Genomic DNA, 114,748 nt, shown 5'->3' with positions numbered 1-114,748 from the left:
CGCCCTGAGCCTGCTGGACGTGGCCGGCGGCGTGGTCGGCGACGTCCGCCTCTTCATCACCATCGGCTTCCTGCTGCTGGGCCCGGGCTGGGCGGCAGCCGGCTTCCTCCGTCGCGCGCCCGCGGCGCACGTGTGGCTGCTGACGGTCGGCGTCGGCATCGCGACGACCCTCCTGGCCGCCCAGGTCATGGTCAGTGCCGTGTGGTGGCACCCCGACCTGATGCTCTACATCGTCACCGGCATCAGCATCCCGTTCCTGCTCCGGCACGCGGTGGTCGCCCAGTGACCACACAGGACACCCGCAGCGGGGGGAGCGCGAACGACGGGGCCCCCGCGGCGCCGGCCGGCACGGCCCGGCGTGCCGACCCCGAGGCCACCCAGGTCCTGCGGCCCGTCGGGCCGGTCGCGGCGGACGGTCCGGACGGGACCGACCCGCCCACGACGGCCCTGCCGGTCGTCCCGCGGCCGGGGACGTCGGCCGAGCCGGGCCCGCCCGCCGAGCCGTCGTGGCTCGAGCGGAACCGGGTGGTGATCGATCGCTGGCTCGCCCCGGCCCTCGCCGTGCTCGCCCTGGCCATGCTGCCGCTCGCGGTCGTCACCACCGACCTCGCGGAGCTCGACGGCTGGGGGCTGGCCAAGGTGCTCGGCCTCCCCGGGTGGCTGGCCCTGCTCTTCGCGATCGGCTCCTGCCTGTCCGAGCTGTACGCCCGGCGGCCGCGCATCCCGATGCTGGGGTTCGCCACCGGCGTGCTGATCCTCTGCTCCACCGGCATGCCGTCGGTGGTCCAGCCCGCCGCCCGGTTCGGCACCGCCTGGACCATCGCCGGGTTCGTGGACGCGGTGGCGGTCGCCAACGGCGTCCCGCCGCAGGGTCTCGACGCGCGGTTCTCGTGGCCCGCCTTCTTCGCCCAGTGGGCCTGGTTCCGCCAGGCCGGCGGCGCGGACCAGCTCGACGAGGTGCTGCGGTGGTTCCCGCCCGCCGTCGTCACGGTCTGGGCGATCGGCATCTACGCGCTGGCCCGCTCGATGCTGGGCGGCACCCGCGCTCCGTGGGCCGCGGCGTGGCTGTTCGTCGGCCTGAACTGGATCGAGCAGGACTACTTCTCGCCGCAGGCCACCGGCATCTGCCTGCTGCTGACGGTGCTCACCTTCGCCCTCGGGCCGTTGGCCACCCGCCGGACGGACCCGAGCGGCGTGCCCGGGTGGCCGGCCCCGCACCGCGGCGCCCGGCGCCTGCCGCTGCTCCACCGCTGGCTGGTGTCGGGCATGACGCCGCCGAACCGGCCGACACTGCCCCCGCGACAGTTGCTGCTCGTCTACTTCTGCGCGGCGCTGTGCATCCTCGCCGTGATCCCGGCGCACCAGCTCACCCCGTTCGCGATCCTCGGCCAGCTCTTCCTGCTCGCCGTGGTCGGCCGCTACCGGGGTCGCGGGCTCGTGCTCGTCGGGATGGTCGGCGTGATCCTGTTCATCCTGATCGCGGCGCGGCCCATCTGGACCAACCAGATCACGCTGTTCATCGGGGCGGGCGACACGGGTGCCGCGCTCCAGGAGGGCGTGGCCGACCGGCTCACCGGCGACACCGGGCAGCTCGTCGGCAAGTACGGCCGCGTGCTCGTCGCCGGGTTCTCCTACCTGCTGGGCATGGTGGGTGCGTGGGTGTACTGGCGGCGCCGGCGGGACCTCGTGCCGATCGGGCTCGCCCTGGTCCCGATGGGCTTCGCCGCGCAGGGCTACGGCAGCGAGGGCTTCCTGCGGATCCTGCTGTTCGGTCTGCCGATCCTCACGATCCTCGGCGCGGACTTCCTGCGCTGGACGGTGCGCAAGCGGGCGTGGATGCGCCCGGTGCTGGCGGTCGGGATGGTCGCCCTGTTCGGCACGCTGGTTCTCATCCGCGGGGGGAACGACTCCTACCAGGTCGTCTACCCCGAGGACGCCGCGATGTACCGGAGCGTCGTCGCGACGACGCCCCCCGGCCAGAACGTCATCCCGGTCTCCGACCCCGGCCCGTTCGCGATCGAGGGCCTCACCCTCTTCGGCCGCGGCGGCGGGGTGCCGGGCTGCGGCCGGATCGGCGTCTCGGACGACCCGATCGGCTGCACGGCGGCGGTGTCGCCGGACGTCATCGTCAACTTCGGGTCGATCGAGGCCCAGGGCGTGTACCTGTACGGCAAGCCGCACGGCTGGTCCCTGGACTACGCGAACACGCTGGTCCAGCAGGGCGGGTACTACTTCTGGTACCAGAGCCCGGACGACCCGTACGACTACGTGCTGCGCAAGGTCGGGGTGCCGGTGCTCCCGGACGGCAGCGCCGGGAGGCCCGGATGAACCTCGACCCGGCGTTCGACAAGTGGGTGTGGCTGTCGTTCCTCGGCCTGCTCGTCGTGCTCGGTGTCCGCGCCTGGTCGGTGGAGAGCAGCAGCGGGCGGCTCGGGCGCACGCCCGCCCGCGTGCGGGCGCTCACCGTCGCCTCGGTGGGAATGCTCGCCGTCGTGGTCACGCTGCTCGCCGTGCAGGGCGGGCAACAGGTCCTCCACTCGGTCCTGACCCGCACGGACCCCGTCACCGGGCTGCCGCTGGACGAGCCGCGACAGCCCGCCCCCGCCCCCGCGGACCCGAACGCCCCCGCGGACCCGAACGCCCCCGCGGCCGACCCCAACACGAACCCGAACGCACCCGCCGCGGGAGGCGCGCCCTGACCTGACTCGGGGCCGTGCATTTCACCGCGATATCGTGGCCGCCGCTGCCGTTCGGCCGTCCGGACCCCGACCCGGACCGCCGCACTGCGGGGGGCAGGCACGCAGCGTTCCAGGAGGAGGGCTCAACACCTCATGTCGGACAAGGTCTACGACTTCGTGGTGGTCGGCGGCGGTGCCGCCGGCTGCGTGCTGGCCAACCGGCTCAGCGCCGATCCCGCACACCGGGTGCTCCTGCTCGAGGCCGGCAAGTCGGACCCGTTCTGGGACGTCTTCACCCACATGCCGGCGGCGATGGGGCTGGCGATCGCCAGCCGGAGCCACAACTGGCACTACGTCTCCGAGCCCGAGCCGTTCATGCAGAATCGCCGCATGGACCTGCCCCGGGGCAAGCTGCTCGGCGGCTCCGGCTCGATCAACGCCATGACCTACGTGCGCGGGCACCCGGCGAACTTCGACCAGTGGGCCGCGGTCGTCGGAGACCAGGCCTGGGACTTCGCGCACGTGCTGCCGTACTTCAAGAAGATCGAGGACTCGGTGACCTTCGGGGGCAACGAGTACCGCGGTCGCGGCGGGCTGCAGACGGTCCAGCGCGCCCCGGCGGACCACCCGCTGTTCGCGCTGTTCTTCGAGGCGGCGCAGCAGGCCGGGTACAACCTCACCGCCGACCTCAACGGCGCGGTGCAGGAGGGCTTCGCGGCCTTCGACCGCAACATCCGGCGGGGCCGGCGGCAGTCGTCGTCGCAGGCGTACCTGCACCCGGTCCTGGGGCGGCCGAACCTCGAGGTGCGCACCCGCGCGCTCGCCACGCAGGTCGTGTTCTCCGGGACCCGCGCGGTCGGGGTGACCTTCCGGGCCGCCGGCGGCCGCGAGGAGATCGTCCGGGCCAAGGAGGTCGTGCTGTCCGGCGGCGCCTTCAACACCCCGCAGCTGCTGCAGCTGTCGGGGGTGGGCCGCGCCGAGGAGCTCGAGGCCGTGGGCGTCGCCCCGGTGCACGACCTCCGCGGGGTGGGGCACAACCTCGAGGACCACCTCGCCGTGCAGGTCCAGCACCGGTGCACCGAGCCCATCTCCATGGTGCACATGAAGGACAAGAAGAACTGGCCGAAGATGGGTCTGCAGTGGCTCGCCGGCCGGGGACCCGCCGGGAGCAACCTGTTCGAGGCCGCGGGCTTCATCCGCAGCAACGAGGACATGGAGTTCCCCGACGTGATCGTCGGGTTCGCCCCGATGGCGATGGCCTTCGACGAGAAGCGGATCGTCGAGGGGCACGGCTACCAGGTGCACGTCGGGACGATGGCCGCGCGCTCCCGCGGCAGTGTCACCCTCCGCTCGGCCGATCCGGCCGTGCAGCCGCGGATCATCTTCAACTACCTGGACAACCAGCGGGACCGCGACGACTGGGTCAAGGCGATCCGGATCGCGCGCGACATCCTGGCCCAGCCGGCCTTCTCCGGGGTCGACGGCGGCGAGGTCGTCCCCGGGCCGGAGTTCCGGACGGACGAGGAGATCCTCGACTGGATCTCGCACACCGCGCAGACCGGGTTGCACCCCACCGGCAGCGCCCGGATGGGGCGGTCGGCCGACGACGTCGTGGATCCCGCCAGCCTGCGGGTGCACGGTCTCGAGGGCCTCCGGGTGGTGGACGCGTCGATCTTCCCGACGGTGACCAACACCCAGACCTACGCGCCGACCCTGATGGTGGCCGAGAAGGCGTCGGACGTCATCCTCGGCAACACCCCGCTGGAGCCGGTGCGCCTCGCCCGGCCGCAGGTCGTCACGCAGGCCCGGCCCGCCGCCGCGGAGGGCGTCGGCGCCCCGGCCGGCTCGGCCTGATCCGTACGGGCGTGGCCCGAGGGGCACGCGCACCGTCGACGAACCACGAAGGAGAAGCATGGAGCTGCCGGGGCGGGCGCCGGCCTGGGTCGGCCAGGTCGAGCGGCGGACGGACGGCGCGGACGCACTGGACCTGTCGGTGGACCCCCGCTACCTGGCCGCCCGGCTGCTGGTCACGACGGGTGGGTCACCCAGCGGGTTGATCACCGTCGGCCTCACCGGAGGTCGCGCCACGACGTCGACGGTCCGGGCCGCGATCGAGGCGCAGCTGGGCCCGGACACGGGGGAGGAGGCGCCCGCGCTGCCCCGCTCGGTCGAACCGCTGACCGTGGTGATCGCGACCCGGGACCGGGCGGAGAGCCTGCGGACCAGCCTCGCCGCCGTCGTCGCGGGGGACCACCCGGCCGTCACCGTGATCGTGGTCGACAACGACCCGCCGGACGAGAGCACCCGCCTGGTCGCCGAGGAGTTCGCGGACCGTGGGGTGGTGTACGTCCGCGAGCGACGCCGCGGCCTGTCGGTCGGCCGCAACCGGGGGCTGCGTGAGGCCGTGACCCGGCTGGTCGCCTTCACCGACGACGACACCGAGGTGGACCGGCGGTGGGCGAGCCGCATCGCCGCCGTGTTCGCCTCCGAGCAGGACCTGGCCTGCCTCAGCGGTCCCGTGATCGGCGCCCGGCTGGAGACCGAGGACGAGCTGGCCGCCGAGCGTGCGCTGGTGTGGAACCGGGGCTTCGCGGCACGCCGTTACTCGCTGGCCGACCCGCCCGCGGACTCGGCGATCTTCCCCTTCTCGCCGGGTCTGTTCGGGATCGGCGCCAACTTCGCGGTGCGGGCCGACGTCGCGCGCGCGGTGGGCGGCTTCGACGAGGCCCTCGGTGCGGGCGCCCCGACCCGTGGCGGTGAGGACTGCGAGTTCATGGTCCGGCTGGTCCTGGCCGGGCACCGGGTCGGCTACGAGCCGGGCGCCTTCGTCTGGCACCACCACCGGTCGTCGCCGGAGGAGCTGCGCCGCCAGCTGCGCGGCTACTCGATGGGCCTCGGCGCCTTCCTCACCAAGATCGCCCTCGACCCGCGGGCGGGCGCGATGGCCGCCAGGCGGCTGCCGGCCGCGGTCGCGCAGTTCCGGCAGATCGGGACGCGCGAGGCCACGGCGGGCGAGGGCGTGGCGGCGGGCAACCTGGGGGAGCGGCTGGCCTGGATCGTCGACGGCGGCTCGGCGTACGTCCGCGGCCGCCGGGCGACCCGTCGGGTCGGCGGCCGGGTGCCCCGCCTCTCCCCGTTGCGCTCGAACGTGGACTCCCACGTCACGTCCGAGCGGTGAGGTCGTTGGACTCGACGACGGGACGGTCCGGGGGGTGCTCTACAGTTCCCGACTGTCCGCTTTGTCCGTTCTGAGCTCGTCCGATCTGCCCGAGGAGTCCCAGTGTCCGAACCGTCCGGATCCGGTGGCGGCGGTGCCCCCACCATCGAACCGTCCGGGTCCGGTGACGAGCCTCCCCCCGAGCGTGGGATGTCGCGCCGCACCGGCCTGATCCTCGGTGGCGTCGCCGTGGTGGCCGTGATCGCGCTGATCGCCGTGCTCGTCGGCCGTCCGTCGTCGGACTCGGGCACCACCGGGGGTGGCGGCACCGCCTCGGAGGCCCCCGCGCCCACCTCCCCGCGGACCGAGAGCGCGGGCGCCGACACCAGCGCGGCCACCCTGCTCGGCTGGGGCGAGCCGAGCCGGGTCGACGAGTTCGACGGACCCCGCCAGCCCGGGTGGGACATCTACCGGGGCCGGGGACACGACGGCAACGGCCGCCGCACGGCCGACGCGATCAGCGTCCGCGACGGGATCCTCACCATCACGGGGGACTCCGAGGGCAACACCGGCGGCCTCGCGCTCAACCCGGGCCAGATGTACGGGCGCTGGGAGGGCCGGGTGAAGCTGCCCGCGAGCGACCCCACCTACCACGCCCTGCTGCTGCTGTGGCCGGACGAGGAGAACTGGCCCGAGGGCGGCGAGGTCGACTTCATGGAGGCGACCTCGGGGGATCGGCAGAACGTGAACTCGTTCCTGCACTACGGCGAGGACAACAAGCAGATCGAGCACAGCGTGGACGTCGACGCCACCGAGTGGCACAACTGGGCCGTGGAGTGGACCCCCGACCACGTGATCGGCTACCTCGACGGGCGCGAGTGGTACCGCATCGAGGACAAGGACACGCTGCCGCCGGGCCCGATGCACCTGTGCATCCAGCTCGACTGGTTCCCCGAGGACGGCGACCCGGGCGACGTGCAGCCCTCCGAGATGCAGGTGGACTGGATCAAGGAGTACAAGGTCGACGCCTGAGTAGCGGGACACCCGCCGGCCGGTGCCCCCGTCGTGGGGACACCGGCCGGTGTCGTTCCGGGGTCCTCAGCCGCGCGGCCGGACCGCAGGCATCCTGAGCGTCTTGGCGTTGGCGATGTCGATGCTGCCGGTGTCGGTGTCGATGTCCGGGTCGAACCAGTCCGGGACCGGGCCGGCGATGCCGGGCGCGATGCGCTCCGAGCTGTTGAAGGCGTCCGGCTTGACCCGCCCGGCGGCCCGGCTCGCGAACCAGGCGCCCACGGCGGCGACCGTGCGCGCCACCTCGGCGCGACTCGGCCGGACGTGCTCGGTGAGGGCCTTCTGGTACCACTCCATCTGTACCCGCAGCGCGTGCTCCAGGCTGTAGTGCCGGCGCACGAGCTCGAGGGCGAACGCGGCGTTCTCCTTGCGGCGCACCTGGTCCTCGAGCAGCGTGCGCAGCTCGCGGACCAGGGTGTCCTCGCCGGTGCCGCCGCCGCCGATGCCGTAGAAGCCGCGCCAGCGGAACAGCCGGGCGGACTCGCGGTCGAGGATCTGGAAGTAGCCGCGCTCGCCCTGCACGATGCAGGGCTTGCCGAAGGCCATGGCGCGCAGGATCGAGCCGCCCATGCCGAGCGCGATGTCGGCCGCGGCGTAGGCCGGCCGCGGGTCGACGCGCAGCCCGGGCAACAGGACGACCTCGCGGCCGGCGCGCGCGTTCGTCGCGTCCGCCAGGGCACGCAGCTCCGGCATGGCGGGCCCGTCACCGACCAGGACCAGGCGGAGCCGGTGGTGCGGCGGGATCCGCCCGGCCGCGCGGATGGCCGTCTCCAGGCCCTCCTGCTTGAGCGCCCGGGCGAACCGGCTCACGGCGATGACGGCGATCTCGTCCGGCGCGATGCCGAGCTCGGCGCGGAAGGCGTCGCCGCCGGGGTAGTCCGGGTACTGGCCGACCGTGTCCGTCGGGATCTCCAGCACGCCGATGGAGCCGCTGCGCTCGCGGGTCTCCATGGCGATCAGCGGGCCGCAGACCTGCAGCGGGACGGAGCCGGGCATGAAGTCCGGCACCGACATGCTGTTGATGGTCATGGTCATCGGCACGTCGTCGAGGCGGTGCGGCCCGAGGAAGGCGAGCAGCGACGGGGTGAGCTCGTAGGCGTGGATCAGGTCCGGCCGCACGCGCCGCGACAGGTCCCGGAGGCGCCTGTAGGCGGCCCGTGCGGTGGGCGCGATGTTGTCCGGGACGAGCTCCTCGATCGGCTCGAACGGCAGCCCCTTCTCCCGGAGGACCTCCTCGAGGACGCCGGGCGGCCCGGCGAGCACGACCTCGTGCCCCAGGTCCCGGGCGCCCACGGCCAGGTCCACCGAGTTGCGCTGGCTGCCGCCGATGTCCAGGTTGTGCAGGACGACGAGCAGGCGCAGCGGCCGGTCCGTGGGCCAGCGGTTCGCGCGGGGAGCGCTGTGCGCGTTCACTCCTGGGTCTCCCTCGTGGGTGGCAGAGGCCGTCCGTCAGGACGGGCGCCGGCCCGCTCCGGTCGCCAGCCCGGCGACGGGGGTCGGCTCGGTCGGGGGGTCGGACCGGTCGGCGGGGTCGTCCGGGTCGTCGGGGTGGGACGTCCGGCCCGACTCCTCCTCGACGGCGGCGCGGCGCAGGGCCCGGATGTAGCGCAGGAGCGGGACGGCGACGACGAGCGCCGTGACGGCCTGGGCGAGGAGGAACGCCAGGCCGGCGCCGCCGATGCCCATGCGGTCCATGAGCACCACCGCCAGCCCGATGACCAGGGCCGCGGTGAACACCTCCAGCACCACGACGCGACCCATCTGGTTGCGCAGCCGGGAGGTGTTGATGAAGTTCATGTTGATGATCGTGAACGGGATGGCGAGCACGGCGTAGCGCAGCACCCAGGTGCCCTGGTCGGAGTAGGAGTCGCCGAGCACCGACAGCACCCACGGGGCGAGGAGGAACAGCGCCGGCACGCCGAGGCCGCCGATGAGGTAGCTCAGCCGGAAGGTGCGCTTCATCAGCGCCCACTGCTGGCGCCGGTCGTGACTGGCCTCCACGACGTACGAGGAGCTGATGTTCCAGATCAGCACGCTGAACGACTCGGCGATCAACCACGGCAGCGCGTAGTAGGCGTTGGCCTCGGTGCCCAGCCGCGCGACCACGAGCAGCGGCAGCACCAACGGGATGATCACCGTGACGGCACCGGTGGCGTACTCGGCCAGGAAGATCGACAGCAGCCCGCGCCGGTCCGGCATCGGCGGGGTGCCCTCGCCGGGCGGCGGGACGCGGGGGAGCAGGCGCAGGAAGAGGATCGGCGAGATCACCAGCTGCAGTGCGATGATCGGGAGGGCCCAGGCGACGAGGATGCCCTTCTCGAACGCGAGGTTCGCGAAGAGGATCAGCAGCCCCATCTTCCCGAGCGCGAACAGCAGCTGTTCGAGCGGGATCCAGGTGGAGCGGCGCAGCCCGGTGAGCACCCAGTCCTGCAGCGTGGACAGTGCCAGCAGCGCGACGAGCAGTGGGAACCCCGCCCGGTCCCAGAAGGTCGGGAACAGCTCGTCGTGCGGGAAGAAGACGAGGAAGCCGGCGCCGAGCAGCAGCGCGATGGCGGTCGCGACCGCGTAGCCGCCCACGACGAGCCTGCGCGCCTTCGGGCCGGCCGAGGCCAGCACGCGGCCGAAGAGCAGCCCGACGTTCGATGCCGCGACCTGCGACAGCATCGTGGCGGTCGACAGGATCGCCGACGACCGGCCGACCTCGGCGGCGGGCAGCCGGGCGGCGATCGCCCAGAAGCCGAGCCCGACGAGGGCGGTGATGCCGGTGGCGGCCATGAGCGCGAAGGCGTTGAGCTCCAGACTCGGGAGCAGCCGGCGGCGCGTGCGGGGCGGCTCGTCGGCCGCGGCCTCGGCCTCGGGGAGCTCGGCCGTGTCGGGGCCCGGCTCCTCGGAGGTCGCGGCCTCGCCGGCGGGCGCGGCCTCACCGGTGCTCGCGGGGGGCGCGTCGGCCTCCGGCACCGCAGTGGTGCGGAGGCCGACGGTCTCGAGGGCGGCGTTCTCGGCCGTGCCCGGCGCAGGGACCTGCACGGCGGCGAACCGCTCGGTGGGGGGATCGGCGTACGGATCGGCGCCCGGACCGGTGATCCGGGTGAGCGGCACGCCCGCGGCGGATCGGCCCGGGTCGCCCACGAACCGCTCGTCGCCGCGCACCGGACCCCTGTCTCGCTCCACTACCGCAGTACCCCGTCCGACGTGTCCGTGCCGCGCGCCCCGGCGGGCGCTGGTCGCCGCTCCTCATCCCGGTCTCCGGAGCCTAATGGTCGACTCGCGGGCACCGGTCCGGGGGTGTAACCTGCGCGATTCGCCCGGCCCGGATCGAGCCGGCCCCGCGTCGTCCATCGACTGCACCACGCAACGCGTTACGCGGCGAGCCCGCACCGTCACCGGATCGGCCGCGGGGCCCCGGTCCGCGCGGCTATCGTCGGCGCCGCACACGACGGACGACGGGCGGGAGCGCGCATGACCGGCACCACGACGGGCAGCACGACCGGGGTGCGGGTACACCCGCAGGGCCTCTGCGAGAGCACGGAGGTCGGCGAGGGCACCCGGGTGTGGGCCTTCGCGCACGTCCTGCCCGGCGCCCGGGTCGGCCGGGACTGCAACATCTGCGACTGCGCCTTCGTCGAGGACGGGGCGGTGCTCGGCGACAACGTCACCGTCAAGAACGGCACCCTCGTCTTCTCCGGCGTGACCTGCGAGGACGACGTGTTCCTCGGCCCGAACGTGCTGTTCACCAACGACCTGCGCCCGCGCGCGGCGGTCAAGCGCGGGCCGGAGGCCCTGCTGCCCACCGTGGTCCGGCGCGGTGCGACCCTCGGGGCCGGCGCGGTCGTGGTGTGCGGCACGGAGATCGGCGAGCACGCCTTCGCCGCGGCCGGCGCGGTCGTCACCCGCTCGGTTCCCGCCCACGCCTTCGTCGCCGGCAACCCGGCGCGGGTGAAGGGCTGGGTGTGCGTCTGCGGCGAACGGCTCGGCGAGGACCTGCGGTGTCCCGAGTGCGGCACCGCCCACGAGCGGGCCGGGGAGGGCCTGCGCGTCCGCGCCCCACGGCCCCGTCGCTAGAGTCCGGCGGCGGGAGAGTCCACCGGGGACCGCCGGCGCCCCGCCGGCCGGCCCCGCCGCGGCGCGCCCGCCTCCGTCGTCCCCGCCGGAGGGAGCCGGGCGCCCCGCACCGACCACACCGGACCGAGGAGCAGACCGCGATGGCCCGTGCCGCTCAGACCCCCACCACCACAGCCCTGCGCGCCCTGCGCGACGTCGGCGCGGCCGCCTGGTTCGGCGGCTCGCTGATGGGGGCGTCGGGGCTCAACGCCGCCGCCGACGCCGCGGGCGGTCCGCAGGACCGCGAGCGTGTCGTCGCGGCGGGCTGGGCGCGCTGGACCCCGATCTTCCGGGCCGCTGCGGCCGCACACCTGCTGGGCAGCGTCGGGCTGCTCGCCCGCCGTCGCAGCACGGCCGACCTGGTCGGCCTGGGCCTCACCACCGCCGCCGTCGGCGCGGTGGCGGGCACCGCCGTCATGGGGGCCAAGGAGGTCCCCGAGACGACCATCCACGCCGTGGAGTGGACGATCCCGGCACTGCTCGCCGGGGTGATCCTCAGCGGCATCGGTGGGAAGGGCTGACGTGTCGTCGGCGGTCTCGTCCCTGCGCAGTTCACTCGGGGAGCTCCCCGCGGCCCAGGCCGCGTACCGGTGCGCGGTCGCGGGTCGGATGCGGGCGGAGCGGTGGGGCCTGGCCCTCGACGAGGCGTTGCGCGTTCGCACCGGCCTGACCCGCCCGCGCGGCACCGCGGTCGGCCGGATCCTCGCCTACCACTCGATCGGCACGGACCGGTGGGGCGTCAACGACGTCCGGCCGGCGGACTTCGAGCGGCACCTGCAGATCGCCGTGGACGAGGGGTGGACCTTCGCCACCCCCGCCGAGGTGCTCGCGGCGCCGGAGCGCAAGCAGCTGGCGATCACGTTCGACGACGGCGCCACGAGCGTGCTCGACAACGCCGTGCCGGTGCTGCGCCACCACGGCGTCCCGTCGACCATGTTCGCGGTCAGCGGATGGGCCGACGGCGGGCACGACGCGGGGTACGCGCACGTCCTGGACTGGGCCGGGCTCGCCCGGCTCGAGGCCTCCGGGGTCACGCTGGCCAGCCACTCGGCGTCGCACCCCGACTTCGGCCGGCTCACCGCCGCCGCCGCCGAGCGTGAGCTGGTGGAGTCGCGGGCGCGGCTGGAGGCGATGCTCGGTCACGAGATCGACGAGTTCGCCATCCCCTTCGGGCAGTCGGCGAACTGGACGCCGGAGGCCGGTGCGGTCGCGAGCCGGGTCTACCGCACGGTGTACGCCCAAGCCGTGGACACCCGCCCCGCGGGCACCGTCGCGCGCACCTTCATCACGCGGATCGACCGCCCGCTGATCTTCCGCGCCGCCCTGAACGGCGCCTTCGACAACTGGGAAGAGTGGTTCCTGGGCCCCCGCTGACCTCGTGAGTGGCGATGGTCGCTCGGGCGACATCGCCACTCACGGGGGAGTCACAGGGCGGCGGCCAGGACCTCGACCACCCGCTGCTGCTGCTCCGCGGTGATCTGCGGGTGGAGCGGCAGGCTGAGGATCCGGTCGGCCATCGCCTCGGCGACCGGGAAGTCGCCGGCCTTGCCGAGGGTCGAGAAGGCCTCGGTGAGGTGTACCGGGGTGGGGTAGTGGATGCCCGCGCCCACGCCGTGCGCGTTGAGGTGCGCGAGGACCTCCGACCGCCGGTCGACCTCGATCACGTAGAGGTGCCAGACGGGTTCGCTGCCCGCCGTGACCGTGGGCCGGGTGACCGGGAGATCGGCGAGCAGGGCGTCGTAGCGGGCGGCGGCCTCGCGGCGCAGCGCGTTCCACGCGTCGAGCCGCTTCAGCTTCGCCGACAGCACCACGGCCTGCAGCGTGTCCAGCCTGCTGTTCACCCCGACCACGCTGTGCTCGTACTTGCGCGGCGAACCGTGCGCCCCGATCAGCCGGACCCGCTCGGCCAGCTCGGCGGAGCGGGTGAGCACGGCCCCGGCGTCGCCGTAGGCGCCCAGGTTCTTCCCGGGGTAGAAGCTGGTCCCGGCGATGTCGCCGATGGCCCCGGCCTGCAGGCCGTCGCGGCGTGCGCCCTGCGACTGCGCGGCGTCCTCGCAGACCGCGACGTCCGGGAACGACGCCGCCAGCCCCGCCTTCAGCCGAGCCACATCGGCGACCTGTCCGTAGAGGTGCACCGGCAGCACGGCGCGGGTCCGCTCGGTGACCGCGGCCAGCGCGGCGTCGACGTCGATCAGCGCGGTGCCGGGCTCGCAGTCGACGAGCACGACCTCGGCCCCGGCGCGGGCGACCGCCTCGGCGGTGGCGATGAACGTGTTGGCCGGGACGATGCACTCGTCGCCCGGCCCGACGCCGAGCGCGCGCAGGGCGAGCTCGAGGGCGTCCGTGCCGTTGGCGACGCCGACGACGTGCTCGACGCCGGAGTACGCGGCGTAGGCGGCCTCGAACTCGGCGACGGCCGGTCCGCCGACGAACGCGGTGCGGGACAGCACCTTCTCCCAGCCCTCGGCGACCTCGGCGGCCACCTCGGCGTGCTGGGCGGCCAGGTCGACGAGGGGGATCGGGGCGTGCGGGACCGGGGTGGCGGGGACGGCCATGCGGCTCCTTCGGGGCTCGGGGAGCGGGCTGGGGAAGCGGGGCCGACGAACCGGGCTGCTCGTCAGGCGCCGGTGGTCGCGAGCCCGAGGGCGCCGGCCAGCGCACCGACGACGGCGCGCCGCTCGGTCTCCCCGATCTCGTGGTGCACCGGGAGGATCACGGTCCGCCGCGTGAGGTGCTCGGTGACCGGCAGCGGCGCGTGCGGGTGCCCGGCGTAGGCCGGTTCCAGATGGGCGGCCATGATCCCGCGGCGGGCGGAGACCCCGGCCTCGGCGAGCGCGCCCAGGACGGCGACCTGGTCGGCACCCTCGGGCAGTTCGATCCAGAAGGACTGGTAGTTCGACGTGCCGTGCGGCGGGTCGCCGACCGCGCGCAGCCCGAGCGGGGCGAGCAGCTCGCGGTAGCGTTCGGCGATGGCGCGGCGCTGCGCGACGATGCCGGGCAGCCGGCCGAGCTGGACCAGGCCCATCGCGGCCTGCATGTCCGTCATCCGGTAGTTGAAGGCGGTCTCGTCGTAGCCCTCGAGGACGACCTTCGTGCCGGCGGCGTGCCGGTCGGCGGCGGAGACGGTCATCCCGTGCTCGCGCAGGCGGCGGAGGCGGGCGGCCCGGTCGGCGTCGTCGGTGGTGACCATGCCGCCCTCACCGGTGGTGAGCAGCTTGCGCGGGTGGAACGACCATGCCGCGAGCAGCGCGCCGGTGCCGACCGGTTGCCCGTGCAGGGTGGCTCCGGCGGCGCACGCGGCGTCCTCGACGACCGGGACGTCCCCGCACACGGCCTTGATCGCCGGGATGTCCGCGGGCTGCCCGCCCTGGTGGACCGCCAGCACGGCCTTCGTCCGCGGGGTGAGCACCGCCGCGACGGTCGCGGGGGTGACGTTGCCGGTCTCCGGCTCGACGTCGGCGAACACCGGGGTGGCGCCGCAGTACCGGATCGCGTTGGCCGTCGCGATGAACGAGAACGACGGGCACACGACCTCGTCGCCGGGTCCCACGCCGAGCACGTGCAGCGACAGGTGCAGCGCGGTGGTGCAGTTCGAGGTCGCGACGGCGTGCGCCGCGCCGACGTGTGCGGCGAACGCCTTCTCGAACTCGGCGACCCGCGGACCCTGGGCCACCCAGCCCGACCGCACCGTCGCCGCGACCGCCTCCGCCTCCTCGTCGCCGAGGAGGGGCTTCATCACCGGGATCACGAGCCGGCCTTCACCGAGGTGCCGGTCTCCTCGCTCCACCACCGGACCAGGCCGCGCAGGCCCTCGTCCATCCCGATCGTCGGCTTCCAGCCGAGGTCGCGGGCGGCGGCGGAGATGTCCGCGAGCCGGCGGGTGACGCCGTTGACCTGCCGGGCCGGGCCGAACTCCGGGGTGAGGTCGGAGTCCATGGCCTTCAGCAGCGCGTCGGCCAGCCCGGCGAGGCTGATCTCCTCGGAGGTCGCGATGTTGTAGACCGTGTCCGTCACCGGCGCCTGTGCGGCGAGCACGTTGGCCCGGGCGATGTCGTGCACGTGCACGAAGTCCATCGTCTGGGAGCCGTCGCCGAAGATCAGCGGCCGGTCGCCGCGGGCGATGCGCTCCATCCAGCGGATCAGCACCTCGGTGTAGACGCCGTAGGCGTCCATCCGCGGGCCGTAGACGTTGAAGTAGCGCAGCGCCACGTAGTCCAGGCCGTTCATGGCGTGGAAGCTGCGCAGCATGCCCTCGTTGAACGCCTTGGCGGCGCCGTAGAAGGTGTCGTTGTTGTACGGGTGATGGCGCTCGGTGGTGGGGAACTCCTCGGCCAGCCCGTAGACCGACGCCGACGAGCTCGCGACGACCTTCTTCACCCCGTGCTCGACGGCGGCCTCGATGATCGTGAAGGTGCCGTCGACCAGGCTCTCGAGCGCGGTGCGCGGCTGCTCGGCGCACTGGGTGATCCGCAGTGCGGCGAGGTGGAACACCAGGTCCCTGCCGGCGGTCAGCTCGCCGACCAGGCCGCGGTCGTTGATGTCGCCCTCGACGAGGGTCAGCCGGTCGCCCGCGGCCTCCTGCGCCGCGGCGATGTTCTCGCGCCGACCGCGTACGAGGTTGTCCAGCACGACGATCTCGGCCGCGCCGGCCTCGACGAGCTGGTCGACCAGGGTCGAGCCGATGGTGCCGGCCCCGCCGGTGACCAGGACCCGCTGGCCCTCGACCGGCTGGGCCGCCTTCTCGCTGCTGGTCACACCGTCACCTCTCCACGGCCGCGCCGGGCCATCGTGGTCGGAACGTCGTCGATCACCCCGGCGGTGGCGCGCGGGAGCTCCTGGATCGCCCGGATCGGCACGGACTGGCCGTCCTTCGCGAGGCTCTCGGAGGCGGCCTCGAGGATCGCGAGAACCCGCAGACCCGCGAAGCCGTCCGTGAGCGGGCGCCGGTTCTCGGCGATGGCCGCCGCGAACTCGACCATGACCGACCGCAGGGCCTCCAGGTTGGCCAGGGCCGGGGCGACGGTGTCGCCGGTGCGGTAGGAGACGAGCCGCCGGCCGCGGACGTCCGCGTCCTCCAGCTCGGGGGAGATCCGGTCGACGCCGCGGTCGTGCTCGGAGAGCCGCTGGGTGGGGTTCAGGTCGTCCCAGATCACGGTCCGGTTCGACCCGCCCACCACGAAGGTGCGGATCTTGGTGGGGGAGAGCCAGTTGACGTGCACGTGGGCGAGCGCGCCGTTGGACAGCCGCAGCGTCAGGTGCGCCACGCAGGCGTGGCCGGCGCCCACCGGGTCGGAGCCGTGCGCGGCCACCGAGACGGGGAACACCTCGTCCGGCAGGATCGCGTCGAAGATGGACAGGTCGTGCGGGGCCAGGTCCCACAGGACGTCCACATCGGGCTGCACGATGCCGAGGTTGATCCGCACCGAGTCGATGTACTGCAGGTCGCCCAGCCGGCCGCTGCGCACGACCTCGCGGATGTGCCGGACCTCGGAGGTGTAGCAGAACGTGTGGTCGACCATGAGCACGCGCCCGAGCCGCTCGGCGGCCTCGACCAGCTGCCGGCCCTCCTCGTAGGTGGGGGCCAGCGGCTTCTCGATCAGCACGTGCTTGCCGGCCTCGAGCGAACGCATCGCCACGTCGAAGTGGGTGGCGGCCGGGGTCGCGATCGCCACGGCGGACACCGCGGGATCGGCCAGCACCTCGTCGAGCGAGGCGGAGATCCGGACGGTCGAGTAGTTGCCGAGCACCTGGCGCGCCCGGTCCGCGTTGAGGTCGCAGAGGTACTCCAGGTGCAGGCCCGGGGTCTGCTGGGCGTTGCGGACGAGGTTGGGACCCCAGTAGCCGCCGCCGACGACGGCGATCCCGATCGGACCGTTGCTCTCCACTGTGTACCCGTCCCCCATCGGCGTCCCGTCCCCTGCCTGCGTCGGCGATCTCGGGTCCGGACCCTACAAGGACCCCATCGGGTGACCTCCAGCGCGTCGCACGAGGTCCGGAACGTCCGTGCGGTACAGGGTGGGACCCACCGTCCCCGTACGTCCGGTTCGTCCCCGGAGCGGCGCCGGACGAGCTCGGCCGCACCGGGGTCGCGGGAAGGCTGTCGCTAGACTCGGCGCCCATGTTGACGGCCAGGCTTCCCCACCTGCCCCCCGTGGTCGGAGCTGTCCCGTCGTCCGCTCCCGTCGCTGCCGAGGCGCAGTGACCCGACCGGACTCCGAGGCCAGCACACCTGTCTCCGCGCACCGGCGCGAGGAGCCCGACCCGCCCCCGGGCGGCACCCCCTCTCCGGCCCCCGATCCCGATCGGCGGCCGGCTCCCCTGTTCGACGACGCCGTCCCCGGTTCCGCCGGCGACCGTCGGTTCCCCTCGGGCGGTACGGCGGCGGGCCGCCCGGGGGGATCAGCGGCGGGCCGCCCGGGGGGATCCGCGGCGGGCCGCCCGGGGGGACTCGCGGGTCGCCGGGACGGTCCCGCGACGGACGAGCCGGCGGGCTGGTTCGACAGCCCGCCCCGACCTTCCGACCCGCCGACCGTCGAGCTCACGCCCGGGCCCGGGCACGTCACCGTGCGGCAGGACGCGCCCGGCGACGGTCGCCGACCGCCGGCCGAGGCGACGAAGGACCTCGGCTCGTCGTCCGGCGGATCGAGCAGGCGGGCCCTCTCCGACGGGCTGTCCCTCTCGATCAGCGGCGCCGTCGGGTCGTTGGCCGGCTTCATCAGCTGGCTGATCGCGGCGCGCATCATGCCGCAGGAGGCGGTCGGCTACGCCTCGGCGTTCGTGTCGGCGTTCCTGCTGGTCGCGGGCGTGGCGCAGCTGAACCTCGACTCCGCGATGATGCTGTGGATGCCGAAGGCGGGGCGGAAGGCGGCGACCCTCTTCTGGCGCAGCCACCTCGTGATCATCCCGTCGTGCGCCCTGGTCGGGCTGGGCTACGTCCTGCTCGAACCGCTGATGGCCACGACGGGCGCGGGCGAGGTCCTCCCGGTCTGGGTCGGCGGTCTGCTGTTCCTGCTCGCCGGCATCGGCTGGGGCCTGTGGGGCGTCCACGACTTCAGCCTCATCGCCGTCGGCAAGACGTGGTGGGCGTCGTGGCGCAACATCGCCTTCGCGATCGCCCGCATCGGCATGCTCGTCGCGCTGGGCGCGAGCCTCGGCCCGCTCGGCGTGGTGCTGTCGTGGGTCGTGCCGATCGCGGTGTGGACGCTCGGCAGCGCGGTGGTCGGCGGGATCTACACGCGCAGGTTCGCGCAGCTCTCGGACCACGAGTGGCTGCCGACCCGCCGCGAGGCGGTGTCCTTCCTCGGCCCGACGACGCTGGCCCACTGGGGCACGGTGCTGCTCTTCAACCAGGTCGCGGTGATCGTGACCCAACGGTTCGGCGCCGTGACCGGCGCGGCGTTCTTCATCGCCTGGCAGGCGGTCATGGTCATCGACATCGCCGCCCAGCGCTTCATGCAGTCGTTGTCGGCCCAGCTCGCCCGGGACCCGGAGAACGCCGCGGCGCACATCCGGGCCTCGCGCAGGCGGCTGTACCTGATCTTCCTGCCGATGATCGTGGTCGGCGTGCTGCTGGCCCGGTTCGGGCTGGAGTTCTTCGGGCCCGGCTACGCCGAGGCCGCGGACGTGCTCCGGGTGCTGCTGCTCGGCATGGTCGCCCGGCTGGTGATCTCGCACGAGCTGGGGGTGCGCCAGGCGCGACACGACGGCGTCGGCTTCGCCCGGCTGCAGCTGATCAGCACCGCGTTCGTGATCGCGGTGGTGTTGTTCATCCCGATCGGGCCGGCCGGCGCCGGCGGCGCCCACCCCGTCGAGCAGCTGATGCCGGTGGCCGTGGGCTACGCGCTGTCGCAGCTGGTGTGCGCGGTCGCGGTGATCGTGTGGCCGCGGCTGCGCCGCCGCACGCCCGCCCCCTCCTGACGCAGTAGGGAACCACAACGCTCGAATCCGAGTCGGATTCGAGCGTTGTGGTTCCATGACGTCACTTCTGGCCGCGCCTGGACAGCGTCATGGCGCCATGGTGCGGTCCGTCAGCTCAGGCCGCCGATGGCGACGTACTTGAGCTCGAGGAACTCGTCGATCCCCACCGTGCCGCCCTCGCGGCCGAGCCCGGACTCCTTGATCCCGCCGAACGGCGCCGCCGGGTTGGACACCAGCCCGGTGTTGAGCCCGACCATGCCGCTCTCGAGCTTCTCCGACACCCGCAGCGCCCGGTTCAGGTTCTCCGTGAACACGTAGTTGACCAGGCCGAACTCGGTGGCGTTGGCGGCGGCCAGGGCCTCGTCCTCGGTGTCGAACACCGAGATCGGCGCGACCGGGCCGAAGATCTCCTCGTGGTTGAGCCGGGACTCCTGCGGGACGTCGGTGAGCACGGTCGGCGGGAAGAAGTACCCGGGCCCGTCCGCGGCCTTCCCGCCGACCGTGACCCGGGCGCCGTTGGACACGGCGTCGCCGACCAGGTCGACGACCTTGTCCCGGCCCTTCGCGTCGACCAGCGGGCCGACCTGCACCCCGTCCTCGGTGCCGCGGCCCACCTTCAGCGCGCCCATCCGCTCGGCGAGCTTGGCCGCGAACTCCTCCGCGACGCCGCGCTGGACGTAGAAGCGGTTGGCCGCCGTGCACGCCTCGCCCATGTTCCGCATCTTCGCGAGCATCGCGCCGTCGACGGCCTTGTCGAGGTCGGCGTCGTCGAACACCAGGAAGGACGCGTTGCCGCCCAGCTCCATCGACGTCCGCAGCACCTTCGCGGCGCACTGCTCCAGGAGGATCTTGCCGACGCCGGTCGAGCCCGTGAACGAGAGCTTGCGGGCCCGGCCGTCCTTGACGATCGGCTCCATCACCCCGCCCGCGTCGGTGGCCGTGATGATGTTGAGCACGCCGGCCGGCAGCCCGGCGTCGAGCAGGATCTGGCCCAGGGCCAGCATCGACAGCGGGGTCTGGTGCGCGGGCTTGATCACGACGGTGCAGCCCGCGGCGATCGCCGGGCCGATCTTGCGGGTGCCCATGGCCAGCGGGAAGTTCCACGGCGTGATGAACACGCACGGCCCGACCGGCTGCTTCATCACGAGGAACCGGCTGCCGCCCGCGGGCGCGGTCGCGAACCCGCCGTCGATCCGCACGGCCTCCTCGCTGAACCAGCGGAAGAACTCGGCGGCGTAGGTGACCTCGCCGCGCGACTCGGCCAGCGGCTTGCCCATCTCCAGGGTCATCAGGAGGGCGAGGTCGTCGACCCGGGCGATCATCGTCTCGTACGCGCGGCGCAGGATCTCCCCGCGCTCGCGCGGGGCCATGGCCGCGAAGCCGGCCTGCGCCTCGTGGGCGGCGGTGAGCGCCGCGAGCCCGTCCTCCCGGCCCGCGTCGGCGACCTCGGCGAGGACCTCGCCGGTCGCCGGGTCCTCGACCTTCGTCGTCGCTCCCGACGCCGCCTGCCGCCACTCGCCGGCGATGAGCAGCCCGGTGGGGACGGCCTCGAGGACCTTCCGTTCGAGATCGGGGTTCGTCATGTCCCGGATGTTCCCATCCCGCCACGCCTTGATGCACGGGCCCGATCCGTGGGCTAGGAAGGACGGGTGACGGACACGATGGCGACACTGCCGGATCTCGTGCCCCCGCCGACGGAGCTGCCGGAGCGCGTCGCGGCGCTGCGGTCCGAGGTGCGTGCGTTCCTGGCCGACGAGCGCGCGGCCGGGGCCTGGCGTCCGCGGGCGGACACCTGGCTGTCGGGGTGGGACGAGCGGTTCACCACGGAGTTGGCCCGCCGCGGCTGGCTGGGGATGACGATCCCGGCCGAGTACGGCGGGCACGGGCGCGGGGCGTTGGACCGGTACGTCGTGACCGAGGAGCTGTTGGCGGCGGGCGCGCCGGTGGCCGCGCACTGGGTGGCCGACCGGCAGATCGGGCCCTCGCTGATGCGGTTCGGTACCGAGGAGCAGCGGCAGCGGTTCCTGCCGGGCATCGCGGCCGGCGAGGTGTACTTCGGGATCGGGATGTCGGAGCCGGACTCGGGCTCGGACCTGGCGTCCGTGCGGTCGAAGGCGGACCGGGTCGACGGCGGCTGGGAGTTGACGGGCACGAAGGTCTGGACGTCCGGGGCGCACCACGCGCACGCCTTCTTCGCGCTGGTCCGGACCTCGCCGAAGGACGACACCGATCGGCACGCCGGGCTGTCGCAGCTGATCGTGGACCTGAAGGCGCCGGGGGTGACGATCCGGCCGATCCCGCTGCTCACCGGCGCCCACCACTTCAACGAGGTGGTCTTCGACCGGGTCTTCATCCCGGACTCGATGGTGCTGGGCGAGATCGGGCAGGGCTGGCACCAGGTCACCTCGGAGCTGGCCTTCGAACGCTCCGGCCCGGAGCGCTACCTGTCGACGTTCCCGCTGCTGGTGGCGCTGCTGGGGGAGATCACCGGCAGTGAGCTGGACGCCGGGCGGCGTCGGGAGCTGGGCGGGCTGGTGTCGCGTTACTGGACGTTGCGGCGGATGTCGCTGGCCATCGCCGGCGCGCTGGAGGCCGGCAAGGCGCCGGAGCTGGCCGCCGCGGTGGTGAAGGACCTGGGCACCCGGTTCGAGAACGAGGTGATCGACGCGGCGCGGCTGCTGGTGTCGATCCCACCGGACCCGGGTGGCGAGCAGGGCGGGTACGCGCGGCTGCTGGCGGACGCGGTGCTGCACGCGCCGGGCTTCACGCTGCGGGGCGGGACGAACGAGATCCTGCGGGGGATCGTGGCACGGGGGCTGGGACTGCGATGAGTAGCGAGCTGCGGGAGATGGCGGAGTCGGTCTTCGGCGACGCCTGGGACGGCGCGGGCGACGCGTTCGACGCCGAGCTGTGGAAGACCGTCGAGCAGACCGGACTGGCCCGGCTGACCCTGCCCGAGGAGGCCGGCGGGAGCGGCGGCACGGTGTCGGACGCGGCCGCGGTGCTGTCCGCGGCCGGGCAGTACGCGGCGCGGGTGCCGCTGGTGGAGACCGATCTGCTGGCGGCGTGGCTGCTGCACGCGGCCGGGCTGGAGGTGCCGCCGGGTCCCTTGTCGGCGACGGTCGCCGGGAATCTGACGATCCAGCCGGCGGCCGGCGGGGCCGGGGCGGAGGTGTCCGGGACGCTGCGGCGGGTGCCGTGGGGCCGGGCGGTCTCGGCGGTCGCGGTGCTGGCGGGGGAGCAGGTGCTGCTGGTCGACACCACCGGGACGGTGGTGGAGACGGAGGGGACGAACCTGGCCGAGGAGCCCCGGGACGATCTGGTGGCCAACGAGTTGACCGTGCGGCACGTGGCCGACGTCCCCTCGGTCGCCCTGGTGGAGTTCCCGCTGCGTGCGGCGCTGGGCCGGGCGCTGCTGCTGGCCGGTGCGGCCCGCGGGGCGGTGGCGATGGCGGTGCGGTATGCCACCGAGCGGGTGCAGTTCGGCCGCCCGATCGCGAAGCTGCAGGCCGTCCAGCAGTCCCTCGCGCTGGCCGGGGCGGAGGTGGCCGCCGCCGCGGCGGCGACCGAGGCCGCCGCGCGCGAGGTCGACCGGCACGGGTTCGCCGAGGCGTCGTTCGCGATCGCCGCGGCCAAGGCCCGCGCCGGGGAGGCGGCCGGGCAGGTCGCCCGGATCACCCACCAGGTGCACGGGGCGATCGGGTTCACCCGCGAGCACCACCTGCGCCAGGTCACCACCCGGCTGTGGGCCTGGCGCGACGAGGACGGCTCCGAGGCCTACTGGAACGACCGGGTCGGCGCCCGCGCCCTCGAAGCCGGCGCCGACGGCCTCTGGCCGCTGCTCACCGGCACCCCCTGACGGACGGAGCCGCAGCGCACGACGCGGACCTCGATTGCGCATCATGGTTCCATAACGCGCGCCGACGGCCCCGGATAGCGCACCATGGTTCCATAACGCGCGCCGACGGCCCCGGATAGCGCGTTATGGTTCCATAGTGGTCAGGAGCCGGGCTGCTGTCGCGCGGTCGGCAGCTTGCGGAAGTCCCAGCTGCTGATCTTCTCCGGGGTCAGGCGCAGCCACGCGTGCCGGCCGTCGATCACGACCTGCCCGCCCGTGTACTTGTCGGCGAAGGCCTGCTCGACGCGCTCCAGCTCGGGGTTCGGCTCGCCGGTGCGCGGGATCTCGCCCACCGGCTCCACCCGGCCGCGCAGCTCGACGCCGCGCAGCTGGTCGTAGTCGTGCCCGGAGTCCACGACCGCGGCGATCCGCGGGTCCCGCTGCAGGTCGGCCCAGCGCTGCGCCCGCACGAGCGAGGTCAGCCACAGTGCGGTGCCGTCCCAGTGGAACCAGAGCGGGGTCGCATGGGGTCCGTGGGTGCCCTGGGTGGCGACACGGCAGGTGCGCTGCTCGGCGAGGTAGGCGTCACGCTCCTCGTCGGTCATCGCGATCGCCCGGCCCCGGCGCTGCGTCTCGGGTGCGCTCATGGTGCGCAACCCTATCGATCGGTAGCCGATCCTCTTATTCAACGCTCGTGGAAGAAGCGGGTGGCCAGGGCTACGCTCCCCTCCACGCACGAGGAGGCGCGCGATGACGCAGCACACCCTGTCGGACCCGCCGACCGCGGGCTCGTCGATCCTCGACCTCGCCCACGCCGCCGATCCGGCGCTCGTCGGCGGGAAGGCCGCCTCGCTCGGTGACCTCCTCCGCGCGGGGTTCCCGGTCCCGCCCGGTGCCTGTCTGACCACCGAGGCGTACCGGGTGGTGGCCGATCCGGTGGTCCGGCCCCTGCTCGCGGCCGGCGCCGCCCCGGCCGCGCTGCGCGAGGCCGTCCGCTCCGCGCCGGTGCCCGCGGGACTCGCGGTCGGGATCCGGTCGCTGGCCGGCGGCCCGGTCGCGGTGCGCTCGTCGGCCACCGCCGAGGACCTGCCCGACGCCAGTTTCGCCGGTCAGCAGGACACCTACCTCGGCGTCGAGGGCCCCGAGGCCGTGCTCGACGCGGTCCGCCGCTGCTGGGCCTCGCTGTGGACCGACCGCGCCGTCGCCTACCGCGCGGCGAACGGGATCGACGATCACGCCGTCGCGCTCGCCGTCGTCGTGCAGCGGATGGTGCCCGCCGAGACGGCCGGTGTGCTGTTCACGGCGAACCCGGTCACCGGCCGTCGGACCGAGACGGTGATCGACGCGGCACCGGGTCTCGGGGAGGCCGTGGTCTCGGGCGCGGTCGACCCCGAGCACGTGGTGCTGGACGGGCCCGGCCGGGTCGTCGAGCGACGTGCCGGCGGCGCCGGACCGTGCCTGTCCGACCGCCTGGCCCGAGAGCTGGCCGCGCTCGGTCGACGGGTCGCCTCGCACCACGGCGGACCACAGGACCTGGAATGGGCGCTCGACGGGGAGGGCCGGGTGTGGCTGCTGCAGGCGCGGCCGGTCACCACGCTCTACCCGCTGCCCGAGCCCGCGCCGGGCCTGCGCATCTACCTGAACGTCAACGTCGCCCAGGGCGTGCTCGGACCGCTCACGACCGCCGGCCAGGGCGCCTTCCGCCTCATGACCGGTGCGCTCGCCCGCCGGGCGGGGATCCCCGTGCCGGACCTGCACGCGGGGGCGCCGGTGCTCGCGGTGGCGGGGGAGCGGCTGCTGGTCGACGTTACCGGCGCGCTCCGCCATCCCGTCGGCCGCGTCGTGGTCCCCCGCCTGTTCGACGTCATGGAGGCCCGGTCCGCCGCGGTCCTGCGGCGGGTCCTGGCCGACCCCGCGTTCGCGGTCCTGCCCGGGCGGCGGGTGCGTCTCGCCCGTGCCCTCGCGCGGGTGCTCGTCGGCTTCCGGGTGCCGCCGCGGCTGGTAAGCGCACTCGTGGCACCCGACCGGGCGCGACGCCGGACCGACGACGCGATCACGGCCCTGCGGGACCGGCTCGGCGCGCGGGCGCCGCTGCCGCCCGCGGCGCGCCTCGACCGGGTCGAGCGCACGCTCACCGGCGAGCCGCCCGGCGTGGTCGGGCGAGTGTTCCCGGTGGCCGCGGCAGGGTTCGTGGCGTTCGGGCTCGCCGCACGGCTGCTGCGCGACCGGACCCGGCCCGGCGAGCTGTCGACGGTCCTGCGCGGGCTGCCCCACAACGTCACCACCGAGATGGACCTCGCACTGTGGACGCTGGCCGAACGGGTCGTCGCGGACCCGCCTGCCCGTGCTCTGGTCGCGGGGCCGGTCGACGCGGCCCGGGCGGCGCTCGACGCCGGAAGCGCCCCCTCGGCCCTGACCGACGGGCTCCGCGAGTTCCTCGGGCGGTACGGGCACCGCGGGGTCGCCGAGATCGACCTCGGGGTGCCCCGGTGGCGCGAGGACCCGTCGTACCTGGTGGGAGTGCTCGGCGGGTACCTGCGCGCCGACCCGGACCGCACGCCCGACCGGGTCTTCGCCGCCGCGGCGGCCGAGGCCGAGCGCACCGCCGCGGCGCTCGCGACCCGGGCCGGCGGGCTGCGGGGCCGCGCGGTCCGGGCGCTGCTGGGCCGGGCCCGGGCGCTGGCGGGCCTGCGCGAGCTGCCGAAGTTCGCCCTGGTCACGATCCTCGACGCGGCCCGCGCCGATCTCCTGGCGGTCGGCGAGGCGCTGGCTGCGGCCGGCCGGATCGCCGGGGCCGGTGACGTCGTCCACCTCACCGTCGCGGACTGCCGCGCCGGGCTCGCCGGGGCCGACCTGCGCGCGCTCGTCGCGACCCGGCGCGTGGCGTACGACCGCGAGCGGCGACGCCGGCACGTCCCGCGCATCCTGCTCTCCGACGGCACCGAGCCGGAGGCCCTGCCGGATCCGGTGGCGCCACCGGCGGAACCGGGGGAGCTGCGGGGCACCCCGGCCTCCGCCGGCGTGGCCGAGGGGCCCGCACGGGTGGTGCTCGACCCCGCCGATCCCGACGCCGCCCGCCTCGCACCCGGGGAGATCCTCGTCTGCCCCTCCACCGACCCCGGCTGGACGCCGCTGTTCCTGACGGCGGGTGGGCTGGTCATGGAGATGGGCGGGGCGAACTCGCACGGTGCGGTCGTCGCCCGTGAGTACGGGATCCCGGCGGTGGTCGGGGTGCCCGGCGCGGTCGCACGGATCGCGACCGGGCAGCAGGTGGTCGTCGACGGGACGGAGGGTCGCGTCCGGCCCCTGTGAGTGGCGATGGTCGCCAGAGCGGTGAGTGCCACTCACGAGCGCTCGGGGGCGTCGGGGAGGATCGACCCGTGCCCACCCCTGCTCTGGAGGCCTTCCTCGCCGAGCGGCGACCCACGCCCTACCTGGTGCTCGACGCCGGACTGGTCGCGCAGCGGTACGCCGAGCTCACGGCCGCCTTCCCCGGCGCGGAGATCCTCTACGCGGTGAAGGCGTGCCCCGAGCCCGACGTGCTGAGCACCCTCGCCGCGCTCGGCAGCGGCTTCGACGTGGCCGGCGCCGAGGAGATCGCACTCTGCCTCGACGCGGGCGCCGACCCGGCCCGGCTCTGCCACGGCAACCCCGTCCGGGGCCCGGGCGCCGCGGCGGCCGCCGCCGCGCAGGGCGTCCGCCGGTTCGTCACGGACAGTGCGGAGGACCTCGGCGGCCTGCCGGCCGGCGCGGAGGTGCTCGTGCGCGTCATCGTCGCCGACGACGGCGCCGCGACCCCGTTCCTCGGCAAGTTCGGGGCGACCCCGGCCGAGGCAGCGCGGCTCGCGCGCGGGACCGCCGGCGTCGCGTTCCATGCGGGATCGCAGCAGCTCAGGCCCGCCGCGTTCGCCGCCGGGGCCCGGGTCGCGCTGCGGGTGGCGCACGCGGCGGGCATCGCGACCCCGGTGCTCGACGTCGGCGGCGGGCTGCCCGTCCGCTACCGCGCCGCGGTCCCGCCGCTCGTCGCCTATGCCGAGGCGATCCACGGAGCCGTCGCCGAGGCGGTCGCGGCAGGTGACGTCGACGGCGTCCGGCTGGTCCTCGAACCCGGGCGTGCGCTCGTCGCCGAGGCCGGGGTGCTGCGAACCACCGCCCTGCGGGTCTCGCGGCGGCCCGGGAGCGACCACCGCCGCTGGGTGTACCTCGACGCGGGCCGCTACCAGGGGCTCGCCGAGGCGGAGGGCGAGGCGATCGACTACCCGGTGCGGGCGCCCGGCCGCTGCGGCCCGCCCGGCCCGGTCGTCCTGGCCGGCCCGACCTGCGACGGCGACGACGTCCTCTACCGCCGCCGGCCCTACGCCCTTCCCCTCGACCTCGCCGCGGGCGACGTGGTCGACCTCCTGCAGGCCGGCGCCTACACCGCGAGCTACGCCTCGGTCGGGTTCAACGGGTTCGGGCCGCTGCCCGTGCACGTCCTGGCGTCGACGCTCGCTTAGGGTTCTGAGCCGTGCAGACGTCCCATCCCGTCGGCCGGCACGTCCTCGCTGAGCTGCGTGGCATCGACCCGGCCCTGCTCGACGACGCCGACGGTCTCCGGCACGCGCTGCGCACCTCCCTGCTGGCCGCGGGTGCCGACGTGCGGCAGGTCGTCGCGGAGCCGTTCGAGCCGCAGGGGGTCACGGTCGTCGCGCTGCTGGCCGAGTCGCACGCGTCCGTGCACACCTGGCCCGAGCTCGGGTCGGCGTTCGTCGACGTGTTCACCTGCGGCGACAGCGCCGACCCGCTGCACGCCGTGCGCCGTCTCGCCCTCACCCTCGGCGCCGCGGACGCCGCGACCGAGGTCGTGGACCGCGGCGGCCCGGGCCGGGTCGACGAGCCGGTCTCGCCGGGGCTGACCCGGCGTTGGCAGCTCGATGCGGTGCGCGTGCGCACCCTCACCGCGCTGCAGGAGGTGCTGATCGCCGACACCGCGCACGGCGTCACGCTCTTCTGCGACGGCGAGCGGCAGAGCGCCGAGCACACCCAGCTCACCTACCACGAGGCGCTGGTCGTGCCGGCCGCGCTGCTGGCCGAGCGGCGCGAGCGCGTGCTGGTGATCGGGTCCAGCGAGGGGGTGGCGAGCGAGCTCGCGGTGGCGTGCGGCGCCGGCACGGTGGACCACGTCGACCTGGACCGGGAGTGCGTCCGGCTGTGCGCCGAGCGGCTGCCCTACGGCTACACCCCCGCCGCGCTCGACGCGGCCGAGGCGCACCGGGGCCCGGTCCGGATGCACTACGAGGACGGGGCCGCGTTCGTCGACTCCACGGACGGGACCTGGGACGTGATCGTCGTCGACCTGCCCGACGAACGCCCCGGCGAGCCCGACGCGCAGCTCAACCGGCTCTACACCGAGGACTTCCTGGTCCGCTGCGCGGCCCGGCTGCGGGCCGGCGGCGTCGTCGTCAGTCAGGCGGGGAGCCCGGCGCAGTGGCGCGACGCCACCTTGCGCGCCGCGTGGGAGCGGTTCGGCGCGGTGTTCCCGCAGGTCGCCTACGTCGGCAGTCCGGAGCACGAGTGGGCGTTCGTCTGCGGGCTGCCGGACGCGCCCCCCGCCGATCCGGCCGAGCTCGCGGCGACCCGGCTCGACGCGCTGGGCTACGCGCCCCGCACGCTCGACGCGGTGTCGCTGCGCGCGGCCATGACCCCCCCGCTGCGCCTGCGCCGTTCACTCACCCGGATGGAAGGCGGTTCCGCCGGACGATCATCTCGTTAGTGTCCCGGTGGTGCCGGGCCCGGCGCCGTCCGCCCGCCTCACCGGTGGGCGCCGCCCGCTCCCCGGAGGCCGCCCGTGCGCCGTGTCCCGACCGTCCGCCGCTCCCTCCTCGTGGTCCTGGCCGTGGTGGCCGCTCTCCCGGGCACGGCGGGCACGGCCCTGGCCGACGGGACCGAGCAGGCCGGCCGGTACGTCGCCCTCGGCGACTCGTACAGCGCGGGCCCGCTGATCCCGCCGTCGGGCGGGCAGCCGGCCGGGTGCCTGCGGTCGGGTGCGAACTTCCCGTCCCTGGTGGCGGCCGTGTCCGGGGCCACGGACTTCGTCGACGTCAGCTGCAGCGGCGCCACGACGGCGGACTTCGTCGCGCCGCAGAAGGTCGTGCTCGGCGAGAACCCCGCTCAGTTCGACGCGCTGACCGGCGGCGAGGACCTGGTCACGTTCACCATCGGCGGCAACGACATCGGGTTCGGCGAGATCATCCAGGAGTGCGCGCTCCGGTCGCCGCAGCAGCCGCTGGGTACTGCCTGCCGCGACTTCTACGGCGACCAGCTGGACCGGCGCATCGCGCAGACCGCGCCGAAGATCGCCTCGGTGCTCGGGGAGATCGGCGCGCGCTCGCCGGGCGCGCGCGTCGCCGTCGTCGGGTACCCGGCGCTCCTGCCCGACGAGGGGCCCGGCTGCTTCCCGGTGGTGCCGCTCAGCCCGGGCGACATCGGGTGGCTGCGCGGGATCGAGAAGGACCTCAACGCGATGCTCGCCGCGCAGGCCGGTGCCGCGGGCGCCGTGTACGTGGACACCTACACCCCGACGATCGGCCACGACATGTGCCAGCTCCCGGCCGTGAAGTGGATCGAGGGGCTGCTGCCGACCTCGCCGGCCGCGCCGGTGCACCCGAACGCCCAGGGCATGCAGGCCATGGGGGAGGCGGTCCTGGCCGCGCTCGACACACCGGTGCCGAGCGCCGCCTAGCGGCTCCTGAACGACCGTCCGCCGGCCGATGCCAGGTCCCCGCGGTACGGGTGGGCGCGCGCGGGGCCTCGAATGCGTTCCCGGCCCGGGGATCGTCGCGTTGTGGAACCATCATGCGCTGATGGCCTGGAAATTGCCGCACTATGGAACCATAATGCGCTGACGGCCCGGGATTCGTCACGTTATGGAGCCATAATGCGCTGACGGCCCCGGGGCTCGTCACGTTATGGAGCCATAATGCGTTGACGGCCCGGGGTTCGTCGCCCGTCATGGAGCATGACGCGCTGGGTGTCCGAGATCGTGCGGGCTGGAACCGGGCTGGAACGACACGGGTCGGGACGTCTCCGCTCCAGAAGAGCCACGGCGTTGCACTGGACGGCCCGCTCGTGGAGAACGCGTTATGGTTCCATACTGCTGGCAGGGCCGGTGCCGAATCCGCATTATGGTTCCATAACGCGTGGATGGAGGCTGAGGACGCGCGTTGTGGAACCATACCGCGTCATTTCTCCGCGTAGGACTCCACGACCCGGGCGGGCATCGGGATGCGGACGGGGGTGGCGCCGAAGAGGATGCGGGTGGCGGAGTCGGCAGCGTCCTGCACCAGCTCCGCGGCCTCCGGTGCCGCGCCCGTCGGCCCGTGCAGCAGCACCTCGTCGTGCTGGAAGAACACGAGCCGGGACGGGTTGCCCGCCCGCCCGAGCATCGCCCGCAACTCCGCGAGCAACACCAGCGCCCACTCCGCCGCGGTGGCCTGGACGACGAAGTTGCGCGTGAACCGGCCGCGCGCCCGGGCCCGCGCCGGCACCTCGTCGCCGGGGCGGGCCGGCGGGCAGGTGCGGCCCCACCGGGATCGGACGAGCCGGCCCTCCTCGCCGGCCCGCGCGGCCTCCTCGACCACCGCGACCGCCGCGGGGAAGCGGCGGCGCAGCAGCGCGAGATGCGCGCCCGCGTCGCCCGAGGTCTGCCCGTAGATCGCGGAGAGCACCGCGAGCTTGGCCCTGGCCCGCCCGTCCGGCACGTTCGGCCCGAACAGCTCGGCGGCGAGACCGGCGTAGAGGTCGGAGCCCCGCTCCCGCCCCCCGGCCCGGGCCAGTTCGGCGTCGCCCGCGAGCGCGGCGAGGATCCGGGGTTCCAGCTGGGCGGCGTCGGCCATCACGAGTCGGTGCCCTTCGTCGGCGCGCACCGCCGCACGCACCGCCCTGGGGATCTGCAGCGCGCCGCCACCGCGGGTGGCCCAGCGCCCGGACACCACTCCGCCGACGACGTACTCGGGCCGGAACCGCCCCTCGTGCACCCAGGTCCGCAACCAGCTCCAGCCGTGCGCGGCGTGCAGCCGGGCGAGGTCCTTGTACGCGAGCAGCGGCGCGACCGCCGGGTGGTCGACCTGGCGGATCACCCACGACCGGGTGCTGGGCAGCTCGACACCGGCACGCGCGAAGGCGCGCAGCAGCTCGGCGGGGGAGTCGGGGTTGACCGGCCGCCCGAACGCCGCCTCGACCTCGGCCGCGAGCGCGAGCAGCCGCGGCGGGCGGCCGTGTCCGGCGGGGCGGGGGCCGAGCGCCTCGGTGAGCAGCGCGTCGTGGACGTCGGCGCGCCACGGCAGGCCCTCGGCGCGCATCTCCTCCGCGACGATCCCGCCCGCCGACTCCGCCGCCGCGAGCGTCCGCAGCCCCGGGTCGGCGGCGAGCCGCCGTTGCTGGGCGGCGTGCACGGCGACGAGCGACGCGAGGGTGCCGGCCGGGTCGGGCTCGGCGCGGCGGAACAGTGCGGGCGGCTCGTCGGTGGGCTCCTCGCGCTCCTCGTCGGGCGGGACGGGCGCGCCGGCCAGCCGGGCGGCCGCGGCGGCCAGCCCGCGCGGTGCTCCGGAGGCGCCGTCGGCGGCGACGAGCAGGCCCTCGACCAGCTCGAGGTCGTGCGCCCGCTCCGCCCGCACCCCCGCCGCGAGCAGGGCGCGGTAGGTGCGGGCGTTGCGCCACACCGAGCGGGTTCCGCGGAGGTCGAGCTCGGCCACCGGTACGGCGCAGACGGCGTCGACGGGCTCGCCGGCGGGATCGAGCGGGCGGACCAGCGCCACGCCGCGCTCGTGGTCGAGGTGCACCGCGAGCCGCGCCGTGCGCGCCGCCGCAGAGACGCGCGGAGCCGGACCCGGTGACACGGGATCGGCCGACCCTGCCGGTGACACGTCATCGGCCGAGCCGGCCGGTGACACGGCATCGGGCGGCGCGGCACCGGCCTCTCCTCCCGGCGCCGCCCACCCCACCCCCTCCGCAGCCGCCGCGGTCGTCGACGAGCCCGCACGCCCGCTCACCGCTCCGCCGGATCCGGGCGCGGCGCACCCGGGCCGAGCCTGCCGAGCCGGTGCACGGGGAGGCCCGCCAGCACCCCTCGGGCCGCGATCCCGCGGATCTCCTCGGGCCCGGCCCCGACCGCGGCCAGGACGTCGTTGGCCGCCAGCACCCCGGTCATGGCGGCCCGCTCCATCAACCCCGACGGGTACGGGCACTCCACGAAGTCCCCGGCGACCCGCACCCCCGGAGCGTCGGTCACGACCCGGGGCCGGGTGCCGGCCGTGCCGGGTGGGAAGGCCGGCGCGGTGGCCTCGAGCCGTTCCTGCAGGTGGTGGACCCCGGCCTCGGCGGTCTCCGGCCACAGCCCCGCCAGCTCGGCCCGCATCCGGGCCGTGGCGGTGGCGACGTCCGGCGCGCGGCAGGCGTAGGAGTGCAGCTCGACGACCGACCCGCCGGTGCGGGCGGCCCAGCGGGCCGATCCGCCCTCCAACCGCGAGTACACGGTGACCGAGTCGAGCGTCGGCTCGCCCGAGACCGCGTTGAACACGGCGCGCTCCGGCCGGACGTCCCGATCCAGCCACAGCCGCGTGACGGCGAAGGGCGGGGCGATCGACAACGCCGCCGCCCGCCGCGCGAGCTCCGGGGCGATCGGGGACTGCGCGAGGAGCGTCCGCAACGCCCCGGGGTCCAGCGCGAGCACCACGTGCTCGGCCTCCACCGGCTCGCCCCCGCCGTGCACCCGCCAGCTCCGCCCCGCGCGCTCGAGCGCGGTGACCCGGGCGCCGGTCCGGATCTCGGTGCCGCGCCCGCGCAGGTGGGCGGCCAGCGGCGCCCAGATCGCGGTGAGGTGGTCCTCGGACGGCGCGTCGAAGCCGATACCGGCCGGGTTGCCCAGGAAGTAGTAGTGGAACATCGCCACCAGCTCGGCGGCGGACAGCCCGCCCTGGTCGCAGAAGAACGACCGCGCGAACGCCTCGAACAGCATCTGCCGTGCCCGCTCCGACACACCGAGCCGGGTGAGGAACTCGTCGGCGCTCCACGCGTCGAACCGCGCGACGGTCGCCTCCGGGTCGTGCGCGAGCAGGGCGAACCCGAGCCCGGCGTCGGCGCCCGCGACCTCGCGCAGCCGCAGGCTGGGGGAGCGGGCGAACAGCGCGAGGAGGTTCCACGGCGGCGCGGCCGGCAGGTCGCCCAGGTCCTCGGCGGGCCAGCGGCGGGAGATCACCGGATAGCCCTCGACGGGCCGCAGGAACCCGAGCTCCGGGTCGATCCGCCGCAGGATCGACCGCCAGGTGTCGTAGTGGCGGAAGAAGGCGTGGAAGCCGTGCTCGACGACCTGCTCCGACCCGTCCGGCACGGTGTGCGGCCAGGCGCCGAGCCGCCCGCCGAGGGTCGGTGCGGCCTCCAGGAGCGTGACCGCCGCGCCGCGCTCGGCGAGCACCACTGCCGCACTCACTCCCGCGATCCCGCCGCCGGCGACGACCGCCCGCGTACCCGGCGGCACTCGCCGGGGCTCGTCGGGCCGGGCAGCGACGAGGACCTGCGGCCTGCGCCGCCACGGCAGGGTGCGACCGACGCCCCGATGATTCACGTCCGGCAGCCTACGGACGGGTACCGACAGGAATGCGCGGTGTGGGACGCCGGTTGCCGGGAACGGAACCCCATCCCTCAACCACAGGAGTGACGCATGTCGGTGGACCTGGGCCGCTACGGGACCTGGCTGCGCCGTGACCAGCTCACCCCCGAGCTCGCGACGGAGATCGAGGAGCTCGGCTACGGCGCGATCTGGATCGGCGGCTCCCCGCCCGCCGACCTGGCACTGCCCGAGGAGCTGCTGGCGGCGACCACGCGGATCGCGATCGCGACCGGCATCGTGAACATCTGGCAGGCGCCCGCGCGCGAGGTCGCGGAGTCCTACCACCGGCTCGAGAAGGCGTACCCCGGCCGCTTCCTGCTCGGGGTCGGGATCGGGCACCCCGAGGCCGTCCAGGAGTACCGCTCGCCGTACGACACGATCGTCGGCTACCTCGACGACCTCGACGACGCCGGTGTCCCGGTCGCGGGGCGCGCGCTGGCCGCCCTGGGCCCGAAGGTGCTGCGCCTGGCGGGAGAGCGGGCCGCGGGTGCCGCCCCGTACCTGACCACCGCGCAGCACACCGCGGAGGCCCGGGAGATCCTCGGCCCGGGCCCGCTGCTCGCGCCCGAGCACAAGGTCGTCCTGTCCGCCGACCCGGAGTACGCCCGCACGGTCGGCCGCCCGCGGGTCCGCGACCCGTACCTGCGGCTGTCGAACTACCGCCGCAACCTCCTGCGGACGGGCTTCACCGCCGAGGACCTCGACACGGCGAGCGACCGGACGATCGACGCGCTGGTCCTGCACGGTGACGCGGCCACGGTCGTCGCCGGGCTGGACGCACACCTCGAGGCCGGGGCCGACCATGTCTGCGCGCAGATCCTCACCGCGTCCGGAACGCCGGACGACGAGTACCGGACCGCCCTGCGCGCGCTCGCCGCGGAGCTCGGCCCGAGCCGCACCTGACGCGAGCGCGGCGATCACCGCGGTGGGAGACTCCGTGCCGTGCGCAGGCGGGCGTGGATCGGGGAGCTGCGCACCTGGGTGACGGGTGTGGACCCCGGCCTGAGCCGGCTGCGGCTGGCGGGGGTGGCGACCGCGGCCATGGTGCTGGCGGTCGCCGCCATGTCCGTCGTCCGCGCGGCCACCGGGCAACCGGTCACCGTCGTGGTGTTCGCCGCGGCGCTGGCGATGATCAGCAACCTGTCGGTGGCCGAGCCGGACGACCACCGCCGCCGGGTCACCCTCGCGCTGATGGTGCTCCCGGCCGCCGCCGCAACGGTCGTCGGCACGCTCCTGGCCGAGCACCGGCTGGTCTCGGACGCGGTGTTCGTGCTGGTCATGATGGTCGCCGTGGCGATCCGCCGGTACGGCCCGCGCGGGACGGCACTCGGCATGGCGATGTTCATGCCCTACTTCTTCACCCAGTTCCTGCAGGCGCGGCCGGAGCAGCTGCCGACCCTGCTCGCCGCGGTCGGCGTCGGGATCGGGTCCACGCTGCTGCTGCGCGGCTGGGTGTTCGCGGAGAAGCCGGAGACGGTGCTCGACGACCTGCTGCGCGCCGTCCGGGCGCACGTGCACGCGCTCGCCCTCGCCGTCGTCGACCTGCTCGAGGCGCCCGCCGGCGACGAGCGGGACATCGAGGCCGCACTGCGCGACCTGCACCGCCGCCGCACCCGGCTCAACGACACGATGCTGCTGGTCGTCGACCGGATCGAGCAGCTGCGCGACGAGCGGGCGGAGCCCGACGAGCAGGCCGGCGAGGACGATGATCGGCGGGCACTGTCCTTCGCCGTCGCCGACCTGGAGCTGGCGGCCGAGCGGCTCGCGGTCTCGGCCCGGCGGCTGGCCGACGACCCGACGCGGCCTGGTGCGCTGGAACCGCCCGTGCGGGAGGCACTGCTCGAGGGGGTGCGGGGCCTCGCCTCGGCCACCGCGACCGGGACGCCCGAGGCCCTGCGCGCGGCGGTGCTCACCGGGGCCCGCCACAGCGTGGCGGACCTCGTCGCCGAGCACAGCGGGGCGCGGCCGCGCGAGCAGCGGGTGGCCTTCGCCGTCGTCCGGCTCGCCGACGCGCTGGAGGGCGAGGAGGCCGCCGTCCCCGCGCCGATCACGCTCGCGGAGCCCACCGACGGAGCGGACGCCGACGAGCCGGACGCGGAGGCCCCCGGGCGGCCCGTCGACCGGATCGCGCTGTCCACCCGGCAGGCCGTGCAGGTCGGGGTCGCGACCAGCCTCGCCATCGTGGCGGGCGAGCTGATCTCGCCCGCCCGCTGGTACTGGGCGGTGATCGCGGCGTTCGTGGTCTTCGCGGGCACCGCCAGCCGGGGTGACGTCCTCGCCCGCGGCTGGCAGCGGCTCCTCGGCACCGTGGGCGGGGTGGTGGCGGGCATGCTGCTGGCGGTGCTGGTCGGCGGGCGGCCGATCCCGACGGTGATCCTGCTGGTCGGCTGCGTGTTCCTCGCGCTCTACCTGTTCCGCGTCTCCGTCGGGCTGCTCGCCTTCTGGATCACCGCGGTCCTCGCCCTGCTCTACGGCCTGATCGGCCAGTTCTCGGTGGAGACCCTCGTGCTGCGCGTGGTCGAGACCGCCGTCGGGGGAGCGCTCGGCGCCCTGGCCGCGCTCGTCGTGCTGCCCAAGCACACCCGGGCCGCCTTCCGGGAGGCGCTCGACGACACCGTGCTCGCCCTGGACGCGGCGCTGCAGGCCGCCGGGGACCGCCTGACGGGACGCCCGCCCGCGGGGCTGCCGGTCGAGCTCGCCCGGGCGGCCGACGAGAAGCTGGGCACCCTGCGGCTGCGCGCCAAGCCGCTGGACAACCCGCTGCCGCGGCGGCGCGGGCGGGGCAGTTACCAGCGGGCCCTGCGCGTCCTCACGGCGGTGGACCACTACACCCGCGCCCTCGCCCGGCTGTCCGACCGCATCGTCGTCCCGGGGTGGGCGCCGACGCTCGATCCCGCGGTCGCCCGGGTCCGGGCCAACGTCGCGGGCCTCGGTGAGCTGCTCCGGCCGGCGGGCTCGGCCGAGGGCGACGCGATCGTGTCCGCCGAGGTGCTGGTCGACACCGCCGAGGCGTGGGCGGCCCGGTGCGACGACCCGGGGCTGCGCCGGGACCTGCTCGCGGCCGTCCGGCCGCTGCGGCGGATCGACCAGGTCGTCGTCGGGTTCGCCGGGGACCTCGCCGGGACCGCGCGGGCTCAGGAACCGGCGGAGTCGCGCGGGTAGGCCTGGGGAGCGTTGATGCCGCAGTGCGGGCACCGCTCGAGGGGGATCCGCTCCAGCGGCGGTCCGACGGGTTCGGCCTCGGGTGCGGCGGCCGGGACGTCGGCGCGGAGCGTGCTGCGGATCGTCACCGCCGACACCAGGCCGCCGAGCACGAGCAGGCCGGCGCCGATCAGGAGCGCCGTGCGGAACCCGGCACCGAAGGCGACCGGGTCGGAGTAGTCGGCGTTGCCGATCCCGGCCACGCCGGGGATCACCGCGACCGCGAGCAGCCCGGCGGCACGGGCCACGGCGTTGTTCACCCCCGAGGCGGCCCCGGCGTAGCGGTCCGGGGCGGCCCCGAGCACGGTCGCGGTCAGCGGCGCGACCGTCAGGGTGAGCCCCGCGGCGAAGACCAGCACCGCGGGCAGCACGTCGACCAGCCACGACGCGTCCGGCCCGATGCGGAGCATGAGCAGCAGCCCACCGGCCGCGACGATCGGCCCCACGGTCATCGGGATCCGCGGCCCGATCCGCTCGGCCAGCGCCCCCGAGCGCGAGGAGAACAGCAGCATGACGACGGTGACCGGCAGCAGTCCGGCGCCCGCGAGGACCGGCGGGAACCCGGCCACGATCTGCAGCTGCAGCACCAGCAGCAGGAACAGCGCGCCGAGGGCGGCGTACACGAGCAGGGTCACGACGTTGGCCGCCGTGAACACCCGGTCGGCGAACAGCACCGGCGGCACCAGCGGGTGCCGGGAGCGCAGCTCCACCAGCACGAACACCCCGAGCGCCCCCAGCCCGACCACCAGGGCGACCCACGCCGCCGCGGAGGCCGTCCCGGCTCCGAGGTCGGTGAGCGACCAGGTCAGCCCGGCCAGCCCGACCACCGCCAGCGCCGTGCCGGACAGGTCCAGGCCGCGGGCGGCGGCCGTGTCGCGGGTCTCCGGGACGTGCCGTAGCGCCACCGCCACCACCACCGCCGCGAGCGGCAGGTTCAGCAGGAACACCGCGCGCCACGTCCACTCGACGAGCCAACCGCCGAGGAACGGCCCGACCGCACCGGCGATGCCGCCCAGCCCGGACCAGGCCCCGACCGCCGCGGCCCGGTCCTTCCCGTGGAACGAGGCGGAGATGATCGCCAGGCTGCCGGGGGTGAGCAGCGCCCCGCCGACCCCCTGCAGCGCCCGCGCCGCCACCAGCGTCCCGATGTCCGGGGCGAGCCCGCAGGCCAGCGAGGCCAGCGCGAACCACACGACGCCGATCACGAACACCCGCCGCCGCCCGTACCGGTCGCCGAGCGAGCCGCCCAGCAGGATCAAGGAGGCCAGGCTGAGGGTGTAGGCGTTCACGGTCCACTGCAGGCCGGTGAACCCCGTGTCGAGGTCCTCGCCGATGTGGGCCAGGGCCACGTTCACCACGGTGCCGTCGAGCATGACGAGACCGGAGCCGAGGACCGTGGTGAGCAGGACCCAGCGCCCGGCCGCCGTCCCCATCCGCAGCCCCTGCTCCGCCATGTGCCGGACCCTAGCCCCGGCGGTTCCCGAGCACCTCGTAATCTCGGTCGGTCGGCGGGCGAGGGGAAGTGTGGACGTGACGGTCAACGTGACGGTCGGGGCGGACCGGGTCGGGGTGATCGAGCTGGACCGGCCGGAGCGCCGCAACGCGCTCAACGTCGAGACGTGCCGGCGGATCGTGGCGGCGACCGAGGAGCTGCGCGCGGCCGCGGTCCGGGCGGTGATGGTGACCGGAACGGGCACCAGCTTCTGCTCCGGCGCCGACTTCGGCGAGGTCTACGGCGAGGGCTTCCGGGACGCGCTGCACGCCGCCCTCGACGCGGTGCACTCCCTGCCCGTCCCCGTGGTCGCGGCCGTCAACGGTCCGGCGGTCGGCGCCGGAACCCAACTCGCGATCGCGTGCGACCTGCGGGTCGCCGCCCCGGGCGCGGTCTTCGCGCTGCCCACCGCCCGGCTCGGGCTGGCCGTGAACCCGTGGACGATCCGCCGCCTCGTGCAGATCGGCGGCGGCGCCACGGCCCGCGCGCTGCTGCTCGCCTGCGACACCGTCGGCGCGGAGCTGGCCCTCGGCCGGGGTCTGGTCGACCGGCTCGGCCCCGTCGACGACGCCCGGGCCCTCGCCGCGGAGCTCGCCGGCCTGGCCCCGCTCACCCTGGCCTACAACAAGCTGGTGCTCGACCAGGTCGAGCCGGCGGAGTCGGACGCGGACCTCCTGGAGGCGTTCGACGGGTGCTGGAGCAGCGCGGACCTCGAGGAGGGCCGGGCGGCCCGGTCGGAGAAGCGGGTCCCGGCCTACGAGGGCCGCTGACGGCTGCTCCCGCCGACAGCGCCGCTGCTCCGTTCGGCGCAGCTCGATCACGCCTGGTGAGGATCCGGGCCGGTGGTCGTGGGGGTGACGCGCCCGTCTCACCCGAAGGGCTCGATGTGGACGGATCGTCACCTCGGTGCCGCCCCGGCCGTCACCCGGTCCGGCGCCCGGTCGTTGAGCCGGGAAGGACGTACGGCAGGTGAGGTGGCAATGGTCCGGCAGGACGGACGGCGACGGGCTCCGGGGCGGACCCGCCCCGCGGTGGTGAGCGGCGCCGTGGCGGCGGGGGTGGTCGCCCTCGTCGTCGGGCTGGTCGGGTTCGGACCCGCGGCCGCCGAGCCGGGGCCCCGTCCGGCGACGCCCGTGCTCGGCGGGCTGCTCGGACCGTCCGAGCCCGCCCCCACACGCGCCGCCGAGGACGGTGTCCCGGAGGATGGCGCCGCCGGCCCCGCCCACGTCGGGCCGACCGAGGGCACGCACGAGGACGCGACGACGACCCCGCAGCCCACCGCCGGCTCCGACGAGGCCGGCGGGACGGCGTCGGACCCCGAGGCCGGGGAGCCGGCCGGGTCGGGGCAGGCCGGCGAGCCGCGGTCCGGATCCGGCGGCGCGCCGACCCGGCTGGGCGCGGCCGCCCCGGCCGCCTCGCCCGCCGCGTCGTCCTCGGGCTCGACCGCGGGCGGCGGGGCACCGGCGGCGTACCCGAACGGGGTCGCCGGCACGCCGTGCACCGCGACCGCACGAGCCTGTGTCGACGTCGCGGGCCACAAGGCCTGGTTGATGGACGGTGGCACCGTCGTGCGCGGACCGGTCCAGGTACAAACCGGCGATCGCGAGGACCCGACGCCGCTCGGCACCTTCTCCGTGCAGTGGAAGGCCGAGCAGTACACCAGCCGCGAGTACCTGGTGCAGATGCCGTACTCGGTGTTCTTCGCCCCCGGCGGCATCGCCTTCCATCAGGGCCGGCAGGACACCCCGTCGGCCGGCTGTGTGAAGCTGCTCGAGGCCGACGCCCGGGCCTTCTTCGCTCATCTACAGGTGGGCGACGAGGTGCAGGTCACGTGAAGGACACCCTAAGTCCTGGCGCCGCTCGGTTCTACATGCAGTAGAATCCGTCCCGTGCGGAGCCTGGGGGAGTTGGAACGTGCGGTCATGGAGGTCCTGTGGGCCGCAGCCCACGACGGACGGGGCGAGCTGACCGCCCGCGACGTGCAGGAGGCGCTCGCCGACCGCGAGCTCGCCACCACGACGGTGCTCACGGTACTGGGCCGGCTGGAGCGCAAACAGCTCGTCGTCCGGACCCGCGACGGCCGGGCGCACCACTACCGCGCCACGGCCAGCCGTGAGGACCACGTGGCCGAGCTGATGAACGACGCGCTCGACGGCGCCCCGGACCGCGGGGCCGCGCTCGCCCGCTTCCTCGGCTCGATCCCCGACGAGGAGCGCCGCAGGTTGCGGGACCTGCTCGACTAGTCCCGCCGAGTCTCCCGGACAATGGGTCGATGGCGCTCGCGGCGCTCGGCCTCCTCCTGCTCGGTGTCCTGCTCGCCGAGCCCGTCAGTCGTGCCTTCGCCCGGGCGCGGTGGACCCGACGAGACCCCGTGGGCGCGCTGCTCGTGTGGCAGGCCATCGGGCTCGCCGGCGGGCTCTCGCTGGTCGGGTCGGGGGTCGTCTACGGTCTGTCCCCGCTCGGCGACACGCTCCCGGCGGCCGTCGGCACCCTGGTCACGGGGGGGAACGGGGGGCACTGGCCGGCCCGGCTCGACGCGGTCCACCTGATCGCCCTCGTCGCGGCGCTCGGCGTCGGCGGGCGGCTGGTGTGGGTGCTCGGCACCATGTACGTCCGCACCCTGCGCGCGCGGCGACGACACCGCGACCTGCTCGACGTCCTGGCCACGCCCTGGCCGGACTCGCCCGGTACCCGCGTGCTCGACCACCCGCAGCCCGTGGCGTACTGCCTGCCCGGCCGCAGCTCGCGGCTGGTGCTCTCGGCCGGGGTCCTCGAGGCCCTGGAGCCCGAGGAGGTGTGGGCGGTCCTCGCCCACGAGAAGTCCCATCTGCGGGAACGGCACGACCTGGTGGTGCTGCCCTTCGTCGCCTGGGGCGCCACGGCCCCGTTCGTCCGCGGGATGGTGTGCGCCCAGCTCGCCGTCGCCGAGCTGATCGAGATGCGGGCCGACGACGTGGCGGCCTGCCGCTCCGAGCCCCACGAGCTCGTCGGGGCGCTGAAGACCGTCGGCGGCTCCGCCCCTGCCGCCGCACTCAGCTCCTTCACCGACGCCCTCGACGCCCGGATCGAGCGGATCACCGCGCATCCCTGCCCGCTGCCCTGGTACTCCCGCGTGGCCGTCCGGCTCGGGGCACTCGCGTTGGTGGCGGTCCCGACGGTCCTGCTCCTCCTGTGAGTGGCGGTAGTCGCCCTGGCGACTATCGCCACTCACGTGGTCTGAGCTGGGTAGACGTCCGAACGTTGCGCGGTAATCATGGCGCGGGCGTAGCGTGGAGGACGTGCCGTTCACCGCACCCTCCGATCTTCCCCGCACCCTCGGCGCCCTCCGGGCCTCCGGCCACGAGGCCAAGAGCGTCAAGACCGAGATCCGCGACAACCTGCTCGCCGCCCTTCGCGAGGGCCGCGACCCGTGGCCGGGCATCGTCGGCTTCGAGTCGACCGTGCTCCCCCAACTGGAGCGCGCCCTGATCGCCGGACACGACGTCGTGCTCCTCGGGGAGCGCGGCCAGGGCAAGACCCGCCTGCTCCGGTCCATCGCCACCCTGCTCGACGAGTGGACCCCCGTGATCGAGGGCTCCGAGCTCGGCGAGCACCCGTACGAGCCCATCGCGCCGGCCACCGTCCGGCGCGCGGCCGAGCTGGGCGACGACCTGCCCGTCGGCTGGGTGCACCGCTCCGAGCGGTACACCGAGAAGCTCGCCACCCCGGACACCGCCGTCGCCGACCTGATCGGCGACGTCGACCCCGTCAAGGTCGCCGAGGGCCGCTCGCTGGGCGACCCCGAGACCATTCACTTCGGCCTCGTGCCGCGGGCGCACCGCGGTGTCGTGGCGATCAACGAGCTGCCCGACCTCGCCGAGCGCATCCAGGTCGCGCTGCTCAACGTCATGGAGGAGCGGGACATCCAGGTCCGCGGCTACACGCTGCGCCTGCCGCTCGACGTGCTCCTCGTGGCGAGCGCCAACCCGGAGGACTACACCAACCGCGGCCGGATCATCACGCCGCTCAAGGACCGGTTCGGAGCGGAGGTGCGCACGCACTACCCGCTCGAGGTGTCCGACGAGGTCGACCTGGTGGTGCAGGAGGCCCACCTGGCCGCGGAGGTCCCGCGGCACCTGATCGAGGTCGTCGCCCGGTTCACCCGGCACCTGCGCGAGTCGAGCGCGGTCGACCAGGGCTCCGGCGTGTCGGCGCGGTTCGCCGTGGCCGCCGCCGAGACCGTCGCGGCCGCGGCCCTGCGCCGCGCGGCGCTGACCGGGGAGGCCCGCGCCTACGCCCGGCCCGTCGACCTCGAGGCCGTGCCCGCCGTGCTCCGCGGCAAGATCGAGTTCGAGTCCGGGGAGGAGGGGCGCGAGGAGGAGATCCTCGAGCACCTGCTGCGCCGGGCCACCGCCGACACCGCCCGGTTCGCGCTGCGCGGGGTCGACCTGTCCGAGCTGGCCGACGAGGTGGCCACCCGCCCGGTCCGCACCGGCGAACGGGTGCCCGCGGCCGAGGTCGTCGCCAAGCTGCCCACGGTCGAGTCGCTCACCGAGGTCGCCACGCGGCTCGGTGCGGAGGGCACCGAGGACCCGGGCCCGATGGCCAGTGCCGCCGAGCTGGCCCTGGAGTACCTGTTCCTCACCCGCAAGCTCGCCAAGGACGAGACCGACGACGGCGACACGGTGGAATATGGCTGATCCGCGCCGCAGGAGACACCGCTACGCCTACGGTCCGTACGCCGGGGGCCCGGACCCGCTCGCCCCGCCGTTCGACATCCGCTCGGCGATGGACCAGATCGGCCGGGACGTCATGGAGGGCTCCTCGCCGCGCCAGGCGCTGCAGGAGCTGCTCCGCCGAGGTCTCGACGGCCGGCGGGGGCTGGACGACCTGACCCGCCAGGTCTGGCAGCGTCGGCGCGACCTGCAGCGGGACAACCGGCTCGACGGCACGCTGCAGGAGGTCCGGGAGCTGTTGCAGCGTGCCCTCGACGCCGAGCGGGAGTCGTTGGGCAACGAGGACTCCGACGACGCCCGGTTCCGCGAGATGCAGCTCGACGCCCTGCCGAACGACACCGGCGGCGCCGTGCGGGAGCTCAACGAGTACGACTGGCGGTCCGCCGACGCGCGGCAGGCCTACGAGGACATCCGCGACCTGCTCGGCCGGGAGATGCTCGACCAGCGCTTCCAGGGCATGAAGCAGGCGATGGAGAACGCCACGCCCGAGGACGTCGAGCGGATCAACGAGATGCTCACGGACCTCAACTCGCTCCTGGAGAACCACGCCTCCGGGCAGGACACGAGCGAGCAGTTCCGCGAGTTCATGGACGAGCACGGCGAGTTCTTCCCGGAAAACCCGCAGAACACCGACGAACTGATCGACACGCTGGCCCAGCGGTCCGCCGCGGCCCAGCGGATGCTCAACTCGATGACCGCCGAGCAGCGGGCCGAGCTGATGGAGCTGTCGCAGCAGGCCTTCGGGGACCCCCGGCTGGCGCAGCAGATGGCCCGGCTGGACTCGATGCTGCAGGGGCTGCGGCCCGGGGAGGACTGGGCGGGCTCGGGCCGCTTCCGCGGCGAGAACCCGATGGGCATGGGCGAGGCGACGAGGGCGCTGGAGGAGCTCGGGCAGCTGGACTCGCTGGCCGAGCAGCTCGCCCAGAGCTACCCCGGTGCGCGCCTGGACGACATCGACCTCGACGCGCTCACCGAGATGCTCGGCGAGCAGGCCGCGGTGGACGCCCGCACGCTGGCCCAGCTGGAGCGCGAGCTGCAGCGGCAGGGCCTGTTCGAACGGGCGGCCGACGGCTCGCTGCTGCTGTCGCCCAAGGCGTTGCGCCGGCTCGGGCAGTCGATCCTGCGCGACGTCGCCGAGCAGCTCTCCGGCCGGACCGGTCAGCGGGACACCCGCCGCGCCGGTGCGGCCGGCGACGCGACCGGGGCGACCCGGCCGTGGGCCTTCGGCGACACCGAAGCCTGGTCCGTGCCGCGAACCCTGCTCAACGCCCAGCTCCGGCGGGCCGGCGGCGACCCTCGGGCGCTCGACGTCAGCGACGTGGAGATCGTCGAGACCGAGCAGCGCACCCGAGCGGCGGTGTCCCTGCTCGTCGACACGTCCTGGTCGATGGTGGCCGAGGGCCGGTGGGTGCCGATGAAGCGCACCGCGCTGGCCCTGCACCAGCTGATCTCCACCCGGTTCCGCGGCGACGCGCTGCAGCTCGTGACGTTCGGGCGGCACGCGCAGTCCGTCGAGCTGGGGGAGCTGGTGGGACTGGAGGGCGCGTACGCGCAGGGCACCAACCTGCATCACGCGCTCCTGCTCGCCGGGCAGCACCTGCGGAAGAACTCGGATGCCACGCCGGTGGTCCTCGTGGTCACGGACGGCGAGCCGACCGCGCACCTCGAGCCCGACGGCGAGGCCTACTTCGACTACCCGCCCAGCCCGCACACCCTGCGGGCGACGATCGGGCAGCTCGACACGCTGGCGGCGCTCAAGGCCGCGTTCACCTTCTTCGTGCTCGGCGACGACCCTCGCCTGGCCGTGTTCATGGACGACGTCGCCAAACGGGTCGGCGGCCGGGTGGTCAACCCGACCCTCGACGGCCTCGGCGCCGAGGTGGTGGCGGACTACCTGAAGCGCCGTTCCTGACCCCGGCCCCTCTTCGCACAAACGGCACTTTTGTGCAGACCTACTGCACAAAAGTGCCGTTCGTGCAGGTCAGGGCGCCCCACGCAGGCTGCCCGCGCTGTCCAGGATCGCGCCGGCCAGGGCCTCGGCCGGCGCGGTCAGGGCGCGGCGGCCGGTCTGCAGGGTGAAGTCGAACTCGCCGAGCCGCGGCAACCCGGAGACCGGGGCGAGGCCGGTGGGGAGCAGGGTCTCCGCGTGCGCGACGACCCCGAGCCCGGCCAGCGCGGCCGCCCGCAGCCCGGAGAGCGAGCCGCTGGTGCAGGCCATGCGCCACGGCCGTCCCGTCGCCTCCAGTGCCGCGATCGCCGCAGCCCGGGACAGGCTCGGCGGCGGGTAGCTGACCAGGGGGATCGCGTCGTCGTCGGGCCGGTAGCCGGGGGCGGCCACCCAGACGAAGCGGTCGTGCCAGACCGGCGTTCCGCCCGTCCGGCCGGGGGAGCGCTTGGCGAAGAGCAGGTCGAGCTCGCCGCGGTCGAGCTCGGCCTCTAGCGTCTCGCTGAGCCCGACCGTCAGCTCGAGGTCGACCTCGGGATGACGGCGGCGGAACCCGGCCAGGATCGTCGGCAGCCGGGTGAGCACGAGGTCCTCGGACGCCCCGAACCGCAGCCGCCCCCGCACCCGCGCGCCGCGGAAGTGCGCCAGGGCCCGCTCGCCGGTGTCGAGGATCGTGGTGGCGAACTCCAGCATCGCCTCGCCGTCCGGGGTGAGGGCGACGGTGTGGGTGTCGCGGGCGAGCAGGGTGCGGCCCACCTCGGCCTCGAGCTTGCGGACGTGCTGGCTCACCGTCGACTGCCGGACGGCGAGCCGCTCCGCGGCACGGGTGAAGCTCACCGTGCGCGCGACCGCGACGAACGAGCGCAGCAGAACGGGGTCCAACATCGGGTCATCGTAGGACGTGATGACAGACAGAGCGGTGTGCGTGTTTCCGCATGAGCGTCCGTGGCGGACGATGGAACCCGTGCTGCGGCGGTTGAAGCGTCTCCGGGAGCGGATCCGGGTCGACACGTTCCTCGTGCTGATCCTCCTCACGGTGGGGATCGCGGCGCTCCTGCCCGCCCGCGGGGTCGTCGCGATCGGCGTGGGGCACGTGACGACGGTGGCCATCGGGCTGCTGTTCTTCCTGTACGGCGCGCGGCTCTCGACCCGTGAGGCGATCGAGGGGCTGAAGCACTGGCGGCTGCACGGCACCGTCCTGCTGGCGACCTTCGTGCTGTTCCCGCTGCTGGGGTTGGCGGTGCAGCTGGTCCCGTCGGTGGTGCTGCCCACCGAGCTGAAGCTCGGCGTGCTGTTCCTGTGCTGCCTGCCGTCGACCGTGCAGTCGTCCATCGCGTTCACCTCCGTCGCGCGCGGCAACGTGCCCGCCGCGATCTGCGCGGCGTCGTTGTCCAACCTGCTGGGCATCGTGATCACCCCGCTGCTCACCGGCCTGCTGCTGTCGGGGTTGTCGGCGGGGCAGGGCGGGATCTCGGGCGGCGCGATCGTCGACGTCGCCCTCCAGCTGCTCGCCCCGTTCGTGCTCGGGCAGCTGCTGCGCCCGTGGATCGGCGGCTGGGTGACGCGGAACAGGAAGTACCTGCAGGTGGTCGACCGCGGCTCGATCCTGCTGGTCGTCTACGCGGCGTTCAGCGAGGGCATGGTCGAGGGCATCTGGGGCCGGCTCTCCCCGGCCGCCCTCGGCGCGCTGCTCGGGACCTGCGTGCTGCTGCTCGCCGTCGTCCTGACCCTCACCTGGTTCGTGCCGCGCCGGTTCCCGCGCGCCGACCGGATCACCATCCTGTTCTGCGGGTCGAAGAAGAGCCTGGCCAGCGGGCTGCCGATGGCGGGCGTGCTGTTCGCCGGCCCGCAGGTCGGCCTGCTCGTGCTGCCGCTGATGCTCTTCCACCAGATCCAGCTGATGGCCTGCGCCGCGATCGCCGGCCGGCTGGCCCGGTGCTCGGCGGAACCGGCCACCGAACCCGTTACCGCCTGATCCGGCGGGCCGGCACGTCGCCGTGGCTCCGAGGTGAAATCCGGGGAGAACGGGAACGCCTGCTCCGGAGACGGAAGGTGCCGGCTCGCGGTGGGAGGGAGCGGCATGTGGACGTGTGAGCGGTGCGGGGCGACGGTCGCGTCCGAGGATCCCGCGCGGCCGACCTGGAGCCTGGAGCGCGACCCCGACGGCCGCGAGACGATGCTGTGCCCGCGGTGCGCCCGCGACCACGTCCGGGACATCGAGGCGCGGCTCCCGCGGCAGTGGTGGTGATCCGAGTGCGCCGTGCCGGGCGGCCGCCGGGGGCACCCGTGCGAAGCAATTAGTGTGGAGGGCATGCAGACCTGGGCCTCCGTCGACCTCCCCGCGCTCGAGGGGAGCGGTCCGCCGCTCCGCCTGTACGACACCTCGACCGCCCGGGTCCGACCGACGGCGCCCGGCGCCACCGCCACGATGTACGTCTGCGGGATCACCCCCTACGACGCCACCCACCTCGGGCACGCCGCCACGTACCTGGCGTTCGACCTGGTCAACCGCCTGTGGCGGGACCTCGGGCACGAGGTGCACTACGTCCAGAACGTCACCGACATCGACGACCCGCTGCTCGAGCGGGCCGAGCGGGACCAGGACGACTGGGTGGTCCTCGGCATGCGCGAGACCGCGCTGTTCCGCGAGGACATGGAGGCCCTGCGGGTGCTGCCGCCGCGGCACTTCATCGGCGCCGTCGAGGCCGTCCCGGAGATCGCCGAGCTGGTCGGCAAGCTGCTCGCCTCCGGCGCGGGCTACCGGATCGACGACCCGGAGTACCCCGACGTCTACTTCGACTCCGCGGTCACCGGGCACTTCGGCTACGAGTCGACCTACGACGAGGAGACGATGATCCGGCTGTCCCGCGAGCGCGGCGGCGACCCGGACCGGCCCGGCAAGCGCAACCCGGTCGACGCGCTGCTGTGGCGGATGGAGCGGCCGGGTGAGCCGGCCTGGGACTCCGACCTGGGGCGCGGCCGCCCGGGCTGGCACGTGGAGTGCGCCGCGATCGCCCTCAACCGGCTCGGCACCCGGATCGACCTCAACGGCGGCGGCTCGGACCTGATCTTCCCGCACCACGAGTGCGGGGCCGCGCACGCCGAGGCCTTCACCGGCGAGCACCCGTTCGCCCGGCACTACGTGCACACCGGCATGATCGGGCTCGACGGCGAGAAGATGTCGAAGTCCCGCGGCAACCTGGTCTTCGTCTCGAAGCTGCGCTCCGCCGGCGTCGATCCCAACGCGGTCCGCGCCGCGCTGTTCTCCGGGCACTACCGGAAGGACCGGGCGTGGACCGAGGACCTGCTCGCGGCCGCCGAGCAGCGGCTGGCCCGCTGGCGCGAGGCCGTGTCGCTCGACGCCGGTCCCGACGCGTCCGGCCTGGTCGCGCGCCTGCGCGAGCACCTGGCGGACGACCTGGACACCCCGCGTGCCCTGGCCGCCGTCGACGCCTGGGCCGCGGAGGCCCTGCAGCGGAACGGGACCGACCCCGCCGCCCCCGCCCTGGCCCGCACCGCGATCGACGCCCTCCTCGGCATCGGGCTCTAGCGAACCCTGGGTCGCCGGAGGCGGCTCACGCGCCGGTGGCCGCGGCCGGGTCCTCCTGCTCCAGGTGCTCGACCAGGTGGGCGACCCGGTCGTCCGGCAGCCTGGACCGATGGGCCAGCCACATGACGACGACGCTGAGCACGAAGGTCCACAGCACGCCCCGGTCGAAGTCGATGACCCCGAGGTTGCCCGCGCCCTCGGAGACCTCGGGGAACGACCCGAGCCAGCTGATCAGGCACAGCCCCGCGAGCCACGGCAGCACCCAGATGCCGTGCCGGAAGTCGGTCGGGGGCGTCGAGCCCCGCCCGACGAGCTCGTGCGCCGCGTACAGGACGAGCCCGAGCAGCACCGCGACGAACAGCTTCCAGTTGGTGTCCCAGCCGGACCAGTAGACGATCAGGTTCGACGACCAGAACGCCAGCAACGGCACGACCGGCCCGCCCCGTAGCTTGAACCGGCGCGGATGGTTCGGCAGCTGGGACCGCAGGGCGACCAGCACGAGCGGGCCGGAGCCGAAGGACAACACGGTGGCCGAGGTGATGAACCCGACCAGCTGCTGCCAGCCGGGGAACGGCAGGAAGAAGATCAACCCGACGACGAAGGCGAGCGTGATGCTGATCCACGGCACGCCGTGGCCGTTGAGCCGGGACAGCGCGGTGGGCGCGTTGCCGTTGCGGGCCATCGCGTAGGACAGGCGTGAGGTGACGGTGGTGTAGATCAGCCCGGTGTCGGCGGGGGAGACCACCGCGTCGATGTAGAGCAGCACCGCGAGCCACACGGCGCCGATCACGCCCGCGATCGCCGCGAGCGGGCCGAACTGCGCCAGCACGTTCGTGTCGCCGCTGAAGTTGGTGCCGACCTGCGACCAGCCCTGCGACAGCGACTCGGTCGGCACCGCGCCGAGGAACGCCAGCTGCAGCGCCACGTAGATGATCCCGCAGATGACGACCGAACCGATGAGCGTCAACGGGATGTTGCGGCGCGGGTTGCGGGTCTCGCCCGCGAGCTCGACCCCCTGACGGAAGCCGAAGTAGGAGAACGCGATCCCACCGGTGGCGATGGCCGAGAACACGCCGTGCCCGCCGTAGGGGGCGAACCCGCCCGCGGCGGTGAGGTGGCTGCCGTCGAACGCCATGACCAGCAGGACCACGACGACCAGCAGGATGATCGTGAGCTTCCACCACACGATCGCCGTGTTGACCCGGGCGAACCACCGCACGCCGAAGATGTTGATCAGGCAGAACACCAGCATCATGCCGGCGGCGACCGCGTAGCCCGGGCCGGTCAGCACCGGTGTCGCGCCCTCGCCCAGCCGGGTCAGCCAGGGCAGGTAGTTGGTCGCGTACTGCAGCGCCGCCTCGACCTCGATCGGGGCGACCGAGGCCGCCGCCAGCCAGGTGATCCAGCCCGTGGTGAAACTGGCGAACGAGCCGAACGCGTAGTGCGGGAAGCGGACGACCCCGCCCGAGTGCGGGAACATCACCCCGATCTCGGCGTAGCAGAACCCGATGAGGATGATCATCACGCCACCGATCGCCCACGACAGCAGCGAGGCCGGACCGGCGATCTCGGCGGCGTTGAGTGCCCCGAACAGCCAGCCCGAGCCGATCACCGAGCCGATCGCGGTGAACAGCAGCGCGACGGCGCCGAGGTCCCGCCGCATTCCCGTGTCGTCACCGACGCCGTGACGCCGGGTGGATGTCGAGGTCGCCATCGTGCCTCCGGGGGCTCACGATCGGCAGGAGGTACCTGCCGTGCGCCGCATCTACCCGGCCCCGTGACGAGCCATCCATTTCGTCATGCAAACGTGACCCTGCCGGTCCGGTTCGTGGCGATCGTTCCCGGTACCCGGATCCGGCCTGCTCCGTTCGCCGGAGGGAGGATCGGCGTCCGCGCGGGAGCAGGAAAGGCCTCCCCGCGGCCAGCAGGGCCGCGGGAACGGGGGAGGGCGCCGCCGGGTCGGCGTGGTGGACGGACGGAGGGCCGCGAAGTGGCCGCCGCGCCGACGAACTGGACGGACCGCGTCAGCTCCCGCCGCCGGGGCCGCCGCGCCGGCGCAGGTAGCGCTCGAAGTCCGCCGCGATCTCGTCGCCGCTCGCCTCGGCGAGGTTCACCGGCTTCTCCTCCTCGTCCTCGGTGGCCTGCTGCTCGAGCTGGCGCACGTACTCGCGCACCTCGTCGTCGGCGTCGGCCATCTCGTTGACCGTGCGCTCCCACTCCTCGGCCTGGTCCGGCAGGCCGCCCAGCGGGACCTCGACGTCGAGCGCCTCCTCGACGCGCAGCAGCAGCGCGATGGCCGCCTTGGGCACCCGGGCCTGCGAGACGTAGTGCGGGACCTCGGCCCAGTACGACAGCGCGGGGACGCCGGCCTCGATGCAGAGGCTGTGGAACACCCCGACGATGCCGGTCGGCCCCTGGTACGTCGACGGCTCGACGCCCATCTTCTTCGCCGAGGCGGTGTCGTAGCCGGTGCCGCGGACCGGCGTGGGCCGGGTGTGCGGGACGTCGGTCAGCATGGCGCCGAGGTTGATGACCTTCGTCACCCCCAGCCGCTCGACGTACTCGAGCAGCTCGGCGCAGAACGAGCGCCAGCGCAGGTTCGGCTCGATGCCGTTGACCAGGACGACGTGCCGGCCCGAGCCCGGGAGCTTGGCCGAGGAGAGCCGGGTGGTCTGCCACTCGATCCGCCGGGTGACCCCGCCGGCCAGCCGGACGAGCGGGCGCGTGACCTGGAAGTCGTAGTAGTCCTCCGGGTCGATGGAGCCGAGCGGCTCGGCGTCCCAGCTCAGCTCGAGGTGCTCCAACGCGGAGCTGGCGGCCTCGCCGGCGTCGTTCCAACCCTCGAACGCCGTGATCATGATCGGGTCGACCAGGTCCGGGAGATCGGAGGGCACCCCCGCCCGCTGCTCTCGCTCGTTCATCCGTCCACCCTACGGCGCGCGCGGGTAACACGAGGGTCCCGGTCGGCGACGCCGGTAGCCTGAGGGGGTGTCAGCCGTGAACGCAGCCGCGTCAGATCACAGCTTCGACACCACGCTCCTGGGGACGCTGGACCAGCGCGTGGTGATCGCCGACGGTGCCATGGGCACCATGCTCCAGGGGGTGGACCTCAGCCTCGACGACTTCGCGGGGCTCGAGGGCTGCAACGAGATCCTCAACGCCACCCGCCCGGACGTCGTGCGGGGCATCCACCGGGCCTACTTCGAGGCCGGGGCCGACGCCGTCGAGACGAACACCTTCGGCGCCAACCTGCCGAACCTGGCGGACTACGACATCGCGGACCGGATCCGCGAGCTGTCGGAGCGGGGCGCCCGACTGGCCCGGGAGGCCGCGGACGAGGTGGGCGGCGAACGCTACGTGCTGGGCTCGATCGGCCCCGGCACGAAGCTCCCGACGCTGGGCCACGAGTCGTTCGCGCGGCTGCGCGACGCCTACACCGAGACCGGCCGGGGCCTGCTGGCCGGCGGCGCGGACGCGTTCCTGATCGAGACCTGCCAGGACCTGCTGCAGGTCAAGGCGGCCGTGCACGGCGTGCAGCGCGCCATGGCGGTCGAGGGCCGGCGCATCCCGATCGTCACCAGCGTCACCGTCGAGACCACCGGCACCATGCTGCTGGGCTCGGAGATCGGCGCCGCGCTCACCGCGCTCGAGCCGCTGGGCATCGACCTGATCGGGCTCAACTGCGCCACCGGCCCGGCCGAGATGAGCGAGCACCTGCGCACCCTGTCCAAGCAGGCCCGCGTCCCGCTGTCGGTGATGCCCAACGCCGGGCTGCCGGTCCTCGGTCCGAACGGCGCCGAGTACCCGCTCTCGGCCGAGGAGCTGGCCGAGGCGCTGTCCACCTTCGTCCGCGACTACGGGCTGCGGCTCGTCGGCGGCTGCTGCGGCACCACGCCCGCGCACGTGCGGGCCGTCGCCGACGCCGTCGCGCAGGTCACCCCGGCCGCCCGGCGGCCGCGCCCCGAGCCGGGCGTGTCGTCGCTCTACGCCCCGGTGCCGTTCCGCCAGGACACCTCCGTGCTGATGGTGGGGGAGCGGACCAACGCCAACGGGTCCAAGAAGTTCCGCGAGGCCATGCTCGCGGAGCGCTGGGAGGACTGCGTCGCGATCGCCCGCGAGCAGACCCGCGAGGGCGCCCACATGATCGACCTCTGCGTCGACTACGTCGGGCGGGACGGCGTCGCGGACATGACCGAGCTGGCGTCCCGGCTGGCCACGGCGTCCACCCTGCCGGTGATGCTCGACTCGACCGAGCCCGAGGTCCTGCGTGCGGGGCTGGAGCTGCTCGGCGGTCGCTCGATCGTCAACTCGGTGAACTACGAGGACGGCGACGGGCCCGGCTCGCGTTTCCAGAGGACGATGGAGCTGGTCCGCGAGCACGGCTGCGCGGTGGTCGCGCTGTGCATCGACGAGGAGGGCCAGGCCCGGACCCGGGACTGGAAGGTCCGGGTGGCCGACCGGCTCATCACCGACCTCACCACGAACCACGGCATGCGCGTGTCCGACATCGTCGTGGACACGCTGACCTTCCCGATCACCACCGGGCAGGAGGAGGTCCGCCGGGACGCCCTCGAGACGATCGAGGCGATCGGGGAGATCAAGCGCCGCTTCCCGGACGTCCAGACCACCCTCGGCGTGTCGAACGTGTCGTTCGGGCTCAACGCCGCCGCCCGGCAGGTCCTCAACTCGGTCTTCCTCAACGAGACCGTCAACGCCGGGCTGGACACGGCGATCGTCTCCGCCGCCAAGATCCTGCCGATGTCGAAGATCCCGGACGAGCAGCGTTCGGTCGCGCTCGACCTGGTCTACGACCGCCGCCGCGAAGGCTACGACCCGCTCAACCGCTTCATGGAGCTGTTCGAGGGCGTGACCGCCTCGTCGGCCAGGGCGGGGCGGGCCGAGGAGCTGGCCGCGCTGCCGCTGTTCGAGCGGCTCGAGCGGCGCATCGTCGACGGCGAGCGCAACGGGCTGGAGGCCGACCTCGACGAGGCGATGCGGACCCGGCCGCCGCTGGAGATCGTCAACGACACGCTGCTGGCCGGCATGAAGACCGTCGGCGAGCTGTTCGGCTCCGGGCAGATGCAGCTGCCGTTCGTGCTCGCCTCCGCCGAGGTCATGAAGACCGCGGTGGCCCACCTCGAGCCGCACATGGAGAAGACGGACGACGAGGGCAAGGGCACGATCGTGTTGGCCACGGTCAAGGGCGACGTCCACGACATCGGCAAGAACCTCGTCGACATCATCCTGAGCAACAACGGCTACACGGTGGTCAACCTGGGCATCAAGCAGCCCATCGCCACCATCCTGCAGGCCGCCGACGAGCACCGCGCCGACGCCGTCGGCATGAGCGGGCTGCTGGTCAAGTCCACGGTGATCATGAAGGAGAACCTGCAGGAGATGAACTCCCGCGGGAACACCCTGCCCGTGCTGCTCGGCGGGGCGGCGCTCACGCGGTCCTACGTCGAGAACGACCTGTCCGAGGTCTACACCGGCCGCGTCTCCTACGCCCGGGACGCGTTCGAGGGCCTGCGGCTGATGGACGCCACCATGGCCCGCAAGCGGGGGCTGGCCCCGGCCGTCGACCCGGAGGAGGAGCGGAAGGCGGCCGAGCGCAAGGAGCGGCACGAGCGGTCGAAGCGGATCGCCGCGAAGCGCCGCGCCGCCGAGGCCGAGGCCGCGGGCCCGCTGCCCGAGCGGTCCGACGTGGCGCTGGACAACCCGGTGCCCACGCCGCCGTTCTGGGGCACCCGGGTGGTCAAGGGCGTCGCGCTGGCCGAGTACAGCGGCATGATCGACGAGCGCGCGCTGTTCCTGGGCCAGTGGGGCCTGCGCGGGGCCAAGGGCGGGTCGGGCCCGTCGTACGAGGAGCTCGTGGAGACCGAGGGCCGGCCGCGGCTGCGGTACTGGCTGGAGCGGCTGACCGCCGAGGGCGTGCTGGCCCACGCCTCGCTGGTCTACGGCTACTTCCCGGCCGTCGCGGAGAAGGACTCGCTGCTCGTGCTCACCGAGCCGCGTGCGGACAGCCCCGAGCGGTACCGGTTCACCTTCCCCCGCCAGCGTCGGGACCGGCACCTGTGCCTGGCGGACTTCTGGCGGCCACGGGAGGTGGCGCTGGCGAACGGCGAGATCGACGTCCTCCCGCTGCACCTGGTCACCATGGGCACGCCGATCGCGGACTACGCCAACGAGCTGTTCGCCCGGGACGCCTACCGGGACTACCTGGAGGTCCACGGGCTGGGTGTGCAGCTCACCGAGGCACTGGCCGAGTACTGGCACAAGCGGATCCGCGAGGAGCTCACCTGGTCGGGGGGCCGCACGGTCGCCGCGGAGGACCCGGCGGACGTCACCGAGTTCTTCTCGCTGGGCTACCGCGGCGCCCGGTACTCGCTGGGCTACGGTGCCTGCCCGAACCTGGAGGACCGGGGGAAGATCGTCGGGCTGCTGGAGCCGGGCCGGATCGGCGTGGAACTGTCCGAGGAGTTGCAGCTGCACCCCGAGCAGTCGACCGACGCGTTGATCGCGCACCACCCCGAGGCGAAGTACTTCAATGCCGGCTGAGCCCCGGCCCGCGAACCTGCACGAACGGCACTCTCGTGCGGACCTACCGCACGACAGTGCCGTTCGTGCGGTCCTCTTCGACATGGACGGGACCCTGATCGACTCCGAGAAGGTGTGGGACCGCTCGCTGGTGGAGGTGCTGCGCTGGCTGGGCGGCACGGACCTCTCGCCGGAGGCCCGGCGGGAGACGCTCGGTGGGAGCCTGCGCAGCAGCCTCGCGATCGTGTTCCGCGAGGCGGGGGTGGTGCAGACGCCGGAGCTGGCGGAGCAGGCGGCGCGCCGGCTCGTCGAGCGGACGGCGGAGATGTTCGCGGGCGGCCTGCCGTGGCGGCCCGGGGCGCTCACCGCGTTGCGCACCGTCCGCGCGGCCGGCCTCGCGACGGCGCTGGTCACCAACACCGGCCGGTATCTCACCGACAAGGCGCTGGTCGGGATCGGGGTGGAGCACTTCGACGTCACGGTCTGCGGCGACGAGGTGCCCCGCGGTAAACCCGCGCCGGACCCGTACCTGCGCGCGGCGGAGCTGCTGGGGCTGGTCACGCACCATTGCGTGGCCGTGGAGGACTCGCCGACCGGGATCGCGGCCGCGGAGGCCTCCGGCGCGGCCGTGCTCGCCGTGCCGTGCGAGGTGCCGATCCCGCCCGGGCACGGCCGGGTCGTACGCCCGACGCTGGAGGGGCTCACCGCGGCGGACCTGGCCGCCGCGCACCGGGAGGTCCGGGAGCGGCGGGCCGCCTGACCCGGCCGGCCGGGCAGGTGTGCTGGTCGGCGGGGTACCGTCGGGCGTGTCGGACGCGCGACGAATGGCGCCTCCGTCCGGGTGATCGCTCCCGCGGCGTCACCGCCCGGCGCATCGTGCGGTCCGGCGGTCTCACCGGGGCCCCGCCGGTTCGTGACGGCGCGGAAGGCACCCGACACTGGGTGCGATCGAGACGGCTGGAGAGGGATCGGCAGGGACGTGAAGACATTCGACGAGCTCTTCGAGGAGCTCCGCGAGAAGGCCGCCACCCGGCCCGCCGGGTCGGCCACCGTCGAGGCGCTCGACGCCGGCGTCCATGCGCAGGGCAAGAAGCTCCTCGAGGAGGCGGGCGAGGTCTGGATCGCCGCCGAGCACGAGGACGACGCCGCGCTGGCCGAGGAGATCTCCCAGCTGCTCTACCGCGCCCAGGTGATCATGCTCGGGCGCGGACTGGGTCTCCAGGACGTCTACAAGTACCTGTAGGAGCCGACCGTGACCGCCCCCACGCCGTCCGGCGCCCGCCGCACCCACCCGAAGGAAGCCACATCCATGCTCCGCGTCGCACTCCCCAACAAGGGCACGCTCGCCGAGCCCGCCGCGACGATGCTGCGCGAGGCGGGCTACCGGCAGCGCTCCGACTCGCGCGACCTCTCCATGGTCGACGAGGAGAACGGCATCGAGTTCTTCTACCTGCGGCCGAAGGACATCGCGACCTACGTCGGCTCCGGCGACCTGCACCTCGGCATCACGGGGCACGACCTCATGGAGGAGTCCGGCAGCCAGGTCCAGCAGGTCCTCAAGCTGGGCTTCGGCGCCTCGAAGTTCCGGTTCGCCGCGCCCGAGGACAAGGACTGGAAGATCGAGGACCTCGACGGGCGCACGATCGCCACGTCGTACCCGCGGCTGGTCCGGTCGCACCTGTCCGGCAAGCGGATCGGCGCCACCATCATCAAGCTCGACGGCGCGGTGGAGATCTCCGTGCAGCTCGGCCTGGCCGACGCGATCGCCGACGTGGTGTCCTCGGGCCGCACCCTGCGCCAGCACGGGCTCAAGGTCATCGGCGACCCGATCGCCGAGTCCGAGGCCATGCTGATCGAGCGGGAGCCGCGGATGGACCGCGTCGAGCCCGAGGAGATCAAGGCGCTCAAGCGCGTCTTCACCGAGCGGATCCGCGGCGTCGTCTACGCCCGGCAGTACCTGATGCTCGACTACGACTGCCCCAAGACGAAGCTCGACGCGGCCAAGGAGATCACCCCGGGCCTGCAGGCGCCGACCATCGCCCCGCTGGCCGACCCGGACTGGGTGGCCGTGCGGTCCATGGTCCGCAAGCAGGCGTCGAACCGGGTCATGGACGAGCTCGCCGCGCTCGGCGCCAAGGCCATCCTGACCTCGGAGATCCGGTCCTGCCGCGCGGTCGACGGCAGCCAGTACTGAAACGCGGATCCGGCACTGCGGTCCCGGCGGCGCCCGTCGCCGTTCCCGGGGCCCGCCCGCGGCTCAGCGGCGCCGGACGGTCAGTTCCTGGGTGATGTGGGCGGCGTGCCCCGTGACGTCGAAGAGCTTCGCCGTCACCGTGCCGGTGCCGGTCGGCCCGATCACGGTGGCGGCGTCGACGCCCGTCCACGGACCCGTCGGCGGGCGGTGCAGGTGCACGCTGAGCTCGGTGTTCACGAACAGCCAGTCCTGCATCCGCAGCGTCGCGGCCACGCCGTTCGCCGAGTCGGCGATCGCCGCGAGCCCCTGCAGCGGCGTGGCCTCCTCGCCCTCGACCACCGGCACCCGCAACCGGCCCCAGGCGCGGCCGGGCCCGAGGTCGTCCCACTGCCCGTCCAGCCAGCGCCACTCGACGGCGTCGAGGTAACCGGGCAGCCAGCCGTGCGGTCGCTCGCCCTGCGGCCGGGCCGCCTCCGGCCCGGGCAACGTGGCGGCCGCGCCGACGGCCGCGTCCGACGTGTCGTCGATCGCGAGCCGCCAGGCGCGGGCCCGCAGCACCGTGCGCCCGCCCGCGGTCATCTCCGCGGCCAGCATCTCGATCGTCCGGCCCGGGCGCTCGATCCAGGTGCGCACCTCAAGGTCGCCGACGGGCACCACGCCGAGGATCTCGATGGTGTAGCGGGCGAGCTGCAGCGGGGGAGCGTCGGGCCTGCTGGGCGCGCACCGCTCGAAGGCGCGCACGAGCAGCGCCGACGGCGGACCGAGGTGCTGGGCGTCGGCGAACCACGGTCCGGCGGTGGACGTCGTCGCGTGGTAGCGGCCCGCGCTCTCGTCGACGATGCGGTAGAAGGGCTCCTCGCTCACGCGGCCGATGATGCCCCGTGCCCGTGTGCGTCCCCGTGTGCGGGGCCGGCTGCGCCCGCTTCGGCCCTGCTCCCGACCCCGGCCGCCCCGGCCACGGCGCCACCCGGACGTGGCTTCGCCGTCGCCCCCTCGTGGGCGGTCCGGAGCTCGGGCCAGCCGGGGTAGGGCGGCGGGCTGCCGTCCCAGGCGGGGCACAGCCCGCGGTGGGCGCACCACCCGCACCCCGGGCCGCGGCGGGGCCGGAAATCACCGGTGCGGTCCGCCTCCCGGATGGCGGCCCAGATCGCCTCCAGGATCCGCTGGAAGCGACGCAGCTCCCCGGCCTCCGGGCGGTAGGTCAGCTCCTCGCCGCCGGCGCCGAGGTAGACCAGCCGCAGCTGCTCGGGCACCGCGCCGCGCAGCTCCAGCAGCGCGAGCGCGTAGAACTTCATCTGGAACAGCGCCCGCGCCTCCGCCGCCTCCCGCGGCGCCGCGCCCGTCTTGTAGTCGACGATCCGGAGCCCGCCCTCGCCGTCGACGTCGAGCCGGTCGAGGTAGCCGCGCAGCGGGACCCCCGAGCTCAGCTCCGTCTCGACGAGCAGCTCGCGCGACTGCGGCTCGACGGAGCGCGGGTCCTCCAGCGCGAAGTAGGTGTCGAGCAGGGACTCGGCGGAGGCGAGCCAGCCCGGCAGCGGATCCTCCGGCCCGGGCAGGTCCGGGTCCTCGCCGGCCCGGCGCAGGTCCGCGAGCACGGCGGCCACGATCTCCGGCGCCTCCGCGGCGATCTCCGCCCAGACCGCACCGACCAGCCCCTTCGCCCGCGCCTGGACCCGCTCGGCCGCGGGCAGGTCGAACAGCCGCTCCAACACGGCGTGCACGAGGGTGCCGCGCAGGGCGGCGGGGCTCGGCGCCTCGGGCAGCCGGTCCACGGCGCGGAAGCGGTAGAGCAGCGGGCACTGCTTGAAGTCCGCCGCGCGGGAGGGGGACAGCGCGGGGCGACGGCGCTCCTCGCCCCCCGTCCCGCCCCCCGTCTCGCCGCCTGGTTCCGTACCCGCGGATTCCCGGACCGGTGTGGTCGCGGGGTTGCCCGCCTGCTCGCTCACGTCCGTGAGGCTAGGCGAGCCCACCGACAGTTCCGGGCGACACGGGGCGGCCGGGCGGAGCCGCCCGGAGTCGGGGAAGTAGCGTTGCGCCCCGTGCCCGACTCCGATCTCCGCGTCGATGCCGTTACCGATCCCGGTGCCGACGCCCTCGCCGAGCACAGCGCCCCCGGCACCGCCGGCCGCAGCGCGGACGAGAGCGCGGACGAGAGCCCGGACGAGAGCGCGACCGAGAGCGCGGACGAGAGCGACCACGGAGCCGACCACACGGGCGAGGGCGGCGGGCCGGCTCCGGCCGCCGCCGAGGGCCGGCCGTCGCGGAGGGGGAGCGTCGGGGGTCCCCACGAGGAGCCGGTGGACCCGGGGATCGCGCTCGGCGCCGACACCGGTGACCAGGACGCCGGCTTCCGCGCGCGTGGCGGCCCCTTCCGCGAGGGGGACCGCGTCCAGCTGACCGACCCCAAGGGTCGCAAGTACACGGTCGTCCTGGAGGCGGGCGGCAGCTACCACACCCACCGGGGCGCCCTGGCCCACGACGACCTGATCGGCAGACCCGAGGGCTCCGTCGTGCACTCGGCGGCCAACACGCCCTACCTCGCGCTCCGGCCGTTGCTCGCCGACTACGTCCTCTCCATGCCGCGCGGCGCCGCCGTGATCTACCCGAAGGACGCGGCGCAGATCCTCGTCTGGGGCGACATCTTCCCCGGCGCGCGGGTGCTGGAGGCGGGCGCCGGCTCCGGCGCCCTGACCTGTTCGCTCGTCCAGGCCGTCGGCCCGACCGGTTCGGTGGTCTCCTACGAGATCCGCCCGGACCACGCCGAACACGCCGAACGCAATGTGCGACGTTTCTTCGGCGACACACCACCCACCTGGACCTTGCGCGTCGGTGATCTCGCCACCCACGACGGCCGCGCGGAGCCGGTCGACCGCGCGATCCTGGACATGCTCGCGCCCTGGGAGCAGCTCGACACGGTGCGTGACGCACTCCTCCCGGGAGGTGTCCTCGTGGGCTACGTCGCGACCACGACCCAGCTCTCGACGCTCGTCGAGAAGCTCCGCGAGATGCAGTGCTGGACCGAGCCGCAGGCCTGGGAATCGCTGATCAGGCCGTGGCACGTGGTCGGACTGGCCGTCCGGCCCGAGCACCGGATGATCGGTCACACGGCGTTCCTGGTGACCGCCCGCCGGCTCGCGGAGGGTGTCGTCCCGCCCCGCCCGCAGCGGAGACCGACCGGTCGCTGAGAGCATTCGGTCCAGCCGTTAGATCCGCCCGATTACGGGAACCAGACAGCGCGGTGGCGTCAAGGTGCCGTCCGCGTGAGTGACGGATCACCAGATCGCCTCACCGCCGTGGGCGACGTCTACGGGTACCGTATGGAAACGGAACACGGAGGGAGGATGCCGTGAACCCCTACGACGACGGTCCCGGCAACTACCAGCCAGGCGACGGCGGGGCCCTGTCCCCGGCGGAGGCGGCGGCGCAGATCCGCTACCTCGAAGAAGAAGTCGCGATGCTGCGGCGCAAGCTGACCGAATCCCCCCGGCACGCACGTCTGCTCGAGCAGCGGCTCGCCGAGTCCGCCAGCAGGCTCTCCCAGCTCAGCGCGCGCAACGAGAAGCTCACCGAGACCCTCAAGGAGGCGCGCAGCCAGCTCGTCGCCCTCCGCGAGGAGGTCGACCGCCTCGCCCAGCCCCCGAGCGGCTACGGCGTCTATCTCACCTCCTACGAGGACAACACCGTCGACGTGTTCACCTCCGGCCGGCGCATGCGCGTCGCGGTCTCCCCGGCGGTGGAGCTCGACACCCTGCGCAGCGGGCAGTCCGTGCGGCTGAACGAGGCGCTCACCGTCGTCGAGGCCGGCGACTGGGAGAAGATCGGCGAGGTCTGCGGCCTGCGCGAGGTCCTGGCCGAGCCGCTGGACGGGCTGGCCGGCCGGGCGCTGGTCGTCGGGCACGCGGACGAGGAGCGGGTCGTGTGGCTCGCGGCCCCGCTGTTCGACGAGTCGGACCCGAACTTCGTGCCGCTCAAGCCGGGTGACTCGCTGCTGGTCGACACCAAGGCCGGCTACGCCTACGAGCGGGTCCCGAAGGCCGAGGTCGAGGACCTCGTGCTGGAGGAGGTCCCGGACGTCGGCTACGAGGACATCGGCGGCCTGTTCCGGCAGATCGAGCAGATCCGGGACGCGGTCGAGCTCCCGTTCCTGCACGCCGAGCTGTTCACCGAGTACGAGCTGCGCCCGCCCAAGGGCGTGCTGCTCTACGGCCCTCCCGGCTGCGGCAAGACGCTCATCGCGAAGGCCGTCGCCAACTCGCTGGCCAAGAAGATCGCGGCCCAGCGCGGTGACGACCCGAACGAGGGCCGGGCGTTCTTCCTCAACATCAAGGGCCCGGAGCTGCTCAACAAGTTCGTCGGCGAGACCGAGCGGCACATCCGGCTGATCTTCCAGCGGGCCCGGGAGAAGGCCTCGGCCGGCACGCCGGTGATCGTGTTCTTCGACGAGATGGACTCGATCTTCCGCACCCGTGGCTCCGGCGTGTCGTCGGACGTCGAGACCACGATCGTGCCGCAGCTGCTGGCCGAGATCGACGGCGTCGAGGGCCTCGAGAACGTCATCGTCATCGGCGCGTCGAACCGCGAGGACATGATCGACCCCGCGATCCTGCGGCCCGGCCGCCTGGACGTGAAGATCAAGATCGAGCGGCCGGACGCCGAGGCGGCGCAGGACATCTTCTCGAAGTACATCACCGACACCCTGCCGGTCCACGAGGAGGACCTGGCGGAGTTCGGCGGCAACCGCAAGGCCTGCATCGACGCGATGATCCAGCGCGTCGTCGAGCGGATGTACGACGAGTCGGAGGAGAACAGGTTCCTCGAGGTCACCTACGCCAACGGCGACAAGGAGACCCTGTACTTCAAGGACTTCAACTCGGGGGCGATGATCCAGAACATCGTCGACCGGGGCAAGAAGTCGGCGATCAAGTCGGTCCTCGAGACCGGGCAGCCCGGCCTGCGGGTCGCGCACCTGCTGTCCGCGATCGTCGACGAGTTCGCCGAGAACGAGGACCTGCCCAACACCACCAACCCGGACGACTGGGCCCGCATCTCGGGCAAGAAGGGCGAGCGGATCGTCTACATCCGCACGCTGGTCACCGGCAAGAACGACGCCACCGGCCGCGCGATCGACACCGCGTCGAACACCGGCCAGTACCTGTAGACACGCAGGACGCAGGAGGCCCCGCCCGGTCCGCCGGGCGGGGCCTCCGCCGTTCACCGCCCTGCCCACGCCCTGAGCCGGTGGCCAACTGGTCGACGCGTGATCATCGACTGCGTGCACTGACGGTCACATCGGCCGCCGCGACCGCACCGAAGCGGCGATCATCGGGGCCGCCGCCCGGGCGCTGCGGCGCCATGATCGGCTATTGCGTGCGCCTGGATCAGGCGGCGGGGCGCAGCACGGCCTCGATCTCGAGGGTCAACTGGACCTTCTCGCCGACGACCACGCCGCCGCCGTCCATCGGCACCGAGATGTCGACGCCGAAGTCGTTGCGGTTGACGGTGGTGGTGGCGGTGAAGCCGGCGCGGGTGCCGCCGTAGGCGTCGGGGCCGAAGCCGCCGATCTCCAGCTGCAGCGACACGGGCCTGGTGACGCCCTTGATGGTGAGGTCGCCGTGGAGCTGGTAGTCCGAGCCGTCGGCCTCGATCCCGGTGGAGACGAAGGTCCACTCCGGGTACTTCTCGGTCTCGAAGAAGTCGGCGGACCTGATGTGCCCGTCGCGCTGCTCGTTGTTGGTGTCGATGGACGTGGCGTCGAGCGTCGCGGTGGCCTTCGAGTCCTCGAAGCGCTCGGCGGTCTCGATGGTGCCGCCGAACCGGGCGATGCGACCCTTGACCTTGCTGACCATCATGTGGCGCACGGAGAAGGAGACGTCCGAGTGGACCTGGTCGATGTCCCACGTGCCCACGACGTAACCGGGGATCTGGGTGGTGGCTGCGGTCATCGTGACCCTCCAGAAGATTTGTTGAACTCTCAGGTGTTGAGAGCGACCATAGTGCTGTTGAGTTGAGTGTTCAACCATAGGAGAAGTGACGTGGCGCACACCCGCTGGCTCGACGACGAGGAGCAGCGCACCTGGCGGGCCTTCCTGACGGCCCAGCGCCTGCTGTTCGAGCGCGTCGAGCGCCAGCTGCAGAACGAGGCGCGGATGCCGCACGGCTACTACGAGATCCTCGTCCGGCTCTCCGAGGCGCCGGACCGCACCTTGCGGATGAGCAGGCTCGCCGACACGTCGCTGTCCTCGCGCAGCCGGCTCTCCCATGCCGTCGCGCGGCTGGAGGAGGCGGGCTGGGTCGAACGCACCGCCTGTGAGACCGACCGCCGGGGCGCCTGGGCCCGGCTGACCGACGCCGGCCTGGCCGCGCTGGAGAAGGCCGCGCCGGGGCACGTGGACACCGTCCGCTCGCTGTTGTTCGACGCCCTGACCCCGCAGCAGGCCGCCGCGCTGCGTGAGGTGAGCGAGACGCTGGTCGCACACCTCACCGACCGCCCGGTCTGGCCGGCCGGCGACGACCAGGGGTGCCCGACGCCGGCGCAGGAGGCCCGGCGGGCCTGTCCGGAGGCGGGCTGACCGGTCCGCGGTGTGCCGCGGGACGCCCGGTGGCCGGGCACGGGCGGACCGGGCCCGACCTGCACGCCCGCGGCGTCCTAGGCTGGTGGCATGTCTCGCTTCGACGTCGTCGTACTCGGTGCCGGTCCCGGTGGTTACGTGGCAGCGATCCGCGCTGCACAGCTCGGCAAGAGCGTGGCCGTCATCGAGGAGAAGTACTGGGGCGGCGTCTGTCTGAACGTCGGCTGCATCCCGTCGAAGGCGCTGCTGCGCAACGCCGAGCTCGCGCACATCGTGACGAAGGAGCAGAAGACCTTCGGCATCAGCGGGGACGTCACCTTCGACTACGGCGCGGCCTTCGACCGCAGCCGGCAGGTCGCGGACGGCCGGGTCAAGGGCGTCCACTTCCTGATGAAGAAGAACAAGATCACCGAGTTCACCGGCCGCGGCACCTTCACCGACCCGAACACCATCGAGGTCGCGCTGGCGGACGGGGGCACCGAGACCGTCGAGTTCGAGAACTGCATCATCGCCACCGGCGCCGTCACGAAGCTGCTGCCGGGCACGTCGCTGTCCGAGCGCGTGGTGACCTACGAGGAGCAGATCACCACCCGTGACCTGCCGGGCAGCGTGATCATCGCCGGGGCGGGCGCGATCGGCGTCGAGTTCGCGTACGTGATGGCGAACTACGGGGTGAAGGTCACGATCGTCGAGTTCCTCGACCGGCTGCTCCCGCTCGAGGACGCGGACGTGTCCAAGGAACTCGGCAAGCGCTACAAGAAGCTCGGCGTCGAGGTCCTGACCAGCACGAAGGTCGAGAAGATCGACGACTCGGGCGACCAGGTCACCGTCACGGTCTCCGACGGCAAGGGCAGCCGCGAGCTCAACGCGGACAAGGTCATCCAGGCGATCGGCTTCCAGCCCCGGGTCGAGGGCTACGGCCTGGAGAAGACCGGCGTGGAGCTGACCGAGCGCGGCGCCGTCAAGATCGACGACCACATGCGCACGTCGGTGCCGCACATCTTCGCCATCGGCGACGTCACCGCGAAGCTGATGCTCGCGCACGTCGGGGAGGCCCAGGGCGTCGTCGCGGCCGAGGCGATCGCGGGCGCGGAGACCCAGGAGCTGGACTACGCGATGATGCCGCGGGCCACCTTCTGCCAGCCGCAGGTCGCGAGCTTCGGCTACACCGAGGCGCAGGCCCGCGAGATGGCCGACGAGCGCGGTTGGAAGGTCACGGTCGCGCAGTTCCCGTTCACCGCCAACGGCAAGGCGCAGGGCCTGGCCGACGCCGGCGGGTTCGTCAAGCTCATCGCGGACGAGACCTACGGCGAGCTGCTCGGCGGCCACCTGATCGGCCCGGAGGTCACCGAGCTGCTGCCCGAGCTCACGCTGGCGCAGAAGTGGGACCTCACCGCCACCGAGCTGGCCCGCAACGTGCACGCCCACCCGACCCTGTCGGAGGCGCTGCAGGAGGCGATCCACGGCCTGGCCGGCCACATGATCAACTTCTGACGCCCGCCCTCGCCCGCTCGCACGAACGGCACTCGTGTGCGGACCTACCGCACGAGAGTGCCGTTCGTGCATCTCAGGGGTGGGTGGCGAGGAAGTGTTCCGCCAGGACCCGGCTGTCGGGCGCGAAGGGGCGGGCCGGGTCGGCGAGGAGCGCCGCGAGCCCGGCGTGCGTCATCCACCGGCCCTCGGCGACCTCCGACGGCTGGTGGCGGACCGGGCCGTCGGAGAAGGCCTCGTAGCCGAAGAGATGGCAGCGCAGCCCGGCTTCGCCGATCAGCGCGGTGCCTCCGACGCCCGGCCCGGGGCCGGACTCCCAGGCCGTCGCCAGCAGCAGCCGCAGGGCCACCCGGGAGACGCCGAGCTCCTCGGCCAGCTCTCGGGTCGCCGTCTCCAGCGGTGTCTCGCCGGGGTCGACCACTCCGCCCGCCACGCAGTCCCACAGCCCGGCCATCACCAGCTTGTCGTCCGCCCGGCGGTGCACGTAGACCCGCCGGCCGTCCGTGCTGCGCAGGATCACCCCCGCGCTGGCGTGCCACAGCGAGCGGGCGTAGACCTCGGCCCGCGGCGCCGCGCCGACGACCGTCCCGGCCTCGTCGAACACGGCGATCAGCTCTGTTCCGGCATCCACGGGTCCATGGTCCGGTTGTGACCTTGACCACAGCAGAGTAGGGAGGGGCCATGGGTGGAAACAGGATCGTCGTCTACAAGGAGCCCGGCCGGGTCGAGGTCGAGGACCACGACATGCCGAAGCTCGAGGTCCCGGCCGACGTCGCACAGGCCATGGGAATGAGCCGCGAGGCGCCGCACGCGGTCATCCTCCGATGCGTCTCGACCAACATCTGCGGGTCCGACCAGCACATGGTCCGGGGCCGCACGACCGCGCCGGCGGGACAGACCCTCGGCCACGAGATCACCGGGGAGATCATCGAGAAGGGGTCCGACGTCCAGTTCCTCGACGTCGGCGACATCGTCACCGTGCCGTTCAACATCGCGTGCGGGCGCTGTCGCAACTGCCGCGAGGGGCACACGGGCGTGTGCCTCAACGTCAACCCCGCCCGGGCCGGCTCGGCCTACGGCTACGTCGACATGGGCGGCTGGGAGGGCGGCCAGGCGGACTACGTGATGGTCCCCTTCGCCGACTTCAACCTGATCAAGTTTCCGGACCGGGACCAGGCGCTGGCGAAGATCCGGGACCTGACGATGCTCTCGGACATCTTCCCGACCGGCTACCACGGCGCCGTCTGCGCCGGCGTGACCACCGGCTCGACCGTCTACGTGGCAGGAGCAGGCCCGGTGGGGCTGGCCGCGGCCTACTCCGCACACCTGTTGGGCGCGGCCGTGGTCATCGTCGGCGACCTCAACAAGGAACGCCTCGAGCAGGCGCGCTCGTTCGGCTGCGAGACCGTGGACATCGGGCAGAGCGCCACCCTGGAGGAGCAGATCGACCAGATCCTGCACACCAACGAGGTGGACTGCGCCGTCGACGCCGTGGGCTTCGAGGCGACCGGGCACGGTGGCGGCGAGGAGAAGCCCGCGCAGGTGCTCAACGACATCATGACCATCACCCGCGCCGCCGGTCAGCTGGGCATCCCGGGCCTGTACGTGACGGGCGACCCGGGCGCGGCGGACCCGGACGCCAAGGAGGGGACGCTCAAGGTACGGCTGGGCCTGGGCTGGGCGAAGAGCCACAGCTTCACCACCGGCCAGTGCCCGGTGCTGCGCTACAACCGCAAGCTGATGATGTCGATCCTGCACGACAAGGCGCACATCGCCGACGCCGTCAACGCCACGGTCCTCCCGCTCGAGGACGCCCCGCGCGGGTACCAGGAGTTCGACCGGGGTGCGGCGCGCAAGTACGTGCTGGACCCGCACGGCATGGTCCCGGCGGCCTGATCCGCCCGTCCCGCACCGCCGAACCGCCCCGCCCGGCGACCGCCGTTCCGGTCGCCGGGCGGGTTAGGCTCTGGGGATGCACTCCCGCGAGGTCCGGTCGTGACCGTCCGCCGCATCATGGGCACCGAGGTCGAGTACGGAATCTCCGTGCCCGGCGACCCGACCGCCAACCCCGTCATCACCTCGACCCAGATCGTGCTGGCGTACGCGGCCGCGCAGGACATCCCGCGCAACCGCCGCGCCCGCTGGGACTACGAGGTGGAGTCGCCGCTGCGCGACGCGCGCGGCTTCGACCTGTCCGCGCCCACCCTGTCCAGCTCGGGCAACGACTCGGAGCTCGACGACCTGGGTGCCGCCAACGTCATCCTCACCAACGGCGCCCGGCTGTACGTCGACCACGCGCACCCGGAGTTCTCCACGCCCGAGGTGCTCACCCCGCGCGACGTCGTCGTCTGGGACAAGGCGGGGGAGCGGATCATGGAGGAGGCCGCGGTGCGGGCCGCCACCGTGCCCGGCGCGCCGCGGATCCAGCTCTACAAGAACAACGTCGACGGCAAGGGCGCGAGCTACGGCTCGCACGAGAACTACCTGATGGCGCGCCAGACGACGTTCCCGGCGATCGTCGGCGGGCTCACCCCGTTCTTCGCCTCCCGTCAGGTGATCACCGGCGCGGGCCGGGTCGGCATCGGCGCCCAGGGCGACGCCGAGGGCTACCAGATCTCTCAGCGCGCCGACTACATCGAGGTCGAGGTCGGGCTCGAGACCACGCTCAAGCGCGGCATCATCAACACCCGCGACGAGCCGCACGCCGACGCCGACAAGTACCGCCGGCTGCACGTGATCATCGGCGACGCCAACATGAGCGAGTACGCCACGCTGCTCAAGGTCGGCACCACCGCCCTCGTCCTGGACATGATCGAGGCCGGCGTGCGGTTCGACGAGCTGCGACTGGCCGAGCCGGTGCGCGCCGTGCACCAGATCAGCCACGACCCGTCGCTGCAGCAGCAGGTGGAGCTGACCGACGGTCGCCGGCTCACCGCCGTCGAGCTGCAGTGGGCCTACCACGAGAAGGCCGTGAAGCACGTCGAGAACGCCCAGGGTGCGGACATCGACCCGGACACCGCCGAGGTGCTGCAGCTCTGGGGCGAGGCCCTCGAGGACCTGTCCGAGGACCCGATGCGCACCGCGGACCGGTTGGACTGGACGGCCAAGCTGCGGTTGCTCAACGGCTACCGGGAGCGGGACAACCTGCAGTGGAACTCCGGCCGCCTCGGCCTGGTCGACCTGCAGTACACCGACGTCCGGCTGGCGAAGGGCCTGTACAACCGGCTCGTCACCCGCGGGTCGATGAAGCGCCTGGTCACCGAGGAGCAGGTCGAGCACGCGATCCGCAACCCCCCGGAGGACACCCGCGCCTTCTTCCGCGGCCGCTGCCTCGAGCGCTACCCCGCGGAGGTCGCGGCGGCGTCGTGGGACTCGGTCATCTTCGACCTGGGCCGCGAGTCGCTGGTCCGGATCCCGACGCTGGAGCCGCTGCGCGGCACCCGCCGGCACGTCGGCGAGCTCATCGAGGGCTCCCGGACCGCCGAGGAGCTGGTCAAGGCCCTGACCAACGGGTGAGTCCCGGTCGGGCCACCGGTGCGGGACATCAGTTCGCAACCCGCCGACCGTGGGCGACCGCGGGTCCCGGCAAGTAGGCTGGACGCATCGGACCCCGGGGTCTGCCTGCCACGACGGTGACGGGTCGCCCGGGATCGGACGCGAGGAGGAGACGTCATGTCCCAGGAGCAGACGAAGCGTCAGGGCGGTGGCGGCGGCGACGACGACGAGAGCGGCGACGCCTCGGCCGCCGGCCAGGAGCGCCGCGAGAAGCTGGGCGAGGACGTCGACACGATCCTCGACGAGATCGACGACGTCCTCGAGGAGAACGCCGAGGACTTCGTCCGCGCCTACGTGCAGAAGGGCGGCGAGTAGCCGCACCCTCGGCACAGGCGGGTCGGGCCCGGACGGGCCCGACCCGCCGTCGGTCTACCCGGCCCCATCCGTGAGCGACACCCCGACCCGACTTGCGAGAGAGGCACACCCCTGACCATGGAGTTCCGCGAGGGCATCCCCGGGCCCGCTGCGATCGGCCGCCCCTTCCCCGGTTCCCCCGAGCCCGCGGCCGGCGGCCGGGACCCGCACCCCGGGGTCGGCCACCACGCCGCCTTCGCGGCCCTGGGCGAGACGTCGTTCGCCAACTACGTCGCCGCCACCCAGCCGCACCTGCTGCCCGGTCGGATGTTCGACGCGCCGCGCGACCCGCAGACCCGGCCCGCCACCCCCGACGCGCTCGGTGTGCCGCACGGCACCACGATCGTCGCCCTGCAGTGCGCCGAGGGCGTCGTCATCGCCGGTGACCGGCGGGCGACGGCCGGCAACGTCATCGCCCAGCGGGACATCGAGAAGATCTTCATCACGGACTCGTACTCGGCGGTCGGCATCGCCGGCTCGGCCGGCATCGCGATCGAGATGATCCGGCTGTACACGGTCGAGCTCGAGCACTACGAGAAGATCGAGGGCGTGGCCATGTCGCTGGACGGCAAGGCCAACCGGCTGGCGGGGATGATCCGCGGCAACCTCGGTGCGGCCCTGCAGGGCTTCGTGGTGGTGCCGTTGTTCGCGGGTTACGACACCGAGGAGCCAGACCCGGCGAAGGCGGGCCGCATCGTCACCTACGACCCCACCGGCGGGCGTTACGACGAGTGGCTGGGCTACCACGCCGTCGGCTCGGGGTCGGTCTTCGCGAAGGCCTCGATGAAGAAGCTGCACCGCACGTCGGCGGACCTGCAGACCACCCTGCGCAACGCGCTCGAGGCGCTGTACGACGCCGCGGACGACGACACCGCGACCGGCGGGCCGGACCTGGTCCGCAAGATCTACCCGGTCGTCGTCAGCATCACCGGTCCCGAGGGCGCCGTGCGGCGCTCGGAGGAGGAGGTGGCCGGCATCGTCGAGCGGATCGTGGCGGACCGGGCGGAGAACCCGGGCGGCTGAGCGCCCCCGCTCGCACCCGGCCAGCACGATGAGATTCAGGAGCGTCCCCCGATGACGATGCCCTTCTACTCCTCCGTCGACCAGCTGCTCCGCGACCGGTCGGAGCTCGCCCGCAAGGGCATCTCCCGCGGCCGCAGCGTCGTGGTCATGACCTTCTCCGGCGGCGTGCTGTTCGTCGCCGAGAACCACTCCACCGCGCTCAACAAGGTCTCCGAGATCTACGACCGGATCGGGTTCGCCGCCGTCGGCCGGTACAACGAGTTCGAGGGGCTGCGCACGGCCGGCATCCGGCTGGCGGACTCCCGCGGGTTCTCCTACGACCGCCGGGACGTCACCAGCCGCTGGCTGGCCAACACCTACGCCCAGTTCATCGGGGCCGCGTTCGTGGAGCAGCAGAAGCCCTACGAGGCCGAGATCTGCCTGGCCGAGGTCGGCGACACGCCGGACGGGGACCAGCTCTACCGGATCACCTACGACGGCTCCATCACCGACGAGCCGCAGTACGTCGTGATGGGCGGGACCACCGAGCCGATCTCGACGAAGCTCAAGGACGTCTACGACGGCGGGCACGACCTCGGCGAAGCGCTGGCCACCGCGCTGGAGGGCCTGCAGGTCCCGGGTTCGGGCCCGGGCAACGGCACCGAGGCCCGGGTGCTCGGCGAGAAGGCGCTCGAGGTGGCCGTGCTGGACCGTCGCCGGCCGGGCCGGGCGTTCCGCCGGATCAGCGGCCCGGTGCTGCGCAACCTGCTGCCGGCCGCGAACCGGGGCGAGTCCGCCGACGAGCCCGACGTCCGCGGTGGCGACGACGCCCCGGCCGCCGGCGGCGCGCTGCCGGAGAACGGCGCGTCGGGCGGTCCGGGCGCCCCGCCGTCGCTGAACTGAGGCCGTCGCCGCGCCGGTCCGCCGAGGTGGGCCGGCGCGCCGTTCTCTCCGTCTCTCCGGCCGGTTTCTCCCGGGGCCGGTTCTCTCGCGGAGGTTTGCCTCCGCGGGGTTCTCCCCGGGGAACTCAGGGGTAGGCACGCAGCTCCACGCCGTTGCCGTCCGGATCGGTCAGGTAGATGCCCCGGCCCCGGCCCCGCGCCCCGAACAGCTCCTTCGGGCCCGCCACCCCGTGCTCGGCGGCCAGCGCGTCGAGGTCGGCGCCGGACACGACCAGGGCCAGGTGATCGACGTTGGTCCCGGTTCGCTCGCCGTGCTGGACGTCGATGATCGTCCCGGGCGATACCCGCAGCGACGCGAACGGCACCTCGCCGCGCCGCCACTGCTCGAGCCGCTCGGTCCCGAGCCCCAGCGTCTCCCGGTACCAGGCGATGAGCCGCTCGGGGTCGGCGGTCACCAGGACGACGTGATCCAGCTCCTCGACGCGCATGGGCGCGAGCGTAGGGGCCGGACCCGCTACCGGGCGATGCGTTCCGGGTGGGTGTAGACGTTGCCCGATCCGCCGCGCAGGAACCCGACGAGGGTGAGCCCGGCCTCGTCGGCCAGCTCGACGGCCAGCGAGGAGGGCGCGGACACCGCGGCGAGCACCGGCACCCCCGCCATCACGGCCTTCTGCACCAGCTCGAACGACGCCCGCCCGGACACCTGCAGGACCGTTCCGGTGGCCGGGACCCCCCGCTGCAGGAGCGCCTGCCCGAGGACCTTGTCCACGGCGTTGTGCCGGCCGACGTCCTCCCGGGTGACCAGCAGCGACCCGTCCGACGCGAACAACCCGGCGGCGTGCAGCCCGCCCGTCGAGTCGAACACCTTCTGCGCCGAGCGCAGCCGGTCCGGCAGGGCGCCGACGACCTCCCACGGCACCCGCACCGGGTCGGCGGCGGGGGAGAAGCGGGACTTGAGCTTCACGGCGTCGAGCGACGCCTTCCCGCACACCCCGCACGAGGAGGTCGTGTAGAAGTTGCGCTCGACCGAGGTGTCCGGCGGCTCGACGCCGGGCGCGAGGGCGACGTCGAGGACGTTGTAGGTGTTGCGGCCCTCCGCGTCGACGGAGTCGCAGTAGCGGGCGGTGACCAGGTCCGCGGCGGCGCCGATGACCCCCTCGGTGAGCAGGAAGCCGTGGGCGAGCTCGACGTCGTGCCCCGGGGTGCGCATGGTGACCGTCAGCGGGGCCCCGTCCACCCGCAGCTCCAGCGGCTCCTCGACGGTCAGGGTGTCCGGACGGCGCCGCTCCGATCCGTCCGCCGCGAGCCGGAGCACGGACCGCCGTGCGGTGAGCCTTCCCATGCGCCCAGCCTACGGAGCCTCCGGGTCCGTCGCCCGACGTGGACGGGCGAGGGCGAGCACCGCGGACCGGGCGGGCGAGCGCCCGGCGGGACGGGCGGGACCGCGGGCCCGTCAGACCGGGACGGCCAGGACGCAGAACCGGTTCATGCTGAAGAAGTAGTCGCCCCCGCGCACGTCGGCGAGCCAGGCCTCGGCGTCGTCCGTGGTCAGGCCGTGACGGTCCACGACGTAGGCCGCGATCGTGCGCGCGATGAGGGCGCTGTAGGTGTCCTCGTCGAGGCGCGGGTTGAGGATCGGGACCGCGACCTGCGCGGTGATCCCGAATCCTGCGTCCGTCAGGTGCCTGGCCCAGGTCGCGGGGAGGTGCGGGTGCACGAGGTGCTCCTCCCAGGCCGCCATGACGCGGGCGTGCCGGGCGCGGTCCGCGACGTGCCAGACCACCGAGTCCCAGTCGGTGTCGAGCAGCAGCACACGACCGCCGGGGCGGACGACCCGGCGCAGCTCGGCGAACGCGTGCGGGATGTCGGGGACGTACTCGTAGACCTGGGTGGAGACGACGGCGTCGAGGTCCGCGTCGGGGTAGGGGAGCGACTCCGCGGAGCCCAGGGCGAGGCTCACGGCCGGCAACGCCCCCGCCCGCCGCGCGGCGAGGGCGTTCATCGCGGGGCTGGGGTCGATACCGTGGACGGCGCCCTCCGGCCCGACGGCGGCCGCCAGGGCCTCCAGCAGGAACCCGGGGCCGGAGCCGACGTCCAGGATCCGCTCGCCGGGCCGCGGCGCGAGCAGGGCCAGCACCTCGGCGCGCTGATGGACGATGTCGGGGGTCGAGTAGACCCGCTCGACCTGGCGGGCGCCTTCGGAGTCGAACGAGAGCGTCATCGATCCTCCCCCGGGTCGTACCGGGGACTCGGAGCCGATCAGCGGCCCGTTATCCCTGGAAGGGCCGGTCCCGCCCGGTCCAGCGCTCCTCGTCGCGCCGGTAGACCGGCACCGGGTTCTTGGCGACCCGGAAGGTGTACCGGCCCGCCTCCTCGACCACCTCGCCGTCGGTGGCGAGGATGCTCGGCACGGCCAGCTCGACGTCGAGCTCCGGGGTCTCCATCTGGGTGTACACCCGACTGTGTCCGAGCGCGCCGAGGATCAGGGCGACGACCACCCGCAGCCGGGAGAAGGCGACGTCGGCCCGCAGCCACCGGACGTCGAGCAGCCCGGAGTCCAGGGTCGGCCGCCAGGCCGGGACCATGCCGCGGGGATGGTAGGGCCCGTTGCCGACGAAGATGAACCACACGAGGTGCCACCGGTCGCCGACCTTGACCCGCACCTTCGCGGAGCGGCGCAGCACGGTGACCAGGGCCGCCGCGAAAGCCGGCCACTTGCCCCACCGCGGCTGCCACTTCTCCCGCAGCCGGACCAGCTCCGGGTAGGAGCCCACGCTCGCGGTGTTGAGGAAGTACCGGGTGCGGATGACCTCGGGGTCCGCCGGCTCGTCGCCGATCCCGGGGTGTGCCTCGACCAGGGCGAGGTCGACGGCCACGGCTTCGCCGGCCTGGGTGGCGTCGACCGCCTCCTGCAGGTCGTAGACGCCGACGTCGCGGGCGAAGTGGTTGAGCGTCCCCGCGGGAATGACGACCAGGGGCAGGTGGTGCCGGTCCGCGGCCGCCGCGGCGGCGGCGACCGTGCCGTCACCGCCCGCGACGCCGAGGGCGCAGACCCAGTCACCGCGCTCGGCGACGGCCCGGTCGAGCTGCTCCCCGAGGTCCGTGCCCTTGCTGACACGCAGCAGGTGGGCGGCCGGCAGCGCCTCCCGGACGGCGTCGGTGAGGTCCTGGTCCGGTGGGCCGGAGAAGGGGTTCACCGCCATGACCAGGCCCTCGCCCTGCGGCAGGGCGGGGACCGTGTCCACCGGGCGGGCCCGGGCCTCGTCCGTGCGACGGGCCGGCCACCAGCGCTGGGAGGCCAGCGCGATGCCCGATCCGACGGCGGCGCCGACGACGACGTCGGAGGTCCAGTGCACGCCGACGTGGACCCGGGAGGCCGCGACGGTCGCCGCCAGCGGCACCACGAGGGGCGCCGCCCTCGGGTGCTCGAGGGCCACCGCGGTGGCGAAGGCCGCGGCCGAGGCGGCGTGCCCCGAGGGGAACGACGACGAGGTGGGCGGGTTGGCCAGGGTCCGGTAGGCCGGCAGCTCCGCGGCGGCGGGGCGGCGACGGGGCAGGAGCGGTTTGAGCACACCGTTGGCGGTGGCCGAGGACAGCGCGATGGCGAACAGCCCGCGGGCGGCGGCCTTCCGCCCGGCGCCCCGGCGCACGGCGAGCGCGCCCGCGACGACCACCCACAGCGCGCTGTGGTTCGCCGAGGCGGACAGCCAGCGCATGACGTGGTCGAGGTGCGTGTGCGGGCGGGCCGACACCGCGGCGGTGAGCGCCCGGTCGACCTCGTTGACGGCCGCCAGCCCCCGGTCGAGGCGACGGGATTTCAGGGCGACTCGCCGGAACCAGTCGGTCACAGGCGTGACCTTATGGGGGTTCCTGCGCTTACGCTGTGAGACATGCAGCGTCGGATCTTCGGGGTCGAGACCGAGTTCGGGGTCACGTGCACCTTCCACGGACAGCGCCGGCTGTCGCCGGACGAGGTCGCGCGGTACCTGTTCCGGCGCGTGGTGTCCTGGGGCCGCTCGTCCAACGTCTTCCTGCGCAACGGTGCCCGGCTCTACCTCGACGTGGGCTCGCACCCCGAGTACGCGACGGCCGAGTGCGACACGCTGACCGGGCTCGTCGCGCACGACAAGGCGGGCGAGCGGATCCTCGAGGACCTGCTGGTCGACGCCGAGCGCCGGCTCGTCGACGAGGGCATCGGCGGCGACATCTACCTGTTCAAGAACAACACCGACTCGGCGGGCAACTCCTACGGCTGCCACGAGAACTACCTGGTCGCGCGGCAGGGCGAGTTCGCCCGGATCGCCGACGTGCTGCTGCCGTTCCTGGTCACCCGCCAGCTGATCTGCGGCGCCGGCAAGGTGCTGCAGACCCCGCGCGGCGCCGTCTACTGCCTGTCCCAGCGCGCCGAGCACATCTGGGAGGGCGTCTCCAGCGCCACCACCCGCTCGCGGCCGATCATCAACACCCGGGACGAGCCGCACGCGGACGCGGAGCGCTACCGCCGGCTGCACGTGATCGTCGGCGACTCGAACATGGCCGAGACCACCACGCTGCTCAAGGTCGGCACCACGCACCTGGTGCTGGAGATGATCGAGGCCGGCGTCCAGTTCCGGGACTTCACCCTGGACAACCCGATCCGCGCGATCCGCGAGATCAGCCACGACCTCACCGGTCGGCGCACCGTGCGGCTGGCGGGCGGCCGCGAGGCCAGCGCGCTGGACATCCAGCGCGAGTACCACGCCCGGGCCGTCGAGCACCTGCGCCAGCGCGGCAGCGAGGACCGCACGCTCGAGCGGGTCGTGGAGCTGTGGGGCCGCACGCTCGACGCCGTCGAGACGCAGAACTTCTCCCTGATCGACCGGGAGGTCGACTGGGCGATCAAGTACCGGCTGGTCGAGCGGTACCGCGCCAAGCACGACCTGGACCTGTCCAGTGCCCGGATCGCGCAGCTCGACCTCGCCTACCACGACATCCGCCGGGGCCGGGGGCTGTTCGACATGCTGCAGCGCAAGGGCCTGGTCGAGCGGGTCACGGACGACGGCGAGATCGAGGTCGCCAAGGACACCCCGCCGCAGAGCACCCGGGCCAAGCTCCGCGGCGACTTCATCGCGGCCGCCCAGGCCGCGGGCCGGGACTTCACGGTCGACTGGGTGCACCTCAAGCTCAACGACCAGGCGCAGCGCACCGTGCTGTGCAAGGACCCGTTCCGCTCGGTCGACGAGCGGGTGGACCGACTCATCCAGTCCCTCTGAAGGCCGTGCCGGAGGCCGCCGGGGAGTCGCCCGCCGAGGAGTCGCGGCCGACGGGCTTCGTGATCTGGGCGCGGAGACCGCGTTCGGGGCCTTCGTGAAGCCGGCCTGGTCCCCTCGCACGGCGAACGGCGCTCTCGCTCGCGGGGTGTGAGCGAGAGCGCGGTCCGGGTGCCGGGGCCGCCGCCCAGCCGGTGCGGACCGCCGGTGCCGGACCGTCGGTGCCGGAACTGCCCGGCCGGCTACTCGATGCCCGGCATCATCTTGCGGCGGAGCGTGAGCAGCTCGTCCTGGACCGGCGCGGCCGCGGGGCCCGCGTGGTCGGGAGCGGGCTGGATGCCCAGCGCGCGCAGGAGCGCCTCGGCGGCTTGCTTGGGGTCGCCGCTCTCACCGAGCACGGGGTGCAGGCCCTCGTCGGCGAGGTGGTGGAACACGAGGTTCACGACGCTCCACGGGTTGAAGGTCTCCGGCAGGCCGGGGTCGTGCGTCATCGCGGTGAGCCTCCTCGAACGTGCGGTGCGTCACGCACGAGCCTCTGCCGCGGTGATCGCCGGGTCAAGGCCGCGTGGTGTCGCTTCCTGAGACACCGCGTGCGCCGCCCGCCTGCCGGCCGGTGCGTCGTCACCCGACCGCGGTCCGACGTGCCGAGGTCTCGCGGGCGGCCGCGGTGTTCGAACGGTTGGTCGTATGCTGCCCCCGTGTCCTCCGCCCGCGCCGAGCGCCTGGTCAACCTGGTGCTCTGCCTGCTGTCGACGCGGCAGTTCCTGACCGCGGAGCGGATCCGCGCGACCGTGCCCGGCTACGCCGACGCGACGAGCGACGAGGCCTTCTTCCGCATGTTCGAGCGGGACAAGACCGAGCTGCGCGAGCTGGGCGTGCCGTTGGAGACCGGCCGCACCTCGGCCTTCGACACGGTCGAGGGCTACCGGATCGCGCGCGGTGACTACGAGCTCGGCGAGATCGACCTCGACGCGGAGGAGGCGGCGGCGGTCGCGCTGGCCGGCTCGCTGTGGGACACGCCCGAGCTGTCCGGCGCCGCGCACGGGGCGCTGCGCAAGCTGCGGGCCGCCGGCGTGGAGGTCGACGAGACGCGGGGATCGGTGCAGCCGCGGGTGCGGGCCGCGGAGCCCGCGTTCGCGCCGCTGCTCGCCGCCGTGCAGGCCGGCCAGGCCGTGACCTTCGACCACCGCCGCGGCGGGCCGACCGGTGAGGTCGTGCGGCGGACCGTGGAGCCGTGGGGCGTGGTCTCCTGGCGGGGCCGGTGGTACCTGGTGGGCCACGACCGGGACCGCCGGGACGTCCGGTCGTTCCGGCTCTCCCGCATCCTCGAGCCGGTGAAGACGGTGGGCGAGCCGGGGGAGGTGGTCGTGCCGCCGGGCACGGACCTCATGGCGTCGATCCACCGCACCGTCGACCACGGACCCGTCGTCGGCGTCGCCACCGTGTGGGTCGCGCAGGGCCATGCGCACGGGCTGCGCCGGCTCGGCACCGTCGTCGGGCCGCGGGAGCTCGGCGGCCGCGCGGGGGACGTGCTGGAGATCGAGCTGCGCAGCGAGCGGACGGTCGCGCGCTGGCTCGCCGGAGCGGGCGCGGACGTCGTCGTGCTCGACCCGCCGGGGCTCGCCGCGCACGTCCGGCGGCTGTGGGAGGGCGCGCTCGCCGCGCACGCGGGGGAGCGGGTGCGATGAGCGGCGCGGGTCGGCGGGGTGCAGCCGGGTGAGCGGGGTCGCCGAGCGGCTGCCGCGGCTGTTGTCGCTGGTGCCGTACCTGCTGGCCCGACCGGGGATCCCGATCGCCGAGGCCGCTGCGGACTTCGACATCACCCCGCGCCAGCTGCGCCGCGACCTCGAGCTGCTGTGGATGTGCGGGCTGCCCGGCTACGGGCCGGGCGACCTCGTCGACCTCTCGTTCTCCGGTGACACGGTCACCGTGACCGAGGACGCCGGGATGCGGCGGCCGCTGCGGCTGACCACCGCGGAGGCGACCGCCCTGCTCGTGGCGCTGCGGACCCTCGGCGAGGCCCCGGGCGTCGTCGACACGGCCGCCGTCCGGCGGGCCACCGCCAAGATCGAGCAGGCGGTGGGCGACGCCGGGGTGGCCACCGTCGCCGTGGACCTCACCCGCGAGGAGGAGGCCACGGCCGCCGCGGTGCGAGGCGCGCTCGACCGCGGCCGGGCCCTGCAGATCGTCTACTACACGGCGGGCCGGGACGCGGTGTCCCGGCGCACCGTCGACCCGATGCGGCTGCTGCTCGTCGAGGGCCGGGGATATCTGGAGGCCTGGTGCCGGCGGGCCGCGGGCGTGCGGTTGTTCCGGCTGGACCGGGTCGAGGAGGTCGTCGAGCTCGACGAGCCGAGCGCCCCGCCGTCGGACGCCGAACCGCACGACGTCTCCCGCGGGCTGTTCTCGCCCAGCGAGGAACACCGGACCGCGGTGCTCCGGGTGGCCCGCGAGGCCCGCTGGATCGCCGAGTACTACCCGGTGGACGAGGTCGTGGAGTACGTCGACGGGTCGGGCGCGGCGCGCGTCCGGCTCCGGTACGCCGACCCGGCGTGGCTCGTCCGGTTGGTGCTGGGCCTCGGCGGCGGGGCGCGGGTGCTGGAGCCGCCCGAGCTGGCGGCCGCGGTGGCCGAGCGGGCGCGGGCGGCGCTGTCCGCCGCGGCCGCGTCCGGGGGTACGGGCACGGAAACGAGCACGGAAACGGGCACGGAAACGGGCACGGTCGGGATCGGGGACGGGAACGACGGCGGGCCCGGCGACGGGTCCGGCCGGGGAGCGGGGTGCTGATGGGGCTGTACTGGGTGCCGATCCTGCTGGGGGCGGCCGGGGTCGTGTCGCTGCTGGCCGTGGCGGTGGTCTGCCTCGCGCACGTACGCCGGTTCGTGCACGCGGCGCAGCGGGAGCGACGGCGGACCGAGCAGGCGGTCGTCCCGCTGCGGTCCGCGGCCGCGGACCTGCGGGCCCGCCGCTGACCGCGCCCCTGGTGTCCCTGCGTACTATCGATGTGAACCGGTTCCGTCGAAAGGACTGCTCATGCCGAGTCTCGGCGGGTGGGAGATCGTCATCCTCGTGGTGGTGGTGCTCCTGCTGTTCGGCGCCAAGAAGCTGCCCGACATGGCCCGCTCCGTCGGTCAGTCCGCCCGCATCTTCAAGGGCGAGATGAAGGGCATGAAGAACGACGGCAAGGCCGAGGAGCCTGCGAAGCAGGAGCCGCCGGCGCAGCTCCCGCCGGCGCAGGCTCAGCAGGGCACCACGGGCACCACCGGCGCCGGGCCCTCGGCTGGGTCGGCGCGGCCGGCCGAACAGCCGGCGGAGCAGCGCGAGCACCAGCAGTAGGGCCCCGCTCGACGTGGTGAAACTGAGCCGCCGCCGGAGGCCGAAGAGCCCCGACGGCACGATGACGCTCGTCGAGCACCTCTACGAGCTGCGCAACCGCCTCGGGATCTCGCTGCTCGCGATCGCGCTCACCACGATCGTCGGCTACATCTGGTTCGAGGTCGGGTTCTTCGGCGCGCCCAGCCTGGGCGCCCTGCTCAAGGAGCCGTACTGCTCGCTACCCGCCTCGTCGCGGGCGGTGTTCACCGCGGACGGGTCCTGCACCCTCCTGGGTACCGGGCCGTTCGACCAGTTCATGCTGCGGCTGAAGGTCGGCGCGGTCGCGGGCATCGTCCTGGCCTGCCCGGTGTGGCTCTACCAGGTGTGGGCGTTCATCGTGCCCGGGCTGTACCCGAAGGAGCGCAAGTTCGCGCTGATCTTCGTCAGCACGGCGGCGATGCTGTTCGTCGCCGGCGCGGTGCTCGCCTACTTCGTCGTCTCCCAGGGCCTCTCGTTCCTGCTCACCATCGGTAGCGAGGTCCAGACCACTGCGCTGACCGGCGAGAGCTACTTCGGCTTCGTCATCGCCCTGCTGCTGATCTTCGGGGTGAGCTTCGAGATCCCGCTGCTCGTGGTGATGCTCAACCAGGTCGGGATCCTCAGCTACGAGCGGCTGCGCAAGTCGCGCCGCGGCATCATCTTCGGCCTGTTCGCGTTCGCGGCGATCGCCACGCCCGGGCAGGACCCGATCTCGATGACGGCGCTCGCGGCGGCGCTGACCCTGCTGTTCGAGCTCGCCATCCAGATCGCGCGCGTGCACGACCGGCGCAAGGCCCGGCAGCGCAAGGCGGAGGGCTGGGACGACTGGGACCCCGACGCCCCGTCGCCGATCGACACCGCGCCGAGCCGGCTCGACACCGCCCCCGGTCCGGTCGACGATCGGGGTCCTGCCGACCCGCCCGGTGCGGTCGCGCCGCCACCCCCGGTCAGCACCGTGGAGCCGACGACCCGCAACGTCGACGACGTCACCTGAACCGCCACCGTCGCGCACCCGTACCCCGTGAGCGGGGTAACGGCCCCGTGCGACGGCGGAGTGTCGGTGAGGTGTGACAGCCTGGTCGGGTGGCCAGCAGCACACCGGCCCCGGCCGAGGCGTACGCCGCGGCCCGGGCCCGCGCCGCGTATCCGCGGCTGAGCGAGTTCGCCGGTTCCCTCCCCTTCGGTCTCGACGGCTTCCAGCGCGAGGCGTGCGAGGCGCTCGAGGAGGGTCACGGCGTGCTCGTCTGCGCGCCGACCGGTGCGGGGAAGACCGTCGTCGGCGAGTTCGCCGTGCACCTGGCCCTGGCGCAGGGCCTCAAGTGCTTCTACACCACACCGATCAAGGCGCTGTCGAACCAGAAGTACGCCGACCTCGTCGAGCGGCACGGCGCCGCGGCCGTCGGCCTCCTCACCGGCGACACCAGCCTGAACGGCGACGCCCAGGTGGTGGTGATGACCACCGAGGTGCTGCGGAACATGATCTACGCGGGCTCGCGGTCGCTCGACCAGCTGGGGTACGTGGTGATGGACGAGGTGCACTACCTCGCCGACCGGTTCCGCGGCGCGGTCTGGGAGGAGGTCATCCTCCAGCTGCCCGAGCACGTCGCGATCGTGAGCCTGTCGGCCACCGTGAGCAACGCCGAGGAGTTCGGGGACTGGCTGGTCGCCGTGCGCGGCGACACCGCCGTCGTCGTCGACGAGGTCCGACCGGTACCGCTGTGGCAGCACATGATGGTCGGCAACCGGCTCTACGACCTGTTCGCCGAGCGGGCCGGCGAGCTCACCGTCGATCCCGAGCTGCTCCGGCAGACCCGCGAGCTCACCCGCCAGGACAACATGGCGACCTGGGTGACCGGGGGCCGCCGCGGCCGCTCGTCGGGCCCCGGGCGCACCGGGCCGCCGCGCTCCCGCGGCGGGATCCGGCCGACCTCGCGGGTCACGGTCATCGACCGGCTCGACCGGGCGGCCCTGCTGCCGGCGATCACGTTCGTGTTCAGCCGCGCGGGGTGCGACGCCGCTGTGGGCCAGTGCGTCCGCGCGGGGCTGCGGCTCACCACCGAGGCCGAGGTCACCGAGATCCGCCGGATCATCGAGAAGCACACGGGCGACCTGCCGCAGGCCGACCTGGGCGTGCTGGGTTACTGGGAGTGGCGCGAGGCGCTCGAGCGCGGCATCGCCGCCCACCACGCCGGCATGCTCCCGGCGTTCAAGGAGACCGTCGAGGAGCTGTTCGTCGAGGGTCTCGTGCGGTGCGTGTTCGCCACCGAGACGCTCGCGCTCGGCATCAACATGCCGGCCCGCACCGTCGTGCTCGAACGACTGGTCAAGTACAACGGCGAGGCCCACGTCGACCTCACGCCGGGCGAGTACACCCAGCTCACCGGGCGCGCCGGACGGCGGGGGATCGACGTCGAGGGGCACGCCGTCGTCCTCTGGGCGCCGGGGGTCGACCCGGAGCACGTCGCGGGGCTCGCCTCCACCCGCACCTACCCGCTGCGCAGCTCCTTCCGCGCCGACTACAACATGACGATCAACCTGGTCGAGCGGCTCGGCATCGAGCAGGGCCGTGACCTGCTGGAGCAGTCCTTCGGGCAGTTCCAGGCGGACCGGTCGGTCGTCGGGCTGGCGCGTCGGATCGAGCGCAACACCGAGGCGCTGCGCGGCTACGCCGAGTCCATGCAGTGCCATCTCGGGGACTTCGGCGAGTACGCGCGGCTGCGCCGGCAGGTGTCCGACCGGGAGAAGGCGCTGCGCCGGCAGGGGTCGGCCGAGCGGCGGACCGAGGTCACCGAGTCGCTGCGCACGCTGCGGCCGGGTGATGTCATCGCGGTGCCGGGGGGCCGACGGGCCGGGCTCGCCGTCGTCCTCGACCCACCCGGGGACTACGAGGACCCGCGCCCGCTCGTGCTCACCGAGGACCGGTGGGCCGGGCGGCTCTCGAGTGCGGACTTCCCCGTGGCCGTGGACACGCTCGGTCGGATGCGGCTGCCGAAACGCGTCGACCACCGCTCGCCGCGGGTGCGACGCGACCTCGCGTCGTCGTTGCGCAACACGGGCATCGTGCCGCCCACCCCGCAGCGGAAGCGGCGCGGCGGAGCCACGGACGATCCCGAGCTCGCCGCCCTGCGCCGCGCGCTGCGCGCCCACCCGTGCCACGGCTGCGACGACCGCGAGGCCCACGCCCGCTGGGGCGAGCGGCACGCGCGGCTGGAACGGGAGACCGAGCAGCTCCGACAGAAGGTCCGGGCGACCACGCACTCGCTCGCCCGCGGCTTCGACCGCATCCGCGCGCTGCTCACCGAGCGCGGCTACCTCGACGGCGAGACCGTCACCGACCACGGGCGCCGGCTGTCGAGACTCTGGGGCGAGTCGGACCTGCTCGCGGCGGAGTGCCTGCGGCACGGGGTGTGGGCCTCGCTCGACCCGCCCGAGCTCGCCGCGGTGGCGTCCGCGCTGGTCTACGAGTCGCGCCGGGACAACGCGCCGGTCCCACGCGTCCCGCAGGGTGCCGTCACGGAGGCCCTCGCCGAGACCGTGCGGATCTGGGCGGAACTCGAACAGGACGAGCGCCGGCACAAGATCGAACGGACCCGTGAGCCCGACCTCGGCTTCGCCTGGCCGATGCACCGCTGGGCCCGCGGCGAGTCGCTGGCCCAGGTCCTCGAGGCGGCCGAACGCAACGGCCAGGAGCTGTCCGCGGGCGACTTCGTGCGCTGGGCGCGGCAGGTGCTCGACCTGCTCGAACAGATCGCCTCGGTCGCCGGGAAGACCACCGGGGTCGGCCGCAACGCCCACAAGGCGGCCCGCGAGGTCCGCCGCGGCGTCGTGGCGGCGGGAGTGGGCTGAGCCCGCCGCCACTCCGCCGGGACAGCCCGGCGCACGATCGCGGGCCCGGCGGGATCCGGACGCATGATCACGTGTGGGGACTGTTGGCGGCCGGGGGTGGCCGGGATGTGTCCGGAGCGGTGATCTTGTGGCGCCGCGGTCGGGGCTGGGGCTGATCACTGGGTGGGACCGTTGGTGGCCGGGGGTGGCCGGGATGTGTCCGGAGCGGTGATCTTGTGGCGTCGCGGTCGGGGGCTGGGGGGGTGATCGTCGGTTGGGGCCGTTGGTGGCCGGGGGTGGCCGGGATGTGTCCGGTGCGGTGATCTTGTGGTGTCTCGCGGTCGGGGCTGGGGCTGATCACTGGGTGGGACCGTTGGTGGCCGGGGGTGGCCGGGATGTGTCCGGAGCGGTGATCTTGTGGCATCGGCGATTCCTCCGGGTGGGGGTCGTGGGAGCAGCGGTGCCCGGACCTGCTGGCGCGGTGAGCCGGCCAGGAGGGCGATCATGATCGACACAGTGCGGCGGGTCTGAGCGAGCCGCACCGCCGCGCGCTCTGCAGCTACCGCTGGTAGTGGGATTGCGTCCCAGCGTGAGTTCGGCGGGGCCGGTGGCGACCGGCCGCGAGTGCGTGGCGTGATGTGCTTGGATCGTTGCCCGGTGGCGCCGACGGATGTCCACACACCGGACGCACGGCGGGCCACCGCGTCCCGGGCGGCGTCGCGACACGGCGCACGGGGCGCTACGAGCTCTCCGGCGTGACGCGACAGGTTGCACGGCGGTGGGCGTCGACGACGAGCACGGTGTCGTCAGGAGACGGGAAGTAGGGCGACGCGGGGCGGCAGGCAGCACCGTGGCGCCCGGGCGAGATGTAGTACCGCGGCGTGGGGCGACAGCAGCACCGCGGCGTGGGGCGACAGCAGAATCGCGGCGTGGGGTGACAGCAGAATCGCGGCGTGGGGTGACAGCAGAATCGCGGCGTGGGGTGACAGCAGCACCGCGAAGCGAGGCGACAGCAGCACCGCGAAATGGGGCGACAGGCAGTTCCGTGGTGCCAGGTGACAGGCAGTACGGCGGCGCGGGGCGACAGGCAGCACCGCGGCGTGAGGCGGGGTGACACGTTGCGCGACGCGGGGGACGGAAGTCAGCCCGACACGAAGGGAAGGTAGAGCCATCAGCACCCCACGGGACCCGCACGGCGAGACGGACCGGGGCCGCCGGGCCGCCGGCGGCCAGGGCGACGCGACCGGACGGGAAGCGTCCGGCGAGGCGGACCGCGCGGAGCACCACGGCGCCGCGCCCCACGGAGACCTCGATGCCGACGCGTCGAGCACCGTTCCGCACACCGGACGGTCGGGCTGGGACCTCGCCCGCACCCCCGAGGCGGACCCGCCCACCCCCGCCTACGGTTCGCCCGCCGTCGAGCACCACGGCGACGAGGCGCGTCCTGGCGGTGCGGCGCACGGCCGGTCGGGCGGCGACACCGGCGGGGGCGCGGGGGACCGAGGCTGGAGCGGCGACGCCCCGGGCGGCGGGTCCGAGTGGAGCGCGTCCGGCGGCTCCGGGTGGGGCCCGGGCGCTCGGGCCGGCGCCCCGCGCGAGGACTCGGGGTGGGATCCGGCCGGATCCGCGGCGTGGGACCCCGAGGGAACTCTGCGAGGTGCGCCCCCCGTGTGGGACCCGGAGGCCACGGCGCACGGAGCGCCGCCCGCCTGGGATGCCGAACCCACCGGACGAGGAGCGTCCCCCACGTGGGACCCGGAGGGCGACCGCACCGCGGCCCGACCCGCGCCCGAGGGTGGCTGGGATCCGGCCGGTGCCGGGTTCGTCGGCGCCGCCTCGGCGACCGGGACGCTCCCGGCCGGAGAGGGCCGTGCGGCCCGCCGCCGTGGCCGACCCCGCTCCCGGACGGCCCTGCTGGCCGGCGCCACGGCGGTCGTCGTGGTGCTGGCCGTCCTGGCCGTGACCGCGTTCTGGAAGCCGGGTTTCCTCATCACCGAGGAGTTCGACCAGCAGGCGCTGCAGGACGGGGTCACGCAGATCCTCACCCAGGACTACGGCCTGGGCACCACCGGCGTGAGCTGCCCGGAGGGACAGGAGGTGGCGGCCGGTACGGTCTTCAGCTGCTCGGCGAACGTCGACGGCGAGGACGTCGAGGTCCCGATCACCGTCCTCGACGACCAGGGCACCTACCAGGTCGGACGCGTCTGACGCACGAGACCGGCCGCGAAACGAGCGCGCAGGACGACGCCGTCGCGCGGATTCCGGGTGACAGGGAGGGGCCCCGGCCGGAGGATCGACACCCGTGAGCACGACCGGCACCGACCCGCGCGAGCCCGGGACCGACAGCCCCGCGCCCAGCACCTCTGCCGCAGCCGACGCGCCCGCCTCGGCGGACCGCTCGCCCGCAGCGGACCGGCCAGCCGCAGCAAACTCGCCCGCAGCGGACCGGCCAGCCGCAGCAAACTCGCCCCAGCCCGAGCCCGCCACTCCCGCCCCGCCCGGTGCAGCGGACGGTGCAGCCGACCCGGCCGGCGCAGCGAACTCGCCCCGGCCCGAGCCCGCCACGGCCGACCCGTCCGGCGCAGCGGTACCGCGTTCCGGAGCAGCCCCGGACGCCGGTGCGGCGGATCGGGCCCCCGGGGCAGCCCGTCTCTCAGCGGTCCCGGAGGTGCGGGTGCTCGAGCCCGACGAGCTGCGCGCGGCCCACGCGCTCTTCGGCGCCGCCCTGCACGCCGGCGGCCCGGCCGACGACGAGCGCTGGGCCGTCGCCCGGACCTCCTACGATCCCGGCCGCACCTTCGGCGTGGACCAGCCGGAGGGCACCCTCGCCGGGACAGCGACGAGTTTCGGCTCGGCTCTCACGGTGCCGGGCGGGGCGCAGGTGCCGATGGCCGCGGTGACCCGCGTCGGTGTCCGAGCCGACCGCACCCGGCGAGGGCTGCTCACCGCCCTCATGCGCGAGCAGTTGCAGGACGCCGCCGACCGCGGCGAGGTCGCCGCGACCCTGCGCGCCAGCGAGGCCCGCATCTACGGGCGGTTCGGCTACGGCGTCGCGAGTCGCGGGCGGAACGTCCGCGTGACCGCGGGCGCCCGGTTCCGGGTCGACGCCCCGCCGGGCGGCGACGTACGGCTGGTCGGTGTCGACGAGGCCGCTACGGTCCTGCCGCCCCTGTACGCGCGCATCCTCGACGGGGCCACCCGCCCGGGCCCGATCACCCGCCCCGACGGGTGGTGGGCCTCGACCCTCCGCCGCCCCGCTCCCGACACGGCCCGGGGGATCGCGGTCCACACCGGCCCCGACGGCGACGACGGGTTCGCGTCCTGGACCGTGCGCCAGGAGGGCAGCGACTTCGGCGAGAACGTCCTCGACGTCGCCGACCTGCATGCGGCGACCCCGCAGGCCGTCGCCGGCCTCTGGCGCTTCCTCCTGGGCATCGACCTGCTCCGGCACGTCGCGGCCCACCTGCGTCCGCTCGACGAACCGCTGGACCTGTTCCTCGAGGATCCACGGGCCTGCCGCACGACCGGCATCGGCGACGAGACCTGGCTGCGCCTGCTCGACGTGCCCGCCGCCCTCGCGGCTCGCGCGTGGGGCGACACCGGTGGCGAACCGGTACGGATCCGCGTGCACGACCCGCTCTTCCCGGCGAACGACGGCGTCCACGTCGTCGGTGCCGGCGGGCCGGACACGAGGGGCTCGACGGGTACGAGCGAGGCCGAGCCCGCGGCCGGCGGCCGGGCCGACCTCGAGTGCGACGTCGCCGGCCTGGCGATGGCCTACCTCAGCGACCGGCGGCCCGCCGAGCTCGTCGCGAGCGGTTGGTGGACCGCGCACGACCGGGCCGCCGTCGCCCGCGCCGACCGTCTCTTCGCGGCGGGCGAGGCGCCGTGGTGCGGCACGTTCTTCTGACCGCATCCGCCGTCCGGCCAGGGGTGGCCCCGCGCGGCGCTGTCGGACCCCGCGGGCCTCAGCCCGTGAGGGCCGCCACCAGCCGGTCCACGGAGCCGCCGAGGCCCCAGCGCTCGGCCAGGGCGGCGAGCGCGCCAGCGTCGGCGGGGGAGTCGGGGAGGGTGTCGCTGCGGGACAGCTCCACCGGCGCGTCCTGCACCACGCGCACGACCGGCTCGACGACGGCGAGATAGTCCGCCGCCCTGGCCAGCTTGCTGCGCACGCTCGCCGCGAGGCGCCCGTCGCCACCGTCGCCCACGGCCGCCACCAGCTCCGCCCACGAGCCGAACTTCCCGACCAGCGTGGCCGCCGTCTTCGCACCCACCCCGGGTACGCCGGGCAGTCCGTCGGACGGGTCCCCTCGGAGCATCGCCATCTCGGCGTAGGCCTCGCCCGCCCGGTCCCGCGGCACGCCGTACTTCTCCGCGACCTCCACCGGGCCCAGGAGCTCGGCCTTGGCCAGCCCGCGCCCGACGTACAGCAGCCGCACCGGCGTGGGTTCGTCGCGGACGATCTGCATGAGGTCCCGATCGCCGCTGACGCCCACCACCGGGTCGGCGGACTCACGGTGGGCGAGCGTGCCGATGACGTCGTCGGCCTCGTGCCCCTCGGCCCCGCCCGTGGCGATCCCCGCCGCGGCCAGCACATCGAGGATGATCGGAACCTGGGGCGCGAGGGTGTCCGGCACCTCCTCGGGGACCCCGGCGGGCGCGGTGGCCGGGCCGCTCCCGGGTGCGGAGCCCTCGATCCGGTGTGCCTTGTAGGACGGCAGCGCCTCCACCCGGAACGCCGGCCGCCAGTCGAGGTCCAGGCACGCGACGAGCCGCGACGGGCGGTGCTCGGCGACGAGCCGGGCGATCATGTCGGTGAACCCGCGGACCGCGTTGACCGGCGTCCCGTCGGGCGCCGTGATGGACTCGGGCACCCCGTAGAAGGCGCGGAAGTACATGCTCGCCGCGTCGAGCAGCATCAACGAACCGGCCGGGGCGTCCTGGGCCACAGAATCCTGGGCCACAGAATCCTGGGCCACAGAATCCTGGGGCGCCGAACTCCGGCCCGCCGGGTCCTGGGCCGCGGCGTTCGGGGGTGCGGACTTCCGGGGTGCCGTCACGGTGAGCCAGCATGCCAGGCGGGGGCGGCGCACAGCGTGAGCGCCCTAAGCTCGCCCTATGAGCCACGCCGTCCCCACCGAGCTGCTCGCCGACCGGTTGCGCCGGGCGGGCGAGGTCGCCGCCGAGCAGGGCACCGACGTCCTCCTCGTCACGCCCGGCACGGATCTGCGGTACCTGGTCGACCACGCGGGTGAGTCCCACGAGCGGCTGACCTGCCTGGTGCTGCCCGCCGCGGGGCACCGGGCACCGCCGGCGCTCGTCGTACCGCGGCTGGAGGCCCCCGGGTTCGACCTCCGCACGCTGGAGGCGCTCGGCGTCGAGGTCCTCACCTGGACGGACGGCGAGGACCCCTACCTGCTCGTCTCCGACCTGGCGGGCGGGCCCACCCGGATGGCCGTGGCCGACGGGATGCCGGCGCGGCACGTGTTCGGTCTGCGGGACGCCTTCCCGGACGTGAGGCAGACGCTCGCCGGGCCCGTCCTGCGCGAGCTGCGGATGCGCAAGGACGCCGCGGAGGTCGAGCAGCTCCGCCTCGCAGGTGCCGCCATCGACCGTGTGCACGCCCGGATGGCCGAGATCCTCAAGCCCGGGCGGACCGAGGCCCAGGTCGGGGCCGACATCGAGGCGGCGATCGTCGCCGAGGGGCACACCGACGCCGCGTTCGTGATCGTCGGCTCGGGGCCGAACGGCGCGAGCCCGCACCACGACGTCTCCGACCGGGTCATCGAGCCGGGCGACGTCGTGGTCGTCGACATCGGCGGTCCGCTCGCCAGCGGCTACCACTCGGACTGCACCCGCACCTACGCGGTCGGGGCGGAGCCGTCGGCGCAGGTGCGCGAGACCTACGCGGTACTGCAGGAGGCGCAGGAGCGCTCGGTGCGGGCCGTACGCCCCGGCGTCACGGCGGAGTCGGTCGACGAGGCCGCCCGCGCCCCGATCTCCCGGGCCGGCTTCGGCGCCCGGTTCGTGCACCGCACCGGGCACGGCATCGGGCTCGACGTGCACGAGGAGCCCTACATCGTGGGCGGCAACGGGCTGTCCCTGGAGCCGGGCATGGCCTTCAGCGTGGAGCCGGGCGTGTACTTCGACGGCGAGTGGGGCGCGCGCATCGAGGACATCGTGGTCGTGACCGAGAGCGGCGCCGAGCGGCTCAACAACGGTCCTCGGGAGCTGGTCGTCCTCTGACGCTTCGGCCCGACCGCCCCCGCTTCCGGACCCGGTCATGCGGTCACCTCCGGGTGAGCGCCGCCGTCCCGGCCGGGGACGCACACCGCCCGTCGTGCGGTGTCGCCGAGGAACTCGCGCAGGCAGCCGCCGATCGCGATGTGCGCCGCGGCGGTCGGATGGAAGGACTCCTGGAACAGGTGTCGGCCCGCGGTGTCGAGCGCGCCCTGCACCAGGCTCCGCGGGTCCACGGTCAGCCGGCGCTGCCACTCGTCGCGCAGCGGGCCGGTGCAGGCCTCCCGGCCCTCGGCGAGCCGGCTGAGGTCGAGGAACCGCGCGCCGGCCCGCTCGGCCGCCGCTCCGATCGTGGCGGCGAGCTGCGGGAACGCCACGGTGCGGGCCCAGGCGGCGTCGGGCCGCGAGTACGGGCAGCCGCGGACCGCGTGCCAGACCGGCATGGCCTCGCTGCCCGGGGCGGCATAGGACAGCAGCACCAGCGCGTAGTCCGCCGGGCGGTAGCCGGCGCGGTCCATGGCGGTGCGGACGTCCCGCGCCGCCGCCTCGATCCGGGGTGCGACCGCCGCCAGCCGGCCGGCCCACGTGGGACCGACGCTCGTGCGGCACCCCGGCTGACCCAGGTCGAGGAAGGCCCGGATGCAGGCGACCGCGACGCCGGACAGGTCCGGCTCGTCGTTCGCTCCCACCTGCAGGGTCACCACCCGCACCCGGTGACGGCGCGCGGTCTCGACGAGGCGCTGGGCCTGCGACCCCTCGGTATGGTGCACCGCCGGGCCGAAGGCGACGTGTTCCGCTCCCGCACCCGAGCAGGCCAGGTTCACGGCGACCTCGGCCGACGCGATGCGGTGCACGTAGGCGGCGGGGGACCGGTGGCACCAGTTCCCGCCCTCGCCGCGGGTGCCCGGTTCATAGCCGCCGCTGCCCTCACCGGACGCCGCGCTGTCGCCCAGTGCCACGACGGCGGTCGGCCGGGTGTCCGGGGGCACCCCGGCAGCCTGCGCCGGGGGCGCCGTCCCCACCGCGGCGAGGACGACCAGGAGCGCCACCAGCGGCAGGGCGCGGCGAACGGGTGCGAGCGGGACGGGTGCGAGCGGGACGGGGTCGAGCGGGGCACGGTGGGTCGGCACGCGGCGGACGGTAGGAGGGCCGAGAGGGCCCCGGACGTGACCGCCTCGTGGCTGTGGACAACCCCTTCGTCCGGCACCGTCCACCGCGGCCACCCGGAGCCCTGACGGCACCGATGTGGACGGCCCGCCGTGCGACCCGGATTCGTCGGGGCGGCGTGCTAGGCCGCCCCCTCGGGGGAACTCCGGACCTTCTCCGGCCGTTGTCCGGAGGCATCCGCCCCGCGGAGGCGGCACAGTGGGTGCAGGGCGGCGAGAACCGTCGCCGACCAGATCGAGGAGCTCGACGGAACATGGCAACCACTCTCACCCGCCCGCGTCAGGGCATCGTGATCGCCGGGGTCTGCGCCGGACTCGCGCAGCGTTTCGGCCTGAGCCCGTTCATGGTGCGCCTGCTGTTCCTGGTGTCGTGCCTGCTGCCCGGCCCGCAGTTCGTGATCTACATCGTGCTGTGGATCCTCATGCCGAAGGCCCCGTACTGACCGACCCCCCGGGGGTGGGGTAGACACCCGGGTCGTGGCCCGCACCCTGCTCACCGGCCTCCGGGTGCCCGGCCGAACCGGTCCCGAGGCGATCGAGACCGAGGGCGACCGGGTCACCTGGGCCGGTGCGGCGGAGGCGGCCCGCGACCGGGCGGGGAGCCGCGCGCACGTCGAGGAGCTCGACGGGGTCGTGCTGACCTCGCCCTTCGTCGACGCGCACGTCCACGCCACCGCCTCCGGTCTGTTGCTCGACGGCCTGGACCTCACCCGCTGCGCGACCGCGGCGGAGGTCCTGGCCGCAGTGGCTCAGGCCGCAGGCGCGACGCCGGCGGCCGGCGTGGTCTGGGGGCACGGCTGGGAGGAGGACCGCTGGTCCGGCCCGCCGCCCCTGCGGTCCGAGCTGGACCGCGCCGCCCGGGGCCGGGCCGTCTACCTGAGCCGGATCGACGTCCACTCGGCCCTGGTGTCCACCGCACTGGTCGACCGGGCCCCCGGCGCCGTCGGCGCCACGGGCTGGACCCCGAGCGGACCGCTGACCGCCGACTCGCACCATCACGTCCGCCGGGCCGCGCTGGCCGCGCTGGCCCCGGCCCAGCGCCGCTCCGCACAGCGCGCCTTCCTCGACCACGCGGCCGCGCACGGGGTGGCCGAGGTGCACGAATGCGCGGGACCGGAGATCTCCGGCCGGGCGGACCTCGCGGACCTGCTCGGCTGCGGGCACGGCGTGCACGTCGTGGGGTACTGGGGTGAGGCCGTCGCGGACCCGGAGACCGCGCAGGCGCTGCGGGCCGCGACCGGGGCACACGGCCTGGCCGGGGACCTGTTCGTCGACGGCTCGCTCGGCTCCCGCACGGCCGCGCTGCACACGCCCTACCTCGACGCCCCGGGCTGCACCGGCAACCGCTACCTCGCCCCCGAGATCCTGGCCGGGCACCTCACCGCCTGCACCCGCGCCGGGATCCAGGCGGGCTTCCACGTGATCGGGGAGGCGGCGGTCGAGGACGCCGTGGCCGCGCTGGAGGAGGCCGCCCACCGGACCTCACCGGCTGAGGTCCGCGCGGTCCGGCACCGGCTGGAGCATCTGGAGATGGTCGACGCCGGTCAGGCGGCCCGGCTGGCGGCGCTGGGCGCGGTGGCCAGCGTCCAGCCCCTCTTCGACGCGGCCTGGGGTGGGCGCGACGGCATGTACGCGGCCCGGCTCGGGGTCGAGCGGGCCGGCGGGATGAACCCCTTCCGCGCGCTGGCCGAGGCCGGGGTGGTGCTGGCCTTCGGCTCGGACTCCCCGGTCACGCCGCTGGATCCGTGGGCCGCGGTGCGGGCGGCGGCAGCCCACCGCACCCCCTCGTCGTCGGTCGACGAGGACACTGCTCTGACCGCGCACACCGCGGGCGGGCGGCACGCCGCGGGCGGCGCAGGCACACCCGTCCCGGTGCCCGGCGGCCCGGCCTCCTACGCGCTCTGGGACGGCACCACCTGCCTGCGGACCGTGCGCGAGGGCCGGCTCCTGCACGGCGACGGGGGCGGACCCGCGCAGTGACGTCGGGCGCCCCCGCTTCCCGACCGGCCCTCCGCTCTGGCATCCTGTGCGTCGTGATCGACCGGACCGGCCGCCGCCCCCTCGCGGGTCGCTGCTGTCCGGGGTGTTGTCGCTGTTGCCGCTGACACCCCCGGAACCGTCCGCCTGCCGCAATCGTGCGGCCCCCACAGACTGCGATCACTTCCATGACCGCTCCCGCGGCTCCTGCCCCGAGCAGCCCCCTCGCCTCGGCCGTTCCGGCCCTCGCCGAGCCCGACCTGCGTGGACACACCGTCGTCGCCCTGCACCCGCACCCGGACGACGAGGCGATCTTCACCGGGATCACCCTGCGCCGGCTGGCCGACGCCGGCGCCCGCGTGGTGCTCGTCATGGCCACCGGCGGCGAGCTCGGGGGCTCCCGACTGCCGCTGCGCCCCGGCGAGACCGTCCGACAGCGCCGGCTCGCCGAACTCGAGCACGCCGCCGCGCTGCTGGGCGTCGCCCGGCTCGTGCTGCTGAACCGGCGTGACTCCGGCCTGCCGGGCGGCCCGGACGGCGGCCACGCCCGCGCGCTCGCCGGGGCCGAGCCCCTCGCCCTGGCCAGCCGGCTCGCCGAGATCGTCGACGACGAGGGCGCCGGCACCCTGCTCGCCGACGACGAGCGGGGCGTCTACGGCCACCCCGACCACCGGATGGCCGGGATGGTCGGCACCATCGCCGCCGAGCTGACCGGTGCCGACGCCTACCTCGCGACGGTCGACCGGGACGTCCTCGACCCCGGGCGTCACCTCGTCCACGGCGCCGCCCGCGCGGCGGCCGTGCCCTTCGGCCGCGACGGCCGGGAGATCGGGTTGACCGTGGCCGGCGACGCCCGGCACCTCGCCGTCAAGCGGGCCGCCATCCTCGCGCACGCCAGCCAGGTCGACCCGGCCGAGCTCCCCGAGCACGACTTCGCCGCCGCCTACGGCCGCGAGTGGTTCCGCCGCACCGGCCCCGCGGCCCGGCCCGGCCTCCTCGACCTCCTGTAGCGGACCGCCCCTCCTCCAGCAGACCGCACGGGGCCGCGCCGTAGGCTCCTCCCGTGGCCGCACCGACCCTCGACCCCGCGCAGGCCGGGTCCGCCCCGCGGGGCTCGCGGTCGGCCCGATCCCGGCGCCTGCTGGCCCGGGTCGTCCCGGCGCTCGCCGCCGGCGTCGTGCTGTACCTGAGCTTCCCGCCGCGCGAGCTGTGGTGGCTGGCCCCGCCGGTGTTCGCGGTGCTCGGGGTGGTGCTGCGTGGTGTGCGCGCGCGGCGCGGGTTCCTGCTGGGCTACCTGTTCGGCCTGGGCTTCCTGGTCCCGCTGCTGAGCTGGACCGGCACTTTCGTCGGGGCGGTGCCGTGGCTGGCGCTGGGCCTGGTCGAGGCGCTCGCGTTCGGCCTCGCCGGTGCGGGGATGGCCGTGACCTCCCGGCTGCCCGCGGCGCCGCTGTGGGGTGCCGCCGTGTGGGTCGGGGCCGAGGCCCTGCGCAGTCGGGTCCCGTTCGGCGGGCTGCCGTGGGGACGGGTCGGGTTCGGCCAGCCGGAGGGGCTCTTCCTGCCCGCGGCCTCGGTCGGCGGGGTGCCGCTGCTGTCCTTCGTCACCGTGCTCGCCGGGCTCGCGCTCGGGGAGCTGGTCCGGCGGCTCGCGCGACGCGAGCTGCGCGCCTCGGTGGTCCCGGCCGTCCTGCTCGTGGTCGCCCTGGTGGCCGGCCCGGTCGCCGGGCTGGTCCCGGCCACCGTCGACGGCCCGTCGAGATCCGTCACCGTCGCCGCGATCCAGGGCAACGTGCCGCGGCTCGGCCTGGACTTCAACGCGCAGCGCCGCGCCGTGCTGGACAACCACGTCCGGGTCACCGAGCAGCTCGCCGCCGAGGTCGCGGCCGGTCGGCAGCCGCAGCCGGACGTCGTGATCTGGCCGGAGAACTCCTCGGACATCGACCCCTTCCGCAACGCCGACGCCGCCGAGGTGATCTCCGAGGCCGCCGCCGCGATCAGGGCTCCGATCCTGGTCGGCTCCGTGCTGGTGAACCAGGACCGGACGGCGAGCAACGCGGTCCTGGTCTGGGACCCGGTGCTGGGCCCGGTCGCGCGCAACGACAAGCGGCGCATCCAGCCGTTCGGCGAGTACATGCCGTGGCGATCGTTCTTCCGGCTCTTCTCCGACTACGTCGACCGGGCGGGCACCTTCGTGCCCGGCCCCGGCCCCGGCGTGCTGCAGGCCGGCGGCGCCGACATCGGCATCGCGATCTGCTGGGAGGTCGCCTTCGACGACCTGGTGGCGGACAGCGTCTCGGCCGGTGCCACGATGCTCGCCGTCCCCAGCAACAACGCCACCTTCGGCCTGTCGGAGATGACCTACCAGCAGCTCGCGATGTCCCGGGTGCGGGCCGTCGAACACGACCGTCCGGTCGTCGTCGCGACGACCTCGGGAGTCAGCGCGACGATCACGCCGGAGGGCACCGTGACCGGAAGTACCGGGCAGTTCGTGCCCGGCACCCTGGTCGCTGTCGAGTCGCTCGAGGACACGACTACGCTGGCCACTCGGCTGCGATCCGTGCCGGAGTGGGTGCTGACCGCAGTGGGAGTCATGGCGATCGGCGCCGCGCTGCTCACCGGGAGGCGGGCACGCCGGGGTGCGGCCGCCGCGCAGGAGGGGGCGGGGTCCCGCAGGAGGCCCGCGACCGCCCCCCGGGCAGGAGAGGACGTCGATGGCTGAGCCCCCGGGACCGGTCCTGGTGGTCATCCCGACCTACGAGGAGCGGGAGAACCTCGGCCGGGTCGTCGCGCGGCTCAACGCGGCCGTGCCCGACGCGGACATCCTGGTCGTCGACGACGCCAGCCCGGACGGCACGGGCGAGCTCGCCGAGGAGATGGCGGCGGAGGACCCGCGGGTGCACGTACTGCACCGCGAGGGCAAGAACGGGCTCGGCGCGGCCTACCTCGCCGGCTTCCGGCACGCGCTGAGCGGCGAGCACCAGGTCGTCGTCGAGATGGACGCGGACGGCTCGCACGCCCCCGAGGACCTGCCCGCCCTGCTGGCCGCGCTGGAGGAGGGCCCGGGCGCCGACCTCGTGCTCGGCTCCCGGTACGTCCCCGGTGGCGAGGTCGTGAACTGGCCCGCCCATCGCGAGTGGCTCTCCCGCGGCGCGAACCTCTACGCGCGGATCGCGCTCGGGGCGCCCGTCCGGGACATCACCGCCGGCTACCGGGTGTACCGGCGGCAGGTGCTCGAGCAGCTCGACCTCGACTCGGTGATCTCACAGGGGTACTGCTTCCAGATCGACCTGGCCTGGCGGGCCCTGCAGGCCGGCTTCCGGGTCGCCGAGGTGCCGATCACCTTCACCGAGCGGCAGATCGGGTCGTCGAAGATGGACGGCGCCGTGATGCTGGAGGCGTTCGTCAACGTCGCCCGGTGGGGGTTCGAGCACCGCCTCCGCCGGCTACGCCCGCTGTGGGGGGGCACCGGGGACACCGCCGCGGGAGACGGATCCGTCCGCGCCTGATCACCGCTGTGCTCGACGCTGCCCCCGGTTGACGCTGCCCCCCGGTCGACCTTCCGACGCGCTCGACGCCTGGTCGCAGTATGGAACCATGATGCGAGTTCAGGGCCAGGATCTGCGCAGTATGGAACCATGACGCGAGTTCTGCGCCGGAACTTGCGCAGTAGGGAACCATGATGCAGAGGGCGGGTCACGGTTCCCCTCGTGCGGCTCACAGCGCGGCCAGCTCCTGCGCCAGATCGTCGAGGCCCAGCGAACCCTGCGACAGCGCGGCCATGTGCCAGGTCTTGAGGTCGAAGTCCGCGCCCCGCGCCGCTCGCGCGGCGTCCCGACCGGCCAGCCAGGCGCGCTCGCCGAGCTTGTAGCTGATCGCCTGCCCCGGCCCGCCCAGGTAGCGCAGCAGTTCGCTGTCGAGGAAGGCCGCGTCACGCCCGCAGTGGGCGCCGAAGAAGTTCCGGGCCAGCTCCGGGGTCCAGGTCAGCCCGGCGTGGAGCGGCGAGTCCGTGGGCACGGTCAGCTCCAGGTGCATGCCGATGTCGATGATCACCCGAATCGCCCGCATCAGCTGGGCGTCGAGGTAGCCGAGCCGCGCGCCGGCGTCGGTGAGGAAGCCCAGCTCGTCCATGAGCCGCTCCGCGTAGAGCGCCCACCCCTCGAGGTTCCCGCTGATCATCCCGGCCGAGGCCTGGAAGGTGGACAGCTCGCCCGAGCAGAGCGCCCACTGGCCGAGCTGCAGGTGGTGGCCCGGCACGCCCTCGTGGTACCAGGTGCTCACCAGGTCCCACATCGGGAAGCGGTCGCGGCCGAGGGTGGGCAGCCAGGTGCGCCCGGGCCGGGTGAAGTCCAGCGAGGGCTGCGTGTAGTAGGGCGCGGCGGCGCTGCCCTCGGGGGCGATCATCGCCTCGACCCGCAGCAGCTCGGGGGCGAGGTCGACGTGCGTGCCCTGCAGGGCGGCGATCGCGCCGTCCATGATCCCCTGCAGCCGGTCGCGGATCGCGTCGACGCCCTCGACGATCTCGCCGTGCGTCTCGAGGTGGGCCATCGCCTCGCGGGGTGTGGCGCCGGGCAGGATGCGCGCACTCTCGGTCCGCTGCTCGTCGAGGATGCGGTGGAACTCCGACCACGCCCAGTCGTAGGCCTCGTGGGGGTCGAGGTCGGCGCCGGTCCAGCGGCGGACGGCGGCGCGGTAGCGCTCCTCGCCGACGGCGTCGGGCACGCCGTCGGTCCGCGGACGGTAGTCGCGGGCGAGAAAGTCGCGCAGACCGGCGAGCGCCGTGGTCGCGGCGTCCGCGCTGCCCTCGGGGAGGCCGGCGTCGGCGGCGAAGGAGGCGAACCAGTCGGCGGCGAGCCAGGAGCCGAACTGGGTGACGACGGCGTCCACCTGGCGCGGCGCGGCGAGCAGGCCGTCCTCGGCACCGGTTCGGAGGCTCTCGGCGTAGCCGGTGAACGCGGCGGGGATGGCGGCGAGTCGCGCGCCGAGGTTCTCCCGCTCCTCGGCCGTGCCGGTGGGCATCAGCGTCAGTCTCGTGCGCAGGCGCTGGACCGGCCCGAACAGGATCTGGACGTTGCGGAGGTGCTCACCGAGTGAGCGGGTGGTCCGGGCCGCGGCGAGACGCTCGCGGAGCAGCCGAGCGCACCGGCGCTCGGTGTCGCCCACCGGCCGACCGGCGGCGTCGAGACGGGCGACGGTCTCGCGCTCGAGGGCGTCGAGCGCCTCGTCCCCGGCGGGGGAGAGGTCGGGTAGCCGGTCCTGGCCGGTCGGCAGGCCCAGCGAGGTGGCGAGCAGCGGGTCGAGCTCGGCGTGCGCGGCGACGTGGGCGTCGGCCAGGTCCCGGATCGTGCGTGCGGACATGCGGTCATCATCCGGGCCGAGCCCCGGACACGACGAAGCCGGGCCCCACGGGAGGTGGCCCGGCTTCGTGGTCGCTGCGGCGCGTCCGCCGTCTCGCGAGACCCGTTCGGGAAGATCAGGCGATCTCGGCGCGGCGCTCGCGGAGCAGGTCGAGACGCTCGTTGAGCAGCTCCTCCAGCTCCGGGATGGAGCGACGCTCCAGCAGCATGTCCCAGTGCGTGCGCGGCGGCTTGGTCTTCTTCTGCTCCGCCTCGACGCCGTCCACCCGGCGGCCCACGCCGCCCTGGGGGGACTCCCACGTCGCGGGGGCGTCGGCGTCGTTCGCGAAGGGCACCTCGAACTCGTGGCCCGAGGGGGAGACGTAGCGGACCAGCTGCCGCGGCGCCAGGTCGTGATTCCGGTCGGTCTCGTAGCTGACAGCCCCGAGCCGGCTGCCACGGAGCACGCGGTCGGCCATGCGTCATCCTCCCGTCTTCTGCCGAGGGGGGCACCCCTCGACGGTCATGTCGTCGCCACCGGGTGTAACGTCTGCAGCACAGAGATCCATTCCCGGCGGGTAGCATTCCGCGGGTCACGCCGACGTCGTGCGACCGTCGGTTGCCCGTTCCTGTCCCGACGTCAGAGTGTGGCCCATCGGGCGCTCTGCCACACGCGAATGTGACGTGTCAGCCGTCTGTGACTTAGCTCACCGGCATGGCGCGGAGTGTTTACACAAGGGTCGCTTCCCGTTACCCGCACACCTATGCGTCGCAAAACGTGCAGGTAGCGGTGTTTGCGCCGTGGAAGGTCGGGTGTCCGACGAACCCGGTGCCGGGCGGTCAGCGTGCCGTGGTCTCGGGCCGGCGGACCGGCCACAGCGCGAGCAGTCCCGCCGCGAGCACCACGAGGATCCCGGCGATGCCGGCCCGGTCCGAGCCGAACGCGTACGTGAAGTAGCCCACGAGCGTCGGGGCGAGGAACGACACGGCCCGCCCGGTCGTCGCGTAGAGCCCGAACATCTGGCCCTCGTGGCCGGGCGGGGTGAGCCGGGCCAGGTAGGTGCGCGACGACGACTGGGCCGGTCCGACGAACAGGCACAGCCCGAGCCCGAAGACCCAGAACGCGGTCGGGCCGGAGAGGAACAGCAGCACGACGCCGCACGCCAGGAGCCCGACCAACGACCCGGCGATCACCGCCTTCGGGCCGATCCGGTCGTCGAGCCAGCCCCCGGACAGCGCGCCGAGCGCGGACACGACGTTCGCCGCCACACCGAAGATCAGGACGTCACCCGGGCTCAGCCCGTAGACGCTCACCGCGAGCACGGCACCGAAGGTGAACACCGCGGCGAGTCCGTCCCGGAACAGCGCGCTGGCGGCGAGGAAGTACACGGTGTGCGGGCTCGTGCGGTGCAGGTCCCGCAGGTCGGTGACGAGCTTGCGGTAGCTCGCCCGCACGCCGAGCCGGGCCGGGCGCTCGACGGCCGGCGGGGCCTCGGGCACGACCAGGAACAGCGGGATCGCGGCCAGCGCGAACCAGGCCGCCGCGACGAGCGCGACCACCCGGACGTTGAGCCCGCCCTCGGTGCTCACCCCGAGCGCGCCGCCCTCGCCGGCGATGAACAGCACGTACACCGCCAGGAGCAGCACGATCCCGCCGAAGTACCCCATCGACCAGCCGAAGCCGGAGACCCGGCCGATGGTCGCGGGCGTGGAGATCTGCCGCAGGACGGCGTTGTAGGAGACCTCGGCGAGCTCGAAGAAGATCGACCCGAGGCCGAGCAGCAGCAGGCCCAGCCAGAGGAGGTGCCAGTCGTCGCGGACCAGGAACAGCAGGGCCATCGACCCGATGGTGGCCGCGGTCCAGATCGCGGTGGAGCGCATCCGCCGCCCGGCGCGGTCGGCGCTCTGCCCGACCACCGGCGCCAGCAGCGCGATCACGACGCCGGCGGCGCCGATGGCGTAGCCCAGCCAGCTGTTGGCGTCGACGCCGCCGGGGAGGTCGCGGCCGACGGTGTCGGTGAGGTAGACGGAGAAGACGAACGTGAGCGTGATCGTGGTGTAGGCCGACGAGCCCCAGTCCCAGAAGGCCCAGGCGAGCACCTGGCGGCGCGAGATCGGCGCGTCTCCGGTGCGGTTCGCGGGGGCGGCCTCGCTGCTCACCGCGGCAGCCTAGTGCGGCCGCCGCCCCCACCGGGGGATCGGACACCGGCCCCGGGCGGCCGGACGCGGAACCCGGCGGGTGGGCCGGTCGCCGCCCTCACAGGGCGATCAGGAGGTCCGGCCGGTCGGACAGCAACCCGTCGACCCCCATGGCCAGCAGATCGCGCATCTCGGACGGGTCGTCGACCGTCCAGACGTGCACCTCGAGGCCGGCGCCGTGCGCCCGGGCGAGCAGCCGGTCGTCGACCACCGTCAGCGGGCCGAAGTGGCGGGGTATCTGCGCGAGACTCCCGCGGACCCGGGGCAGCACCGGCTCCAGGTAGGGGAGGGCGGAGGGGGCGGCGTCGAGCCAGGCCCGGGAGCGCAGGCCGAGGACCGCCTCCATCCCCATCGAGGTGAGCAGCCGCGGCCCGGCCGCACGAGCCCGCCGGAGGCGACCCTCGTGGTAGGCGCCCAGGCACACGCGGTCCCACGCGTCGAGCCGCTCCAGCACGGCAAGGGTGGGCAACACGACGGCGGCGGTCTTCAGCTCGATGGTGAACCGGGTCTCCGGCAGCGCCGACAGCACGGCCTCCAGCCGCGGCACGGGTTCCCGCCCGGCCACCCGGGCGTCCTCGATCTCGGCGGCGCGCAGCCGGTCGAGTTGCCCGGTGCCGTCGGTGGTGCGGTCGAGAGTGGGGTCGTGGTGCACCATCGGCACGCCGTCGGCCGAGGCGTGCACGTCCATCTCGAGGTAGGAGAAGCCGTTCGCCACCGCGAGCTCGAAGCCCGCCAGGGTGTTCTCGCAACCCGCGAGCTCGCCGACGTGCCAGCCGCGGTGGGCGTACCGGCGCGGGTAGGGCCCGTCGAGGTACGGGTGCCTGTCTCCACTCATGGTCGGCTCCGCGCGCTCCCCTCGGTGCCGATGGTCGGCTCCGCACCCTCTCACCCGCACCCGATCACGCGCGACGGGGAAGGCGTTGCCGCTCGGTGAACAGCAGGGGCTCGAGCAGGTCACCGTACGTGTCGAGGCGCGCCGGCAGATCGTCGAGGGTGAAGACCAGGTCCCCCGGCCTGCGGCAGGCGCGCACCTCCTCCCAGGTCACGGGCGTGGCGACGGTCGGGCGGGCGCGCCCGCGCAACGAGTAGCTGCCGATCGTGGTCTTGGCGGTGTTGTTCTGGCTCCAGTCGACGAAGACCTTCCCGCGCCGGCGCGCCTTCGCCATCACGGAGGTGACGGTGCGCGGGGACTCCTCGGCCAGTCGCTCCGCCACCGCCTTGGCGAACTCGATGGTCTGCTCGGCGCGGCTGACCGTCACCGGCAGGTAGAGCTGCAACCCCTTGCCTCCCGACGTCCGCGGCCACGCCTCGAGGTCGTCCTCGGCGAGCACCTCGGCGATCCGCTGCGCCACCCGGCAGCACTCGACGATCGAGGTCCCCTCGCCGGGGTCGAGATCGAACACGACGAGGTCCGGGGCGTGCCGGCCGCCCCGCGGCCCCACCCGCCACTGCGGCACGTGCAGCTCGAGCGCCGCGAGGTTCGCCGCCCAGGCCAGCGCCTCCTCGCTCTCCAGGAGCGGGAAGTCGGCGGACTCCGACCGTCCGCCCGGCGTGCCGACCCGTTCGGTCCGGACCCAGTCCGGTGCGTGCCGCGACACGTCCTTCTCGAAGAACGAGGGTTTGTCGACGCCGTCCGGCCAGCGGACGAGCGTGACCGGCCGGCCCTCGAGGTGGGGCAGCACGACCGGCGCCACGGTGCGGTAGTGCGCCAGCACGTCGGCCTTGGTGGTGCCGGTGAGCGGGTAGAGGACCTTGTCCGGGTTGGTCAGCTTCGCGCGGCCGACGCCGGCCTTCCCCGCGGGGCGCCGGCGCGGCCGCTCGGGCTCGTCGAGCTCGCCCACCTCCGTCCACGTGTCCGACCGCTTCCCCGGCAGGTACGGCGAGTCCGCCCGCTTCGCGACGACGCCGGGCAGCCCCTGCCCGCGGACGGCGTCGAGCACGGCGGGGCCGGTGTCGGCGGGGTACACCGGGGCGAGCCGCCAGTGCGGGCCGGACAGCGGGAGCTCGCCGAGCAGGGCGTGCCGGTCGGCGAACCCCAGCCCGCAGGTGTCCCGGCCGTCGAGGAAGAGCAGGTCGGAGATCCACAGCTCGCCGCCCCTGGTCAGCTCGGCGTCGAGCAGCAGCGCGGTCGCCCCGACCGACGGCCCGAGCTCGGCGAGGGTCTTCGCCGGGACCTCCTCACCGTCCGCGGTCACGCGCACCCGCCCGCCGTCGATCTCGACGATCACGCGGCGGCCGCCGAACCGGACCTGCAGCAGCCAGCCCTCGGGGTCCTCCGGCAGCCCGTCCGGCACCCCGCGCATGGGGGCGGTGTCGTGGGGGAGGGGCGTGCGGTCGGTCGGGTCGGAGCGCTTGAGCAGCCAACCGTCGCGCCGCTCCCGGTTGCTCTTGACCAGCACGTACTTCCCACGGGCACGCTCGCCGTGCAGCGTGAAGGCGACCTCCCGGTCGGACCACTTCTCGGTCTCGTAGCGGCCGTGGTCCCAGATCGTCATGGTCCCGCCGCCGTACTCGCCGCGCGGGATCTCGCCCGAGAACTCCAGGTACTCCAGCGGATGGTCCTCGGTGCGCACGGCCAGCCGCAGGGTCTCGGTGTCGACCGGCAGCCCCTTCGGGACCGCCCACGAGGCGAGGACGCCGTCGCGCTCCAGCCGCAGGTCCCAGTGCAGGGCACGCGCGTGGTGCTCCTGGACGACGAACCGGTCGCCGGGCCCGGGAGCGGCGGGATCGGTCTCGGGGACGGGTTCCGGGGTGCGCCCGCGGTCACGCCTGCGGCGGTACTCGTCGAGCGGCACCGGCCCAGATTAGTCCCGTCCCGGGCTTGTCAACGGCCGTGATCGTTTGCAAGCATAGCCTTACCTGACGAAAGGCTGGCCTGGATGTATGTCTGCATCTGTCACGCGGTGACGGAGGTCGAGCTGCGCGACTGCATCGGCGAGGGCGCCCGCACGGTCGAGGAGATCGGCGACGTGTGCGGCGCCGGCACGAGCTGCGGGACCTGTCTCGACAGGGTCGACGTCCTGCTGACCGCCGAGCTGGCCCCGTCGGTGATGTCCGACCTGCCGCTGAGCGCCTGAGCCTTCCGGTCCGGGCTCGCGCTGGAGCCGTTCCGCCACCCACCCCACGGACTCCGAATCCGGACAGGTGAGGCTAGCCGTCGCACAGCCCGTCCTTCATGGACCGGTCCGAACCCGATCCACTACCGTCCGTGCGGCCCATCACAGCGGACGAAGGACGGTGCCATGCGCGGGGACCCCGAGATCATCTCCCTGCTCAACGAGCAGCTCACGAGCGAGCTGACGGCCATCAACCAGTACTTCCTGCACGCCAAGATGCAGCAGAACTGGGGCCTGACGAAGCTGGCTGCCCACACCCGTGCCGAGTCGATCGACGAGATGCGGCACGCGGAGCGGATCACCGACCGGATCCTCTTCCTCGAGGGCCTGCCGAACTACCAGCGGTTGTCCCAGCTGCGGCTCGGCACGAACGTCCGCGAGATGCTGCAGTCCGACCTGGCGATCGAACTCGAGGTCGTCGAGCGGCTCCGGCCGGGTATCGCGATGTGCCGCTCCAAGGGCGACATCACCACCGCGAACCTGTTCGAGGAGATCCTCGCCGACGAGGAGCACCACATCGACTACATCGAGACGAACCTCGAGCTGATGGACCGGCTGGGCGAGCAGCTCTACCTGGCCCAACTGGTCGACCAGCCTCCCACGCCCGGCTGATTCCGCGTTCGGCCCGCAGGGAGTACGAAGGTCGCGGGGTGTCCACCGGGGACGCCGAGGGGGACCGTGGCCATGACCGAGAACCTGAGTGCGGACGACCGTGCGGGAGGGGCCGGGCAGCGCCCGGCCGACGCGATCCGGGCCTTCGCCGGTGCCGTCTGGTGGATGGTGCTGCTGCGCGGCGTCCTGATCGCCCTGTTCGGGATCATCGCGCTGGTCAGTCCGGGGATCGCCCTGCTGACCCTGGTGTTCCTGTTCGGCTTCTACGCGATCCTCGACGGCGTCGTGGCCGTGGTGATGGGGGTCCGGGCCCGGAAGACGGCGGCGCACTGGGTCTGGCCGGTGGTGCAGGGTGTGCTCTCGGTGATCGCCGGCCTCGTCGCCCTCTTCTGGCCCGGCGTCACGGCGCTCGCGCTGCTGTTCGTCATCGCCTTCTGGGCGATCGTCATGGGCGTCGCGGAGATCGCCGAGGCGTTCGCGGCGCGCCGTACCGGCGCGCACGCGTGGGGCTGGACGCTCGTCGCGGGCATCGTCAACGTCCTGTTCGGCCTCGCGCTGCTCGTGTGGCCGGCGACCGGCGTCCTCGCCCTGATCTGGCTGGTCGGGGTGTTCGCGCTGGTCGGCGGGGTGATCCTGATCGGCTGGGCCTTCCGGATCCGGGCGATCGCCAAGGGAGCGGCGACCACCCGCTCGTCGACGAACCCGGCCTGACGCGCGGGTGTGGGCCCGGCCCGGGTCGCGGGCGGGCGCGATCGAAGATATGTTCGAAGCATGACCGATCGCGACACCCGGGAGCAGACCACCACACCGGCCGCGAAGGACCCGGAGGACTGGACCACCGGCGACGAGCCGATCACGGGCCCGCAGCGCTCGTACCTGGAGACGCTCGCGCAGCAGGCCGGCCACGAGTTGCCCGAGGACCTCGGCGGTCTCACCAAGGCCGAGGCGTCCAAGCGCATCGACGAGCTGCAGTCCGCGGCGGGCCGGGGGCGGTGACCGGCCCGTTACCGTCGGTCTCCTTGCGGTGAGCTGACGACGCGGTTGAGCGCGGTTTCACGGGGAAACTCCCCTCACCTCCGAGGGGAGGTCGCGATGAGGGACCGGGCGGACGGGGACGGGACACCACGCGAGGTCGAGGTCGTGGACCGGCCGAAGCTTCGCCGCACCGTCGGCGGGACGGCCGTCGGCAACTTCATGGAGTGGTACGACTTCGGGGTCTACGGCTTCCTCGCGACCACGCTGTCGTCCGTGTTCTTCCCGGCCGGCTCCGGGCTGGCGATGGTGGCGACCTTCGGCGCGTTCGCGGTGTCGTTCCTGGTCCGACCACTCGGCGGGTTCGTCTTCGGCCCGCTCGCCGACAAGATCGGGCGCAAGCGGGTGCTCACCATCACCATCGGGATGATGGCCGCGAGCACCACGGCGCTCGGTGTGCTGCCCGGCTACGCGGCCATCGGGCCGTGGGCGGTCGTCCTGCTCTTCGTGGTGCGCGCGGTGCAGGGCTTCTCCACCGGCGGCGAGTACGTCGACGCGATGGTCTACATCAACGAGCACGCCCCGGACCGCCGGCGCGGCTTCTGGGCGAGTTGGTTGCCGGTGGGCACCCTGACCGGGTACGTGGCGGGTTCGGGCCTGGTCACGGGCCTCACCGCACTGCTCGGCCAGGAGACCATGCTGGCCTGGGGCTGGCGCGTGCCGTTCCTGACGGCGGCGTTGATCGGCATCGTCGGCGTCTACATCCGACGGCAGCTCGACGAGAGCCCGGCCTTCGAGCAGCAGGACGACTCCGGCGCGGCGTCCGGCCGGTCGCGCTTCCGCCGGACGGTGATCGACCAGCGGCGCCCGCTGCTCATCGTCATCGGGCTGGTCATGGCCATCAACGTCGCCGTCTACACGCTCACCGGATACCTGCCCACCTATCTGACGACGGCCGTCGGGATCGGCGACACCGCGGCCCTGCTGCTCATCCTCATCGTGCAGGCGATCCTGCTCCTCCTCGTCACGCAGGTGGCGCGACTGACCGACAAGGTCGGGCGGAGGCCGGTGATGCTCGTGGGCAGCGGGCTGATGCTCGCCGGTGCCGTTCCCGCCTACCTCCTGATGGGCCGGGGCGCCTACCTCCCCGTCTTCGGCGGCGTCCTGCTGATCGGGTTGATGGCGCTCACCTTCTTCGCGGGCGAGCCGTCGACGCTGCCGGCGCTGTTCCCGACGGAGGTGCGCGGCGGCGCGGTCGCCGTCGGCTACAACATCTCGGTGTCGGCGTTCGGCGGCACCACCCCCTTGATCGCGGAGTCGCTGGTCACCGCGACCGGACACACCCTGTTCCCGGCCTACTGGCTGATGTTCGCGGGCGCCGTCGGCGCGATCGCCGTGTGGTTCGTGCGCGAACCCGCCGGGCGGCCCCTGCCGGGCACGCGGCCCACCGCCGAGACCGAGGAGGAGGCCCGCAGGCGAGCCGGGGCGTCCGAGCCGGGGACCGACCCGGACGCCGCCGGCCGAGCGGGCCACGGGTCCTGAACCGAACCGTCGTGCCCGACGACGGCGCTGCCGTCGCGCCGCGGGACGTGGCACGATCACCCCGTGGCCGGCAGACCCGATGCGAGGGAGCACCTGCGTCACCTGGCACGGCTGCGGCGGGTCCGGGACCGGATCGACCGCGAGTACGCCCGCCCGCTCGACGTCGAGGCGCTGGCCCGCGGCGAGCACATGTCGGCGGGGCACCTCAGCCGCGAGTTCCGGCGCGCCTACGGCGAGTCGCCGTACTCCTACCTCATGACCCGGCGCGTCGAGCGGGCGATGGCGCTGCTGCGGCGGGGGGACCTGAGCGTCACCGAGGTGTGCTTCGCGGTCGGCTGCTCCTCGCTCGGGACCTTCAGCACCCGCTTCACCGAGCTCGTCGGCATGCCGCCCAGCGCCTACCGCAGGCAGGCCGCGGAGGCCACGGCGGGGATGCCCGCCTGTGTGGCGAAGCAGGTCACCAGACCCGTCAGGAATCAAGAAGCCCCGGTCGCCGGGCCCCCGCTAGCGTCGCCGACATGAGCGATCTGACCATCCACCAGACCTACCTCCCGCACACCGGCAAGGACGAGGCCCTCGCGTTCTACCGCGACACACTCGGCTTCGAGGTCCGCAACGAGGTCGGCTACAACGGCATGTACTGGATCACCGTGGGCCCCGCCGGCAGCGAGACGTCCATCGTCCTGCACCCGCCCGCCGCCGACCCGGGGATCACCGAGGACGAGCGGCGCACCATCTCCGAGATGATGGCCAAGGGCACCTACGCCGGCCTCAACCTCGCCACCAAGGACCTCGACGCGACGTTCGAGCGCCTGCAGAAGGGCGACGCAGAGGTCGTCCAGGAGCCGACCGAGCAGCCCTACGGTGTCCGGGACTGCGCGTTCCGCGATCCCGCCGGCAACCTGATCAGGATCCAGGAACTGCGCTGAGCACGCGCCGGACGGAGGGGGAGAGGATGAGCACGTCCACGGAGACGCGGGTGCCCGCGGCGCACGCCGCCGACAGCCACGACCTGATCCGCGTGCACGGCGCACGGGAGAACAACCTCAAGGACGTCAGCGTCGAGCTGCCGAAGCGCCGGCTCACGGTGTTCACCGGCGTCTCCGGATCGGGCAAGAGCTCGCTGGTGTTCGGCACGATCGCCGCGGAGTCGCAGCGGCTGATCAACGAGACCTACAGCGCCTTCGTGCAGGGCTTCATGCCGACCCTGGCGCGCCCGGAGGTCGACGTCCTCGACGGGCTGACCACGGCGATCATCGTCGACCAGGAGCGGATGGGCGCCAACCCCCGTTCCACGGTCGGTACCGTCACCGACGCGAACGCGATGCTGCGCATCCTCTTCAGCCGGCTGGGGCAGCCCCACATCGGCTCGCCCCAGGCCTTCTCCTTCAACGTCGCCTCGATCAGCGGCGCGGGCGCGGTCACCATGGAGAAGGCCGGGCAGACGGTGAAGGAGCGGCGCGAGTTCAGCATCACCGGCGGCATGTGCCCGCGCTGCGAGGGCCGCGGCTCGGTGAACGACATCGATCTGACCGCGCTCTTCGACGAGAGCAAGTCGCTCAACGAGGGCGCGATCACCATCCCCGGCTACAGCATGGACGGGTGGTACGGCCGCATCTACCGCGGCTGTGGCTTCTTCGACCCGGACAAGCCGATCGCGAAGTTCACGAAGCGCGAGCTGCACGACCTGGTCCACAAGGAGCCGACCAAGATCAAGGTCGAGGGCATCAACCTGACCTACGCCGGACTGGTCCCGCAGATCCAGAAGTCCTACCTGTCGAAGGACATCGACGCGCTGCAGCCGCACATCCGCGCCTTCGTGGAGCGTGCGGCCACCTTCTCCACCTGCCCCGAGTGCGAGGGCACCCGGCTCACCGCGGCGGCCCGCTCGTCGACGATCGACGGGATCAGCATCGCCGACGCCTGCGCGATGCAGATCAACGAGCTCGCCGACTGGGTCCGCGGGCTGGCCGAGCCGTCGGCGGCACCGTTGCTCACGGCGCTGGGGGAGACGCTCGACTCGTTCGTGGAGATCGGGCTGGGCTACCTCTCGCTCGACCGGCCCTCCGGCACGCTGTCCGGCGGCGAGGCGCAGCGGACCAAGATGATCCGTCACCTCGGCTCCTCGCTCACCGACGTCACCTACGTCTTCGACGAACCCACGATCGGCCTGCACCCGCACGACATCCAACGGATGAACGACCTGCTCCGGCGGCTGCGGGACAAGGGCAACACCGTGCTCGTCGTGGAGCACAAGCCGGAGGCGATCGCGATCGCCGACCACGTCGTCGACCTCGGACCGGGCGCGGGCACGGGGGGCGGCCAGGTGGTCTTCGAGGGATCCGTCGAGGGACTGCGGGCCAGCGGCACGCTCACCGGGCGGCACCTCGACGACCGGGCCTCGCTCAAGCCGTCGGTGCGCACCCGGTCGGGGGCGCTCGAGGTCCGCGGCGCCACCACGCACAACCTGCAGGGGGTCGACGTCGACATCCCGCTCGGGGTGCTCTGCGTCATGACCGGGGTGGCGGGTTCGGGCAAGAGCTCGCTGATCCACGGGTCGGTGGCCGGCCGCGACGGCGTGGTGGTGGTCGACCAGGGCGCGATCCGCGGCTCGCGGCGCAGCAACCCGGCGACGTACACCGGGCTGCTCGAGCCGATCCGCAAGGCGTTCGCCAAGGCCAACGGCGTCAAGCCGGCGCTCTTCAGCGCCAACTCGGCGGGGGCCTGCCCGACCTGCAACGGCGCGGGCGTGATCTACACCGATCTCGCGATGATGGCCGGTGTCGCCACGATCTGCGAGCAGTGCGAGGGCAAGCGCTTCGACGCCTCCGTGCTGGAGTACCACCTCGGCGGCAAGGACATCAGCGAGGTGCTCGCGATGCCGGTGGCCGAGGCGGAGGAGTTCTTCGGCTCGGGCCGGGCGCGCACGCCGGCCGCACACAAGGTCCTCGAGCGGCTCGCGGCTGTCGGGCTCGGATACCTCACCATCGGCCAGCCGCTCACCACGCTGTCCGGCGGCGAGCGGCAGCGGCTCAAGCTGGCCACGCACATGGGCGAGAAGGGCGGGGTCTACGTCCTCGACGAGCCGACGACCGGCCTGCACCTCGCCGACGTCGAGCAGCTGCTCGGCCTGCTCGACCATCTGGTCGACTCCGGCAAGTCGGTGCTCGTCATCGAGCACCACCAGGCGGTCATGGCGCACGCGGACTGGATCATCGACCTCGGACCCGGCGCGGGCCACGACGGCGGTCGGGTCGTGTTCGAGGGCACGCCCGCCGAACTCGTCGCCGCACGGTCGACGGTGACCGGCGAGCACCTCGCGGCCTACGTCGGCGCCTGACCGCCGCCGTTCGCGGCGGGGGGGGCGGACCCCACAGGGGGCGTGCGGCGGAGCGGGCGCGACAATCCGATCGTGGACGTTCCGCGCGTGGTGCACGACCTGCAGCCGCTCGTCGCCGCCCGGGCGACGGTGCCCGGCGGGGTGGTGTGGCGGCTGACCGAACCCGGCCGGCAGTTGGACGCCAACGTCCTCAACCTGGATGCCGGCCAGGTGATCGAGACCCACACCGAACCGGACCTCGACGTCCTCGTGGTGGTCGCGGCGGGGTCGGGAACCGTCGAGGCCCCCGGCGAGCGACTGGCCCTGACCGCCGGGACCGTGTTGTGGCTGCCCCGCGGCTCCACGCGCCGGTTGGTCGCCGGGCCGGAAGGGCTCGGTTACCTCACGGTCCACGGTCGTCGCCCGGGCCTGCAGATCAGGTCGGCCCCGCCGTCGAGGTGACGGACGGTCGTTCGGGTCGCCGAGGACGGCGGGCCGGGAGGTGCAGCCGGACGCCGGGTGAAGTCGGCACCGTGCTCACCCGGCGCGACGGTGAAGGATTGCGGACGACCTCGCTCCCCGGCCCTGCGCAGGGCGCGCCGCGCCTACGCTGACGGTCGTACACGACAGGGCCCGGTCTCCGCGGCACGCACTCGGTCGGCCGGGGCTCCCGACAGCCGGAACCGCGGTGGCATGCGGCCCCACCAGGAGTGGAGGCAGGAGTGCCCGTCCGTCGAGGCATCGGGACGTCAGCGGTGGCGGACGCCGCCCGGTCGTTCTCCTCCGCACTTCCCGTTCCCGACCGGGGCGGTGCCCTTCCGGACAACGGTTCCCGGCCGACCTCGCCGCGCGTGCGCGAGGCCGCCGAGGACCTGGGCCTTCGGGCCGTGCGGGCGGCCGCCCGGCTCGTCGGTGGGCTCGCCGTCGGCGGTCTGACGCTGTCCGTGGCGGTGGCGTGGGCCGGTGCCGAGGCGGCGCGGGCGGTGCGTACACGGGCAGTCCGGCACCGGGGCCGCACGGCGGCTGCCGCAACCCGCACACCGCCCGCTGCACCAGGCGCCTGTGTCTGGTGCGGTCACCTGCACGAGCGCCACCCGGTCCTCGTGCACGCCGACCGGCTCGCCGTCCGGTTCTACGAGACGATCACCGGCTGACGCGGGCGCTCGCCACGGGCCGGACCGACGTGCCGCGGTTCCACGCGGCCTGCCGTCGGTAGGGATTCCCGCCCGTGCGTGGCTATGGTCGGCGAATGGCGACACCGACCCCGGCGCGGGTTCTCGTGATCGGACTGGACCCCTACCGGGTCCCGGGACCGTGGGACCCGGAGCCGGTGGCGACCGCGGTGGCGGAGTCGATGGCCCGGTTCGCCGAGCGGGGGATCGGCGCTCGGAGCTGTCTGATCGGGCTCGACGGCATCGACGACGCCGAGGCCGTCGTGACCTCGGCGCTCCGCGACCAGGTGTGGGAGTGCGTCGTGGTGGGAGGCGGTCTGCGCAAGGAGGACGAGCAGCTGGAGCTCTTCGAGGCGATCGTGAACCTGGTCCATCGGTACGCTCCCGACGCCGCCATCGCCTTCAACCGCACGCCCTCCGACGTCGTCGAGGCTGCCACCCGCTGGCTGTGCTGAGCCGGCACGGGCGCGCACTCGCCCGGATGCCGGGGGAGGGCACGTCCTGCCTCGACCACGGGCACGAGCTCGGGCACCATGGCAATCATGACCGAGAAGGAGGTCCGCGCCCGGGACGAGCAGGACTCCGGTGACGCGCCCGGCGTGATCGCCTCGGTCGGCAGCGTCCGGACGGCCGACAGCCTCGCCGTCGCGGGCAGTGTGGACACCACCAGCAGTGTCGCCGTGGCCGGGAGCGCGGCCACGGCAGGAAGCATCGGCGTGGCCCGGAGCGCGGCCACGGCCGGCAGCGTCGCGGTCGCCGGGAGCGTGGCGACGGCCGGGAGTGTCGCGGTCGCCGGAAGCGCGGCCACGGCCGGCAGCGTCGCGGTCGCCGGGAGCGCCGCCACCGCCGGCGCCCTCGGGATCGTGGGGAGCCTGCTCACCGTGCTCGGCGTCGGCCTGCGCAGCTGCGTGGCCACTCTGGCCTGCGTGAACTGCACGCGGTGCGTGGGCTGCATCGGGTGCGTGGACTGCGTGGACTGCGTCGGGTGCGTCGGCTGCGTCGGCCTCCGCGGGGCGGTCGACCAGCGAGGTGTCCGCGCCTGACCCCCGCGAGCGTCGGGGTGCGGGCTGCCGAGACCTTCTGTCGAGGGGATGCGAGCCCGACGTGGGCGGGTCGCCGGTAGGGCGAGGTGTGCTCGTCGGCGCGGTGGCGGTGGGGTTGGGTCGCTCACGCCCCGCCGCTGCCGTAGGGCCGGGTGATCACCTCTAGATTGTGGCCCTCCGGGGACTCGAAGTAGGCGCCGCGGCCACCGTCGTGCGTGTTGTGGCCCGGCGTGCCGTGCCCCGGATCGGCGAAGATCGGCACGTCCCGCTCCCGCAGCCTCCCGACGACGGCGTCGAACTCGGCCTCCGAGACCAGGAACGCGTAGTGCTGCGGATGCACCTCGTCGCTGTGGAGGTAGTCGAGGCTCGCCCCGTCGGGCAGCGCGACGACGCTGAACGGCCCGAAGCGGGTCGGCGCGGGCAGCCCGAGTACCTCGGCGAGGAAACGCGCGCCGGCCTCCTGATCCCGGGTGGCGACGATGGTGTGGTTGAACGCGACGGCCATGGGACCGAGGATGCAACCTCGACCCGGGTTCAGGTCAAGAGCTGCTCCGCACCGACCGGAGAGCTGCTCGAGCAGGCCGAGTCTGGAGTACGGTGTGCCAAACCGCTGCTGCGGCGACGTTCCATGCCTTCCGGGTGGCACATGCCGGCACGGAGCGGCCCACGACCTCGGCGGGCGCCGTTCCGGGCGCCCCCGGTCCACGCCGACCAGCTCAACGCCTGTCAGCCGGACCCGCTCGCCGTTCTCGGCACGACGTACGCACCACTGCGTATGTCCGGCTGCCGTGGTCGGTCACGAGACTGGACAGTTCCTCGACCCCGGGAGTTGCAGAGATCGGTCGAGCCGGGCACCAGGAGGACATCCATGGGCAGCGAGAGCGGCTACATCCTCACCGAGATCTGGAGAGCGAGGTCGTCGTGGCTCGCGCTTTCCCTGGAGGAGCGACAGCAGTTCTTCCTCGAGAAGATCGGTCCACTCATCATGAGCCTGGTCGAACAGGGTGCCCAGTTCCTTGGCTGCGCCATCAACGACAACACGGGGCCGGAGCGCATGAATTACCGGTACATGGCGGTGTGGAAGCTGCCCGACAAGGCTTTCAGTGACCGACTGGAAGCCGGCGCGAAGGAAGCAGGATTCCTCGACTACTTCGAGCAGGTCAATTTCAGTGGCAGGCTCATCACACCGGACGTGATGAACGCCGACATGATCCAGCTCGATGCGTAGAGACCGCGGGTCCGGCCGGTAGTCCTGGCATCAGGTGCACTCCCGTCCTTCAGGTGGTAAGGCGACGTGTTCAGCGGCGACGTGTTCGTCCTCCCCTCCCTGTCCCTGCCGCAGGAGTTGCTCGAGCACGGCGCCCGACCGGAGTTGTGCTCGTGGCCGTCGGGTTCACCCTGCTCGGGACGTCCGCCGGGTCCAGGTGACTGAGTGGGCGGTCAAAGGTGCCGGTCTGCCTGTCCCCGGGTCTGCTGGTCGACCGGCCGGCCGACGCCCGAGGCAACGGTTGTCGAGCCGGTGGAGTCCCGGGCGAGACGGCGGGGGAGCAGGCGGGGGCTGATGTGCGGCTTGGTCGTCGAGGACGAGGCGCCCCTCGCCGAGGCCGTCGCCCGCGGGCGGTGGCGGGGTGCTCACGCCGGACTGGTGAACCTTGTGCACTTCTTCGGTCAGGGCTGCGGGATGACGACTGTCGTCGAGGCGGTAGCCGACCCCGCGGACGGTGAGCACGATGCTGGGGCTGCCGGGGTCTTTCTCGATCTTGCGACGGAGGCGGCGGATGCGGACCTGGCGGCAGAGCCTCGTGATGCTCTCATCGATCAGCGCGCCCACCACGATGACCAGATCAGGCTCCTCTCCGGCGAGGATGAACTCCCCAGGGACGGCGTCGGGACGGACCGTCGACACCGCGAGCGGGATGTGCCGGCGGAGGGACTCGCTGAGGAGCGCTTCGCGCACGACCGCGTGTTCGCGGCCGCCAGCAGCGGCGCAAGCTGCGCTCAGCACGGTCACACGTCGTGCGTCGCCTTGGTTCACCGGACGCGGGTAACCCGCGGGACAGCAATCATGCCGAGGGCCCCAAAGCCCCCGCGCGTCCTCAGATCAGAGCTTCCCCCGCTTTGCCGGAGTGTCTTTCCCCCGCTTTGCTGGAGTGTCTGAAGACTGGTTCACGGCGCGATGAGCCCGCAGCTGACGCCGTTGGTCCATGGGCAGTCGCCCGCGTACTACTGCTGGAACCTTATGACAAGCCGTGTGCGCGTTTCCGCGGTTGTCGTGACCAGCCCCGCGGGCCAGCATCTGCGCTCGCCGGCCGTCGACCATGGCCTCGAAGATCCAGGCCTCGATCACGACTCTCGGCGCCACTCAGCCCGCCCGACCCCAGGCCTCACCAATGACCTGCGACGCTGGTGACGTCGTCGTCGCCCGCCGGGAGTTCTTGCCTCTGCTGCAACTCCCGATTACCCAGTGGTAAGCCGACGTATTTGAAGGTGTCGAGTTCGTGCCTCTGGCGCGAGGTGAAGACGCTGCCGAAGCCGGTGGGTCCCGGTCCTGTCGGTCCTGCGTGGCAGGCTGCGGCTATGAACTCGTCAGGCGCGGATGCCACTTCGGGGGAGGTCGAGCGGTGGCGCGACGAGGTCGAGGCGCGGGTCTCGGCGATCCGAGACGCTGTGCTCGCCGCGTATGAGGCGGGCGACGACCTTGGTGATGTGCTGTCGGGG

At 73.8% G+C, this 114,748-nt stretch carries 99 protein-coding genes and 1 pseudogene (1 of these 100 cut by a window edge); 68 read left to right on the top strand and 32 right to left on the bottom strand.

Going from position 1 to position 114,748, the window contains the following annotated elements:
* From ACL02T_RS14220 to ACL02T_RS14195, 6 genes are all read left to right on the top strand, one after another.
* A protein-coding gene (locus ACL02T_RS14220; RefSeq protein ID WP_412831167.1) for a hypothetical protein crosses the window boundary here: on the top strand, nucleotides 1-286 show its 3' portion. 92 nt of this gene lie to the left of the window's left edge; only the last 286 of its 378 coding nucleotides appear in the window; its start codon lies beyond the left edge, outside the window; it ends in the stop codon at nucleotides 284-286.
* The gene (locus ACL02T_RS14215; RefSeq protein WP_412831166.1) at nucleotides 283-2,328 is read left to right on the top strand and encodes a hypothetical protein; all 2,046 of its coding nucleotides are present in this window, start codon (nucleotides 283-285) and stop codon (nucleotides 2,326-2,328) included. Before ACL02T_RS14220 ends, ACL02T_RS14215 begins: the two co-directional genes overlap by 4 nt.
* Nucleotides 2,325-2,699, top strand: a complete 375-nt coding sequence (locus tag ACL02T_RS14210) for a hypothetical protein (protein ID WP_412831165.1) — start codon at nucleotides 2,325-2,327, stop codon at nucleotides 2,697-2,699. Before ACL02T_RS14215 ends, ACL02T_RS14210 begins: the two co-directional genes overlap by 4 nt.
* 132 nt (nucleotides 2,700-2,831) lie before the next feature.
* Complete coding sequence (locus ACL02T_RS14205; RefSeq protein WP_412831164.1) at nucleotides 2,832-4,532, top strand: choline dehydrogenase; 1,701 nt, start codon at nucleotides 2,832-2,834, stop codon at nucleotides 4,530-4,532.
* A gap of 58 nt (nucleotides 4,533-4,590) precedes the next feature.
* On the top strand, nucleotides 4,591-5,856 hold the full coding sequence (locus ACL02T_RS14200) for a glycosyltransferase (RefSeq protein WP_412831163.1): 1,266 nt from the start codon (nucleotides 4,591-4,593) through the stop codon (nucleotides 5,854-5,856).
* A 189-nt stretch (nucleotides 5,857-6,045) separates the two neighbouring features.
* A complete protein-coding gene (locus tag ACL02T_RS14195; RefSeq protein ID WP_412831162.1) occupies nucleotides 6,046-6,867 on the top strand; it encodes a glycoside hydrolase family 16 protein in 822 nt (273 codons plus the stop codon).
* A gap of 66 nt (nucleotides 6,868-6,933) precedes the next feature.
* Here ACL02T_RS14195 and ACL02T_RS14190 read toward each other — a convergent pair whose 3' ends face one another.
* Nucleotides 6,934-8,319 (bottom strand): glycosyltransferase family 4 protein, encoded by a 1,386-nt coding sequence (locus tag ACL02T_RS14190; protein ID WP_412831161.1) that lies wholly within the window; start codon nucleotides 8,317-8,319, stop codon nucleotides 6,934-6,936.
* A gap of 36 nt (nucleotides 8,320-8,355) precedes the next feature.
* Nucleotides 8,356-10,056, bottom strand: coding sequence for a lipopolysaccharide biosynthesis protein (locus ACL02T_RS14185; protein ID WP_412831160.1), 1,701 nt, complete (start codon nucleotides 10,054-10,056; stop codon nucleotides 8,356-8,358).
* 309 nt (nucleotides 10,057-10,365) lie between these two features.
* Between ACL02T_RS14185 and ACL02T_RS14180 the strand changes: the two genes are divergently transcribed.
* The 3 genes from ACL02T_RS14180 (at nucleotide 10,366) to ACL02T_RS14170 (ending at nucleotide 12,381) form a co-directional block, all read left to right on the top strand.
* Entirely contained in the window at nucleotides 10,366-10,968 is a 603-nt protein-coding gene (locus ACL02T_RS14180) for an acyltransferase (RefSeq protein WP_412831159.1), read from the top strand.
* 140 nt (nucleotides 10,969-11,108) lie between these two features.
* The gene (locus ACL02T_RS14175) at nucleotides 11,109-11,528 is read left to right on the top strand and encodes a hypothetical protein (protein WP_412831158.1); all 420 of its coding nucleotides are present in this window, start codon (nucleotides 11,109-11,111) and stop codon (nucleotides 11,526-11,528) included.
* Entirely contained in the window at nucleotides 11,515-12,381 is an 867-nt protein-coding gene (locus tag ACL02T_RS14170) for a polysaccharide deacetylase family protein (RefSeq protein ID WP_412831157.1), read from the top strand. The genes ACL02T_RS14175 and ACL02T_RS14170 overlap by 14 nt, the downstream gene beginning before the upstream one ends.
* 50 nt (nucleotides 12,382-12,431) lie before the next feature.
* Here ACL02T_RS14170 and ACL02T_RS14165 read toward each other — a convergent pair whose 3' ends face one another.
* The 4 genes from ACL02T_RS14165 to ACL02T_RS14150 all read right to left on the bottom strand — a co-directional run bounded on the left by ACL02T_RS14165 (nucleotide 12,432) and on the right by ACL02T_RS14150 (nucleotide 16,892).
* Complete coding sequence (locus tag ACL02T_RS14165) at nucleotides 12,432-13,562, bottom strand: DegT/DnrJ/EryC1/StrS family aminotransferase (protein ID WP_412831156.1); 1,131 nt, start codon at nucleotides 13,560-13,562, stop codon at nucleotides 12,432-12,434.
* A gap of 62 nt (nucleotides 13,563-13,624) precedes the next feature.
* Nucleotides 13,625-14,743, bottom strand: a complete 1,119-nt coding sequence (locus ACL02T_RS14160) for a DegT/DnrJ/EryC1/StrS family aminotransferase (RefSeq protein WP_412831286.1) — start codon at nucleotides 14,741-14,743, stop codon at nucleotides 13,625-13,627.
* An 8-nt stretch (nucleotides 14,744-14,751) separates the two neighbouring features.
* A complete protein-coding gene (locus ACL02T_RS14155; protein ID WP_412831155.1) occupies nucleotides 14,752-15,762 on the bottom strand; it encodes an NAD-dependent epimerase/dehydratase family protein in 1,011 nt (336 codons plus the stop codon).
* Nucleotides 15,759-16,892: a Gfo/Idh/MocA family protein gene (locus tag ACL02T_RS14150; RefSeq protein ID WP_412831154.1), complete on the bottom strand. Its 1,134-nt coding sequence runs from the start codon at nucleotides 16,890-16,892 to the stop codon at nucleotides 15,759-15,761. Before ACL02T_RS14150 ends, ACL02T_RS14155 begins: the two co-directional genes overlap by 4 nt.
* A gap of 679 nt (nucleotides 16,893-17,571) precedes the next feature.
* Here ACL02T_RS14150 and ACL02T_RS14145 point away from each other — a divergent pair.
* Nucleotides 17,572-18,924: a lipopolysaccharide biosynthesis protein gene (locus ACL02T_RS14145; RefSeq protein WP_412831153.1), complete on the top strand. Its 1,353-nt coding sequence runs from the start codon at nucleotides 17,572-17,574 to the stop codon at nucleotides 18,922-18,924.
* A gap of 110 nt (nucleotides 18,925-19,034) precedes the next feature.
* Here ACL02T_RS14145 and ACL02T_RS14140 read toward each other — a convergent pair whose 3' ends face one another.
* Complete coding sequence (locus tag ACL02T_RS14140; RefSeq protein ID WP_412831152.1) at nucleotides 19,035-20,507, bottom strand: NAD-dependent succinate-semialdehyde dehydrogenase; 1,473 nt, start codon at nucleotides 20,505-20,507, stop codon at nucleotides 19,035-19,037.
* A 66-nt stretch (nucleotides 20,508-20,573) separates the two neighbouring features.
* Between ACL02T_RS14140 and ACL02T_RS14135 the strand changes: the two genes are divergently transcribed.
* Nucleotides 20,574-21,755, top strand: coding sequence for an acyl-CoA dehydrogenase family protein (locus tag ACL02T_RS14135; protein WP_412831151.1), 1,182 nt, complete (start codon nucleotides 20,574-20,576; stop codon nucleotides 21,753-21,755).
* A complete protein-coding gene (locus tag ACL02T_RS14130; RefSeq protein ID WP_412831150.1) occupies nucleotides 21,752-22,783 on the top strand; it encodes an acyl-CoA dehydrogenase family protein in 1,032 nt (343 codons plus the stop codon). The genes ACL02T_RS14135 and ACL02T_RS14130 overlap by 4 nt, the downstream gene beginning before the upstream one ends.
* Before the next feature lie 140 nt (nucleotides 22,784-22,923).
* On the opposite strand, the gene ACL02T_RS14125 is transcribed toward ACL02T_RS14130, so the two are convergent.
* A complete protein-coding gene (locus tag ACL02T_RS14125; RefSeq protein ID WP_412831149.1) occupies nucleotides 22,924-23,409 on the bottom strand; it encodes a pyridoxamine 5'-phosphate oxidase family protein in 486 nt (161 codons plus the stop codon).
* 103 nt (nucleotides 23,410-23,512) lie between these two features.
* Between ACL02T_RS14125 and ACL02T_RS14120 the strand changes: the two genes are divergently transcribed.
* From ACL02T_RS14120 to ACL02T_RS14105, 4 genes are all read left to right on the top strand, one after another.
* Nucleotides 23,513-26,074 (top strand): PEP/pyruvate-binding domain-containing protein, encoded by a 2,562-nt coding sequence (locus tag ACL02T_RS14120; protein WP_412831148.1) that lies wholly within the window; start codon nucleotides 23,513-23,515, stop codon nucleotides 26,072-26,074.
* Between the two features lie 68 nt (nucleotides 26,075-26,142).
* A complete protein-coding gene (locus tag ACL02T_RS14115; protein ID WP_412831147.1) occupies nucleotides 26,143-27,258 on the top strand; it encodes a type III PLP-dependent enzyme domain-containing protein in 1,116 nt (371 codons plus the stop codon).
* 11 nt (nucleotides 27,259-27,269) lie between these two features.
* Nucleotides 27,270-28,514 carry an adenosylmethionine decarboxylase gene (speD, locus tag ACL02T_RS14110; protein ID WP_412831146.1) on the top strand — a complete coding sequence of 415 codons (1,245 nt, stop codon included), beginning with the start codon at nucleotides 27,270-27,272 and terminating at the stop codon, nucleotides 28,512-28,514.
* A gap of 75 nt (nucleotides 28,515-28,589) precedes the next feature.
* The gene (locus ACL02T_RS14105; protein WP_412831145.1) at nucleotides 28,590-29,483 is read left to right on the top strand and encodes an SGNH/GDSL hydrolase family protein; all 894 of its coding nucleotides are present in this window, start codon (nucleotides 28,590-28,592) and stop codon (nucleotides 29,481-29,483) included.
* Between the two features lie 499 nt (nucleotides 29,484-29,982).
* On the opposite strand, the gene ACL02T_RS14100 is transcribed toward ACL02T_RS14105, so the two are convergent.
* Nucleotides 29,983-31,638 carry a bifunctional 3'-5' exonuclease/DNA polymerase gene (locus tag ACL02T_RS14100; RefSeq protein WP_412831144.1) on the bottom strand — a complete coding sequence of 552 codons (1,656 nt, stop codon included), beginning with the start codon at nucleotides 31,636-31,638 and terminating at the stop codon, nucleotides 29,983-29,985.
* A gap of 149 nt (nucleotides 31,639-31,787) precedes the next feature.
* Complete coding sequence (locus ACL02T_RS14095) at nucleotides 31,788-33,362, bottom strand: FAD-dependent oxidoreductase (RefSeq protein WP_412831143.1); 1,575 nt, start codon at nucleotides 33,360-33,362, stop codon at nucleotides 31,788-31,790.
* 96 nt (nucleotides 33,363-33,458) lie between these two features.
* On the opposite strand from ACL02T_RS14095, the gene ACL02T_RS14090 reads away from it, so the two are divergent.
* Complete coding sequence (locus tag ACL02T_RS14090; RefSeq protein WP_412831142.1) at nucleotides 33,459-34,310, top strand: LLM class F420-dependent oxidoreductase; 852 nt, start codon at nucleotides 33,459-33,461, stop codon at nucleotides 34,308-34,310.
* 39 nt (nucleotides 34,311-34,349) lie between these two features.
* Nucleotides 34,350-36,569, top strand: a complete 2,220-nt coding sequence (locus tag ACL02T_RS14085) for an FUSC family protein (RefSeq protein WP_412831141.1) — start codon at nucleotides 34,350-34,352, stop codon at nucleotides 36,567-36,569.
* Here the strand turns inward: ACL02T_RS14085 and ACL02T_RS14080 are convergent.
* On the bottom strand, nucleotides 36,542-38,062 hold the full coding sequence (locus ACL02T_RS14080) for an MFS transporter (protein WP_412831140.1): 1,521 nt from the start codon (nucleotides 38,060-38,062) through the stop codon (nucleotides 36,542-36,544). The genes ACL02T_RS14085 and ACL02T_RS14080 overlap by 28 nt on opposite strands.
* Before the next feature lie 76 nt (nucleotides 38,063-38,138).
* Between ACL02T_RS14080 and ACL02T_RS14075 the strand changes: the two genes are divergently transcribed.
* The 6 genes from ACL02T_RS14075 (at nucleotide 38,139) to ACL02T_RS14050 (ending at nucleotide 44,727) form a co-directional block, all read left to right on the top strand.
* Nucleotides 38,139-38,870 carry an enoyl-CoA hydratase gene (locus ACL02T_RS14075; RefSeq protein WP_412831139.1) on the top strand — a complete coding sequence of 244 codons (732 nt, stop codon included), beginning with the start codon at nucleotides 38,139-38,141 and terminating at the stop codon, nucleotides 38,868-38,870.
* Nucleotides 38,871-39,131: 261 nt separating this feature from the next.
* Nucleotides 39,132-39,935: a L,D-transpeptidase gene (locus ACL02T_RS14070; protein WP_412831138.1), complete on the top strand. Its 804-nt coding sequence runs from the start codon at nucleotides 39,132-39,134 to the stop codon at nucleotides 39,933-39,935.
* Between the two features lie 54 nt (nucleotides 39,936-39,989).
* The gene (locus ACL02T_RS14065) at nucleotides 39,990-40,343 is read left to right on the top strand and encodes a BlaI/MecI/CopY family transcriptional regulator (RefSeq protein WP_412831137.1); all 354 of its coding nucleotides are present in this window, start codon (nucleotides 39,990-39,992) and stop codon (nucleotides 40,341-40,343) included.
* A gap of 29 nt (nucleotides 40,344-40,372) precedes the next feature.
* Entirely contained in the window at nucleotides 40,373-41,275 is a 903-nt protein-coding gene (locus ACL02T_RS14060; protein ID WP_412831136.1) for a M56 family metallopeptidase, read from the top strand.
* Nucleotides 41,276-41,378: 103 nt separating this feature from the next.
* Nucleotides 41,379-42,779, top strand: coding sequence for an ATP-binding protein (locus ACL02T_RS14055; protein ID WP_412831135.1), 1,401 nt, complete (start codon nucleotides 41,379-41,381; stop codon nucleotides 42,777-42,779).
* Nucleotides 42,772-44,727 carry a vWA domain-containing protein gene (locus tag ACL02T_RS14050; RefSeq protein ID WP_412831134.1) on the top strand — a complete coding sequence of 652 codons (1,956 nt, stop codon included), beginning with the start codon at nucleotides 42,772-42,774 and terminating at the stop codon, nucleotides 44,725-44,727. The genes ACL02T_RS14055 and ACL02T_RS14050 overlap by 8 nt, the downstream gene beginning before the upstream one ends.
* Nucleotides 44,728-44,796: 69 nt before the next feature.
* Here ACL02T_RS14050 and ACL02T_RS14045 read toward each other — a convergent pair whose 3' ends face one another.
* The gene (locus tag ACL02T_RS14045) at nucleotides 44,797-45,645 is read right to left on the bottom strand and encodes a LysR family transcriptional regulator (protein WP_412831133.1); all 849 of its coding nucleotides are present in this window, start codon (nucleotides 45,643-45,645) and stop codon (nucleotides 44,797-44,799) included.
* 70 nt (nucleotides 45,646-45,715) lie between these two features.
* Between ACL02T_RS14045 and ACL02T_RS14040 the strand changes: the two genes are divergently transcribed.
* The 3 genes from ACL02T_RS14040 (at nucleotide 45,716) to mshC (ending at nucleotide 48,310) form a co-directional block, all read left to right on the top strand.
* Complete coding sequence (locus tag ACL02T_RS14040) at nucleotides 45,716-46,735, top strand: bile acid:sodium symporter family protein (RefSeq protein ID WP_412831132.1); 1,020 nt, start codon at nucleotides 45,716-45,718, stop codon at nucleotides 46,733-46,735.
* Between the two features lie 105 nt (nucleotides 46,736-46,840).
* Nucleotides 46,841-47,008, top strand: a complete 168-nt coding sequence (locus ACL02T_RS14035; RefSeq protein ID WP_412831131.1) for a hypothetical protein — start codon at nucleotides 46,841-46,843, stop codon at nucleotides 47,006-47,008.
* Nucleotides 47,009-47,071: 63 nt separating this feature from the next.
* Nucleotides 47,072-48,310, top strand: a complete 1,239-nt coding sequence (mshC, locus tag ACL02T_RS14030; RefSeq protein ID WP_412831130.1) for a cysteine--1-D-myo-inosityl 2-amino-2-deoxy-alpha-D-glucopyranoside ligase — start codon at nucleotides 47,072-47,074, stop codon at nucleotides 48,308-48,310.
* Between the two features lie 25 nt (nucleotides 48,311-48,335).
* On the opposite strand, the gene ACL02T_RS14025 is transcribed toward mshC, so the two are convergent.
* The gene (locus ACL02T_RS14025) at nucleotides 48,336-50,024 is read right to left on the bottom strand and encodes an APC family permease (protein WP_412831129.1); all 1,689 of its coding nucleotides are present in this window, start codon (nucleotides 50,022-50,024) and stop codon (nucleotides 48,336-48,338) included.
* Nucleotides 50,025-50,334: 310 nt separating this feature from the next.
* Entirely contained in the window at nucleotides 50,335-51,231 is an 897-nt protein-coding gene (locus tag ACL02T_RS14020; RefSeq protein WP_412831128.1) for a PAC2 family protein, read from the bottom strand.
* A gap of 76 nt (nucleotides 51,232-51,307) precedes the next feature.
* Here ACL02T_RS14020 and metH point away from each other — a divergent pair, with 76 nt between their 5' ends.
* The 4 genes from metH to hisG all read left to right on the top strand — a co-directional run bounded on the left by metH (nucleotide 51,308) and on the right by hisG (nucleotide 57,041).
* The gene (metH, locus tag ACL02T_RS14015) at nucleotides 51,308-54,868 is read left to right on the top strand and encodes a methionine synthase (RefSeq protein ID WP_412831127.1); all 3,561 of its coding nucleotides are present in this window, start codon (nucleotides 51,308-51,310) and stop codon (nucleotides 54,866-54,868) included.
* Nucleotides 54,858-55,607 (top strand): HAD family hydrolase, encoded by a 750-nt coding sequence (locus tag ACL02T_RS14010; RefSeq protein WP_412831126.1) that lies wholly within the window; start codon nucleotides 54,858-54,860, stop codon nucleotides 55,605-55,607. Before metH ends, ACL02T_RS14010 begins: the two co-directional genes overlap by 11 nt.
* A gap of 219 nt (nucleotides 55,608-55,826) precedes the next feature.
* Complete coding sequence (locus ACL02T_RS14005; RefSeq protein WP_232868606.1) at nucleotides 55,827-56,090, top strand: phosphoribosyl-ATP diphosphatase; 264 nt, start codon at nucleotides 55,827-55,829, stop codon at nucleotides 56,088-56,090.
* Between the two features lie 66 nt (nucleotides 56,091-56,156).
* Nucleotides 56,157-57,041, top strand: a complete 885-nt coding sequence (gene hisG, locus ACL02T_RS14000; protein WP_412831285.1) for an ATP phosphoribosyltransferase — start codon at nucleotides 56,157-56,159, stop codon at nucleotides 57,039-57,041.
* Nucleotides 57,042-57,104: 63 nt separating this feature from the next.
* On the opposite strand, the gene ACL02T_RS13995 is transcribed toward hisG, so the two are convergent.
* Together ACL02T_RS13995 and ACL02T_RS13990 are read right to left on the bottom strand one after the other, a co-directional pair.
* Nucleotides 57,105-57,905: a thioesterase family protein gene (locus ACL02T_RS13995; protein WP_412831125.1), complete on the bottom strand. Its 801-nt coding sequence runs from the start codon at nucleotides 57,903-57,905 to the stop codon at nucleotides 57,105-57,107.
* Nucleotides 57,902-58,987: a RecB family exonuclease gene (locus tag ACL02T_RS13990; RefSeq protein WP_412831124.1), complete on the bottom strand. Its 1,086-nt coding sequence runs from the start codon at nucleotides 58,985-58,987 to the stop codon at nucleotides 57,902-57,904. Before ACL02T_RS13990 ends, ACL02T_RS13995 begins: the two co-directional genes overlap by 4 nt.
* Before the next feature lie 363 nt (nucleotides 58,988-59,350).
* Here ACL02T_RS13990 and ACL02T_RS13985 point away from each other — a divergent pair, with 363 nt between their 5' ends.
* Entirely contained in the window at nucleotides 59,351-60,226 is an 876-nt protein-coding gene (locus ACL02T_RS13985) for a tRNA (adenine-N1)-methyltransferase (protein WP_412831284.1), read from the top strand.
* Between the two features lie 215 nt (nucleotides 60,227-60,441).
* Complete coding sequence (arc, locus tag ACL02T_RS13980) at nucleotides 60,442-62,199, top strand: proteasome ATPase (RefSeq protein ID WP_412831283.1); 1,758 nt, start codon at nucleotides 60,442-60,444, stop codon at nucleotides 62,197-62,199.
* Nucleotides 62,200-62,419: 220 nt separating this feature from the next.
* Here the strand turns inward: arc and ACL02T_RS13975 are convergent, their stop codons facing one another.
* On the bottom strand, nucleotides 62,420-62,983 hold the full coding sequence (locus tag ACL02T_RS13975; protein WP_412831123.1) for a YceI family protein: 564 nt from the start codon (nucleotides 62,981-62,983) through the stop codon (nucleotides 62,420-62,422).
* A 90-nt stretch (nucleotides 62,984-63,073) separates the two neighbouring features.
* On the opposite strand from ACL02T_RS13975, the gene ACL02T_RS13970 reads away from it, so the two are divergent.
* Together ACL02T_RS13970 and lpdA are read left to right on the top strand one after the other, a co-directional pair.
* Nucleotides 63,074-63,610: a MarR family winged helix-turn-helix transcriptional regulator gene (locus ACL02T_RS13970; RefSeq protein WP_412831122.1), complete on the top strand. Its 537-nt coding sequence runs from the start codon at nucleotides 63,074-63,076 to the stop codon at nucleotides 63,608-63,610.
* A gap of 90 nt (nucleotides 63,611-63,700) precedes the next feature.
* Entirely contained in the window at nucleotides 63,701-65,104 is a 1,404-nt protein-coding gene (gene lpdA / locus ACL02T_RS13965) for a dihydrolipoyl dehydrogenase (protein WP_412831121.1), read from the top strand.
* Between the two features lie 73 nt (nucleotides 65,105-65,177).
* Here the strand turns inward: lpdA and ACL02T_RS13960 are convergent, their stop codons facing one another.
* Nucleotides 65,178-65,732: an NUDIX domain-containing protein gene (locus ACL02T_RS13960; RefSeq protein WP_412831120.1), complete on the bottom strand. Its 555-nt coding sequence runs from the start codon at nucleotides 65,730-65,732 to the stop codon at nucleotides 65,178-65,180.
* Between the two features lie 50 nt (nucleotides 65,733-65,782).
* On the opposite strand from ACL02T_RS13960, the gene fdhA reads away from it, so the two are divergent.
* The 5 genes from fdhA (at nucleotide 65,783) to prcA (ending at nucleotide 70,915) form a co-directional block, all read left to right on the top strand.
* Nucleotides 65,783-66,997 carry a formaldehyde dehydrogenase, glutathione-independent gene (gene fdhA, locus ACL02T_RS13955; protein ID WP_412831119.1) on the top strand — a complete coding sequence of 405 codons (1,215 nt, stop codon included), beginning with the start codon at nucleotides 65,783-65,785 and terminating at the stop codon, nucleotides 66,995-66,997.
* Between the two features lie 117 nt (nucleotides 66,998-67,114).
* Nucleotides 67,115-68,617, top strand: a complete 1,503-nt coding sequence (gene dop / locus ACL02T_RS13950; protein ID WP_412831282.1) for a depupylase/deamidase Dop — start codon at nucleotides 67,115-67,117, stop codon at nucleotides 68,615-68,617.
* Between the two features lie 156 nt (nucleotides 68,618-68,773).
* Nucleotides 68,774-68,971: a ubiquitin-like protein Pup gene (locus ACL02T_RS13945; RefSeq protein ID WP_345378688.1), complete on the top strand. Its 198-nt coding sequence runs from the start codon at nucleotides 68,774-68,776 to the stop codon at nucleotides 68,969-68,971.
* Nucleotides 68,972-69,088: 117 nt separating this feature from the next.
* Complete coding sequence (gene prcB, locus ACL02T_RS13940; protein WP_412831118.1) at nucleotides 69,089-70,033, top strand: proteasome subunit beta; 945 nt, start codon at nucleotides 69,089-69,091, stop codon at nucleotides 70,031-70,033.
* A gap of 51 nt (nucleotides 70,034-70,084) precedes the next feature.
* Entirely contained in the window at nucleotides 70,085-70,915 is an 831-nt protein-coding gene (prcA, locus tag ACL02T_RS13935; protein ID WP_412831117.1) for a proteasome subunit alpha, read from the top strand.
* Nucleotides 70,916-71,039: 124 nt separating this feature from the next.
* On the opposite strand, the gene ACL02T_RS13930 is transcribed toward prcA, so the two are convergent.
* The 4 genes from ACL02T_RS13930 to ACL02T_RS13915 form a co-directional block, all read right to left on the bottom strand.
* On the bottom strand, nucleotides 71,040-71,402 hold the full coding sequence (locus ACL02T_RS13930) for a VOC family protein (RefSeq protein ID WP_412831116.1): 363 nt from the start codon (nucleotides 71,400-71,402) through the stop codon (nucleotides 71,040-71,042).
* Nucleotides 71,403-71,428: 26 nt separating this feature from the next.
* Complete coding sequence (gene fdhD / locus ACL02T_RS13925) at nucleotides 71,429-72,256, bottom strand: formate dehydrogenase accessory sulfurtransferase FdhD (protein WP_412831115.1); 828 nt, start codon at nucleotides 72,254-72,256, stop codon at nucleotides 71,429-71,431.
* A gap of 111 nt (nucleotides 72,257-72,367) precedes the next feature.
* Nucleotides 72,368-73,135, bottom strand: coding sequence for a methyltransferase domain-containing protein (locus ACL02T_RS13920; RefSeq protein ID WP_412831114.1), 768 nt, complete (start codon nucleotides 73,133-73,135; stop codon nucleotides 72,368-72,370).
* Nucleotides 73,136-73,184: 49 nt separating this feature from the next.
* Entirely contained in the window at nucleotides 73,185-74,762 is a 1,578-nt protein-coding gene (locus ACL02T_RS13915) for a bifunctional phosphatase PAP2/diacylglycerol kinase family protein (RefSeq protein ID WP_503129087.1), read from the bottom strand.
* A 42-nt stretch (nucleotides 74,763-74,804) separates the two neighbouring features.
* Here ACL02T_RS13915 and pafA point away from each other — a divergent pair, with 42 nt between their 5' ends.
* Nucleotides 74,805-76,166 carry a Pup--protein ligase gene (gene pafA, locus ACL02T_RS13910; protein WP_412831113.1) on the top strand — a complete coding sequence of 454 codons (1,362 nt, stop codon included), beginning with the start codon at nucleotides 74,805-74,807 and terminating at the stop codon, nucleotides 76,164-76,166.
* 239 nt (nucleotides 76,167-76,405) lie between these two features.
* Here pafA and ACL02T_RS13905 read toward each other — a convergent pair whose 3' ends face one another.
* Nucleotides 76,406-76,654 carry a hypothetical protein gene (locus tag ACL02T_RS13905; RefSeq protein ID WP_412831112.1) on the bottom strand — a complete coding sequence of 83 codons (249 nt, stop codon included), beginning with the start codon at nucleotides 76,652-76,654 and terminating at the stop codon, nucleotides 76,406-76,408.
* Nucleotides 76,655-76,861: 207 nt separating this feature from the next.
* Here ACL02T_RS13905 and ACL02T_RS13900 point away from each other — a divergent pair, with 207 nt between their 5' ends.
* The 8 genes from ACL02T_RS13900 (at nucleotide 76,862) to ACL02T_RS13865 (ending at nucleotide 87,252) form a co-directional block, all read left to right on the top strand.
* Entirely contained in the window at nucleotides 76,862-77,851 is a 990-nt protein-coding gene (locus ACL02T_RS13900; protein WP_412831111.1) for a helix-turn-helix transcriptional regulator, read from the top strand.
* A gap of 28 nt (nucleotides 77,852-77,879) precedes the next feature.
* A complete protein-coding gene (locus ACL02T_RS13895; protein WP_412831110.1) occupies nucleotides 77,880-78,950 on the top strand; it encodes a helix-turn-helix transcriptional regulator in 1,071 nt (356 codons plus the stop codon).
* Nucleotides 78,950-79,135 carry a hypothetical protein gene (locus ACL02T_RS13890; protein WP_412831109.1) on the top strand — a complete coding sequence of 62 codons (186 nt, stop codon included), beginning with the start codon at nucleotides 78,950-78,952 and terminating at the stop codon, nucleotides 79,133-79,135. The genes ACL02T_RS13895 and ACL02T_RS13890 overlap by 1 nt, the downstream gene beginning before the upstream one ends.
* Nucleotides 79,136-79,196: 61 nt before the next feature.
* Complete coding sequence (tatA, locus tag ACL02T_RS13885) at nucleotides 79,197-79,499, top strand: Sec-independent protein translocase subunit TatA (protein WP_412831108.1); 303 nt, start codon at nucleotides 79,197-79,199, stop codon at nucleotides 79,497-79,499.
* Between the two features lie 61 nt (nucleotides 79,500-79,560).
* Nucleotides 79,561-80,511, top strand: coding sequence for a twin-arginine translocase subunit TatC (tatC, locus tag ACL02T_RS13880; RefSeq protein WP_412831280.1), 951 nt, complete (start codon nucleotides 79,561-79,563; stop codon nucleotides 80,509-80,511).
* 89 nt (nucleotides 80,512-80,600) lie between these two features.
* Nucleotides 80,601-83,363: a DEAD/DEAH box helicase gene (locus tag ACL02T_RS13875; protein WP_412831107.1), complete on the top strand. Its 2,763-nt coding sequence runs from the start codon at nucleotides 80,601-80,603 to the stop codon at nucleotides 83,361-83,363.
* A 1,647-nt stretch (nucleotides 83,364-85,010) separates the two neighbouring features.
* Nucleotides 85,011-85,550 (top strand): DUF4333 domain-containing protein, encoded by a 540-nt coding sequence (locus ACL02T_RS13870; protein WP_412831106.1) that lies wholly within the window; start codon nucleotides 85,011-85,013, stop codon nucleotides 85,548-85,550.
* Nucleotides 85,551-86,010: 460 nt separating this feature from the next.
* On the top strand, nucleotides 86,011-87,252 hold the full coding sequence (locus ACL02T_RS13865; RefSeq protein WP_412831105.1) for a GNAT family N-acetyltransferase: 1,242 nt from the start codon (nucleotides 86,011-86,013) through the stop codon (nucleotides 87,250-87,252).
* Nucleotides 87,253-87,310: 58 nt separating this feature from the next.
* Here ACL02T_RS13865 and ACL02T_RS13860 read toward each other — a convergent pair whose 3' ends face one another.
* Entirely contained in the window at nucleotides 87,311-88,261 is a 951-nt protein-coding gene (locus ACL02T_RS13860; protein WP_412831279.1) for a 5'-3' exonuclease, read from the bottom strand.
* 199 nt (nucleotides 88,262-88,460) lie between these two features.
* Between ACL02T_RS13860 and ACL02T_RS13855 the strand changes: the two genes are divergently transcribed.
* Nucleotides 88,461-89,588, top strand: coding sequence for a M24 family metallopeptidase (locus tag ACL02T_RS13855; protein ID WP_412831104.1), 1,128 nt, complete (start codon nucleotides 88,461-88,463; stop codon nucleotides 89,586-89,588).
* A gap of 35 nt (nucleotides 89,589-89,623) precedes the next feature.
* Here ACL02T_RS13855 and ACL02T_RS13850 read toward each other — a convergent pair whose 3' ends face one another.
* Complete coding sequence (locus ACL02T_RS13850; protein WP_412831103.1) at nucleotides 89,624-90,712, bottom strand: GDSL-type esterase/lipase family protein; 1,089 nt, start codon at nucleotides 90,710-90,712, stop codon at nucleotides 89,624-89,626.
* 290 nt (nucleotides 90,713-91,002) lie between these two features.
* Here ACL02T_RS13850 and ACL02T_RS13845 point away from each other — a divergent pair, with 290 nt between their 5' ends.
* The 5 genes from ACL02T_RS13845 to ACL02T_RS13825 all read left to right on the top strand — a co-directional run bounded on the left by ACL02T_RS13845 (nucleotide 91,003) and on the right by ACL02T_RS13825 (nucleotide 96,228).
* Nucleotides 91,003-91,191 carry a PspC domain-containing protein gene (locus tag ACL02T_RS13845; protein ID WP_412831102.1) on the top strand — a complete coding sequence of 63 codons (189 nt, stop codon included), beginning with the start codon at nucleotides 91,003-91,005 and terminating at the stop codon, nucleotides 91,189-91,191.
* A gap of 34 nt (nucleotides 91,192-91,225) precedes the next feature.
* On the top strand, nucleotides 91,226-92,728 hold the full coding sequence (locus ACL02T_RS13840; protein WP_412831101.1) for an amidohydrolase: 1,503 nt from the start codon (nucleotides 91,226-91,228) through the stop codon (nucleotides 92,726-92,728).
* 185 nt (nucleotides 92,729-92,913) lie between these two features.
* Nucleotides 92,914-93,735: a PIG-L deacetylase family protein gene (locus ACL02T_RS13835; RefSeq protein WP_412831100.1), complete on the top strand. Its 822-nt coding sequence runs from the start codon at nucleotides 92,914-92,916 to the stop codon at nucleotides 93,733-93,735.
* Between the two features lie 53 nt (nucleotides 93,736-93,788).
* Nucleotides 93,789-95,441, top strand: coding sequence for an apolipoprotein N-acyltransferase (gene lnt, locus ACL02T_RS13830; RefSeq protein WP_412831099.1), 1,653 nt, complete (start codon nucleotides 93,789-93,791; stop codon nucleotides 95,439-95,441).
* Nucleotides 95,434-96,228, top strand: coding sequence for a polyprenol monophosphomannose synthase (locus ACL02T_RS13825; RefSeq protein WP_412831098.1), 795 nt, complete (start codon nucleotides 95,434-95,436; stop codon nucleotides 96,226-96,228). Before lnt ends, ACL02T_RS13825 begins: the two co-directional genes overlap by 8 nt.
* Before the next feature lie 208 nt (nucleotides 96,229-96,436).
* Here the strand turns inward: ACL02T_RS13825 and ACL02T_RS13820 are convergent, their stop codons facing one another.
* The 5 genes from ACL02T_RS13820 to ligD all read right to left on the bottom strand — a co-directional run bounded on the left by ACL02T_RS13820 (nucleotide 96,437) and on the right by ligD (nucleotide 103,049).
* A complete protein-coding gene (locus ACL02T_RS13820; protein ID WP_412831097.1) occupies nucleotides 96,437-98,077 on the bottom strand; it encodes a DUF885 domain-containing protein in 1,641 nt (546 codons plus the stop codon).
* A 115-nt stretch (nucleotides 98,078-98,192) separates the two neighbouring features.
* Complete coding sequence (locus ACL02T_RS13815) at nucleotides 98,193-98,534, bottom strand: RNA polymerase-binding protein RbpA (RefSeq protein WP_412831096.1); 342 nt, start codon at nucleotides 98,532-98,534, stop codon at nucleotides 98,193-98,195.
* A gap of 361 nt (nucleotides 98,535-98,895) precedes the next feature.
* A complete protein-coding gene (locus tag ACL02T_RS13810) occupies nucleotides 98,896-100,215 on the bottom strand; it encodes an MFS transporter (protein ID WP_412831095.1) in 1,320 nt (439 codons plus the stop codon).
* A 97-nt stretch (nucleotides 100,216-100,312) separates the two neighbouring features.
* Nucleotides 100,313-101,089, bottom strand: coding sequence for a glycerophosphodiester phosphodiesterase family protein (locus tag ACL02T_RS13805; RefSeq protein ID WP_412831094.1), 777 nt, complete (start codon nucleotides 101,087-101,089; stop codon nucleotides 100,313-100,315).
* Nucleotides 101,090-101,153: 64 nt separating this feature from the next.
* Nucleotides 101,154-103,049 carry a non-homologous end-joining DNA ligase gene (gene ligD / locus ACL02T_RS13800; RefSeq protein ID WP_412831093.1) on the bottom strand — a complete coding sequence of 632 codons (1,896 nt, stop codon included), beginning with the start codon at nucleotides 103,047-103,049 and terminating at the stop codon, nucleotides 101,154-101,156.
* Between the two features lie 84 nt (nucleotides 103,050-103,133).
* On the opposite strand from ligD, the gene ACL02T_RS13795 reads away from it, so the two are divergent.
* The 12 genes from ACL02T_RS13795 to ACL02T_RS13740 all read left to right on the top strand — a co-directional run bounded on the left by ACL02T_RS13795 (nucleotide 103,134) and on the right by ACL02T_RS13740 (nucleotide 112,030).
* Nucleotides 103,134-103,331, top strand: a complete 198-nt coding sequence (locus ACL02T_RS13795; protein WP_412831092.1) for a (2Fe-2S)-binding protein — start codon at nucleotides 103,134-103,136, stop codon at nucleotides 103,329-103,331.
* A gap of 165 nt (nucleotides 103,332-103,496) precedes the next feature.
* Entirely contained in the window at nucleotides 103,497-103,982 is a 486-nt protein-coding gene (bfr, locus tag ACL02T_RS13790) for a bacterioferritin (RefSeq protein ID WP_412831091.1), read from the top strand.
* Between the two features lie 72 nt (nucleotides 103,983-104,054).
* Nucleotides 104,055-104,693, top strand: coding sequence for an HdeD family acid-resistance protein (locus ACL02T_RS13785; protein ID WP_412831090.1), 639 nt, complete (start codon nucleotides 104,055-104,057; stop codon nucleotides 104,691-104,693).
* A 60-nt stretch (nucleotides 104,694-104,753) separates the two neighbouring features.
* Complete coding sequence (locus ACL02T_RS13780; RefSeq protein WP_412831089.1) at nucleotides 104,754-104,978, top strand: DUF3072 domain-containing protein; 225 nt, start codon at nucleotides 104,754-104,756, stop codon at nucleotides 104,976-104,978.
* 96 nt (nucleotides 104,979-105,074) lie between these two features.
* Nucleotides 105,075-106,496, top strand: a complete 1,422-nt coding sequence (locus ACL02T_RS13775; protein ID WP_412831088.1) for an MFS transporter — start codon at nucleotides 105,075-105,077, stop codon at nucleotides 106,494-106,496.
* Between the two features lie 63 nt (nucleotides 106,497-106,559).
* Nucleotides 106,560-107,018: a helix-turn-helix transcriptional regulator gene (locus ACL02T_RS13770; protein ID WP_412831087.1), complete on the top strand. Its 459-nt coding sequence runs from the start codon at nucleotides 106,560-106,562 to the stop codon at nucleotides 107,016-107,018.
* Nucleotides 107,015-107,425 carry a VOC family protein gene (locus ACL02T_RS13765; protein WP_412831086.1) on the top strand — a complete coding sequence of 137 codons (411 nt, stop codon included), beginning with the start codon at nucleotides 107,015-107,017 and terminating at the stop codon, nucleotides 107,423-107,425. Before ACL02T_RS13770 ends, ACL02T_RS13765 begins: the two co-directional genes overlap by 4 nt.
* Nucleotides 107,426-107,451: 26 nt before the next feature.
* A complete protein-coding gene (locus ACL02T_RS13760) occupies nucleotides 107,452-109,836 on the top strand; it encodes an ATP-binding cassette domain-containing protein (protein ID WP_412831085.1) in 2,385 nt (794 codons plus the stop codon).
* Nucleotides 109,837-109,908: 72 nt separating this feature from the next.
* Nucleotides 109,909-110,277 (top strand): cupin domain-containing protein, encoded by a 369-nt coding sequence (locus tag ACL02T_RS13755; RefSeq protein WP_412831084.1) that lies wholly within the window; start codon nucleotides 109,909-109,911, stop codon nucleotides 110,275-110,277.
* A 260-nt stretch (nucleotides 110,278-110,537) separates the two neighbouring features.
* Nucleotides 110,538-110,969 (top strand): hypothetical protein, encoded by a 432-nt coding sequence (locus tag ACL02T_RS13750; protein ID WP_412831083.1) that lies wholly within the window; start codon nucleotides 110,538-110,540, stop codon nucleotides 110,967-110,969.
* 95 nt (nucleotides 110,970-111,064) lie between these two features.
* Entirely contained in the window at nucleotides 111,065-111,442 is a 378-nt protein-coding gene (locus ACL02T_RS13745; protein WP_412831082.1) for a hypothetical protein, read from the top strand.
* Nucleotides 111,443-111,529: 87 nt separating this feature from the next.
* Complete coding sequence (locus ACL02T_RS13740; protein WP_412831081.1) at nucleotides 111,530-112,030, top strand: hypothetical protein; 501 nt, start codon at nucleotides 111,530-111,532, stop codon at nucleotides 112,028-112,030.
* A 124-nt stretch (nucleotides 112,031-112,154) separates the two neighbouring features.
* Here ACL02T_RS13740 and ACL02T_RS13735 read toward each other — a convergent pair whose 3' ends face one another.
* Nucleotides 112,155-112,535, bottom strand: coding sequence for a VOC family protein (locus ACL02T_RS13735; protein ID WP_412831080.1), 381 nt, complete (start codon nucleotides 112,533-112,535; stop codon nucleotides 112,155-112,157).
* 363 nt (nucleotides 112,536-112,898) lie between these two features.
* Between ACL02T_RS13735 and ACL02T_RS13730 the strand changes: the two genes are divergently transcribed.
* Nucleotides 112,899-113,258, top strand: coding sequence for a DUF6616 family protein (locus ACL02T_RS13730; protein WP_412831079.1), 360 nt, complete (start codon nucleotides 112,899-112,901; stop codon nucleotides 113,256-113,258).
* A gap of 471 nt (nucleotides 113,259-113,729) precedes the next feature.
* Here ACL02T_RS13730 and ACL02T_RS35165 read toward each other — a convergent pair.
* Nucleotides 113,730-113,834, bottom strand: a pseudogene (locus tag ACL02T_RS35165) (winged helix-turn-helix domain-containing protein); the annotation flags it as partial.
* Nucleotides 113,835-114,748: the final 914 nt, after the last annotated feature.

Source organism: Pseudonocardia oceanicola, from assembly GCF_047200735.1.
Classification (GTDB): Bacteria; Actinomycetota; Actinomycetes; order Mycobacteriales; family Pseudonocardiaceae; genus Pseudonocardia.
This window is presented reverse-complemented; position numbering and strand designations above follow the sequence as displayed.

Excerpts from the sequence above, each read along its gene's own strand:
- ACL02T_RS13890 (WP_412831109.1), top strand. The coding sequence starts at position 78,950 with ATGGGGCTGTACTGGGTGCCGATCCTGCTGGGGGCGGCCGGGGTCGTG.
- dop (WP_412831282.1), top strand. The coding sequence starts at position 67,115 with ATGGGCACCGAGGTCGAGTACGGAATCTCCGTGCCCGGCGACCCGACC.
- prcA (WP_412831117.1), top strand. The coding sequence starts at position 70,085 with ATGACGATGCCCTTCTACTCCTCCGTCGACCAGCTGCTCCGCGACCGG.
- ACL02T_RS14120 (WP_412831148.1), top strand. The coding sequence starts at position 23,513 with ATGACGCAGCACACCCTGTCGGACCCGCCGACCGCGGGCTCGTCGATC.
- ACL02T_RS14025 (WP_412831129.1), bottom strand. The coding sequence starts at position 50,024 with ATGGCGACCTCGACATCCACCCGGCGTCACGGCGTCGGTGACGACACG.
- tatA (WP_412831108.1), top strand. The coding sequence starts at position 79,197 with ATGCCGAGTCTCGGCGGGTGGGAGATCGTCATCCTCGTGGTGGTGGTG.
- ACL02T_RS13975 (WP_412831123.1), bottom strand. The coding sequence starts at position 62,983 with ATGACCGCAGCCACCACCCAGATCCCCGGTTACGTCGTGGGCACGTGG.
- ACL02T_RS13825 (WP_412831098.1), top strand. The coding sequence starts at position 95,434 with ATGGCTGAGCCCCCGGGACCGGTCCTGGTGGTCATCCCGACCTACGAG.
- ACL02T_RS13740 (WP_412831081.1), top strand. The coding sequence starts at position 111,530 with ATGACCGAGAAGGAGGTCCGCGCCCGGGACGAGCAGGACTCCGGTGAC.
- bfr (WP_412831091.1), top strand. The coding sequence starts at position 103,497 with ATGCGCGGGGACCCCGAGATCATCTCCCTGCTCAACGAGCAGCTCACG.
- ACL02T_RS14200 (WP_412831163.1), top strand. The coding sequence starts at position 4,591 with ATGGAGCTGCCGGGGCGGGCGCCGGCCTGGGTCGGCCAGGTCGAGCGG.
- hisG (WP_412831285.1), top strand. The coding sequence starts at position 56,157 with ATGCTCCGCGTCGCACTCCCCAACAAGGGCACGCTCGCCGAGCCCGCC.
- prcB (WP_412831118.1), top strand. The coding sequence starts at position 69,089 with ATGGAGTTCCGCGAGGGCATCCCCGGGCCCGCTGCGATCGGCCGCCCC.
- ACL02T_RS13920 (WP_412831114.1), bottom strand. The coding sequence starts at position 73,135 with ATGACGCTCTCGTTCGACTCCGAAGGCGCCCGCCAGGTCGAGCGGGTC.
- ACL02T_RS13765 (WP_412831086.1), top strand. The coding sequence starts at position 107,015 with ATGAGCGATCTGACCATCCACCAGACCTACCTCCCGCACACCGGCAAG.
- lpdA (WP_412831121.1), top strand. The coding sequence starts at position 63,701 with ATGTCTCGCTTCGACGTCGTCGTACTCGGTGCCGGTCCCGGTGGTTAC.
- ACL02T_RS14140 (WP_412831152.1), bottom strand. The coding sequence starts at position 20,507 with ATGACGAACCCCGATCTCGAACGGAAGGTCCTCGAGGCCGTCCCCACC.
- ACL02T_RS13845 (WP_412831102.1), top strand. The coding sequence starts at position 91,003 with ATGGCAACCACTCTCACCCGCCCGCGTCAGGGCATCGTGATCGCCGGG.
- ACL02T_RS13760 (WP_412831085.1), top strand. The coding sequence starts at position 107,452 with ATGAGCACGTCCACGGAGACGCGGGTGCCCGCGGCGCACGCCGCCGAC.
- ACL02T_RS13815 (WP_412831096.1), bottom strand. The coding sequence starts at position 98,534 with ATGGCCGACCGCGTGCTCCGTGGCAGCCGGCTCGGGGCTGTCAGCTAC.
- ACL02T_RS13735 (WP_412831080.1), bottom strand. The coding sequence starts at position 112,535 with ATGGCCGTCGCGTTCAACCACACCATCGTCGCCACCCGGGATCAGGAG.
- ACL02T_RS14130 (WP_412831150.1), top strand. The coding sequence starts at position 21,752 with ATGAGTAGCGAGCTGCGGGAGATGGCGGAGTCGGTCTTCGGCGACGCC.
- ACL02T_RS13745 (WP_412831082.1), top strand. The coding sequence starts at position 111,065 with ATGGCGACACCGACCCCGGCGCGGGTTCTCGTGATCGGACTGGACCCC.
- ACL02T_RS13945 (WP_345378688.1), top strand. The coding sequence starts at position 68,774 with ATGTCCCAGGAGCAGACGAAGCGTCAGGGCGGTGGCGGCGGCGACGAC.
- ACL02T_RS14010 (WP_412831126.1), top strand. The coding sequence starts at position 54,858 with ATGCCGGCTGAGCCCCGGCCCGCGAACCTGCACGAACGGCACTCTCGT.
- fdhA (WP_412831119.1), top strand. The coding sequence starts at position 65,783 with ATGGGTGGAAACAGGATCGTCGTCTACAAGGAGCCCGGCCGGGTCGAG.
- ACL02T_RS14205 (WP_412831164.1), top strand. The coding sequence starts at position 2,832 with ATGTCGGACAAGGTCTACGACTTCGTGGTGGTCGGCGGCGGTGCCGCC.
- ACL02T_RS14125 (WP_412831149.1), bottom strand. The coding sequence starts at position 23,409 with ATGAGCGCACCCGAGACGCAGCGCCGGGGCCGGGCGATCGCGATGACC.
- ACL02T_RS14180 (WP_412831159.1), top strand. The coding sequence starts at position 10,366 with ATGACCGGCACCACGACGGGCAGCACGACCGGGGTGCGGGTACACCCG.
- ACL02T_RS13855 (WP_412831104.1), top strand. The coding sequence starts at position 88,461 with ATGAGCCACGCCGTCCCCACCGAGCTGCTCGCCGACCGGTTGCGCCGG.
- ACL02T_RS13905 (WP_412831112.1), bottom strand. The coding sequence starts at position 76,654 with ATGACGCACGACCCCGGCCTGCCGGAGACCTTCAACCCGTGGAGCGTC.
- ACL02T_RS14040 (WP_412831132.1), top strand. The coding sequence starts at position 45,716 with ATGGAACCCGTGCTGCGGCGGTTGAAGCGTCTCCGGGAGCGGATCCGG.
- ACL02T_RS14175 (WP_412831158.1), top strand. The coding sequence starts at position 11,109 with ATGGCCCGTGCCGCTCAGACCCCCACCACCACAGCCCTGCGCGCCCTG.
- ACL02T_RS13730 (WP_412831079.1), top strand. The coding sequence starts at position 112,899 with ATGGGCAGCGAGAGCGGCTACATCCTCACCGAGATCTGGAGAGCGAGG.
- ACL02T_RS13860 (WP_412831279.1), bottom strand. The coding sequence starts at position 88,261 with ATGCTGCTCGACGCGGCGAGCATGTACTTCCGCGCCTTCTACGGGGTG.
- ACL02T_RS13835 (WP_412831100.1), top strand. The coding sequence starts at position 92,914 with ATGACCGCTCCCGCGGCTCCTGCCCCGAGCAGCCCCCTCGCCTCGGCC.
- ACL02T_RS14210 (WP_412831165.1), top strand. The coding sequence starts at position 2,325 with ATGAACCTCGACCCGGCGTTCGACAAGTGGGTGTGGCTGTCGTTCCTC.
- mshC (WP_412831130.1), top strand. The coding sequence starts at position 47,072 with ATGCAGACCTGGGCCTCCGTCGACCTCCCCGCGCTCGAGGGGAGCGGT.
- ACL02T_RS14195 (WP_412831162.1), top strand. The coding sequence starts at position 6,046 with ATGTCGCGCCGCACCGGCCTGATCCTCGGTGGCGTCGCCGTGGTGGCC.
- ACL02T_RS14060 (WP_412831136.1), top strand. The coding sequence starts at position 40,373 with ATGGCGCTCGCGGCGCTCGGCCTCCTCCTGCTCGGTGTCCTGCTCGCC.
- ACL02T_RS14090 (WP_412831142.1), top strand. The coding sequence starts at position 33,459 with ATGTCGGTGGACCTGGGCCGCTACGGGACCTGGCTGCGCCGTGACCAG.
- ACL02T_RS13775 (WP_412831088.1), top strand. The coding sequence starts at position 105,075 with ATGAGGGACCGGGCGGACGGGGACGGGACACCACGCGAGGTCGAGGTC.
- ACL02T_RS14020 (WP_412831128.1), bottom strand. The coding sequence starts at position 51,231 with ATGAACGAGCGAGAGCAGCGGGCGGGGGTGCCCTCCGATCTCCCGGAC.
- ACL02T_RS14165 (WP_412831156.1), bottom strand. The coding sequence starts at position 13,562 with ATGGCCGTCCCCGCCACCCCGGTCCCGCACGCCCCGATCCCCCTCGTC.
- ACL02T_RS13780 (WP_412831089.1), top strand. The coding sequence starts at position 104,754 with ATGACCGATCGCGACACCCGGGAGCAGACCACCACACCGGCCGCGAAG.
- ACL02T_RS14080 (WP_412831140.1), bottom strand. The coding sequence starts at position 38,062 with ATGGCGGAGCAGGGGCTGCGGATGGGGACGGCGGCCGGGCGCTGGGTC.
- ACL02T_RS13795 (WP_412831092.1), top strand. The coding sequence starts at position 103,134 with ATGTATGTCTGCATCTGTCACGCGGTGACGGAGGTCGAGCTGCGCGAC.
- fdhD (WP_412831115.1), bottom strand. The coding sequence starts at position 72,256 with ATGGGAAGGCTCACCGCACGGCGGTCCGTGCTCCGGCTCGCGGCGGAC.
- ACL02T_RS14045 (WP_412831133.1), bottom strand. The coding sequence starts at position 45,645 with ATGTTGGACCCCGTTCTGCTGCGCTCGTTCGTCGCGGTCGCGCGCACG.
- ACL02T_RS14160 (WP_412831286.1), bottom strand. The coding sequence starts at position 14,743 with ATGAAGCCCCTCCTCGGCGACGAGGAGGCGGAGGCGGTCGCGGCGACG.
- ACL02T_RS13930 (WP_412831116.1), bottom strand. The coding sequence starts at position 71,402 with ATGCGCGTCGAGGAGCTGGATCACGTCGTCCTGGTGACCGCCGACCCC.
- tatC (WP_412831280.1), top strand. The coding sequence starts at position 79,561 with ATGACGCTCGTCGAGCACCTCTACGAGCTGCGCAACCGCCTCGGGATC.
- ACL02T_RS13820 (WP_412831097.1), bottom strand. The coding sequence starts at position 98,077 with ATGTCCGCACGCACGATCCGGGACCTGGCCGACGCCCACGTCGCCGCG.
- ACL02T_RS14050 (WP_412831134.1), top strand. The coding sequence starts at position 42,772 with ATGGCTGATCCGCGCCGCAGGAGACACCGCTACGCCTACGGTCCGTAC.
- ACL02T_RS14035 (WP_412831131.1), top strand. The coding sequence starts at position 46,841 with ATGTGGACGTGTGAGCGGTGCGGGGCGACGGTCGCGTCCGAGGATCCC.
- ACL02T_RS13785 (WP_412831090.1), top strand. The coding sequence starts at position 104,055 with ATGACCGAGAACCTGAGTGCGGACGACCGTGCGGGAGGGGCCGGGCAG.
- pafA (WP_412831113.1), top strand. The coding sequence starts at position 74,805 with ATGCAGCGTCGGATCTTCGGGGTCGAGACCGAGTTCGGGGTCACGTGC.
- ACL02T_RS13805 (WP_412831094.1), bottom strand. The coding sequence starts at position 101,089 with ATGAGTGGAGACAGGCACCCGTACCTCGACGGGCCCTACCCGCGCCGG.